Source organism: Halobacteriovorax sp. RT-2-4 (assembly GCF_047085445.1).
GTDB lineage: Bacteria > Bdellovibrionota > Bacteriovoracia > Bacteriovoracales > Bacteriovoracaceae > Halobacteriovorax_A.
This window is the reverse complement of the sequence record NZ_JBKIXY010000001.1, coordinates 1,105,376-1,220,718: the sequence shown is the minus strand read 5'-3', so window position 1 is coordinate 1,220,718 and position 115,343 is coordinate 1,105,376. Positions and strand designations below refer to the sequence as shown.

The 115,343-nt window shown below is 36.6% G+C and carries 117 protein-coding genes and 1 tRNA gene (2 of these 118 running past the window's edge); 69 read left to right on the top strand and 49 right to left on the bottom strand.

Annotation, left to right across the window (positions count from 1 at the left end; translation table 11 throughout):
- Both ACMAYL_RS05775 and ACMAYL_RS05770 read right to left on the bottom strand, forming a co-directional pair.
- Positions 1 to 419 carry the start of a ChaN family lipoprotein gene (locus tag ACMAYL_RS05775; RefSeq protein ID WP_412470858.1) on the bottom strand. It extends 1,210 nt beyond the left edge of the window, so only the first 419 of its 1,629 coding nucleotides appear in the window; its start codon is at positions 417 to 419; its stop codon lies off the left edge, out of view.
- 15 nt (positions 420 to 434) lie between these two features.
- Positions 435 to 3,263, bottom strand: a complete 2,829-nt coding sequence (locus ACMAYL_RS05770; RefSeq protein ID WP_103216477.1) for a hypothetical protein — start codon at positions 3,261 to 3,263, stop codon at positions 435 to 437.
- Positions 3,264 to 3,484: 221 nt separating this feature from the next.
- Here ACMAYL_RS05770 and ACMAYL_RS05765 point away from each other — a divergent pair, with 221 nt between their 5' ends.
- The 8 genes from ACMAYL_RS05765 to ACMAYL_RS05730 all read left to right on the top strand — a co-directional run bounded on the left by ACMAYL_RS05765 (position 3,485) and on the right by ACMAYL_RS05730 (position 11,055).
- The gene (locus ACMAYL_RS05765) at positions 3,485 to 4,459 is read left to right on the top strand and encodes a hypothetical protein (RefSeq protein ID WP_412470857.1); all 975 of its coding nucleotides are present in this window, start codon (positions 3,485 to 3,487) and stop codon (positions 4,457 to 4,459) included.
- Between the two features lie 36 nt (positions 4,460 to 4,495).
- Positions 4,496 to 5,077 carry an RsmD family RNA methyltransferase gene (locus ACMAYL_RS05760; protein ID WP_103216479.1) on the top strand — a complete coding sequence of 194 codons (582 nt, stop codon included), beginning with the start codon at positions 4,496 to 4,498 and terminating at the stop codon, positions 5,075 to 5,077.
- Positions 5,078 to 5,128: 51 nt separating this feature from the next.
- Positions 5,129 to 5,608 carry a pantetheine-phosphate adenylyltransferase gene (coaD, locus tag ACMAYL_RS05755; RefSeq protein ID WP_103216480.1) on the top strand — a complete coding sequence of 160 codons (480 nt, stop codon included), beginning with the start codon at positions 5,129 to 5,131 and terminating at the stop codon, positions 5,606 to 5,608.
- Complete coding sequence (locus ACMAYL_RS05750; RefSeq protein WP_412470856.1) at positions 5,608 to 6,834, top strand: pyridoxal phosphate-dependent aminotransferase; 1,227 nt, start codon at positions 5,608 to 5,610, stop codon at positions 6,832 to 6,834. The genes coaD and ACMAYL_RS05750 overlap by 1 nt, the downstream gene beginning before the upstream one ends.
- A 65-nt stretch (positions 6,835 to 6,899) precedes the next feature.
- Positions 6,900 to 7,898 carry a hypothetical protein gene (locus ACMAYL_RS05745; RefSeq protein ID WP_103216482.1) on the top strand — a complete coding sequence of 333 codons (999 nt, stop codon included), beginning with the start codon at positions 6,900 to 6,902 and terminating at the stop codon, positions 7,896 to 7,898.
- A 3-nt stretch (positions 7,899 to 7,901) separates the two neighbouring features.
- Entirely contained in the window at positions 7,902 to 9,035 is a 1,134-nt protein-coding gene (locus ACMAYL_RS05740) for a hypothetical protein (RefSeq protein WP_412470855.1), read from the top strand.
- 116 nt (positions 9,036 to 9,151) lie between these two features.
- Complete coding sequence (locus ACMAYL_RS05735; RefSeq protein ID WP_103216484.1) at positions 9,152 to 10,477, top strand: PhoH family protein; 1,326 nt, start codon at positions 9,152 to 9,154, stop codon at positions 10,475 to 10,477.
- 14 nt (positions 10,478 to 10,491) lie between these two features.
- Positions 10,492 to 11,055, top strand: a complete 564-nt coding sequence (locus tag ACMAYL_RS05730; RefSeq protein ID WP_103216485.1) for a PilZ domain-containing protein — start codon at positions 10,492 to 10,494, stop codon at positions 11,053 to 11,055.
- Positions 11,056 to 11,146: 91 nt separating this feature from the next.
- Here the strand turns inward: ACMAYL_RS05730 and ACMAYL_RS05725 are convergent, their stop codons facing one another.
- Positions 11,147 to 11,458 carry a hypothetical protein gene (locus tag ACMAYL_RS05725; RefSeq protein ID WP_412469854.1) on the bottom strand — a complete coding sequence of 104 codons (312 nt, stop codon included), beginning with the start codon at positions 11,456 to 11,458 and terminating at the stop codon, positions 11,147 to 11,149.
- A 135-nt stretch (positions 11,459 to 11,593) separates the two neighbouring features.
- Entirely contained in the window at positions 11,594 to 12,205 is a 612-nt protein-coding gene (locus ACMAYL_RS05720) for a DedA family protein (RefSeq protein ID WP_233189674.1), read from the bottom strand.
- Positions 12,206 to 12,331: 126 nt separating this feature from the next.
- On the opposite strand from ACMAYL_RS05720, the gene ACMAYL_RS05715 reads away from it, so the two are divergent.
- Positions 12,332 to 13,072 carry a hypothetical protein gene (locus tag ACMAYL_RS05715; protein WP_392991031.1) on the top strand — a complete coding sequence of 247 codons (741 nt, stop codon included), beginning with the start codon at positions 12,332 to 12,334 and terminating at the stop codon, positions 13,070 to 13,072.
- A 41-nt stretch (positions 13,073 to 13,113) separates the two neighbouring features.
- Here ACMAYL_RS05715 and ACMAYL_RS05710 read toward each other — a convergent pair whose 3' ends face one another.
- Positions 13,114 to 13,716, bottom strand: coding sequence for a peroxiredoxin (locus ACMAYL_RS05710; protein WP_103216488.1), 603 nt, complete (start codon positions 13,714 to 13,716; stop codon positions 13,114 to 13,116).
- A 286-nt stretch (positions 13,717 to 14,002) separates the two neighbouring features.
- On the opposite strand from ACMAYL_RS05710, the gene ACMAYL_RS05705 reads away from it, so the two are divergent.
- The 4 genes from ACMAYL_RS05705 (at position 14,003) to ACMAYL_RS05690 (ending at position 19,063) form a co-directional block, all read left to right on the top strand.
- Positions 14,003 to 14,614, top strand: coding sequence for an ATP-dependent Clp protease proteolytic subunit (locus ACMAYL_RS05705; RefSeq protein WP_021266245.1), 612 nt, complete (start codon positions 14,003 to 14,005; stop codon positions 14,612 to 14,614).
- 40 nt (positions 14,615 to 14,654) lie between these two features.
- The gene (gene clpX / locus ACMAYL_RS05700; protein ID WP_103216489.1) at positions 14,655 to 15,965 is read left to right on the top strand and encodes an ATP-dependent Clp protease ATP-binding subunit ClpX; all 1,311 of its coding nucleotides are present in this window, start codon (positions 14,655 to 14,657) and stop codon (positions 15,963 to 15,965) included.
- 336 nt (positions 15,966 to 16,301) lie between these two features.
- Positions 16,302 to 18,710 carry an endopeptidase La gene (lon, locus tag ACMAYL_RS05695; protein WP_103216490.1) on the top strand — a complete coding sequence of 803 codons (2,409 nt, stop codon included), beginning with the start codon at positions 16,302 to 16,304 and terminating at the stop codon, positions 18,708 to 18,710.
- A gap of 128 nt (positions 18,711 to 18,838) precedes the next feature.
- Complete coding sequence (locus ACMAYL_RS05690) at positions 18,839 to 19,063, top strand: hypothetical protein (protein ID WP_392991034.1); 225 nt, start codon at positions 18,839 to 18,841, stop codon at positions 19,061 to 19,063.
- 25 nt (positions 19,064 to 19,088) lie between these two features.
- On the opposite strand, the gene asnB is transcribed toward ACMAYL_RS05690, so the two are convergent.
- Positions 19,089 to 20,669 (bottom strand): asparagine synthase B, encoded by a 1,581-nt coding sequence (gene asnB, locus ACMAYL_RS05685; RefSeq protein ID WP_412462919.1) that lies wholly within the window; start codon positions 20,667 to 20,669, stop codon positions 19,089 to 19,091.
- Between the two features lie 128 nt (positions 20,670 to 20,797).
- Here asnB and ACMAYL_RS05680 point away from each other — a divergent pair, with 128 nt between their 5' ends.
- Positions 20,798 to 21,259 (top strand): Lrp/AsnC ligand binding domain-containing protein, encoded by a 462-nt coding sequence (locus tag ACMAYL_RS05680; protein ID WP_103216493.1) that lies wholly within the window; start codon positions 20,798 to 20,800, stop codon positions 21,257 to 21,259.
- Here the strand turns inward: ACMAYL_RS05680 and ACMAYL_RS05675 are convergent.
- From ACMAYL_RS05675 to folE2, 11 genes are all read right to left on the bottom strand, one after another.
- Positions 21,256 to 22,050: a sulfite exporter TauE/SafE family protein gene (locus ACMAYL_RS05675; protein WP_392991042.1), complete on the bottom strand. Its 795-nt coding sequence runs from the start codon at positions 22,048 to 22,050 to the stop codon at positions 21,256 to 21,258. The genes ACMAYL_RS05680 and ACMAYL_RS05675 overlap by 4 nt on opposite strands.
- 854 nt (positions 22,051 to 22,904) lie before the next feature.
- Positions 22,905 to 22,967 carry a CRISPR-associated protein Cas5 gene (gene cas5 / locus ACMAYL_RS05670; RefSeq protein WP_393022204.1) on the bottom strand — a complete coding sequence of 21 codons (63 nt, stop codon included), beginning with the start codon at positions 22,965 to 22,967 and terminating at the stop codon, positions 22,905 to 22,907.
- 2,750 nt (positions 22,968 to 25,717) lie between these two features.
- Entirely contained in the window at positions 25,718 to 26,287 is a 570-nt protein-coding gene (locus ACMAYL_RS05665) for a hypothetical protein (RefSeq protein WP_412469851.1), read from the bottom strand.
- A 21-nt stretch (positions 26,288 to 26,308) separates the two neighbouring features.
- Positions 26,309 to 27,112, bottom strand: a complete 804-nt coding sequence (locus tag ACMAYL_RS05660) for a hypothetical protein (protein ID WP_103216497.1) — start codon at positions 27,110 to 27,112, stop codon at positions 26,309 to 26,311.
- Positions 27,113 to 27,266: 154 nt separating this feature from the next.
- The gene (locus ACMAYL_RS05655; RefSeq protein ID WP_412470854.1) at positions 27,267 to 27,761 is read right to left on the bottom strand and encodes a hypothetical protein; all 495 of its coding nucleotides are present in this window, start codon (positions 27,759 to 27,761) and stop codon (positions 27,267 to 27,269) included.
- Between the two features lie 255 nt (positions 27,762 to 28,016).
- A complete protein-coding gene (locus ACMAYL_RS05650; protein WP_412469850.1) occupies positions 28,017 to 28,565 on the bottom strand; it encodes a hypothetical protein in 549 nt (182 codons plus the stop codon).
- A 20-nt stretch (positions 28,566 to 28,585) separates the two neighbouring features.
- The gene (locus ACMAYL_RS05645; RefSeq protein WP_146037746.1) at positions 28,586 to 29,371 is read right to left on the bottom strand and encodes a helix-turn-helix domain-containing protein; all 786 of its coding nucleotides are present in this window, start codon (positions 29,369 to 29,371) and stop codon (positions 28,586 to 28,588) included.
- Between the two features lie 97 nt (positions 29,372 to 29,468).
- Entirely contained in the window at positions 29,469 to 29,969 is a 501-nt protein-coding gene (locus tag ACMAYL_RS05640) for a hypothetical protein (protein WP_103216501.1), read from the bottom strand.
- A 241-nt stretch (positions 29,970 to 30,210) separates the two neighbouring features.
- On the bottom strand, positions 30,211 to 30,705 hold the full coding sequence (locus ACMAYL_RS05635) for a hypothetical protein (protein ID WP_146037747.1): 495 nt from the start codon (positions 30,703 to 30,705) through the stop codon (positions 30,211 to 30,213).
- Between the two features lie 340 nt (positions 30,706 to 31,045).
- A tRNA-Val gene (locus ACMAYL_RS05630) sits at positions 31,046 to 31,121 on the bottom strand.
- 131 nt (positions 31,122 to 31,252) lie between these two features.
- Entirely contained in the window at positions 31,253 to 32,191 is a 939-nt protein-coding gene (folE2, locus tag ACMAYL_RS05625; protein ID WP_103216503.1) for a GTP cyclohydrolase FolE2, read from the bottom strand.
- A 216-nt stretch (positions 32,192 to 32,407) separates the two neighbouring features.
- Between folE2 and ACMAYL_RS05620 the strand changes: the two genes are divergently transcribed.
- Genes ACMAYL_RS05620 through ACMAYL_RS05610 form a run of 3 tightly spaced genes read left to right on the top strand, consistent with a single transcriptional unit; the run spans position 32,408 to position 34,062 of the window.
- Entirely contained in the window at positions 32,408 to 32,641 is a 234-nt protein-coding gene (locus tag ACMAYL_RS05620) for a hypothetical protein (protein ID WP_412462916.1), read from the top strand.
- A gap of 19 nt (positions 32,642 to 32,660) precedes the next feature.
- Positions 32,661 to 33,500: a hypothetical protein gene (locus ACMAYL_RS05615; RefSeq protein ID WP_412470853.1), complete on the top strand. Its 840-nt coding sequence runs from the start codon at positions 32,661 to 32,663 to the stop codon at positions 33,498 to 33,500.
- 1 nt (position 33,501) lies between these two features.
- A complete protein-coding gene (locus ACMAYL_RS05610) occupies positions 33,502 to 34,062 on the top strand; it encodes an AAA family ATPase (RefSeq protein WP_412470852.1) in 561 nt (186 codons plus the stop codon).
- A 1-nt stretch (position 34,063) separates the two neighbouring features.
- Here ACMAYL_RS05610 and arsB read toward each other — a convergent pair whose 3' ends face one another.
- The 3 genes from arsB to ACMAYL_RS05595 form a co-directional block, all read right to left on the bottom strand.
- Positions 34,064 to 35,074: an ACR3 family arsenite efflux transporter gene (gene arsB, locus ACMAYL_RS05605; RefSeq protein ID WP_412470851.1), complete on the bottom strand. Its 1,011-nt coding sequence runs from the start codon at positions 35,072 to 35,074 to the stop codon at positions 34,064 to 34,066.
- Position 35,075: 1 nt separating this feature from the next.
- Entirely contained in the window at positions 35,076 to 35,492 is a 417-nt protein-coding gene (locus tag ACMAYL_RS05600) for an arsenate reductase ArsC (protein ID WP_412462912.1), read from the bottom strand.
- Positions 35,493 to 35,579: 87 nt separating this feature from the next.
- Complete coding sequence (locus tag ACMAYL_RS05595) at positions 35,580 to 36,914, bottom strand: dihydroorotase (RefSeq protein WP_103216508.1); 1,335 nt, start codon at positions 36,912 to 36,914, stop codon at positions 35,580 to 35,582.
- A gap of 56 nt (positions 36,915 to 36,970) precedes the next feature.
- On the opposite strand from ACMAYL_RS05595, the gene cysS reads away from it, so the two are divergent.
- From cysS to ACMAYL_RS05580, 3 genes are all read left to right on the top strand, one after another.
- Positions 36,971 to 38,431 (top strand): cysteine--tRNA ligase, encoded by a 1,461-nt coding sequence (cysS, locus tag ACMAYL_RS05590; RefSeq protein ID WP_392991060.1) that lies wholly within the window; start codon positions 36,971 to 36,973, stop codon positions 38,429 to 38,431.
- A gap of 99 nt (positions 38,432 to 38,530) precedes the next feature.
- A complete protein-coding gene (locus ACMAYL_RS05585) occupies positions 38,531 to 39,031 on the top strand; it encodes a hypothetical protein (protein WP_103216510.1) in 501 nt (166 codons plus the stop codon).
- Between the two features lie 48 nt (positions 39,032 to 39,079).
- Entirely contained in the window at positions 39,080 to 41,200 is a 2,121-nt protein-coding gene (locus tag ACMAYL_RS05580) for a patatin-like phospholipase family protein (protein ID WP_412470850.1), read from the top strand.
- Here the strand turns inward: ACMAYL_RS05580 and lgt (ACMAYL_RS05575) are convergent.
- A complete protein-coding gene (gene lgt, locus ACMAYL_RS05575) occupies positions 41,190 to 41,969 on the bottom strand; it encodes a prolipoprotein diacylglyceryl transferase (RefSeq protein WP_103216512.1) in 780 nt (259 codons plus the stop codon). The genes ACMAYL_RS05580 and lgt (ACMAYL_RS05575) overlap by 11 nt on opposite strands.
- Positions 41,970 to 42,026: 57 nt before the next feature.
- Between lgt (ACMAYL_RS05575) and priA the strand changes: the two genes are divergently transcribed.
- From priA to ACMAYL_RS05555, 4 genes are all read left to right on the top strand, one after another.
- On the top strand, positions 42,027 to 44,063 hold the full coding sequence (gene priA / locus ACMAYL_RS05570; protein WP_412469844.1) for a primosomal protein N': 2,037 nt from the start codon (positions 42,027 to 42,029) through the stop codon (positions 44,061 to 44,063).
- 3 nt (positions 44,064 to 44,066) lie between these two features.
- Complete coding sequence (locus ACMAYL_RS05565) at positions 44,067 to 44,666, top strand: LysE family translocator (RefSeq protein ID WP_103216514.1); 600 nt, start codon at positions 44,067 to 44,069, stop codon at positions 44,664 to 44,666.
- A 99-nt stretch (positions 44,667 to 44,765) separates the two neighbouring features.
- On the top strand, positions 44,766 to 46,232 hold the full coding sequence (locus tag ACMAYL_RS05560) for a sensor histidine kinase (protein WP_412470849.1): 1,467 nt from the start codon (positions 44,766 to 44,768) through the stop codon (positions 46,230 to 46,232).
- A complete protein-coding gene (locus ACMAYL_RS05555; RefSeq protein WP_412470848.1) occupies positions 46,216 to 46,950 on the top strand; it encodes a substrate-binding periplasmic protein in 735 nt (244 codons plus the stop codon). The genes ACMAYL_RS05560 and ACMAYL_RS05555 overlap by 17 nt, the downstream gene beginning before the upstream one ends.
- Here ACMAYL_RS05555 and ACMAYL_RS05550 read toward each other — a convergent pair.
- Together ACMAYL_RS05550 and yidD are read right to left on the bottom strand one after the other, a co-directional pair.
- Positions 46,947 to 48,293 carry a D-alanyl-D-alanine carboxypeptidase gene (locus ACMAYL_RS05550; protein WP_412470847.1) on the bottom strand — a complete coding sequence of 449 codons (1,347 nt, stop codon included), beginning with the start codon at positions 48,291 to 48,293 and terminating at the stop codon, positions 46,947 to 46,949. The two genes, ACMAYL_RS05555 and ACMAYL_RS05550, sit on opposite strands and share 4 nt — an antisense overlap.
- Positions 48,290 to 48,529, bottom strand: coding sequence for a membrane protein insertion efficiency factor YidD (gene yidD, locus ACMAYL_RS05545; protein ID WP_103216518.1), 240 nt, complete (start codon positions 48,527 to 48,529; stop codon positions 48,290 to 48,292). The genes ACMAYL_RS05550 and yidD overlap by 4 nt, the downstream gene beginning before the upstream one ends.
- Before the next feature lie 69 nt (positions 48,530 to 48,598).
- Here yidD and nth point away from each other — a divergent pair, with 69 nt between their 5' ends.
- Genes nth through ACMAYL_RS05530 form a run of 3 tightly spaced genes read left to right on the top strand, consistent with a single transcriptional unit; the run spans position 48,599 to position 50,731 of the window.
- Positions 48,599 to 49,249: an endonuclease III gene (gene nth, locus ACMAYL_RS05540; protein WP_103216519.1), complete on the top strand. Its 651-nt coding sequence runs from the start codon at positions 48,599 to 48,601 to the stop codon at positions 49,247 to 49,249.
- Positions 49,246 to 49,923: an alpha/beta hydrolase gene (locus ACMAYL_RS05535; RefSeq protein ID WP_103216520.1), complete on the top strand. Its 678-nt coding sequence runs from the start codon at positions 49,246 to 49,248 to the stop codon at positions 49,921 to 49,923. The genes nth and ACMAYL_RS05535 overlap by 4 nt, the downstream gene beginning before the upstream one ends.
- Before the next feature lie 28 nt (positions 49,924 to 49,951).
- Positions 49,952 to 50,731, top strand: a complete 780-nt coding sequence (locus tag ACMAYL_RS05530) for a DUF2797 domain-containing protein (protein ID WP_103216941.1) — start codon at positions 49,952 to 49,954, stop codon at positions 50,729 to 50,731.
- Here ACMAYL_RS05530 and ACMAYL_RS05525 read toward each other — a convergent pair.
- Complete coding sequence (locus ACMAYL_RS05525) at positions 50,708 to 51,076, bottom strand: hypothetical protein (protein WP_392991071.1); 369 nt, start codon at positions 51,074 to 51,076, stop codon at positions 50,708 to 50,710. The two genes, ACMAYL_RS05530 and ACMAYL_RS05525, sit on opposite strands and share 24 nt — an antisense overlap.
- A 63-nt stretch (positions 51,077 to 51,139) precedes the next feature.
- Here ACMAYL_RS05525 and ACMAYL_RS05520 point away from each other — a divergent pair, with 63 nt between their 5' ends.
- Positions 51,140 to 51,991, top strand: coding sequence for an alpha/beta fold hydrolase (locus tag ACMAYL_RS05520; protein WP_412462907.1), 852 nt, complete (start codon positions 51,140 to 51,142; stop codon positions 51,989 to 51,991).
- Here the strand turns inward: ACMAYL_RS05520 and ACMAYL_RS05515 are convergent.
- On the bottom strand, positions 51,988 to 52,653 hold the full coding sequence (locus tag ACMAYL_RS05515; RefSeq protein WP_103216523.1) for a type 1 glutamine amidotransferase: 666 nt from the start codon (positions 52,651 to 52,653) through the stop codon (positions 51,988 to 51,990). The two genes, ACMAYL_RS05520 and ACMAYL_RS05515, sit on opposite strands and share 4 nt — an antisense overlap.
- 425 nt (positions 52,654 to 53,078) lie before the next feature.
- Here ACMAYL_RS05515 and ACMAYL_RS05510 point away from each other — a divergent pair, with 425 nt between their 5' ends.
- The gene (locus tag ACMAYL_RS05510; RefSeq protein WP_103216524.1) at positions 53,079 to 53,555 is read left to right on the top strand and encodes a hypothetical protein; all 477 of its coding nucleotides are present in this window, start codon (positions 53,079 to 53,081) and stop codon (positions 53,553 to 53,555) included.
- A 7-nt stretch (positions 53,556 to 53,562) separates the two neighbouring features.
- Here ACMAYL_RS05510 and ACMAYL_RS05505 read toward each other — a convergent pair whose 3' ends face one another.
- Positions 53,563 to 53,751, bottom strand: a complete 189-nt coding sequence (locus ACMAYL_RS05505; protein ID WP_103216525.1) for a hypothetical protein — start codon at positions 53,749 to 53,751, stop codon at positions 53,563 to 53,565.
- 182 nt (positions 53,752 to 53,933) lie between these two features.
- Positions 53,934 to 55,190, bottom strand: a complete 1,257-nt coding sequence (locus ACMAYL_RS05500; protein WP_103216526.1) for a M48 family metallopeptidase — start codon at positions 55,188 to 55,190, stop codon at positions 53,934 to 53,936.
- 71 nt (positions 55,191 to 55,261) lie between these two features.
- Here ACMAYL_RS05500 and ACMAYL_RS05495 point away from each other — a divergent pair, with 71 nt between their 5' ends.
- The 3 genes from ACMAYL_RS05495 to ACMAYL_RS05485 are packed head-to-tail and all read left to right on the top strand — an operon-like array spanning position 55,262 to position 57,644.
- Complete coding sequence (locus ACMAYL_RS05495; protein ID WP_392991075.1) at positions 55,262 to 55,981, top strand: MBL fold metallo-hydrolase; 720 nt, start codon at positions 55,262 to 55,264, stop codon at positions 55,979 to 55,981.
- A gap of 25 nt (positions 55,982 to 56,006) precedes the next feature.
- Positions 56,007 to 56,480, top strand: coding sequence for a thioredoxin-dependent thiol peroxidase (gene bcp / locus ACMAYL_RS05490; RefSeq protein WP_103216528.1), 474 nt, complete (start codon positions 56,007 to 56,009; stop codon positions 56,478 to 56,480).
- Between the two features lie 33 nt (positions 56,481 to 56,513).
- Complete coding sequence (locus ACMAYL_RS05485) at positions 56,514 to 57,644, top strand: endonuclease/exonuclease/phosphatase family protein (RefSeq protein WP_412470846.1); 1,131 nt, start codon at positions 56,514 to 56,516, stop codon at positions 57,642 to 57,644.
- A 31-nt stretch (positions 57,645 to 57,675) separates the two neighbouring features.
- Here the strand turns inward: ACMAYL_RS05485 and ACMAYL_RS05480 are convergent, their stop codons facing one another.
- Positions 57,676 to 58,686 (bottom strand): phosphatase PAP2 family protein, encoded by a 1,011-nt coding sequence (locus ACMAYL_RS05480; RefSeq protein WP_103216530.1) that lies wholly within the window; start codon positions 58,684 to 58,686, stop codon positions 57,676 to 57,678.
- Between the two features lie 163 nt (positions 58,687 to 58,849).
- On the opposite strand from ACMAYL_RS05480, the gene ACMAYL_RS05475 reads away from it, so the two are divergent.
- A complete protein-coding gene (locus tag ACMAYL_RS05475; RefSeq protein ID WP_412470845.1) occupies positions 58,850 to 59,947 on the top strand; it encodes a hypothetical protein in 1,098 nt (365 codons plus the stop codon).
- Positions 59,935 to 60,528, top strand: coding sequence for a hypothetical protein (locus ACMAYL_RS05470; RefSeq protein WP_392991080.1), 594 nt, complete (start codon positions 59,935 to 59,937; stop codon positions 60,526 to 60,528). The genes ACMAYL_RS05475 and ACMAYL_RS05470 overlap by 13 nt, the downstream gene beginning before the upstream one ends.
- Here ACMAYL_RS05470 and ACMAYL_RS05465 read toward each other — a convergent pair.
- The 3 genes from ACMAYL_RS05465 to ACMAYL_RS05455 all read right to left on the bottom strand — a co-directional run bounded on the left by ACMAYL_RS05465 (position 60,518) and on the right by ACMAYL_RS05455 (position 63,267).
- Positions 60,518 to 61,471 (bottom strand): thrombospondin type 3 repeat-containing protein, encoded by a 954-nt coding sequence (locus ACMAYL_RS05465; protein WP_103216533.1) that lies wholly within the window; start codon positions 61,469 to 61,471, stop codon positions 60,518 to 60,520. The genes ACMAYL_RS05470 and ACMAYL_RS05465 overlap by 11 nt on opposite strands.
- Before the next feature lie 98 nt (positions 61,472 to 61,569).
- Positions 61,570 to 62,940, bottom strand: a complete 1,371-nt coding sequence (locus ACMAYL_RS05460) for a hypothetical protein (RefSeq protein ID WP_103216534.1) — start codon at positions 62,938 to 62,940, stop codon at positions 61,570 to 61,572.
- A gap of 99 nt (positions 62,941 to 63,039) precedes the next feature.
- Positions 63,040 to 63,267: a DUF4911 domain-containing protein gene (locus tag ACMAYL_RS05455; RefSeq protein WP_392991082.1), complete on the bottom strand. Its 228-nt coding sequence runs from the start codon at positions 63,265 to 63,267 to the stop codon at positions 63,040 to 63,042.
- Between the two features lie 142 nt (positions 63,268 to 63,409).
- On the opposite strand from ACMAYL_RS05455, the gene ACMAYL_RS05450 reads away from it, so the two are divergent.
- The 7 genes from ACMAYL_RS05450 to ACMAYL_RS05420 all read left to right on the top strand — a co-directional run bounded on the left by ACMAYL_RS05450 (position 63,410) and on the right by ACMAYL_RS05420 (position 72,037).
- Positions 63,410 to 64,138: a tetratricopeptide repeat protein gene (locus ACMAYL_RS05450; protein WP_103216536.1), complete on the top strand. Its 729-nt coding sequence runs from the start codon at positions 63,410 to 63,412 to the stop codon at positions 64,136 to 64,138.
- An 8-nt stretch (positions 64,139 to 64,146) separates the two neighbouring features.
- Positions 64,147 to 66,357 carry a LysM peptidoglycan-binding domain-containing protein gene (locus tag ACMAYL_RS05445; protein WP_392991085.1) on the top strand — a complete coding sequence of 737 codons (2,211 nt, stop codon included), beginning with the start codon at positions 64,147 to 64,149 and terminating at the stop codon, positions 66,355 to 66,357.
- Positions 66,358 to 66,444: 87 nt separating this feature from the next.
- On the top strand, positions 66,445 to 68,970 hold the full coding sequence (gene topA / locus ACMAYL_RS05440; protein WP_412470844.1) for a type I DNA topoisomerase: 2,526 nt from the start codon (positions 66,445 to 66,447) through the stop codon (positions 68,968 to 68,970).
- Between the two features lie 5 nt (positions 68,971 to 68,975).
- Positions 68,976 to 69,896: a DUF368 domain-containing protein gene (locus tag ACMAYL_RS05435; protein WP_412470843.1), complete on the top strand. Its 921-nt coding sequence runs from the start codon at positions 68,976 to 68,978 to the stop codon at positions 69,894 to 69,896.
- 91 nt (positions 69,897 to 69,987) lie between these two features.
- Positions 69,988 to 71,100: a hypothetical protein gene (locus ACMAYL_RS05430; protein ID WP_103216540.1), complete on the top strand. Its 1,113-nt coding sequence runs from the start codon at positions 69,988 to 69,990 to the stop codon at positions 71,098 to 71,100.
- A complete protein-coding gene (locus tag ACMAYL_RS05425) occupies positions 71,088 to 71,612 on the top strand; it encodes an FMN-binding protein (protein WP_412462902.1) in 525 nt (174 codons plus the stop codon). Before ACMAYL_RS05430 ends, ACMAYL_RS05425 begins: the two co-directional genes overlap by 13 nt.
- Positions 71,613 to 71,620: 8 nt before the next feature.
- Entirely contained in the window at positions 71,621 to 72,037 is a 417-nt protein-coding gene (locus ACMAYL_RS05420; protein ID WP_103216542.1) for a hypothetical protein, read from the top strand.
- A gap of 6 nt (positions 72,038 to 72,043) precedes the next feature.
- Here the strand turns inward: ACMAYL_RS05420 and ACMAYL_RS05415 are convergent, their stop codons facing one another.
- Genes ACMAYL_RS05415 through ACMAYL_RS05405 form a run of 3 tightly spaced genes read right to left on the bottom strand, consistent with a single transcriptional unit; the run spans position 72,044 to position 73,879 of the window.
- Entirely contained in the window at positions 72,044 to 72,535 is a 492-nt protein-coding gene (locus ACMAYL_RS05415) for a DUF501 domain-containing protein (protein WP_412470842.1), read from the bottom strand.
- Positions 72,532 to 73,257: a hypothetical protein gene (locus ACMAYL_RS05410; protein WP_392991092.1), complete on the bottom strand. Its 726-nt coding sequence runs from the start codon at positions 73,255 to 73,257 to the stop codon at positions 72,532 to 72,534. The genes ACMAYL_RS05415 and ACMAYL_RS05410 overlap by 4 nt, the downstream gene beginning before the upstream one ends.
- Positions 73,244 to 73,879, bottom strand: a complete 636-nt coding sequence (locus ACMAYL_RS05405) for a DUF3943 domain-containing protein (RefSeq protein WP_392991094.1) — start codon at positions 73,877 to 73,879, stop codon at positions 73,244 to 73,246. The genes ACMAYL_RS05410 and ACMAYL_RS05405 overlap by 14 nt, the downstream gene beginning before the upstream one ends.
- A gap of 75 nt (positions 73,880 to 73,954) precedes the next feature.
- On the opposite strand from ACMAYL_RS05405, the gene ACMAYL_RS05400 reads away from it, so the two are divergent.
- Positions 73,955 to 74,965 (top strand): hypothetical protein, encoded by a 1,011-nt coding sequence (locus ACMAYL_RS05400; RefSeq protein WP_103216546.1) that lies wholly within the window; start codon positions 73,955 to 73,957, stop codon positions 74,963 to 74,965.
- A 64-nt stretch (positions 74,966 to 75,029) separates the two neighbouring features.
- A complete protein-coding gene (gshA, locus tag ACMAYL_RS05395; RefSeq protein WP_412470841.1) occupies positions 75,030 to 76,622 on the top strand; it encodes a glutamate--cysteine ligase in 1,593 nt (530 codons plus the stop codon).
- On the opposite strand, the gene ACMAYL_RS05390 is transcribed toward gshA, so the two are convergent.
- Both ACMAYL_RS05390 and ACMAYL_RS05385 read right to left on the bottom strand, forming a co-directional pair.
- On the bottom strand, positions 76,614 to 77,609 hold the full coding sequence (locus ACMAYL_RS05390; RefSeq protein ID WP_199177502.1) for an aspartyl/asparaginyl beta-hydroxylase domain-containing protein: 996 nt from the start codon (positions 77,607 to 77,609) through the stop codon (positions 76,614 to 76,616). The two genes, gshA and ACMAYL_RS05390, sit on opposite strands and share 9 nt — an antisense overlap.
- Before the next feature lie 96 nt (positions 77,610 to 77,705).
- Entirely contained in the window at positions 77,706 to 78,824 is a 1,119-nt protein-coding gene (locus tag ACMAYL_RS05385) for a hypothetical protein (RefSeq protein ID WP_412470840.1), read from the bottom strand.
- Between the two features lie 140 nt (positions 78,825 to 78,964).
- Here ACMAYL_RS05385 and ACMAYL_RS05380 point away from each other — a divergent pair, with 140 nt between their 5' ends.
- The 7 genes from ACMAYL_RS05380 (at position 78,965) to ACMAYL_RS05350 (ending at position 87,853) form a co-directional block, all read left to right on the top strand.
- Entirely contained in the window at positions 78,965 to 79,603 is a 639-nt protein-coding gene (locus ACMAYL_RS05380) for a GNAT family N-acetyltransferase (protein ID WP_103216549.1), read from the top strand.
- A 1-nt stretch (position 79,604) separates the two neighbouring features.
- A complete protein-coding gene (lysA, locus tag ACMAYL_RS05375) occupies positions 79,605 to 80,852 on the top strand; it encodes a diaminopimelate decarboxylase (protein WP_392991102.1) in 1,248 nt (415 codons plus the stop codon).
- A gap of 9 nt (positions 80,853 to 80,861) precedes the next feature.
- The gene (locus tag ACMAYL_RS05370; RefSeq protein WP_103216551.1) at positions 80,862 to 81,416 is read left to right on the top strand and encodes a hypothetical protein; all 555 of its coding nucleotides are present in this window, start codon (positions 80,862 to 80,864) and stop codon (positions 81,414 to 81,416) included.
- A 93-nt stretch (positions 81,417 to 81,509) separates the two neighbouring features.
- The gene (locus tag ACMAYL_RS05365; RefSeq protein ID WP_103216553.1) at positions 81,510 to 81,788 is read left to right on the top strand and encodes a metal/formaldehyde-sensitive transcriptional repressor; all 279 of its coding nucleotides are present in this window, start codon (positions 81,510 to 81,512) and stop codon (positions 81,786 to 81,788) included.
- A gap of 3 nt (positions 81,789 to 81,791) precedes the next feature.
- Positions 81,792 to 82,739 carry a CDF family Co(II)/Ni(II) efflux transporter DmeF gene (gene dmeF, locus ACMAYL_RS05360; RefSeq protein WP_103216554.1) on the top strand — a complete coding sequence of 316 codons (948 nt, stop codon included), beginning with the start codon at positions 81,792 to 81,794 and terminating at the stop codon, positions 82,737 to 82,739.
- A gap of 152 nt (positions 82,740 to 82,891) precedes the next feature.
- Positions 82,892 to 86,962, top strand: coding sequence for a tail fiber domain-containing protein (locus ACMAYL_RS05355; protein WP_412470839.1), 4,071 nt, complete (start codon positions 82,892 to 82,894; stop codon positions 86,960 to 86,962).
- Positions 86,963 to 87,073: 111 nt separating this feature from the next.
- Complete coding sequence (locus ACMAYL_RS05350) at positions 87,074 to 87,853, top strand: hypothetical protein (RefSeq protein ID WP_103216556.1); 780 nt, start codon at positions 87,074 to 87,076, stop codon at positions 87,851 to 87,853.
- A 51-nt stretch (positions 87,854 to 87,904) separates the two neighbouring features.
- Here ACMAYL_RS05350 and acnB read toward each other — a convergent pair whose 3' ends face one another.
- Entirely contained in the window at positions 87,905 to 90,466 is a 2,562-nt protein-coding gene (gene acnB, locus ACMAYL_RS05345) for a bifunctional aconitate hydratase 2/2-methylisocitrate dehydratase (RefSeq protein ID WP_103216557.1), read from the bottom strand.
- A 166-nt stretch (positions 90,467 to 90,632) separates the two neighbouring features.
- Between acnB and ACMAYL_RS05340 the strand changes: the two genes are divergently transcribed.
- From ACMAYL_RS05340 to ACMAYL_RS05325, 4 genes are all read left to right on the top strand, one after another.
- On the top strand, positions 90,633 to 91,526 hold the full coding sequence (locus ACMAYL_RS05340; protein ID WP_103216558.1) for a hypothetical protein: 894 nt from the start codon (positions 90,633 to 90,635) through the stop codon (positions 91,524 to 91,526).
- Between the two features lie 67 nt (positions 91,527 to 91,593).
- Positions 91,594 to 93,024: a beta-Ala-His dipeptidase gene (pepD, locus tag ACMAYL_RS05335; protein ID WP_103216559.1), complete on the top strand. Its 1,431-nt coding sequence runs from the start codon at positions 91,594 to 91,596 to the stop codon at positions 93,022 to 93,024.
- Positions 93,024 to 93,377, top strand: coding sequence for a hypothetical protein (locus tag ACMAYL_RS05330; protein ID WP_103216560.1), 354 nt, complete (start codon positions 93,024 to 93,026; stop codon positions 93,375 to 93,377). Before pepD ends, ACMAYL_RS05330 begins: the two co-directional genes overlap by 1 nt.
- Before the next feature lie 35 nt (positions 93,378 to 93,412).
- Positions 93,413 to 95,560, top strand: coding sequence for a hypothetical protein (locus ACMAYL_RS05325; protein ID WP_103216561.1), 2,148 nt, complete (start codon positions 93,413 to 93,415; stop codon positions 95,558 to 95,560).
- A gap of 35 nt (positions 95,561 to 95,595) precedes the next feature.
- Here ACMAYL_RS05325 and ACMAYL_RS05320 read toward each other — a convergent pair whose 3' ends face one another.
- On the bottom strand, positions 95,596 to 96,489 hold the full coding sequence (locus tag ACMAYL_RS05320; RefSeq protein WP_103216562.1) for a 1,4-dihydroxy-2-naphthoyl-CoA synthase: 894 nt from the start codon (positions 96,487 to 96,489) through the stop codon (positions 95,596 to 95,598).
- Positions 96,490 to 96,600: 111 nt separating this feature from the next.
- On the opposite strand from ACMAYL_RS05320, the gene ACMAYL_RS05315 reads away from it, so the two are divergent.
- A complete protein-coding gene (locus ACMAYL_RS05315) occupies positions 96,601 to 96,897 on the top strand; it encodes a hypothetical protein (RefSeq protein WP_103216563.1) in 297 nt (98 codons plus the stop codon).
- A 15-nt stretch (positions 96,898 to 96,912) separates the two neighbouring features.
- Here ACMAYL_RS05315 and ACMAYL_RS05310 read toward each other — a convergent pair whose 3' ends face one another.
- A complete protein-coding gene (locus ACMAYL_RS05310; RefSeq protein WP_103216564.1) occupies positions 96,913 to 97,263 on the bottom strand; it encodes a NirD/YgiW/YdeI family stress tolerance protein in 351 nt (116 codons plus the stop codon).
- Positions 97,264 to 97,327: 64 nt separating this feature from the next.
- On the opposite strand from ACMAYL_RS05310, the gene ACMAYL_RS05305 reads away from it, so the two are divergent.
- Entirely contained in the window at positions 97,328 to 97,738 is a 411-nt protein-coding gene (locus ACMAYL_RS05305) for a hypothetical protein (RefSeq protein ID WP_392991115.1), read from the top strand.
- Here the strand turns inward: ACMAYL_RS05305 and ACMAYL_RS05300 are convergent, their stop codons facing one another.
- Positions 97,739 to 98,218, bottom strand: a complete 480-nt coding sequence (locus ACMAYL_RS05300) for a globin domain-containing protein (protein WP_103216566.1) — start codon at positions 98,216 to 98,218, stop codon at positions 97,739 to 97,741.
- Positions 98,219 to 98,342: 124 nt separating this feature from the next.
- Between ACMAYL_RS05300 and ACMAYL_RS05295 the strand changes: the two genes are divergently transcribed.
- The 3 genes from ACMAYL_RS05295 (at position 98,343) to ACMAYL_RS05285 (ending at position 100,273) form a co-directional block, all read left to right on the top strand.
- A complete protein-coding gene (locus ACMAYL_RS05295; RefSeq protein ID WP_392991119.1) occupies positions 98,343 to 99,362 on the top strand; it encodes an ABC transporter ATP-binding protein in 1,020 nt (339 codons plus the stop codon).
- Positions 99,363 to 99,455: 93 nt separating this feature from the next.
- A complete protein-coding gene (locus tag ACMAYL_RS05290; RefSeq protein ID WP_103216568.1) occupies positions 99,456 to 100,001 on the top strand; it encodes a YceI family protein in 546 nt (181 codons plus the stop codon).
- A gap of 86 nt (positions 100,002 to 100,087) precedes the next feature.
- Positions 100,088 to 100,273 (top strand): hypothetical protein, encoded by a 186-nt coding sequence (locus ACMAYL_RS05285; RefSeq protein WP_392991121.1) that lies wholly within the window; start codon positions 100,088 to 100,090, stop codon positions 100,271 to 100,273.
- Here ACMAYL_RS05285 and ACMAYL_RS05280 read toward each other — a convergent pair whose 3' ends face one another.
- The gene (locus tag ACMAYL_RS05280; protein ID WP_103216570.1) at positions 100,274 to 101,098 is read right to left on the bottom strand and encodes an RluA family pseudouridine synthase; all 825 of its coding nucleotides are present in this window, start codon (positions 101,096 to 101,098) and stop codon (positions 100,274 to 100,276) included. It abuts the gene before it with no gap.
- A 3-nt stretch (positions 101,099 to 101,101) separates the two neighbouring features.
- Complete coding sequence (locus ACMAYL_RS05275) at positions 101,102 to 101,488, bottom strand: hypothetical protein (RefSeq protein ID WP_103216571.1); 387 nt, start codon at positions 101,486 to 101,488, stop codon at positions 101,102 to 101,104.
- Between ACMAYL_RS05275 and ACMAYL_RS05270 the strand changes: the two genes are divergently transcribed.
- Genes ACMAYL_RS05270 through lgt (ACMAYL_RS05260) form a run of 3 tightly spaced genes read left to right on the top strand, consistent with a single transcriptional unit; the run spans position 101,437 to position 103,623 of the window.
- Positions 101,437 to 102,336: a radical SAM protein gene (locus tag ACMAYL_RS05270; RefSeq protein ID WP_103216572.1), complete on the top strand. Its 900-nt coding sequence runs from the start codon at positions 101,437 to 101,439 to the stop codon at positions 102,334 to 102,336. The genes ACMAYL_RS05275 and ACMAYL_RS05270 overlap by 52 nt on opposite strands.
- A gap of 22 nt (positions 102,337 to 102,358) precedes the next feature.
- A complete protein-coding gene (locus ACMAYL_RS05265) occupies positions 102,359 to 102,826 on the top strand; it encodes a DUF2489 domain-containing protein (RefSeq protein WP_103216573.1) in 468 nt (155 codons plus the stop codon).
- The gene (gene lgt, locus ACMAYL_RS05260; protein ID WP_103216574.1) at positions 102,826 to 103,623 is read left to right on the top strand and encodes a prolipoprotein diacylglyceryl transferase; all 798 of its coding nucleotides are present in this window, start codon (positions 102,826 to 102,828) and stop codon (positions 103,621 to 103,623) included. Before ACMAYL_RS05265 ends, lgt (ACMAYL_RS05260) begins: the two co-directional genes overlap by 1 nt.
- Here the strand turns inward: lgt (ACMAYL_RS05260) and ACMAYL_RS05255 are convergent.
- Positions 103,580 to 103,786 (bottom strand): hypothetical protein, encoded by a 207-nt coding sequence (locus tag ACMAYL_RS05255; protein WP_103216575.1) that lies wholly within the window; start codon positions 103,784 to 103,786, stop codon positions 103,580 to 103,582. The genes lgt (ACMAYL_RS05260) and ACMAYL_RS05255 overlap by 44 nt on opposite strands.
- Positions 103,787 to 103,877: 91 nt before the next feature.
- Between ACMAYL_RS05255 and serS the strand changes: the two genes are divergently transcribed.
- The gene (gene serS, locus ACMAYL_RS05250) at positions 103,878 to 105,158 is read left to right on the top strand and encodes a serine--tRNA ligase (RefSeq protein WP_392991126.1); all 1,281 of its coding nucleotides are present in this window, start codon (positions 103,878 to 103,880) and stop codon (positions 105,156 to 105,158) included.
- Positions 105,159 to 105,162: 4 nt separating this feature from the next.
- On the opposite strand, the gene ACMAYL_RS05245 is transcribed toward serS, so the two are convergent.
- A complete protein-coding gene (locus tag ACMAYL_RS05245; protein ID WP_146037751.1) occupies positions 105,163 to 105,699 on the bottom strand; it encodes a GNAT family N-acetyltransferase in 537 nt (178 codons plus the stop codon).
- Positions 105,700 to 105,803: 104 nt separating this feature from the next.
- Here ACMAYL_RS05245 and ACMAYL_RS05240 point away from each other — a divergent pair, with 104 nt between their 5' ends.
- Both ACMAYL_RS05240 and ACMAYL_RS05235 read left to right on the top strand, forming a co-directional pair.
- Complete coding sequence (locus ACMAYL_RS05240) at positions 105,804 to 106,913, top strand: ParA family protein (protein ID WP_392991130.1); 1,110 nt, start codon at positions 105,804 to 105,806, stop codon at positions 106,911 to 106,913.
- Positions 106,914 to 106,915: 2 nt separating this feature from the next.
- Entirely contained in the window at positions 106,916 to 107,290 is a 375-nt protein-coding gene (locus ACMAYL_RS05235; RefSeq protein WP_103216579.1) for a hypothetical protein, read from the top strand.
- Here the strand turns inward: ACMAYL_RS05235 and ACMAYL_RS05230 are convergent.
- The 3 genes from ACMAYL_RS05230 to ACMAYL_RS05220 form a co-directional block, all read right to left on the bottom strand.
- Positions 107,273 to 107,596 carry a hypothetical protein gene (locus ACMAYL_RS05230; RefSeq protein ID WP_146037752.1) on the bottom strand — a complete coding sequence of 108 codons (324 nt, stop codon included), beginning with the start codon at positions 107,594 to 107,596 and terminating at the stop codon, positions 107,273 to 107,275. The genes ACMAYL_RS05235 and ACMAYL_RS05230 overlap by 18 nt on opposite strands.
- A complete protein-coding gene (locus ACMAYL_RS05225; protein ID WP_412470838.1) occupies positions 107,577 to 108,515 on the bottom strand; it encodes an HD-GYP domain-containing protein in 939 nt (312 codons plus the stop codon). The genes ACMAYL_RS05230 and ACMAYL_RS05225 overlap by 20 nt, the downstream gene beginning before the upstream one ends.
- Positions 108,516 to 108,597: 82 nt before the next feature.
- Positions 108,598 to 110,484 (bottom strand): 7TM diverse intracellular signaling domain-containing protein, encoded by a 1,887-nt coding sequence (locus tag ACMAYL_RS05220; protein ID WP_158246766.1) that lies wholly within the window; start codon positions 110,482 to 110,484, stop codon positions 108,598 to 108,600.
- Between the two features lie 53 nt (positions 110,485 to 110,537).
- Here ACMAYL_RS05220 and ACMAYL_RS05215 point away from each other — a divergent pair, with 53 nt between their 5' ends.
- The 4 genes from ACMAYL_RS05215 (at position 110,538) to ACMAYL_RS05200 (ending at position 114,359) form a co-directional block, all read left to right on the top strand.
- Positions 110,538 to 111,185: a DsbA family protein gene (locus tag ACMAYL_RS05215; RefSeq protein WP_103216583.1), complete on the top strand. Its 648-nt coding sequence runs from the start codon at positions 110,538 to 110,540 to the stop codon at positions 111,183 to 111,185.
- Positions 111,182 to 111,739 (top strand): peptidylprolyl isomerase, encoded by a 558-nt coding sequence (locus ACMAYL_RS05210; protein WP_103216584.1) that lies wholly within the window; start codon positions 111,182 to 111,184, stop codon positions 111,737 to 111,739. Before ACMAYL_RS05215 ends, ACMAYL_RS05210 begins: the two co-directional genes overlap by 4 nt.
- A 97-nt stretch (positions 111,740 to 111,836) precedes the next feature.
- The gene (locus tag ACMAYL_RS05205) at positions 111,837 to 113,696 is read left to right on the top strand and encodes a hypothetical protein (protein ID WP_103216585.1); all 1,860 of its coding nucleotides are present in this window, start codon (positions 111,837 to 111,839) and stop codon (positions 113,694 to 113,696) included.
- A gap of 3 nt (positions 113,697 to 113,699) precedes the next feature.
- Entirely contained in the window at positions 113,700 to 114,359 is a 660-nt protein-coding gene (locus ACMAYL_RS05200; RefSeq protein WP_103216586.1) for a Type 1 glutamine amidotransferase-like domain-containing protein, read from the top strand.
- Here ACMAYL_RS05200 and ACMAYL_RS05195 read toward each other — a convergent pair.
- Positions 114,354 to 114,734 (bottom strand): YbaN family protein, encoded by a 381-nt coding sequence (locus ACMAYL_RS05195; protein ID WP_103216587.1) that lies wholly within the window; start codon positions 114,732 to 114,734, stop codon positions 114,354 to 114,356. The two genes, ACMAYL_RS05200 and ACMAYL_RS05195, sit on opposite strands and share 6 nt — an antisense overlap.
- Positions 114,734 to 115,343 carry the 3' portion of a tRNA 5-methoxyuridine(34)/uridine 5-oxyacetic acid(34) synthase CmoB gene (cmoB, locus tag ACMAYL_RS05190; protein WP_103216588.1) on the bottom strand. The gene runs 320 nt beyond the window's last position, so 610 of the gene's 930 nt are visible here — the last part of the coding sequence; the start codon falls outside the window, past its right edge; it ends in the stop codon at positions 114,734 to 114,736. Before cmoB ends, ACMAYL_RS05195 begins: the two co-directional genes overlap by 1 nt.

Below are 115,343 nucleotides of genomic sequence, written 5' to 3'. Positions count from 1 at the left end.
ATCTTATAAAAGGTCCAAGGGAAGCGCCATGAATTCTTATAGTTGATTGATTCTAGAAATTCGAGCTCAGTAATGGCCCCTTTAAGATATGAATCAATGTAGAATTGATGATTGATATGAATGAATTCGACACCAATTGAAAATTGATAATCACTCTTTGCTAGGATGCGAATGATACGTTCGAGGTTTCTCGTACTCTGGTCAAAAGTATGGAAGTCTCCAAGGTAGATGATATCAGAGGTATCAATTGAATCATAAAGTTGACTGACGCTTGAAGTTTGAAAGTCTCGGCGAGCGTAGCGCTGTTGATCTTGACGATATTTTTTTAGTAAAGCTGATGGCTCTCCTTCAAGAGAGTTGGCCTTATTTTTAAAATAGCGGTAGATACTCCAGTGAGTCTCATCGACTTTCAATTGCATAAGTCTATGATATCACTAATTATTTATTTGACCAATAATGATATTGTTTAGAGTGTTATTAATTAGTGCAAACGTTTCATTCACGTTATGTGCTACCTGATCTTGCTCAGCAAGTAGAGAGTTAAGCTCTTTAGCAGCAGGTACTTCAAGAGATTGAACAATAGTTGAAATAGGAGTTCCAACTGCACTTGTCAGAATGAACTGGATGAATTGAAGTAATTGTAATTCACCATGTAGGTTAAGAACTTCTCTATCATTTGAAATAAGTCTAAGCTTTGTTGTGTGTTCAGACTTTTCAAAGATTGCACTTGTTAGTGGAAGGTGAATATCATTTCTCTCAGTGATAAGTGTTTCAAGATAAATATCTTGATTGTTTGGATAGATAGGTGTCTTTGGCAGACCAACAATCTTTCCAATGAGTGCACTTGAAGAGTAATCATACTTCATTTGAACCTTTCCACTATTTACCTGATCACGGTAATTACCAATGATAATTTTTAGGTGAGAAAGGATACAACTTGTATGCCATGGCCAGCGCTTAGCAAGTAAGTTGATAGTATCGATCTTAGAAGCAAGTTTTTGCGTGTACATGCAAAAATCTGTTGTCTGGACATCTTCTTTCGAAAGAGTGATATCTTGTAGAGACTCAATATGGTGTGAAGGTAAGAATTCCGTCTTCTCAAGGAATTTTGGAATTAACATGGCATTTAGTTTTGCCTTCGTTTTCTTCAGTCCACCATTAAAAGTAAGCTGAGTAATCTGCTTACCAATTGTCGTCTTAAAGAACTCTCTAAATAGATTGATATTTAGATTTGAGATCTTTGGTAGTAATCCAAAGTATTGGAAGTAAGCGTTACCATACTCCTCAATCTTCGCCTTAAGTGAATCAATTGTCGTCAGCTCAAGCTTAATATCGTTCTCATTAGTGAAGTCCACAATCAGAAGATATGGATATCTCTCTTGAGGGTTAAGGTTGAAGCCTAGTAGGTCGTAGTTGTCATCTTCACGGTAATTTGAAAGAGACTCAACACTAAAGAATTGATCAAATGGGATACAACTCTTTGTTAGGTTTCTAAAATATTGTGGGTGAGTGATCTTATCACTTTCACTGTTGTTACTTAGAAGCTTTCCGTTAAGGATAGCATCTTGGTGAAACTCAAATGATAATCCACACTTTGTTTCATTTGAAAAAAGCGGAGCATCGATGGCCTTCTTATTTGCAAATAGCTTATCAATTTCTTCAACGAAGAAATCAAATTTCGAAAAGTGAGTCAGATCACCATTCATATTTACAGAAAGACACGACTCCTTAAGAAGAGTTGAGTTAACATCTGGGTTACCAAAAATATCTAATTTATTTTCTACCACACGCTTCGAGAAGATATAGAAGTAGCGTGGGATTTCACCCTTACCTTTAAGGCCTTCAAGATTAAAGCGCATCAGTAGTTTGTACTGCTTAAATAGTGCTTCGTTCTTTGCTGCATGAGAAGGAACAAAGAGCTTCTGATTAGAGAAGACATACATATAACCACTATTAGATAGATGCTCCCCATTTTGCATTATATTTGTAATGAGGTAGTGGTGTGGGTTCTTCTTAGGAATATTTACTAAGTTAACCAGAATTCTATCGTAGATACTTTGCTGTACCTCTGTAGCATCAAGCAGGGCAAATTGACCGCTGGCCGTAATTCTCGATTTATTCGACTTCTGCTTAAAAAGAGAAACGATTAAAGAGATAGGGTCTTTATTCTGTCTTGGAGCTAGATATACTAAGAAAGTCATGAATTGAATTTCTTGGAATATCTTTAAGTATTGTCCGTTAACATAATTATCACCTCTAAACTCTGGGCAGATAATTTCTTGCCAAGCCTCTGTTGAATTATTCTCTTGAGCAATCCAGTGAGAGATCGTTAGTGAGTTTAGAAAGTTACCTGTAAATAGGGTACTTAAACATTGTGGTTGAGTATTAAAATTGAAATACCCACCATGATTTTCAATCCACTTTGGAAAGTTGATTAAAAGATTATTAGTCATTAGTCCAAAGTTACGATTACTGAAAGCATGAGAATACTTATCAGTTTCGTTGTGGAATAAAACTACTGATAACTCATTTGGAATTTCATGATTTAGAACTTTAAAGAACTCAATAGGGTTAAGGTCTTTAAGGATAGAGCTAAGTTCTAAAATGCTGTCACCAAAATTTTCATTTGGTCTAAACCAGCTGTATTCATTAGTTCCTAGTGCACGACTCGATAATTCACGTGAGCTTGATACTTTAAAGATCTTACTTAGCGTTGAGTTTGGATTTAAAATCTCATTCTTAGTAAGAGTCTTTGAATAGAAAGAGCTCAGTTGAGTTAGAAAGCGAACCTTTAAGATATAGACGCTAATAGAACGAAGGCAGTAAACTTTTAAAAAGTCTTGGATACATTCGTAACTTGGGCCGTTCTTGTCATCAAGTTGTGCCCAAAATTGGTTAAAGTCGCTAACTCCCTCAGGGTGAATACCGTTGTGAGTTGTATATTCAATAAATTCTTGAAATAAAGATTGCTTAAGACTGCGGTTGCGGTGCTTGAAAGACTTAACCTGAGTTTTTGCTTCATTGAAAAGTTCAAATACAATTTTTTTGAACTTCATGCTTCCTTTAGTTAGTAAGCTTTCACCACGCCACTTCGGAATAATGTGGTCACTAACAAGAAATTGTCCGCTTTGAATTGAAGGAACAGGAGTAGGTCCGCTTGCATTTACTGCATGCTTAGGCTCCTCAAGGCTATCTGCCTCGGTACTAGGACCAGGAATATTGTTAATCAGCCAATTCTTAGCTGAAAACGATGAATCTTTCACTTCGCCTGTTGTTCCGTATAATAATCGACAGTCCTCAAAACTTTAAGATGGTTAACATTCTAAACTATGTAAGGAAAGTCGTGTGTTGCGTCTTTTAAATTGGTAGTAAAATATAACGATGGCCACTCATATTGTCATGCTTAAAAATAGATATTCTCGACTTAAGCTTTGTAAGTTATTGATTTTATAACAATGTTTATTTCTTAAAGTTTCTGTCATCTGTGTCGAAAAGCACAAGTGATATTGGATCAATAGACGGAGTTTATATGGGTGGAAATAAACCTCAAGATGCAGCAGCAAAAAGTGTAGAAAGTGGATTTTCTGAGAATGAACTAGATGACATCATGGCAGAATTTGCAAGTCTGGATAAAGAACTGTCAGGACAACTTGATAGCGCGCCAGTAGCAGAGGTCATCGAAGAAAGCGTTGCAGAATCTGCACCAGTAGAAGAGTTTGCTGTAGAAGTAAACCCGCTAGATGCCCTAGAGGCGCAAGCTAATCCTCTTGATGAAATGGTTGCGGAATCAAATCCTCTTGATGAAATGGTTGCGGAATCAAATCCTCTTGATGAAATGGTTGCGGAATCAAATCCTCTTGATGAAATGGTTGCGGAATCAAATCCTCTTGATGAGGTTGTTGCAGAAGTGGAAGAAGTATTCGAAGAAGAGACAACACAAATCGTTGCTCAAGAAGATATTGAAGAAGCAGTTGCTGGAGATTCATCTCCATCACTCGAAGAAGCATTTACTGAAGGCTTTGATGAAGCTGAAATGGATGCCATAATGAAAGATCTTGAAGAAATTGACGCAGCATCACCTACGACAACTCTCGAAATGGAAGAAGAGCCGGCAGCGAATGCACAATCAACAGTGATAAAAGATGAAGACAATGAAAATATACTTGTGATAAATCAAGCGCCTAAAGAAACTCCTGCGCCTTCTTTCACGCATGTTGCGCCAACAACTAGCGAAAGTGGTGACGTTACTTTTAGTGCAGCAGGTAATATGAATTTTAATGTAAACTTGACGATCGCTGGGTCGCAAGCAACATTAAGTGTAGTTGATGGACGCTTTACTCTGACAATGAATGGTGTAGACGTTTCAATAACTGAAGAAGGCTTTAAGGCATGTATTGAAGGTGGAGCTAATTTTAATATTCCACTTCCTTCGGCCGAAGAAGCGAAGAAAGTCGCTTAACATTATTTGATGTTGTTTAAACTAAAAAGGTTATAAATGGCCATAAATATACTTGGTGGGCATGCTAAAGGGCATGCCCTTTTTGTTCCCCCTGAATCAATTACTCGTCCAACGAGTGTTATGCTTCGACGAAAATTCTTTGATGCTCATCAAGACTTAACGAATTGTCTGTTTGTGGATTTGTTCGCAGGTAGTGGTGCTATGGGGTTTGAAGCGCTTTCAAGAGGGGCGAAGAAAGTCGTACTTGTTGATGACCATCCAAAAGTTCTTAATGTCTTAAAAAAGAATAAGATAGAGATTTCTAAAAAAGTAGACACAGAAGATTTATCAATTATTAAGCAAAAAGCTCAAGCTTATCTAAAAACAAGTATAAGTTATTTGGAGTCAACATCAGATGAATACGATGAGAGTTTCATCTTCATCGACCCGCCATATGAATTAAAGGATGTCTACTTAGAATGTCTCAAATTACTTAAAGAATCTTCATTCTCTGGAGAGATTTGGATTGAATCCGATCGTCAAAAGGGAATCCTTGAAGCAGATTTAAAAAAACATTCTCTTACTTTCTCTAAAGTCTACAAGCAAGGCACAAGTTATATTGCAAAAATTGCATTGTAATCCGGTGTCGTATAAAATTGATTTAAATTTATAATAGGAATTAGGTACTCAATGAAAAGAGCAATTTACCCAGGAACGTTTGACCCATTCACAAATGGCCACAAGGATATTTTAATGAGGTCACTAACAGTCTTTGATGAGGTGATTATACTTGTTGCCCACAATCGCAATAAGAAACCTCTTTTCACAGCTGAAGAGCGAGTTGAGATGTTAAATGAAACATTTAAAGATGAGCCTCGTATTAAAGCAGATAAGTGGGAAGGACTAATTGTCGATTATGCAAAAGCAAACGACATTGGCTCAATTATTAGAGGACTTAGACCTACAGGGGATTTCGAAGCAGAGTTTCAGATGGCCTCAATGAATAAGAGACTATACCCAGAAATTGAAACAGTTTTCTTTATTACTGAAAGAGATAACTACTATGTTTCAAGCTCGCTTGTTAAAGAAATTCATAAGCATGGAAAAGTAATTAAGGAATTCGTTCCAGATACAATTTATAACTGGATTGCTAAAAAAGGGAAGATCTAATGAATGTTTCGAAGCGTTCACAAGAAATTAATGAGAGTATTACTTTAAAGCTTAATGCCAAAGCAGTAGCTATGGCACAAGAAGGTAAGAAAGTTTACAACCTTACAGCAGGACAACTACCTTATCGACCACCAAGAGAGTTAGTCGAATCGATAAGGGGAGAGTTAGACTTTCTAAAAAGTTTTCAATACAGCCCAGTTGCAGGCGATAGTGAGTTACTAGAAAAAATTATCGAATATGTTGAAACTTCTCGAGGCATTAGCTTTGATGAGTTTGACCATAATTTCAAGGCCGTTGTAGGTAATGGTGGAAAGCATGTTCTTGCAAATATTTTTGCAAGTATTGTTGATCCAGGTGATGAAGTAATAGTTTTTGCTCCATACTGGATTTCATATCCACAAATGATCTCTCTTAATGGTGGTGTCTTAAAAGAAGTTAAGGCTTCCGTTTTTAATGCGTTTGAACCAGACCTAGAGGAATTAAAAGAATTGATTAGTGATAAAACGAAAGCAATTGTTTTAAATAGCCCAAATAATCCATCGGGGATTTTCTATAATGAAAAGTGGATGAGGCAATTTGCTGAAATTGTGAAGCCATATGAAAATACTTTTATTATTTCTGATGAAATATATTACGAATTAAATTATTACGACCCAAAACCAACATATTATTATCAATATGATCGTGAGTTATTGTCACGTACAATCATTGTCGACGGTATTTCAAAAAGTCTTGCAGCAACTGGCCTAAGACTTGGCTACTGTATTGCACACGAAGATGTGATTGATGCTGTTAAAAAGATTCAAGGCCATACAGCTTCAGGTTCTTGTTCATTAATTCAGCGTGCGCTACTTCGCTATAATATGAATCATGTTGATGAATATCTAACTCCAGTTAAAAAACACTTACGTGAGAATGCTCTTATATTAAGAGAAGTTCTAAGAGAGTATAAGTTAGAAAAGTGCTGGTATCAGGTAACGTCAGCTTTTTATTTTCTCTTTGATTTCTCAAGCGCTCCTGTCATTGGCCGATTTAAAAAATCGGATACTGATCAGTCGGATTACTCTGTTGAGATCTGCGAACAAGTTCTTGAGCAAAAAGGTGTGGCAATGGTCCCGAGTGGGGATTTTGGTCTTCCAAATTGTGCCAGAATTTCTCTTGTTCTACCAAAAGATGATTTTAAAGACGCAATTGTTAGTGTCGCCGAGTATTTAACTCAGGAATAAGCTATTTAAGATTGGTATCTCATTCCCACTATGAATTAAAGGTTAAGTTAAGAGATAATTAAGCTGTGAATAAACTAATTGTTTTCAGTATTTATCTCTTAACATCAATTCTTTTCACCTCTTGTGGTGTCGATGAAGATATCGAACTTGAAAGAAGTTATCTTTCTGTTGAAGATCATTTATCGACTGGGGATTGTGATAAGGCCCTCAGTAAAATGCTTGCGATGAAAGAGCAGAGTGGAGATGCAACTTATTATAAGTTACTTGCTTCTTCTTATGCATGTAAAGCAGGCTTTTCTGTAACAGAGTTCTTCTTAAATGAAATCACAAAAATTACAACAGGTGGAGATCTCCTAAGTTCAATGTCAACATTTACATTGGCCCAGGCCATGACTGACATTGATGATCTTTCTTACTACTATCTTGGCAAAGCAATCGATGTTTTAACTTATTCTGGAGGAGTTGGCCCAGCAACAAAAGATCCGTCTGCTACGCTTCGTAAAGCAACATTTGGAAGTTATGGAGCGGCCGATATAAATTCTTTTCTAATGTATATGCTCTTTGTTCGAAACGGTATGAGCATGGCCTTCTTTGGAAATTCTGATGCGCTTGGTTCGAAAGGAGCGGGGACAGTAGGAACTAATGAATGTCTCTTCGCATACTCTTACTTCGGAGATGGCGATCTTGATGCATATATTCAAGCAGGTGGTGTGACAGGTGCATGTGATGATGGTGCTGATACAGGTAGTATTGATTTAACTAATGGTGATTCAAGCCTACATCTAGAACGTGCTTGCGCATTGGTTACTGACTTTAATAACTTATTAGATGTTCTTGAAAATATCACTCTTGGTGATATTACTGATGTTGATTTAACAACATTTCTGGCCGACATTAGTACTGTTAGGCAAGACTTTGTCGACAATGTGATTACACCTAAAGGCTTTTCAAATAGTCTTGTGACAATAAAAAATCAAACTCAATGTGTAACAGATTTTACAGGTAGTGAACTTCAAATTGCTTACTATATGGCAGCACTTTTTGAAACACTTCATTCAAGGTAGGTAATGGGAAAGACGCTTAAGCTCCTATTCATTACTCTTTTGAGCATCAATGTTTTGGCCTTTGAGAAATTCTTTTTAGGTCAGAGTCCTCGTGCCATGTTAATGGGAAATGCATGGATGGGGCTTGCTAATCAGGATTCATTTACTGTTTTTTACAATCCTGCTAGCTTAGGTGCAAATTATGATGTTGATATATCTCCTGTTAATTTTATTCTAGCTGGGCCAAATGCGATCGATGATATGGATCGCTTTAATAATCTTCCAAGTGATGCTGCTGGCATTGCTGATCAGCTAATGGGTTACCCTCTTTATTTAGAAGCTTCTAACTTTTCAACGATTAAGGCCCATCATTTTTCATTTTCTTATTTTACTAAGAATCGTGCCAATATCGTTTTGAAGAACCGTGTAAATCCGGCCTTTAATGTTGATTACTCTTATGATCGTGGATTTATAGCTGGTTTTGCTTTCAATCTAATTGGTGGCAGTCGCAATAAGCAGAAAAAGAAAATTATGAAAGGTAAGCGTCTTTCGCTAGGATACTCTTTCAAATATTTAACAAGAGAAGGGACGCGAGATAAATTTGATATTTTCTCGACAAATATCATTACAAAAATTGAAAATGGCCTAGGCTCAATTGATGATATTAAAAATACATTTGGCTATTCCAAAGGTTCTGGTGCAGGTCACGATATTGGTATTGAATATGCCAATGGATGGGGAAATACAGAGTTTGTCGCATCAATGGCAGTTCTTGATATTGGTGATACATACTTTAAAAAGACTCAAGGGGATGGGGAAGTTCCTCGCATCAATATGGCCGTTAACACTGGAATTGCTGTAAAACAAGACTGGAAGGCATTTGATTATTCTCTTGCTCTTGATGTTAAGCCAATCAATCAAGGTTTGAACTTTGGTCGAATGATTCACTTTGGGGCCCAGCTCAATATCCCTTTCTTTGGTTTCTTTGCAGGACTTGGCGAAGGCTATCTGAATTATGGAGCTGAGATTCGCCTATGGCCAGTTACGATTACTGCTGGATTTAATAATGTAGAAATAGGTTCTGAGTATCAAGAAACAAAAGGTGATCGCCTTTTTGTTTTTATCTCTTTATTTGATACATCCATGGATATTTTTTAGGCTTTTGTGTGAGTTTCATGACGCACAAAGGTGAACGGCCCTTTTTCTTTGACATCCCTTTTTACCATAACTTAAAATTTAATTAAGAGAGGCTTCCTCGCATCAATCTAAATGTCATGGAGGGCATTTTGACAAGAAAAACCTTTGTACTCGATACGAACGTATTATTATTTGATCCTAACGCTATTAACAAATTTGGTCCTAACGACGTCTTCATCCCACTAGTTGTAGTTGAAGAAGTAGATCGTTTTAAGAAAGATCAGAATGAGAATGGGCGTAACGCTCGTTATTTCTCAAGAATCATCGATGATCTTCGTAAGAAGGGATCACTTATGGATGGTGTTGAGTTAGACAATGGTGGAACCCTGATCATCTCTGTTGATAAGACAATTGAAAATCAACACGACACAATTGATCTTACTATTAATGATAACTTAATTCTTGCCTCAGCTATCTTCTTAAAGGAGCAGGGAGAAGATGTTGTTCTTATCACTAAGGACATCAACTTAAGAATTAAATCTGATATCTTAGGTATCAATGCTGAAGACTACGGAATGAAAGATATTAAGCTTGAGGAAATTTACTCAGGTTATCGCTTTCTACCACTTCCAAAAGATAAGCTTGAAGAATATGAAAAGAATCGCTTCTTACAGCTTGAAAACTGGGAAGAACTTGAAATTTTTCCAAATGAATACTTAGTTGTTCATGAAGAAGGAAATGATAGAAGAAGACTTCTGGGACGTTTCTCTAAAAGTAAACTTGGAGTTGTACCTTTAATTCCAATGAGAGAAGGTGTTTGGGGAATTTATCCAAAAAATATGGAACAGCAATTTGCTCTTGATGCTCTTTTAAATGACGATATCAAGTTAGTATCACTTGTTGGTAAGGCCGGTACAGGTAAGACTCTTCTTGCAATTGCAGCAGGACTTGAGATGACAATTAATCAAGAAAAATATTCAAGACTTCTTGTTTCTCGTCCAATTCAGCCAATGGGGAAAGACCTTGGTTATCTTCCAGGTGATGTAAACGATAAGTTAGGTCCTTGGATGCAACCAATCTTTGATAATATGGACTTCCTATTTGATCAAAGAAGAGCTGGAACAAGTTCTTCATATGTTGATCTAATGGATCATGGACTACTACATATCGAACCACTAACTTATATTCGTGGTCGTTCTATTCCTGGTCAGTACTTAATTGTTGATGAGGCCCAAAACCTTTCTCCACACGAAGTTAAAACAATTGTAACTCGTGCAGGTGAGGGAACTAAGATCATCTTAACAGGTGACCCTCAGCAGATTGATAGTCCATACCTTGATGAGATTAATAACGGTCTAAGCTATGTTGTAGAAAGACTGAAAACAGAAGAGATCATCTCTCATACGAAGTTAACTGTTGGTGAGCGTTCTGCGCTTTCTGAAACAGCTTCAAAATTACTTTAATAGAGGAATAGCGAGTGTCGAGAGCTAATCGTCAACATTTAAGAGCACCTGTAAATCAAGAGATGCTCTATCTTTGTGATGACTATGTTTTAAAGGGCCGCTGTTCTAATATTTCCGAAGGTGGAATGTTAATTACCGATATGGGGCGTGTACCTTCAAGTACACGCTTTCATACCATGGTTTCTCTTATTCAATATCCAGAATTTTCAAAGTTAAGTTCTCAAAAACTTATTAGTATCGACCACAGCGCTTTTGATATTGAAGTTATTCGTTGTGAAGTTGATATTGTTCGTTCATTTGAAGGATTGTCGGAAGTAGAAAAAATCTTATTACCATCTATCGGTGCTAAGTTTTCACATGTAACTTCAGGGAATATGGCCCTGATACGCTCATACGTGACAACCTTTTCAAAGAATATGATTTACTTACTAACTCAATTTGAGAATTCTTCTAAGAAAAATGGGAATATCGTACATCTTAGAAAGACGGCATCATTGCTAGGATATGATTCTGAAATGAAGTTGCCACTTCTTAGGGCCAAAGTTCTACACGATTATCAATCGCTAGAATCCCTCTAAAGTCTGCTGGAAGCAAAAAAATAAGGCCCATTATGACGGGCCTTAAAACAAAAAAACAAAAAATAAAAAGAGAAGAATATAAAGAACAAAACTATAGTTTTGCTTTTATCGAATACTTAAGATCCTTGATTGTCGCTAAAAGATATTTGTCGATAGGCGATTCATTATCAAGGATGCGGCTTTTAAATTCAGCTGTTAGCTGATCTACTTTAATTAATAATTCGTTATTAATAACGTCGTCACTGTTGATTTCTGCAACAAGAGAGTTTGTCTCATTGATTAGGGCAGAGAAGTCTAGCTTAGAGAAATAATCTCTTTGAACAGTACTTTCACAACGGTTAGCTCTTTCGCTTTTAAATGCGTTGAAACTGATAACTTTATTTTGCGTGATTGAATTTAACATTTAGCGGTACTCCAATAATCAAATACTGTTCATTTTTTTTCACAACTTTTGTGAACAAGCGGGATTATGGAGGAAGAGGCCCGTGCTGTAAACTGTAATTGACGGGCCTTGTAATTTTTTCTGACTTTAATGATTTTAGGCGTTTACGTTCTTTTTCTTCCATTTTGAGACGATTACACCAAGAATTACAGCAAGTGCTACTGCACCGATAACGTAATTGCTCTTCTTGATATACTCAATAGCTGTCTCACCAAATTTATAATAAACAGTGAAGTAAACAACACATGATACTGTTGCTGCCAGCAGGTCTGACAGGGCAAATTTCCAAGCATTCATGCGTCCTAGACCCGCTGATAGGAAGAGTGCATTTCTAAATCCAAATGGAACAAAACGACCAAAAATTAATGTGAATACACCATACTTTTTAAAGAAGGCATTAACCATATCAAGGCGCTCTGGCGTAACCATTGAGGCAAAGAATTTAATTTTAAAAATTTTCGGGCCTAAGTAGCGTCCAATAAATCCGTAACAAATTAAATCTGAAAGATATGCTCCAAGAAATACCCCAAAGAAAAGTGGGTATAGGTAGTCTGGGTTCTTGGCCGCTAAAATGGCCGAAGTAAATAACATTACATCTTCAGAAATTGGAATGTTAAAGCCTGCTAAGAGGAGTAGTCCAAAAATTATAAATGGCGCCATGTGCACGTGAGTGTTGATATAGAGCATGATCTGATCAATGAATTCCATTTTATCTCCTAGCATAACTGTAAAAAAATTACGTTAAGAATATCCTAATTTGATTCAATATGCATTAGTTATCAGCGTATTTTTCCTCTCTCAAATTTAAGATGTTTCTCTGGTAATATTAGGGCCGTGAAAAAGAGAATTTTTAGATCACTCATTATTTTTTACATTGGTTTAAATACGAACCAAGTATATGGAAAGAGCTTGGATTTCTTCTTAAAGTCTAAAGGGGACAACCATAACTACTTTATTCAAACCTCTGCTTCTCTTGGAATGTTTAAAGAAAAAACATCTAATCGAGTTTTAAAAACACAAAAGAATTCACCAATGACATTAACAGCAGGGATTTCGTATTTTCCTGTATCAATTGAGAAGCTCTCTCTTGTCGCCCTTGGTAGTATTTCATATCTTGTTGCCTCAGAAATTGAGAGTGATAGTGGAAGTAGTTTTTCAAATAATTTAAAGCTTAAACCAGAGCTTGGAGCAAGTTTTTATGCTCATAAGTCTTATACACATCGCAATTCGACAGGTTTTTTTGGTGGTGTTGATTACGAAGTCTTCAATCTTTATAACTCAAGTAAATTCTTGGATGGTGAATCTTTAGATACTGAGGTTAAGCGCATCTATTATGGCACCTTAGGACTAACATTTGCTCAAAAGATAATTACACCTTTTGTACTTAATTTGAGCTTTTCTCAATCTGTGAATTCGCAAAGAGGCTTAAGCGGTCAACGTTATCAGATCAATTACAGTCAGAAGTATAGTGAGAATATGTGGTACAACATCTTTGCCAAACGTCATGAATTGAAAAATGATTATCGACAATTGAGTATCACTCGCTTGGGAATCGGAGTAGGATTTTATTATTAAAAAAGGCCCTCATTTGAGGGCCTTCATATTTCGAGCAAAAATTATAGCTTATTGAAATATTCTTGTGATCCTTTTGGATCTGGCTTCATTGTATCAGCACCTTTAGTCCAACCTGCCGGACAAACTTCTCCGTGCTTAGCTGTAAATTGGTAACCGTCTACAAGTCTTGCAACTTCTTCAACATTTCTACCAACTGATAGGTTGTTGATTGAAACGTGTTGAACGATGTTGTTGTCATCAATGATATAAGTTGCTCTAAACGCAACGTCACCAGATGGCATAAGTGCACCGTATGATCTAGCTACTTCTTTTGTAAGGTCTTCAAGGATTGGGAAGTTGATATCACCAAGTCCACCTTCATTTCTTGATTGCTTAGTCCACGCTAGGTGAGAGAAAGCTGAATCAACAGAACAAGCGATAACTTCAGTGTTAAGGTCTTTGAAAAGTTGAATCTTGTCAGAAAATGCTGTGATTTCTGTTGGACATACAAATGTGAAGTCTAGTGGGTAAAAGAAAAGAACTTTCCACTTTCCTTTGAAGTCTGAAAGTGAAATTTCTTTGATTTCACCATTTACTACTGCATTACCTTTGAATTCTGGTGCTGCTTTTGAAACTAATGATGTTGGGTAAACTGTTTCAGTCATAATATTCTCCTGTTTTCTGCGCGTATAACTATTGAATAGTTTATAAATTCTTGCGCTAAATTAAACCGCAGGGGTGGGGGAAATTCAAGACCTGCAATGTTAAAATCTGTTCATCTTTTTGTTAAATATAGAAAAAGTAGGGTAAATAATTTCAGTTGCTTAAGCTGGAATTTAATCAGAAAATCGCAAATATTTATCTAAAGAAATAGTCCCAACCCACCGAAATGCTGAATGCATTAGACAAATTAATTGGAAAAGAGTCCAAATATATATCTAGGGAGAAAAAATGATGGATCCAAAGGCACATATACCTAACCCAATTGTTATTGAGCAAACGGCAAGAGGTGAGAGACAATACGACATTTATTCAAGACTACTTCTTGATCGAATTGTTTTCTTAGGTACACAAGTTAATGATACAGTTGCCAACCTACTTATTGCTCAGATGATGTTTCTAGAGCAGAGTAACCCAGAAGATCCAATCCATTTCTATATCAATTCACCAGGTGGAAGCGTTTATGCTGGACTTGGTATTTACGATATTATGCAACACGTATCTTGCCCAGTTTATACTTATTGTGTAGGGCTTGCTGCTTCAATGGGATCACTTCTTCTTACTGCTGGAGAGAAGGGACACCGTTACTCACTTCCACACTCTCGTATTATGATTCACCAACCACTAGGTGGAGCTCAAGGGCAGTGTTCTGATATTCAGATTCAGGCAAATGAAATCCAAACACTAAAAGACCAACTAAATGGTATCTATATTAAGCACTCGTCAGTTGATATGACGATGGAAAAAATTGTTGCAGCAACTGACCGCGACAATTACCTATCTCCACAAGATGCAATTGAGCTAGGTATTATTGATGGTGTTATTGAATCAAATAAGAAGTAAGATATAATTCTATTTTAGAATTAAAACTAAAGGACAATGAATGACTAAAAAAGATGGATCATACAATAGTTCACTTTCTTGTAACTTCTGTGGGAAATCTCAAAAAGAAGTTAAAAAGCTAATTGCAGGACCTGGTGTTTATATCTGTGATGAGTGTATTGAATTGTGTAATGAAATCATTTACGAAGATACGGTTAAGTCTGTTTCTAAAGCCGCTCTTGATAATGTTCCAAAGCCACACGAGATTAAGCTACACCTTGACCAATATGTAATTGGACAAGATCGTGCAAAAAAGATTATCTCTGTAGCCGTTCATAATCACTATAAGAGAATTGCTCACGGTGATACGAAAAGAAAAGACGACTCAGTAGAACTTGCAAAGTCGAATATTCTACTTGCTGGTCCAACTGGTTCTGGTAAAACTCTTATCGCTCAATCACTAGCAAAGTTTCTAAACGTACCATTTGCTATTGCTGATGCAACTTCACTTACTGAAGCTGGTTACGTAGGGGAAGACGTTGAGAATATTATTCTTAACCTTCTTCAAGCATGTGACTACGATGTAGAAAGAGCAGAGCGTGGAATTGTTTATATTGACGAAATCGATAAGATTGCACGTAAGTCTGAAAACCCATCAATCACTAGAGACGTATCTGGTGAAGGTGTACAGCAAGCACTACTTAAGCTCGTTGAAGGGACTGTCGCATCTGTTCCACCTAAAGGTGGACGTAAGCACCCTCAACAAGAGTTCATCCAAGTTAATACGAAAAATATCCTTTTCGTAGTAGCTGGTGCATTCGTAGGTCTTGATAAGATTATTGAAAAACGTATGACGAAGAGACCAATGGGGCTTGTTGCAAAACAAACTGTTGAAGCCGAAGAATCAGTAATTCAAAAGCTTGGTGGTATTGAAGCAGAAGACTTAACAAAGTTTGGTCTTATTCCTGAATTTATTGGACGTCTTCCTGTAAACGCACTTCTTGAAGAGCTAGATGAAGAAGCACTTGTTTCAATTCTAACTGAACCAAAGAATGCGATTACTAAGCAATATCAAAAACTATTTGAATTTGATGGAATCGAACTAGAATTCGAAGAAGAAGCTCTGAAAGCAATTGCTCAAACAGCTCTTACGAGAAAAACTGGTGCGCGTGGACTTCGTGCCATCATCGAGCAAACAATGCTTGAAGTAATGTATGATGTTCCAGCAAATGATAAGGCCAATAAAGTTGTGATTACTGCTGCATCTATTGCAGGTAAGGAATCACCACGCGTTGAAGAGGGTCCAAGAAAAGACACGAAATCAACTGCTAGCTCAACTTTAGAAGCTAAGAAAGATATCGAATCAGCTTAAGAGTTAATTATTTAAAAATTAATAAATAAGTAAAGAGGGCCAGGCATTTTGTCTGGCCCTTGTTCGTTTAAGCGGTGTAGAAATTACACTAGTTTTCAAATGTCAGAATATTTTAGCTAACCGGTCTTCTCTTGTCGGATAACTTAAGTGGTTGTAAATATAGGCCTATGCACTGTGAATTTATTGAGGGGCATAAGATTCCGACCAAAAAAAGTTTCAAAATATTTATAGGTTCTTGATACAATTTATAAAAGGGTTAGAGATTAGACATGAAGTCTTCCAATCTTTCCTTTTCCCAGAATTTTTTTGACAAGTATTAATAGTGCAGGAGGTGCTATGTCAGACAAGAAGTCAACTGAGTCGAAGAGCCTACCGTTACTTCCACTAAGAGACATGATTATTTTTCCACACATGGTTGTTCCACTATTTGTAGGAAGAGAGAAGTCAATCAACGCCCTTGAGGAAGCATCAAAAAATGGTAACGAGCTTTTTCTAGTTACGCAAAAGGATGCTAGTATCCTAAACCCAGATCGTGAAGATGTTTATAACGTAGGAACTGTTGTAAATATCATTCAAATGCTTAGACTCCCAGATAATACTGTAAAGGTACTTATTGAAGGGAAGTACAGAGCAACAATCGAGGAATTTGAAGCAAGAACTGAAGGTTACTGGGCAGATGTAACTAAGTGTGTTCCAGCTGTTCCTGAACAAGTAAAGATTGAAGCAACAGTAAGATCAATCAAAAATGTATTTGAACAGTACGTGAAACTTAATAAGAGAATTCCACCAGAATTACTTATGAGCATTTCATCGATCACTGATCCATCAAGATTAGCTGATATTATCGTTGCACACCTTTCAATGAAAATTCCTGAAAAACAGGAAATTCTTGAAGCTGTAGATATTGAAGCACGTCTTCAACTTCTTCTTGAAAAAATGCAAGGAGAGATCGAGATCATTAACGTTGAGAGAAGAATCAGAACTCGCGTTAAGTCTCAAATGGAAAAGTCTCAGAAAGAGTACTACCTAAATGAGCAAATGAACGCTATTCAAAAAGAGCTTGGACAAAAAGATGAGAAATCTGAAGTTCAAGAAATGGAAGAGCGCCTAGCTAAGAAAGTAATGCCTGAAGAAGCTGTTACTAAGGTACAAAAAGAGATTAAGAAACTTAAGTCAATGTCTCCAATGTCAGCAGAATCTGCGGTTGTGAGAAACTATATTGACTGGATGCTTTCTCTACCATGGGGAGAGTATACAGAAGATAACAATGATGTAACTCATGCAAGAACTGTTCTTGATGATCATCACTTTGGAATGAAAGATGTTAAAGAAAGAATTCTTGAATATCTTGCGGTAAGAAGTCTTGTTGGTGCAGAAGGAAAGGGAACGATCCTTTGTTTAGCAGGTCCTCCAGGTGTTGGTAAGACATCAATTTGTCAGTCACTTGCAGAATCACTAGGTAGAAAGTTTGAAAGAGTTTCACTTGGTGGTGTAAGAGATGAATCTGAAATTCGTGGACACCGTCGTACTTACGTAGGTGCAATGCCAGGTAAAATCATCTCTGCACTTAAGAAAGCAGGAACATCAAATCCAGTTATTCTTTTAGATGAAATTGATAAAATGACATCTGATATGAGAGGGGATCCAGCAGCAGCAATGCTAGAAGTTCTAGATCCAGCTCAAAATAAAAACTTTGGTGATCACTATATTGAAGTTGAATACGATCTATCAAAAGTAATGTTTGTTATGACTGCAAATGATCTAGGACAAATCCCTGGGCCGCTTAGAGATAGAATGGAGATCATTAACCTTGCAGGTTATACTCCAATTGAAAAAACTCAGATCGCTAAGAAGTACCTTGCACCACGTGCATGGAAAGATAACGGACTTAAAGATTACGAATACACAATTACTGATAACACAATCATGGAAGTTGTTCGTGGTTATACAAAAGAAGCTGGTGTACGTGGGCTTGAAAGACAGTTCAATACAATTGCTAGAAAGATTGCTACAGACGTTGTTACGAAAGATGTTGAGAAAGGTAAGAAGTTCTCAATCACTTCGAAACTAGTTCAAAAGTATCTAGGTCCAGTTAAGTTTGATGATAATGTAATTGAAGAACAACCAGAAGTAGGTTTAGTAAATGGTCTAGCTTATACTTCAGTTGGTGGCTGTCTTCTACATATCGAAGTTATTGCAGTTCCTGGTAAAGGTGGTATCCAAATCACTGGTAAGCTAGGTGAGGTTATGACTGAATCAGCGAAGGCAGCAATGAGCTACGTTCGTTCAATTTCAGGTCGCTTAGGAATTGATTCTGAGTGGTTTGATAAGCATGATATCCATATTCATGCACCAGAAGGAGCAACACCTAAAGATGGTCCTTCTGCGGGGATTACAATGGTTACAGCGATTACTTCAGCAATCTCTGGAATTCCTGTAAGGCAAGATGTTGCAATGACAGGTGAGGTGACAATTAGAGGACGTGTTCTTCCAATTGGTGGCCTAAAAGAGAAGATGCTAGCTGCTAAGCAAGCAGGAGTAAAAACAGTTGTTATTCCTGAAAAGAATAAGAAAGACCTTCTTGAGATTCCACCGGAAATCAAGCAAGGACTATCAATTCACCCTGTTTCACATGTTGAGGATGTACTAAAGCTTGCTCTAAATCTATCTGAGCCAGAAAAGTTCATGCAGCATGTAGGGCTGAAGGTTATTGACTCTGGGAAAGGGATGGAAGTAGCTAACTAAGCTGCTTGCCTCCTATTAAAAAAATTAATACTTGTTAAATTTGGCCCTGCTTATGCGGGGCCTTTTTTATTTCAAGAAGTTATAGAAATAGCGAAATATCGCGTATAATAGGTGGAATAGGAGTTGATATGAATAAGAAGCTTTTAATTATTATTTCTCTAGTGACCACTAGTAATGCTTTTAGCTTACCTAAGAATTTCGGTTATCGTTCTAGGTTAAAAGCTTGCCTTGATAAGTCAGTGAACTCAGCCTGTACTTATCAAGTAAAAGAAAAATCTATAAGTGGAGAGTGCCAAGAGGCAAAAAAAGGCGATCGATTAATTTGTGTTAGCTTAGAAAAACTTAATAAATAAAAAACACCTCTTTTGAGGTGTTTTTTTATTCTCCAGATGCACCATAGTTAGGTAAAACTCGCGCTGATGGATCATCAACCTGGCAGTTCTCCCATTCCTTATTAGGCATCCAAAAGTCTGTAATAAGGCCGCAAAGCCCTGGAAAGTGCCCTTCAAAGAGGTCACGATACATAAGAGACTCTTTCGTAAATGGAGTTGCATATGGGTATTTTTCACTAGCTTTAGATAGCTCTTCTTCACTATATTTTTCTTCAGCAAGCGCCTTAAGCCAATCCACCATATCGTGCCCAACAGCGTCTGAGAAGGCCGCTTTTTCACGCCATAGGATTTCATCAGGAAGGTAGCCACTGTGGTCAAATGCTTTTCTTAGAAGGTATTTACCCTCTCCTGACCAGTTCATTTTAAGCTCAGGAGCGATTCCCATGACGTACTCGATAAAGGCCTTATCACTGAAGGGAACACGGGCCTCAAGTGAGTGAGAACTAATCGAGCGATCAGCTCTTAAAACATCGTAAATATATAATTCGTGAACTCGTTTTTGTGCTTCTTTTTGAAACTCTAATGGGCTTGGTGCAAAGTCAGTATACTTATAGCCAAAGAGCTCATCACTAACTTCTCCTGTTAGGACAACCTTAACATCAGTTTTTTCTTTGATGTATTTACAAACTAGAGACATTCCCATAGATGCTCTAATTGTCGTGATATCCCATGTTTCAAGCTTGTGAACAAGTTCTCCAAGATGCTCAAAGGCTTCTTCTTTTGTAAAGATGACTTCGTGGTGTTCACTGCCAAGGTAGTCTGCAACAATTCGTGCATACTTTAAATCAATTGGGTTTGTGTCAATTCCAACGGCAAATGTTTTAATAGGTCGATCACTAAGTTTGGCCGCAATGGCACATACTAGTGACGAATCAAGTCCGCCTGAAAGAAGGAAACCTACTGGTGCATCTGCATCAAGGCGTTTTTTTACTCCTTCAACTAAGTGATCATGAATACCTTGATACACAAGTTCTAAATCTTCTTTTGCACGAGACTTAATTTTTCGAACATCAAAGTATGGTGTAAATTCACCATCAGCATAGTAGTGTCCTGGAGGAAAAGGTTTAATGTCCTTACATAGACCTTGTAGTGCTTTTACTTCACTAGCAAATGCTATCTTTCCATCTTCAAGGCCATATCCATAGAAGAGGGGACGGATACCAATTGGATCACGGCCAGCATAGAATTTACCATCTTGTTCAATTGCAAATGCAAACTCCCCATCAAGTGATGTGAGAAGCTTTTCAATGCCATACTCCTCAAATATTGGAATTATAACTTCGCAGTCTGAATCAGACTTAAAGTCATAGCGGTCAATATAGTCAGTTCTTAAAGTGCGGTGATTGTAGATTTCTCCATTACAAACAAGGTGTGTTTTAGATTTTGAGATAAAAGGTTGTGAGCCGGCTTCACTTAAGTCCATAATTGCTAGACGATGAAAGCCCATTGTTCCTTCTGTTAACTTGTGGATTGCTCTTTGATCTGGCCCTCGGTGAGAGATTAGATCAAATTTCTCTTCAAATTCTTTTTCTTCAACTTTTCCCGTAAATACACTAAATCCGCACATGAAAACCTCCATATTTTTAGTAATATTCGGCTTTTTTTAATAAATTCTCAATATTGAACATGTAAAACTATGAGTTATTTAATAAATACTATAAAATGGTGATAAATTGATAGTTTTAGAGGTGAGATATGGCCAATAATTATGAAATTGATAGTATTGATAAGAAGATAATCAAATTGATGGAAAAGGATGCCCGTATGCCATTTCTTGAAATGGCCAGGAAAATAGGGGTTTCCGGCGGTACAATTCATCAACGAGTTGAAAAACTGAGAGAGGCCGGTGTAATCGTCGGAAGTACAATTAAGGTCGATTATACAAAATTAGGACATAATGTAGTTGTTTTACTTGGCCTTCACCTAGTGAATGCACGTGATATTCACAAGGTTATTGAGAAGCTAGAGAAGATGGATGAAATCGTTGAAGCTTATTATACGACAGGGGATTATGCTCTAATTGTGAAGATCATCGTTAAGGATATAAATCATTTTCACGAGTTTCTTATCGGTAAGATTCAAATGATTAAAGAAATTCAATCAACAGAATCTTTCATTAGTTTAAAACAAGTGATTAACAAGAGCTTAAACGTTTAGTGACCTAAATAAGTCAATGTCTTCTTCAGGGCTATTCCGATTAAGAGAAGAGCAAAGAGCTTTTTTAGTATTGATTGGTTGGCAACACTTGATATTCTTGCTCCAAGCTTAGTAAAAAAGAAGCTTGCGATTGAGATCCCAAGGAAGGCGGGTAAGTAAACATAGCCAAGTGAGTATTGTGGAGTAGGTTTACTAAGACCGTTATAAATATAAAATGAAGTACTAAAAAGAGCGATCGGAACCCCAATTGAAGCCGAGATAGCAACTGCATTTTTCATTTGGTAGCCTCTCCAAGTTAGAAATGGAACACTTATCGTACCACCACCAATTCCAAGGATTGCTGATTTGAGACCAATAATAAAGCCAGTAAAGTTAAAAAGCATATTAGAAGTTTCTTTTGGCTCTTCCACTTTAGATTTATAAAAAATCATCTTTAATGAAACAAGATAAAGGTAGCAGATAAAGATGAGCTCAAGTGTTTGGGCCTCGACTATATTGACCAAATAAGCTCCAGTACTGATACCGACAACAATTGGTAAAATAAATCTCTTTGTTACATCAGTAAGTAGATTTCCCATATTATAGTGTCTAAGTGTTGAAGAGGCGGCAGTGATAACAATTGTCGCAAGCGATGTTCCTAGGGCCATATACATTCTAATATCTGGTGAGAAACCTTGTTTTTGAAATAAGAATAAGAGAGTAGGGACAATAACAACACCTCCTCCGATACCAAAAAGGCCAGAAAGAGTTCCAACAAATGCACCAACAAGTAAGTATAGTAAGAAAATCATGCTATCAATATGCACTCATATATTGGGTAAGACAAGAAGTATACTTGTTCATTATTGTCAGAGATTGAGGGGAAATTATTGATTCTTCGAAACATATTTTTACTTAGGTCTGCGTCAACGCAAAAGTTGCCACATGCTTATTTTAAAGGCTTTTAATGAGAAAATAGAGGTTAGTGAGGACCTTATGAATCTATTTAAAAGTAAAACTAAAAATAACCAATCTCAAATAAACTCTATTGTTGATATTAAAACAACACAGGCCAATTTAGATATTCAAGTTAGTGAAGAGAAGAAGCTAATTGGAGAGTATGAAGAGATTAATAAATCTCTAAGAAAAGAAGTTGAATTACAAAAGATAAAGCTTCAAAAAACTGAAGTAGAGCTTAAGAGATTACAGAGTGCTTTAACTGATGAGCACGCTGATAAGGAAATCCTAGAAAAGAGAATTGTAAAAATTCAACAATTGAATGATAACCAGGAATCGAACTTAAAAGAACTAGTTGAAGAGAAACAACTCATTTTAAGTTCAATTGTTCAGTTGAAAAAGAAGATTACAGATCTTAATAAATCACATTCCTCAAACTTAGATGAACTTGGTCGCATTAGAGTAGAGTTAGGTAATTTAAGAGGTGAAGAGCTTGCACTGAAGAATAAGGCATCAGTTATTAACGGTGATAAAGCCTATCATCTAGATTCTCGTACTCACTTGAAGGTGGAGATTGAAGAAGCTAATAAGCGTATTTCAAAATTAAGACAGTCCATTGAAGAAGATAGTAACACAATTAAAAAATGTGATATGAATATTTCAGAATTAGAATCAGAAAGAATAAAACTAGATACTGAAATTAGTAAGCTTATTGAAAAAACTCAAGAGGTTGTCGAAAAGAAGCATAAGGAAACTCAAAGACTAGAAGAATTATCAGTTAAAGTTAAAGATGTTCGACAAGATAAGCAAAATTTAGAAAAGGATTTAGAATTACAGATTCTTGATCTTAAAATGATCTCTTCTAAGCAAGCAAAGATAAATCAAGATATTATTGCAGTTGAAACTAATATTAAAAAGCTAGAAAGAGAATCTGAAACACTACGCACACAAGAGATGAGTGAGCTCGAGATAGTTGCTAGCCTCGAATCAGAAATAGCTTCTCGAGAAAAGAAGAAGCAAGAATTAATTCAGGATATTCAACTTCTTAAAATTGAATCACAAAACTTTAAAGATAAGATCGAAGAAAATACGACAAAGTCTGAGAAATTAGAAGCTCAGATAAATGAGCTTAGAGAAAAAGAAAGTATTTCATTAATTGAAATAGATCGTCTTGATAGAGAGTATAAAAAAACTAAGAAAGAACATGATGCTGTTCTTACTCAATCTCTTGCGCTTGAAAAAAGTGTTCAAAATTATCAGAGCGAAGTTGACCGCTTAGATGCGAGTGTTGAAGAACTTTTAACTAAAAAACAAAAAGCAATTCTTAATAATGAAAATCGTGAGATGAAAATTATCACGCTTCAAAAACAAATTGAAGAGGGGAGTTCTCAATTAAGTGAGATTCGTCTTGAGATTCAAGAATTAAATGGACGTGATGTTGAAGCAAGACAAACTTTAATTGATCTTGGTCTAGAGCAAAAAAATGTAGAGTACCAAAAGCAAGTACTTCAAGATCAGGCCGATAATTTAAGAAAAAGTATTGAACTTTTAAATGTGAAAATTGAAAAGTCTCAAGCAGCATATGAGTTATTAAACTCTGACTGTGAAGCCCAAAATAATCTTATTAAAGAACTTGCTGATGATGAGAATTCATTAAGTGATACTAATAATGAATTACTTTTAAAAATTGGAAGTCTTAAAGGGCGCATTCAAATTGGTGAGAATCGAATTGAAGCCAAAGGACTTGAAATTGAAGAGCTCGCTAAAGAAAACCAACGCCTGAATAATATTTCAGAGAGTCTATGTGATAAATTGAATAAAACTGTAAGAATGATTGAGTCATTGGATTCGAAAATATCAACATTTGAAAGTCAGATTAAAGCGTTAGACTTTCAGATAAAAACTAATCAAACATCATACGACGATGCTCTATTGAAAATAAAAGAGATGGATGCCATAACTTTAGACCTTAAGGACAGTGTTATTCGTAAAACGGATAGACTTAAGGCCATCTCATCTTCACGAAAGAAATATGAGCGATTGGCCAATAAGAAAGTATCATTAGTAGAGAATATGAAAATTGAGTTGAGTGAACTTAATTCAGGTATCGAAACTGAAACGAATCTTTACAATAATGCCCTATCAAGAAAGAGAGAGCTTGATGATGAGCTATCTTCATTAAATTTGGAAGTATCTCAGAGACAAGAAAAATCTACTAAACTTCAAGCTGAAATCTCTTCGATAGAAGCAATGATTGAAAGTGATGAAAAAACAATTAAGCAGTTAGAGAGTTCAATTGTTGACCAAGGCATAGTTTTAGATAGATTAGAAAAGTCTAGATTAAGTCTATTGGAACAACATAAAGACTTAAATAATCAGCAAATTGTAAGCAATGAGGAATTAACAAAAGTTGAAAATGATTGCTACTCTTTAAGAGTATCACTGTCTGATTTAGAAAAAGAAATTAATACAATTGAAGAGAATTTAGAATCAAATATCTTACGCAAAGTCCAGCTAAGTGAGGAAGCAAAGAAGCTTGAAAATGATACTCGAATTGCTAAAGCAGATATTGTAAAGCTTAACTCAGAAATCGAGCAAAGTGTTAATGAACTTAAGCTTGTTGAAGAAGAACATAAAGTAAAACAAGACATATTACAGAAAGAATTAGCTGAAAAAGAGCTTGTCACTAAAGAACACTCAACTCGTCAAAATAAGCTAAATGTAGCTAAAACACTTTTAGGTGAAGTTGAGAGTAAACTTAGTAGTGCTATATCTGAAAAAGAGATGCTTGAAGAGGGAATTGAGAACTCAACTAAGTTTAAAGGTGAACTGTTACTAAAGAAAGATCAATTGTCTGAGGAAATCTCTAAGATCCGAGATGCAAATAGAGAAAGTCGTAATACACTATCAGGTTTATCTCTAGAAATTTCAAGTCTTAAGAATGAGTGCAGCCAACTTGAGATCAGCTATAATGAAGAACTGGAGAAGTCTAAGTCGATTGTTAGTTCAATTGATATTCTTAGAAGTCAGGCGAGAGACTTAAAAACTAGACAATTAAATGAGCAACAACAGCTAGAGAATTTAAAAGAGAATATTAAGCCAGCTGTTGATGAATTGGCATATGTTGAAAGACAAGTTGAAGCAGGAAATCTTTTAAATAAATTAGAGATGGCCCTTACTCGTGTTGAATTTGATGCAAATCTATTTGCTGAAGATGATGCTTTGATTTTAATTCGTGATGAGAATATTCTTGTTAAAGTTGCTGCTTATATAGAATCACTACCATTTGTTTTCTCGAAAATTAATGAAGTTAAAATAAATGTAACTTCAGAAAATGCTATTGGAATTAGTACTCTTGGTGATCTTCGCTGTGATACGGAGCTAACAAAAGAATTGTTAAGAGATAATGTTAAAGGGAAGTTTAAGAAAGGACTTCGTTTTAAAATTTCTAATGGGCAAATAAAAGTAGAGATTCTTACTCAGGAAAAAAGCCTAGGCGCAAGGGCCTAGGCTTAACACACACTACTGACAATATGGGATGTCATATTTTTTTGTGAATATCTCTTTGTATTCTCTGTCACCGCGTCTTCCGTTGCGGCTAACTTCTTTTTTAAGAGCGATCTCTGGAGTAGGATTTTGCCTATGAACAGTCTTTACCATTCGACAGTTTCTATCCTTACGCCCGTAACAGATCTTCTCTTCTTTTTCGACTTCTAGAGGGTAAGTTAGAATTTCTTTTCCTACAACGATATCTTTGTAGCGATCAGACTCTTTACTTCCACCAAGCCAAACTCTTTTATAAACTGGATACTTTGAAATCGATTGAATTTGATCATTGTTAATACAAACATCGAATACAGAAATATTTCTTCCTACATAAGCAATATCTCCATATAACTCTAGATCGTAGTTTTTCTTAACGTACTTTCTAATCGTTTTCCAGTCGTATTGTTTTAACTCTTTTAAATCATCAACTCCGCCAACAATTCCACCTGTACCAGCATCAACGCCACCATTATTTCCAGTAAATGCGCTAATTCCGCCTGTTCCTGCGAATGCATTAATTGCAAGGGCCAGAAATAATATAGTCATTATTGATTTCATTATAAAACCTTATTCCTTTCTCATTGTGTCTGTGGCCATGAAAGTGAATGTTTTTATATCACCTAACATGCCTTCTTTTTTTGTTACTTCAATCTTCTTGTAAAAAGCTTCTTGATCGATTTTTAACCATGCACGATATCCTTCAGGACTTAGTCCTTCTGCATAGAATGCAATAAGGTTCTTTTCTGCAAGATCGACATCTTGAGTTTTTACATATTTTTCAACTAAATTAAGTCCAAGTCTTTTTACAAGTTTCGGAGAGAATTCAATTTGTTTGTCACCAGTAGTGAACATATTTGTCTTTGTAAGCTTGAGAACGCCAAGGTCTAACATACGATCTGCAGTTTCAGCTCCACTTAAGCCATAACGATATTGAATATATTCGCTAGTTATAGGAGACATCGAGGCCAGACAATAGATCTCAGCAAAAACTTTATCGTAAAGCATTTCCTTGTTAGCTTCTTCACTATATTCAAGTTTTCCTGCTGTTGAAGTAGGAGATTTCTTTTGAATTTCGTTAGCAACTTTTTCAGGAAGGTTCTTTAAGAGAAGGCCACCATTTGGACTATCAACTAAGCAAGAATAAAGTCTTACAAGAGTTTGATAACCAGGTCTATTTTCTTGGGCCAAAAGACGCTTAAGTGTTCTTTGGTGAATACCAGATTTTTCAGAAAGTTTACGAAGACCAATAGATTCACTTCTAAATTGCTTTAGATGCGATTCTAAATCTAGAGCTACTTGCTCTTTGAGACCAAGTGTAGGGGATGCCTTCTTTGGTAACTCGTTGATTATATTGGAGTTCTCTTCTCTCATTATGCCTCAGTATTTTTTGGCGAGTTTAGCACTATTCATAATTTTATGCAGTTAAGCAGTAAAAATTACAAAGGCCGAAGCAATGCCTCGGCCAATCGTTCTATAAAGTAAGCGTCCCTTAGGGAAAGACGCTTACCAAGTCCCTGGCTTATAATTAGTTACAAGCTGGGATTTCGAAAGTTTTTGAGAAAAGCTCAACTTTCTTGTCATTTCTATCACGTCCCGCAACACGAGTGATTTTTGAAACAGTGATATCTCTAACAACTTGTTGAGTTTCAGTTGAAGTAACTGTTTTACAGTTTCTGTCTTCTTTACCACGACATACTTTTCTTGTTACTTCTCTTGAGATTGGGAATGATAGGTACTCGTAACCAACTACGATATCTTCGTATCTGTCACTTTCTTTGCTTCCACCGATCCACTTTCTTTCGTAGATTGGGTACTGGCTTAGTGTATTGAAGTTATCACCGTCAACACATACATCAAATGCTGTAACGATACGACCAACAAATACTGAGTATCCTGAAGAGATTTCTAGGCTTGGATTAGCTTTTACTTCAGCTCTGATTGTATCCCATGAATCATTTGCAGATAGTGCAAAAGATGAAACGCTTAGTAGTGCAGCAGCAAGTGCGATAATTTTTTTCATAAATTCCTCCGTTTGTTTGTTATCAAAAAATTGATTTATCAATTTCAATACTTTTTTATGTTGTTTTGATGAAATGAAATTAATTTGATTGATATGAGGTGACAATTTTTTCTAATTCACATGAGAATTTTGTCCGACATTGTCCAAATTAGTGGCCTTAATCATGACAAATGGACAAATTTGTTGAGATTTAGCAATCTCTTATAAAACAAGAAAGGCCGCATTAGCGGCCCTCTTATTTATTTAATCTGAATTTTACTGGCAATATGGAATGATGTATTCCTTGCTAAAAGAGTCTTGCTCGACCTCTCTTGGTCGATCACTATTTGGTTTATAGACTACTACTTTCTTTACTTTAACGTTTTTGATTGTCTCAGTAGATACATCTTTCATTACTTCACGACAGCGCTTACCATGGTTATTACATACCTTTTCGCGTGTTTTGTAGTTAATTGGATATGTTAGGTACTTGCTTCCTACTAGTTCAGTTTTAAAGCCATCTTTATCGGCTCCCATCTGATTTTTTCCAACGTATTTAGTCTTATAGATAGGAAATTTTCTAGTTGTTTGAATTTCGTCTCCATTAATACATGTCTCAAAAGCGCTAACTGGTCTTGATACAAAAACAGTTGTCCCTTCAAGCTTAACGTCATCATTTCTCTTTGTGACATCGATAATTTTTTGCCACGAAGTTTGTGGTCCAAGCTTTGAGAAGTCGTCTTTAGTTGGTTTAGGGCCACCTGAAACACCTCCAACTCCTGCGTAAATCGAAAGAGTCGAAACTATTACTATAAATTTCTTCATATTGTTCTTCATATTATTTTTCATTTTTCATTCAAAGTGTCCGTTACCATAAAGGTAAAGGCCCTCTTTGTTCCTTTTGATTTGTCTTCATTTGCAATTGCAACTTTTTCTTCGAATGCCTTTGCATCTACTTGTAGCCATCGATCATAAGCTTCTTCACTTAAGCCTTCTGCAAAGAATGCGATGATATTTTCACCATATGATTCTGCATTCTGTACCTTACTATATTTTTCTACTAGTGATAGACCCATACGCTTTAGGGTCTTAGCACTAAAATTAGCTTGGTTTTCCCCTAGACTATAGTGACCACTCTTTGTGACTCTAAGGGCCTTCATTTCAAGCATCTTTTCCACTGTTAACATGCCACTCATTCCGTAACGATATTGAATTAATTCGTTTGTTATAGGTGCACATGCCGCCAGTATATAAATCTCTGCAAAAGTACGATCGTAACTCATTTGAGTTTCGATATCTTGGTGATACTGTATTTTTTCTGAGACTTTATTCGGATTACACTTTTCAATTTCCTTTCGAATAACATCTGGAACAAGATTTAAGAGGAGAGACTCGTTACTTGTGTTGTGAATGACTCGATAGATTTTATAAAGTGTTTGATATGTAGGCTTATTCTCTTTGGCCAGGATTCGATAGAGTGTTCTTTCACTAACTCCTGTTTTTTCAGATAAAAGACGAACTCCAATTTTTACGCTCTTATACTCATCTAGCTTTTTAGCTAGGTCTAAGCTTACTTGCTCAATAGGCCCAAGAGGCGCTTGAGATAGTTGTGGAGTGTTCATTTTATCCATAGATGGCTTGAATAGCATGAGTAGATGCCGTTATCTACTCATACTATAAAAAGTATAGCTTAAGTACCTTAGGGAAATACTTAAGCTATTGAATTTATTAGTTACAAGCTGGGATTACATATTCTTTAGAGAATAGTGTTTTCTCGATCGTACGATCGTTTTTACCAACATTTCTTCTAACAACTTCTTTTACAGATACGTTCTTAACAAGATCTTGGTTTACAGTATAAGCAACTCTTTTACAGTTTTTGTCATCATTTCTACAAACTTCTTTGTATGAAGTGTAAGTAGTTGGGAAAGAAAGGATTTCGTAACCAACGATTACAGATGCATATCCATCTTCATCAGCTTCTGGGTGACCTTTACCAACTTTTACGATTTCGTAAATTGGGAATTCTCTAGTAGTAACAAATTGGTCACCATCTAGACATACATCAAATGCGCTAACTGGACGTCCAACGAATACAGCTGTTCCAGTGAATGAAAGATCCCAATCAGCAGATACTTCAGCTTTGATTGTATCCCATGAATCGTTTGCAGATAGTGCAAAAGATGAAACGCTTAGTAGTGCAGCAGCAAGTGCGATAATTTTTTTCATAAATTCCTCCGGTTTATTAGACATTCAGTTTTAGTTTGAAGCCTTTAATTAATTAAGTTGTTTTGATGTAGAGGTTATATTTTTGATGAAATAAGATGTCTAAAAAACACAAAGGATATTTATTTTTTTTGTGACAACGGCAGTAGAAGTAGGGTTTTTAACTGTCATCCAAGAAAGATGTCAGTAGAAAATAAAAAAGGCCGAGCATAAACTCGGCCTCAAACTTTATATATACTTGAAATTATAGACAAGCTGGGATTTCGAAAGTTTTTGAGAAAAGCTCAACTTTCTTGTCATCTCTGTCACGTCCCGCAACACGAGTGATTTTTGAAACAGTGATATCTCTAACAACTTGTTGAGTTTCAGTTGAAGTAACTGTTTTACAGTTTCTATCTTCTTTACCACGACATACTTTTCTTGTTACTTCTCTTGAGATTGGGAAAGTTAGTGTTTCGTAACCAACTACGATGTCTTTATATCTGTCACCTTCTTTACTTCCACCGATCCATTTTCTTTCGTAAATTGGGTATTGGCTTAGTGTAACAAAGTTGTCACCGTCAACACATACATCAAACGCAGTTACGATACGGCCAACAAATACTGAGTATCCTGAAGAGATTTCTAGGCTTGGGTTAGCTTTTACCTCAGCTCTGATTGTATCCCATGAATCGTTTGCAGATAGTGCAAAAGATGAAACGCTTAGTAGTGCAGCAGCAAGTGCGATAATTTTTTTCATAAATTCCTCCGTTAGTTTGTTATCAAAAATTGATTTATCAATTTCTATATTTTTTAGTTGTTTTGATGAGGAAAAATTAAAATAGTTATTATTGGCCGTAAATTTTTTCTCTGTTTGAATGTTATTTCGTTCGACAATGTCCAATTGTGACAAATTCTTTATGACAAATTGGCTCGAAAGAAGACAAATGGATTGTATTGAGTTTGTTTTTGTAAAAATACTAAGTCGATAGTAATGAGGTTATCTATTTTTCGAGGCTGAATATTTAAGGAAGAAAAAAGGCAAAAAAAAAGAACTCTCTAGAGTTCCGATTTTTTTTTTGAATGTACCACAAAAAAAGTGGTGGGCGATGACAGGATCGAACTGCCGACATCTACCTTGTAAGGGTAGCGCTCTCCCAGCTGAGCTAATCGCCCTCCGATTTGAAGTGGAGTTAGAATAAGGATTTCACTCTCACTTGTCAATACTAAAATTTAAAAAGTTTTAAAAAAAATTAATTTTTTTTGAAATATAAAGGCCTCTTATTTAGAGGCCTTTATTTTTATGATTAAATTTTTGGATTTTCTTTTCTGATATAACCAACAGCATTGTGGCTGTGAAGACTTTCTAAGTGCTCAACCTTTGCTTGCCAGTCTAGAATCTCTTCTGCTGAGTTTAGAACTTCTGAGATACGTCTTGTTGAGTGCTCAACAAACATTGGATTATCGCCATTGAGAATAGCAAATGCTTGCTCATCAAGTCTCTTAACAAGAGACTGAGTTTCAGTTGGAAGAGCAATTCTCATTAGATCTACTAAATCTTCTAAGTGAAACTTTGACTCTGCCTTATAAGTTACAGTAATCGTCGCTACAGATCTTTGTGAGTGAGCAGAAGCAATACCACTTCCTTCAGTTGTCTCTCCATTTCTATACTGTTCTTCGTACTGCTTCGACATTGAAAGAGAACATGGACAAGTTGATGAGTATTCGTATTCCATTGTTAGGTTGATTAGAGGAATACCATCACGTCCTTCAACACCTTCCATTGATACTTTATAGTATTGCCATCCCCAGTTTCCTGACTTTAGTGACTGTTGTTTAACAGGGTAGTTAAAGTCTAGAGTTAGGTGGGCCTGTGGAATTAGTGGTTCAGTATCGTAGTCGCGAAGATCTGTACGGTATCTTCTAAGTACTGTCGCAAAGAATTCATTGTTAACATTTTTCTCTAAGCCTTCCGCTTGAAGAATATTACAGAAGCGAGACATGTTTGCACCTGTCTTATGTGCTTCTAGAAATACGAACATCGACGCTTGTGCATCTGTTGATCTAACAGTTCCATCTCTGTGTTCAAAATTTAGAGGGATGCGAAATCTTTCAATACCAACTTTTGGAATGGCGATATGAACTTCATTAGCTGTCTTTTGAAAGTCATTTAAACCTGTTTCATCTTTGATTTGGCAATTAAGGATATCTTCGCGGCTATTTCTAAGTGCTTCAATATTTTTCATGTGAGTCCTTTTGTTCCTTATACAGAGGTAGGTGTGGTCCAACCCTTGGTTTCATTAATAATAGCACGTTTTAACGTGTTCAAGCACTTTTGGCAAACGAACTCCGTAGTAATTATAAGGCTATACACTACTTGTATAGGTTCTTTATGAACGTAAGTTACTGATTTCTGGGAAATAACCTCATTTAATAAGCTTATTTTTTTTAAATAAGGTAAAATGGAATATGACGAGGAGCTTGATATGAAGGAAAGATCCCTAAGAGTCGAAAATTTCATCAGATACTTTGGTGAGATTGAGGACGTCAAAAAACAGATTGAGTGTTGCCCTAAATGTGGGGCCAAGTTCACTGTTACTCATTTGGCCGATCACGACAACCTCTATATCCATGAAGAGGTGACTTGTGAGAACTGCACTTATGGAACAGAGGAAACACTCCACATACTGAACTAATTTAATTAAGGAAGATTAAGTGAAGTACACATTAATTATTGCTGTCATCGCCAGCCTTACGGTTGGTTTTTTTATTGGAAAATCTCAAACACCAAATCCTGAAATTCAAATTAAAGAAGTCGAAGTCATCAAAGAAAAGAAAGTTGAAGTCATTAAGGAAGTTCCTGTCATTGATAAGGCCGGGGATGAAGCCTTGGCACAAGCCTTTACTTTATTCTTAGCGGCTCTTGGTCTTGAAAAAATTAAGGTAGATAAAGATGAAGTAAATGAGATCATGAAAGATCCAACGGGCTTTATTGCTCGAAATTCAATAAAAGAAAAATTAGCACCTAATAAAAATAAGCCTGTGTTTCAGAATGAATCACGTTGGAGAAGAGAAAAAGAAAAAGCTGAGGTAAAACCAAAAGTCGCTGATTCAATATATAAGAATGTAAAATTCTCTCCGATCCCGGCCATTAAAGAGCCCCTTGTCTATTTAGCGCGAACTAAAGTCATTGAAGATGAAAAAAGATTCAAACGTATGAATGGTTCATATGCAGGAAATATTAAAATTTTAGAAGGCAAGTACAAAGGTCAAACCCACCGTATTGTCATCAATATTGAATATTTCAAAGATAGTGAAGGAAAGGGAACAGATGGCCAGTCAGAGATTCTTTTGTATGATGAAGATGGAAAGAATTACTCTCACTCTCGCGGTACCGGTGGCAATCGCAATATATTAGAAGGTAGCGATGGTTCATTTGTTATTCGTATCGTCGATAATACATTCCTTCACTTCATTATTGATCGTGGAATGAAGATGGCAAATTATTACGATGATGGAAAGCTCGTAGGAGTTGCCAAGCTTGTTGAGAATTAAAATGAATAGTCCTCTTCTCATTATCGTATCTGGCTTACCTGCAACAGGAAAGACGACGATTTCAAAAGAACTCGCAAAAGAGTTCTCATTACCATTGATTGGAAAAGATATAATCAAAGAAAGCCTATTTGATAGCTTGGGAGTGAAGGATAGGGCCTGGTCAAAAGAACTTGGAAAAGCAAGTTACCCAATTTTATATTCTTTTATTAAAGCACAGCTTAATGCCAATAAAAGCTTGTTGGTAGAAAGTAATTTTTCGAATCAATTCGATACACCAATTTTAAAAGACTTTATCTCAAAGTATGATGCAAGGGTGCTTACGATATATTGTGAGTGTGATGGCTCCGTCTTATTTGAACGTTTTAAGACTAGGTCCTTGTCTGGGAAAAGACATCCAGGGCATCAAGATCACTTAAACTTCGATGAATTCAAAGACTCACTTTCAAAAGGTAAGATTGAAAAGTTAGAATTAGATTGTAAAAGCCTCACTGTTAATACGACTAATATTGATGATCTTGACTTAACTGAAGTGAAAGTAGAAATAAAATCTCTACTTTCTTAAATTAATAGCGCCATTTATTTGCAATCTTAACAAGACTAAGCATGACTGGAACTTCAATAAGAACTCCCACAACTGTTGTTAGGGCCGCTCCTGAGTTGAGACCAAAAAGGGCGATGGCAACGGCCACAGCAAGTTCAAAAAAGTTACTGGCACCAATCATTGAACCAGGTGATAAGATATTGTGTGGTAAGCACATCTTGCGGCCAATTGCCCAACTGACAAAGAAGATAAAGTAAGTCTGAATGGTAAGAGGAATTGCTATCAGGACAATGTGAAGTGGATTAGCTAAAATCTTCTCGCCTTGAAAAGCAAAGAGTAGAACAAGAGTTGTAAGAAGGGCCACAATTGAAATTGGCTTAAGTCTGGCCATGAAAACTTCATTAAACCATTTCATACTAAATTTTTTGATCAAGACTTTATTTGCGATATAACCTGCAAGTAGAGGAATCACGACAAAGATCACGACTGAACTTATGAGTGTATCGTATGGAATTGAAATACTTGTGACACCTAGTAAGAATTGAACGATAGGGATGAAGGCCACTAAAAGAATTAGGTCATTAATTGCAACTTGAACAAGTGTGTACTCCGGATCACCTTTTGTTAAGTAAGACCAAACAAAGACCATGGCCGTACAAGGAGCAGCACCTAAGAGAATTGCTCCCGCAATATATTCTTGTGCAAGCTCTGGACTTAAGTAAGCAGCATAAATTTTTGAGAAGAATAACCATGCAAAGAAGGCCATAGTAAAAGGCTTAATAAGCCAATTGATGATAAGAGTTAGGCTTAGACCTTTTGGGTTCTTTCCAACATCTGCGATGGAATTAAAGTCGATTTGTACCATCATCGGAAAAATCATAAGCCACACAAGAATAGCAACAGGGATATTAACTGTGGCAATATTCATCTCACTTAGAACTGTGATCGATGTTCCAAGAACTTTTCCTAAAACGATTCCTGCGACGATACAAATCGTTACCCAAATACTTAAGTAGCGCTCAAAAAATCCCATCTTATATTCTCTCTTCTAAATTTATTATCATCGATTTAATTTCATCTCTTACTCGGCGATAAACCTGAAGTATTTCTTCTTCATCGCTAAAGTCTTTAGTGAGACGAGGAGGATCATCGAAACCAATATGAATGATCTTACCTCCAGGAAAGTAGGGACAGTTCTCATTGGCGTCACTACAAACTGTGATGACAATATCCATCTTTGCTTCAATTTCGTCCGTTGTATTTGATTCGTGATTTGAGATATCGACACCAACTTCTTTCATAACGGCCACGGCATAAGGATTAAGCCCATGCTTCTTTGTGCCAGCAGAGTAGAAGTTAAACTTGTCGCCTTTTAGGGCCTTACCCCAGCCTTCGGCCATTTGCGAGCGACACGAGTTTCCTGTACATAGAAAAAGGATATTCTTCTTCATTACATTCCTATATTTTAAATAATATCCTATTATGACAAACTTCGTAATGAATCGAGTAGTTCTTAATTGTTAAGATTTGGTTATCGCTTACTTTGTCCTTACAATCGGCTGGGCCTGAACTTTAATGGCCTTTCCATGCTCCATAGCAACTTGTCCGCTAACGATTGTATAAGTAGGGCATCCTTTTACTTCCATTCCATCAAAAGGAGTCCAACCGACTTTAGATGCCTGGTCTTCGTTTCTGATAGTAAAGCGCTTGTTCATATCAAGGATTGTCAGATCACCATCCATTCCTTCTTGAATAAAGCCTTTGTTAAGCTTGAAAAGTTTGGCCGGATTCTCTGCTAAATACTTAACAATATCTTCTAGAGTTAGTCGTCCAGCTTCAACGTGAGTAAGCATTACTGGAAGCATTGTTTGCACACCAGGCATTCCCGAAGGAGAAGCTGGGTAGGGTTGAGCTTTTTCTTCTAGAGTGTGAGGAGCGTGATCACTTCCAAAAACATCAATCACACCGCTTTTAAGTCCTTCCCAAAGTCCATCTGTGTGATCCTTTGTGCGAATTGGTGGATTCATCTGCGCAAGAGTTCCGATCTTGTCATAGATATCTGGAGCAAAGAGAGTTAAGTGTTGAGGAGTGACCTCAATTGTACAATGCTCTTTTTGATCCTTTAAAAATTCAATTTCATCTTTTGTTGTTAAGTGAAGGATGTGAACCTTACGTCCTGCTTTCTTTGCAACTTCGATAATCATCTTTGTCGATTCAAGGGCCGTCTGAGCATCACGCCACTTATAATGAGCGTGAACGTCTCCATTTGCGTTATCACGGATGGCAACATTGGCATGAAGCCTTTCCTCACTCTCACTATGAACTGAAATATGGCAGTCTAAAGTCTTGAAGATTTCAACTAGTTTGTCAGTATCATAAAGGAGAAGGTCACCTGTTGAGCTACCTAGAAAGATTTTTACTCCCGAGCATCCAACCATATCCTGTGACTTTACAAGCTCGTCGAGATTCTTTCCACTTGCTCCAATGAAGAAGCCAAAATTTGCATATGAAGTTTCTTTTGCAATATCAACTTTAACTTGGGTTGCCTCAATAGTTGTTGTTGCAGGCTTTGTATTTGGCATTTCAAAGAAGGTACAAATTCCACCAAGAACGGCGGCCTTTGAGCCATGAGCGATATCTTCTTTATGTGTTAGACCTGGCTCGCGGAAGTGGACTTGTGAATCGATAAGTCCTGGAAGAATATCGAGTCCCTGTGCGTCAATAACTTCGGCAGCGCTTTTTAGATCAGAATCATTAAATTTAGCTAATTTTACTATCTTACCGTCCTTTATTCCGATATCTTCTTGCCAGCTTTTTTGTGAAGAGTGTAGAGTGCCGTTTTTGATGATTAGGTCGAATTCACGGATATTCATGACAGTTTTCCCTTTTTCGGTTATTCTATCTGCATAAAAAAATAGAGGAGTTGATAGTGTCACTAGTAGTTTACAATACTTTAACAAAGAAGAAAGAAACTTTTACGCCATTAGAAGAAGGCAAAGTTAAGCTTTATCTTTGTGGACCAACTGTTTATGGACCGCTTCATATTGGAAACTTTCGTGGGCCTATCTTTTTTAACTTCGCAAGAAATTGGATGGAGCATATCGGTTACGATGTGAACTTCGTTTATAATTACACTGACGTTGATGATAAGATTATTAATAAAGCAAATGAGGAAGGTGTTGATTCCCTTGAAATCTCAGAGCGCTATATTAAATACTTTCAAGAAGACTTTGGCCGACTAGGACTTCGTCCTCATACGCATAATCCAAAAGTAACGGATTATATTCCTGAAATTATTGAATACGTTCAAGGTATCATCGATAATGGCATGGCCTATGTTGTGGACGGAGAAGTTTTCTACGAAACAACAAAGCTTGAATCATATGGTGAGCTTTCAGGTGTAAATCTAGAGGAACTCAATTCGGGAGAGCGAGTCGAAGTTGATGAGCGCAAAAAAGATCCTAAGGACTTTGTTCTTTGGAAGCCTGCTAAACCAGGTGAGCCGTCTTGGGATTCTCCATGGGGTAAGGGGCGTCCAGGTTGGCACATTGAATGTTCGGCGATGATCAAGTCGATTCTTGGAAAATCTATTGATATCCACGGCGGTGGAATTGATTTAATTTTCCCACATCATGAAAACGAAATAGCTCAAGGTGTAGGATGTAATTCTTGTAAATACGTAAACTACTGGATGCATAATAACTTCATCAATATGAGTGGAGAGAAGATGAGTAAGTCCCTTGGCAATATCATCACTGCTCGCGCTTTCATGGATGAGTATCATCCAGAAATTTTAAAATATATTATGCTTTCAACTCACTACCGTTCAATGCTTGATGTGACTGATGAAAAAATTGATCAGGCTTTTGGTGGTGCAATTCGTGTTTACCGCGCACTTCAAGTGGCCAAACATGCAGCTACTTTTGAAACTAATGAAAGTGCAAAAGTTAATAAGAAACTTGCAGAAGACCTAAAGCGTTTAGATGCAAAGATTGAGAAAGCATGTAATGACGATTTCAATACAAGTGAGATGATGTCTGCGGTTTATGAAGCAGTTAAAACTTTCAATACATTAAATCTTGAAAAGAAAGCAAAGGATGTAAACTCTGCACCTACTGCAATTGCATTTTCACAGTGGATTGCAAAGTATGGAAAGATGAGTGCTCTTTTTGCAATGGATCCTGAGATATTCTTAAATGAAATTAAGGAAGTTCAAATCAGAAGAAAGGGGATTGCCCTTGATAAAGTTAATGAGCTTCTGGCAAAACGAGCGGATGCACGTGCTGCTAAGGATTGGGATGCAGCAGATGCGGCCCGTGACGAATTAAACGCATTAGGAATTGATTTCCAAGAAAGTGGTGATGAAGTGACGTGGTCTGTTCGTGTCTAATGACCGAACACCTATTGTAATTGTTTCTTAAAAGACCTTTATATTCTCTCCTTGTGGTAATTTTATTTATATACGCAATTGACACGAGGAGAGATTTTCATGAAAAATCTAGTAATTTCAACAGCTTTAGTACTTATTTCATCAAGTTCAATGGCCCAAATTAACTCAAAACAATTTGTAGACTGCTTTGTTAAGGCCACAAATGAAGTGATTGCAGATCTTCATGTGAATGGGTCAAAGAGTAAGAAGAAGAGGCTTTGTAAAGAGCTCTCGCAAGAGATGGTCGATCGCCTAATTGAAAAGTTCACTGTAATTGAAGGTGGAGAACTTAAGTATTACTCAGCAGATAGTATGGGTAAAGAGCGTATGATCGATATCTACGACTATATTAAAGATGATATGAATTGCTATGGTAACGCAGTCGAAGGACAAGGCGGATCTCTATTTGGAGCTCTGGCAAATACATTTGCTTATAATAAAAACTTAAAATTAACAGATCTGGCGCTGGATAAAATGGCCGGCCAAGATCTTTGGGATAAAGCATTTAGTCCAAGTATTTACAAAAATTTGAATGACTTAGATCTATCATATTGCAAGTAAGCTTAAGCTTTACTTGGCACAAATAGAGGAAGCAAATACAATACTAGAATGAAACGTTTTATCCTACTATTGAGCTTCCTCTTTTGTTTTCAACCTTTCGCAAAACAAGTCAACACGGCCCTTGTTGTAAGTGGTGGTGTTTCACTAGGCTCTTATGAGGGCGGATTCTTAAGTTATCTAACTGAATTTGAAAAATTAAATTATCAAGTACAGCGTACGCCACAAATTTATGCTGGAGCATCTGCTGGTAGTATGAACGCTTTGATTACTTTTCTTGAAGCCGGAAGAGTTCACGGTGGAGAGTATATTGTAAAGGACTCACTCTTTTGGCGACTTTGGGTGCCTTTAGGAATTGATCGACTAGCGGATAATAAGCAAATGTCCATGACTAACTTTTTATCTAAAAAGCCGATTCAATCAATGTATAAAGATGCACGCCAAATCTGGAATGAAGGCTTACGAGCTGATATCGATATTGTTTTTGGAATCACTCTTACTCAAAAGAAGCCTGAGATTATTGAAGTATACAAAGGTGGAAGAAAATTTCCTCAAATGCTAAATGAGGCCATTTTTAGAATTCGTGGTCAAGGTGAGGGGAAGCCTCCTATCATCGAAAACTATCCAATTGCCACAAATTCGACGAGACAAATCTACTTACCATTCACTAAGAATCAAAATGATAACTTAACAAAACTCTTACAGGTAATCGAGGCTTCTGGAGCCTTTCCTTTGGCCTTTAAACCGGTTGATATTGAGTATTGTAAGTACGAGGACTTTAAATCGAAGAAAAAGTGTCCATTGAGTTCAATTACAAAAAGAACATTTATCGATGGTGGGATGTTTAATAATATTCCATTAACAATCGTTAATAAGGTATCTAGGCACAAAGTCGCTAAGGATAATTTGCTTTTAATTATTGATCCAAGCGATGAACACTTACTTTATGAAACTCGTGAGTTTCAAGAGAATGGAAAGGAAGTCGCAAAGTATGTTCTTGATATTTTTGATAGCTTTATAGGAACGGCCCGTTCTCGTGAAACAATTGCTTTTTATGAGTCTCCTAGTTTTTCTAATTCTATGAGCTCAACTGTATCACTGCCTCTGGCCTCTTCTCCGATGTATGCCTTCTTTGGTTTCTTTGAAGAAGATTTTAGACGTTTTGATTTCTTAGTTGGTTATGCGGATTCTAAAAAGTTTACTAGTGACTATATTGCAAAGAATCACTCGGGACGAAAATTTAAGATGCCTAAAAGAATCCAATTTGATCAAGATGAAGCTTGTATTGTTGAAGTTGTTGAAAGAAAGGACTTTAATCATATCTGTCTTGAAGGACTTAATAAGAATTTAAAGACAATTTTAAAAATCTCTGTAGCAAAGGTTATTGAAAACTGTGAGCAAGAGCTAGAGCTAAAATTGTGTCATCGAACGGAATCATTTAAAAAGAGTCGTTTATATGAAAATCGATATGAGGAATTTAGATTCAAAGAAAAAGAAAATATAACTCAATACACACTTAGAAAACTAAAGGATGAAGACTTTCTCTTTAATGAGCTTCATAAAACAGAGAAGAGAATAAATCGAAGTGATGCGCCATATTTGGTTATAAACAAACTACATACATCTATTGAGTCTTATACTGATAAACTCAACGCTACCGAAAAATTTGTCGCAAAATTAGGTTCAAAAGCCTATCTTGATTCTATTTACTACATTCCTTATGAGTCGTACTTCTCAATTGATTTAGGAACTCTTGCAGAAATTTCGTACACTCGTGCAATTGACGACTTTTCAAGATCGATAAAGAGTTGGCGCTGGGGTGTTGGATTGATGCTAAATTCTGTTATGGACTTTCAAGAATCTAAAGATGATGACAATGTTTTTATTCCTAATATTGGAGTTGAAAAGACAATGCTTAGCTGGTCTGATGAGAGTTTACAAATAAGCCTAGGTGTACGAGGAGGCTATATGTTTTCTAGTACCGATAAGTATGGCTCTGTCGAATGCAGTAGCTTCCGTGCAAATTTTAAATCTTGTTCTGGAGTTTATGGCCAATTCTATCCACTTTTTACCTTATATGAAAAAGTACGTATTAAGCCATTTGTTCACTACATTCATGCAACAGAAAATAAAGAAATTGGTACTGGTTTAGAACTTGGGCTTAACCTTTAGTAACAGGTTTATAAAGAACTAAGATAATACCAACGATAATAAGTGGGATACTTAGAATTTGTCCCATATTTAGGGCCATACCTTGTTCAAATGCCACTTGATTTTCTTTAAAGAATTCCACAAAGAATCGCCATGCAAAACCACCAATAAAGATAATTCCTAAAAAGCGTCCAGATTGCCACTTATTGTGAAATTTTGAATAGAGATAGTAAACAAGTCCTGAAACTGCAAAGAAGCCAAGTGCTTCGTAGAGCTGAGTAGGGTGGCGAGCAATATTATCTGCACGAACAAATTTAAACGCCCATGGAAGATTTGTTGGATGACCAAAGATCTCAGAATTCATTAGGTTTCCAAGTCTAATAAATCCTCCTGTCATAAGGGCCGGTGCTGCAACAAGATCAAGAAGCCACATCAGTGGGACATCTTTAACTCTTTTCTTAAAGGCGTATATTGAAACGATAACACCAAGGAATCCACCGTGACTTGCAAGTCCACCTTTCCATACATAGAGAATTTCAAGAGGATTACTTAAGTAATAACCTGGCTCATAGAAGAGGCAATGCCCAAGACGTGCACCTACGACACAACCTACAATCATATAGTTTAATAATGAGCTTACTTCGTCTTTAGTAAAGTTTTTTTCTTTGATTAGGTAGCGGCGACAATAGCGCTCACCAATAAAGAAACCAACGATAAACATTAGTGAGTAATAACGAACGGCAATAGGTCCGATTCTAAATATTTCTGGATCAACATTCCATGTAATCATATACTTATTGTATGATGATAGTGTAGGTTTTACACTTACTTTTTACTTTAAAATCTTATGCAAGACGTTAATACACTAAACGCTCAACATTATTGCCAAGTCGCGGTTGATTATCCAAAACTACCAAGTGTTCTTACTTATAAGACGTTAGGAGAGGAGATTCCTGTTGGTACCCTTGTGGAAGTCCCTCTTGGTAGAAGGAAGGCTAAAGGTGTTGTCGTACCATTTACAATTACGCAAAAAGAATTAGAAGAAACGATTACTAAGTATAAGCTTAGGCCAATCAACGAAGTTCTCGCGCCAGAGTTTTCATTATCACAAAGTGAGATGAAGCTCTACGATTGGATGTCTCGTTACTATCACTACAATCTTGGGCAACTTGCTTGGGACTGCTTGCCAAAAATTTTAAAACGTCCTCGCGAAGTTGAAACTCAATTTGGTGATAACCAAGATTTTGAACATGAACTATCTCCGCTACAAAAGCCCATATATGAAAGTATCAATGCTAAGCTTGATAATGGATTTGATCGCTTTCTCGTTCATGGTGTTACAGGATCAGGAAAAACATTAATTTATCTTCACTTGATAAAGAATGTATTAAAGAAGGGAAAGAGTGTACTTTTCTTGCTACCTGAAATTAACCTGACGCCTCAGTTTATGGAGACGTTTAAAAAATATTTGGATTGTCCAATTCTTCCGTATCACTCGGGTGTAACACCTTCTCACAAGAATGCTATTTGGAAGTTTTTAAAGAAATCTGATCGGCCAGTTCTTTTAATGGGAGTGCGCTCTAGTGTTTTCTTGCCTGTTGAAAACCTAGGCCTTGTGATCGTTGACGAAGAACATGATAGCTCATTTAAGCAAACAGATCGTTGTCCTTATAATGGGCGCGATGTTGCCATTAAGAAAGCACAGCTATTCAATGCACCTGTCGTTCTTGGTAGTGCGACGCCTTCATTAGAAAATTACTTCACTTTTTCAAAGCTTAAACCAGAGAATTACTTTTCATTGGAAAAGAGAGTTGCCGGCGGCTTTCCGGAGATTGAATTATTAGACTCTCGCTCTCATGGTGCTAAGAAAGATATGGATGCCTTATCGATTTGGCCATTTGAAAAGAAGTCTTTAGATATGATTAGTGAAGCTTTAGATAGAGACGAGCAAGTTCTCGTTTTTGTAAATCGCCTAGGTTTTTCAAATTATCTTCAGTGTCGAGGTTGTGGTTATAAATTCGAAGATCCTAATACTGGTGTACCACTAAGGTATTTTAAAAATAAAAATATTCTTTCAAGCTCTCATTCAGACTATCAAATTCCAAGACCAGAAATTTGTCCTGAATGTGGAAATATGAATCTGCTACAAAAGGGATTCGGTACAGAAAGACTGCAAGAAGTTTTACAAGAGTTTTATCCTACTAAGAAGATTGAGCGCTTTGATCGCGATGAGATCACAAATCTTGATAAGCTAGAAGATAAGCTTGAGCGTTTCCATAAAGGTGATATTGATATCTTTGTCGGAACACAAATGCTTTCTAAAGGTCACAACTTTAAAAAAGTTAATCTCGTTTTAATTTTAGGAACTGATTCAATGCTAAACTTCCCTGACTTTAGGGCCATGGAAAAAGCTTACCAAATGATTGTTCAAATTTTAGGACGAGCAGGGCGATATTCAAATCACGCTAAGGTTGCAATTCAAACGATGCTTCCAGATAATACAATGTTCGATTTTATCAAATCACATAGTTTTTCTGGTTTTTATGATTTCGAATTAACAACGCGTGAGTTTGGTCTATTTCCTCCTTATACAAAGATGGCAAATATTCACGTCTCTGGTAGAGATCGCGACAAAATAATTGCCAATCTCTCAAGTGAAATTCAAAAGCTTCGTGGGCTAATGGATCAGTTGGGAATCGATGGCCAAGTATGGGGCCCTACTCCTGCTATGATTGAAAGGCGTGCGAATATGTTCACATGGAGCATGTCTTTAATGTGTAAGAATGGGGGCGAGCTCAATCAAGTATTGCAGATTTTTCGCGCTCAAAATAAGATCGACTATTCTTTCTCTGTAAAAATCGATGTCGATCCAATGGATACTTAATTTATGCTTTCAAAAATAATTACTAGCTTCTTCTTTATCGTGGCCCCTCTTTGTTATTCACCTGGCCCTGCAAATATAACTTTGGCCGGCCTTGGGGGAACTTATAGTTTTAAGAAAACTCTACCTTTCATACTTGGGTTATGGCTTTCAACTATTTCAGGACTTCTACTTTGTCTATATGGTGCAACAGACTTCATCATGAAACATGAGAAGCTCATGAGATACCTTCCTGTTTTTGGAGCTTTATACTTATTCTTTATGGCCTATAAAAGCCTTACTAATGTAAAGAAAGTAGAGGTGAAGAATGAGGAAGAAAATAATAAAGGTCCTTCATTTCTAGAAGGGGCTATTTTTCAGGCCCTAAATCCCAAATTCCTAGTTTTCACAATTAGTGTTTACTCACCATTTTTAAATGAGGGGAAACTCTTTCTAACACTTTTTAGTGCCGTGCTTTTTTTTGGTGGAGCTAGTGCTCATCTGCTCTGGTTTTTTATGGGCAATCGTCTGGCCCACGTTTTAGGCGGGAAAAAGGCCCAGTACTTTTTTAGTATCCTATTAATCGCAGTAGGGATTTGGATGATTTCAACTTCTATCTCTAAGTAGTTAATATTACTAGTTATATTAGTCTAACCTAATTGTCTTAAAACGATTTCTATTTACAAAGTACTTGCTAAATCTAAATAACGCATGTAGATATTGGACATGCACAAGTCACCTGTTCGCTTTTCATTTATTATTCCGATTGTTATGGGGGTAGTACTAACAATAAGCTTCTTTGTCATGGGCGCAGCTACTTACAGTATTCATAGTAATCAGGAAAGGGTTCGTTTTGAGAATGATAGAGAAATCATTTCAAGACAGATTGTAAATTCTCTAAAACTTCCTATCTGGAACTTAAATAAAGAATATATTCAGAAAATTTCTAATGTCTTTGTTAACTCAAGCGACCAGGCCGTTACTGCTATTACTGTTAGAGATGAGAATGAAAGTCTTTTGAGTCAGATTTCATTAGTTGAAGCAGCGGCCCCAAAATATGTAAGCCCTGAAATAGTCATTGAAAATTTTGAAGTTATATATGAGGGCAAGAAGATAGGAAGTGTTGAAATTAGATTTTCGAATCAATTAAATGCTATCTATGTTCACAATATCATGAAGATGATTGGGGTATGGTTTATATCGGGACTTGTTCTATCTTTGATTGTGACATCAATTGCTTACTATTATTTATTCTTTAATCCTCTAAAGCACTTTGTAAATAGAACAAGCCGTATTGCCAGTGGTGACTTCCGCCCAATACGTGAAAAATTTGTTCTTAATGAATTATCATTCTTTGCAAAAACACTTAATAAAACTCTAACCGAAATTATTTTAAGAGACGTAAAGCTAAAGAGATATAATGAAGAGCTTGAGGCGATAGTTACGACAAGAACTCAGGAATTATATGAGCAAAGAGAAAGAAGTCACGAATCAGAGAGACTCGCTGCCCTAGGGCAAATGGCCGCTGGGATCGCTCACGAGATTAATAACCCATTATTTGTCATTCTTGGAAATCTAAATCGATTAAAGAAATGTGTTAATGGCGAAAAGTGTGAATACATTCTTGAAAAGGTTGAGCTTGCTGCAGATCGAATTACTGATATTGTTAAGAGTATGTCGACAATGTCTCGTGATGGTCAAAAGGATTTAAAAACGATTATTAGGTGTGAAGAATTAGAATCAATTGTTTCATCTATTTGTCGAGGACGTTTGGCGGAAAAAGATATCCGTTTAGAATTCTCTTACGATAAATCTTCTATTGATAATTTAATTTATGCTAATAAAACTCAAATTAGCCAAGTTCTTGTTAATTTAATTAATAACTCGATTGATGCGATTGAGGAATTAGACGAACGATTAATTATCGTTTCTATAAATCAAGATTTCGAAAATCTTTATATCGAAGTCATTGATAGTGGAAAAGGGATTGATCCAAGAATCGAAAGCCGTATTATGGAGCCTTTTTACACGACTAAAGATGTAAATAAGGGAACAGGATTAGGACTTAGTTTATCTTATGAGATGATGTTAAATAATGATGGCTATCTTAGATATGATTCGAAGTCTGAAAATACGAAGTTTATCTTATCGTTACCTAGATATAGTGGAGAAGCTAGTGAATTACTTCACTAAGTACGCTTTAATATTTGCTTTTTCTACTTCTCTCTTTGCTGCCAAGGAAGTTCAGGTTGGTGCTTATCAATTCCCACCATTTTATATTTCTAAAAATGGAAAGAAGTCTGGACTCGTTTATGAGGTTATAAAAGAGCTTAATAAGGTTCAGAGTGAATATCGATTTAAGATTGTGGAAACATCTGCAAGACGTCGCTATCGAGACTTTACAACGAAGCGCTTTGATTTGATTTTATTTGAAAGTCCTAAGTGGGGATGGGAAGAACGTGGCATAAAATATGATATGACTCCTTCTTTTTTAAAAGGTGGGGAAAAATTTATCGCTAAAAAAGATAAGAATAGAACTCATGCTTACTTAAGGGATTTAAAAAAGAAGAGCATTTTGCTTTATGATGGTTATCACTATGGTTTTCTAGATTTTGATATTGATCAGAAATATGATGCGAAATTAATCTATACCAACTCACATGAAGGAAATATTTTAAGTATCTTAAAGGGACGTGGAGATATTGCCGTCATAACAGAGTCTTATCTAACTCAATTTTTGGAAGATAATAAAAATTTAAAAGATAAACTCATTATCTCTACTCACTACGATCAAGAGTATTCTCACCGAGCATTAGTCACTCAAGATTCTATTATCACAAGCGAAAAATTTTATCATTTCTTAAAGCTAATTAAAGATCGCCCTTGTTGTCGTCAGTTTTCAAATCTTTAGTTTAACTCATACATTAAGAGCTCACTAAAGCGTTCTTTAGAACGTCTCCAAGCTTTTGCTTCTTGTCTTAACTTCTCATTCTTTGCAGAGTTTGGACCCATTAGAAGTTGTCTCTTCTTTGGATTATTGATCATGACACAAAAAGTAACAGGATCGGCTTCAAAGCTTCTTCCGCAAATATTATAAACGAAGTCGAGGCTTCCTGTTTTATAGCGGTACTTCTCAAACCCTTTATTAGTTAAGTACTTGCGATGTAGAGAACCACTGTGACCAGTAATTGAAAGTAGGTTAATGAAGTAGTTATTTCCAAATTTCTTATAAGCGTTCTTATTGATGAAATTAACAATATCTTGAGCTAACATTTCTATGTTAACACTCAGTCCAGAACTATTAGTAAGCTCGCCTTTAACAGGTAGCTTTAAGTCGCTAACCATTTTTTGAGCAGCATCTTTCAAATTATCTTTTTTTGTCGCTTTTAAGACTAGTGTTTCAATAAATAAGTTATTTGAGTACTCGAGAGATAATTTTACCATATCTAAAGAAGGCACAGAGTAGACAGTGTTTAAAATTTTAGACTTAGTAAAACTTTCTTCAAACGCCACGCCTTTTGTTTCAATGCCCGCAATCTTTAAGTGATGATTAAAATAATTAGCATTAAACTGTAGAGAGTCTCTTATAGGTACTTCTAGAAAGTAATCTTTGGAATTTGTATAAACCCATGATTCCTTTTCATTATTTTTGATATGACGAAAAACTTCTCCAGGCCCTAGTGGCTTAGGTGACTTTTTAATTTCTAGGCCATTGTGAGTTGGGAAAATATTTTTATCGTCACGTCCGATCGACTTGAAACGGTTAAAATTTATGTTAAGGCCTGAAATACTTTGGTTATATGGTTGGTCATCTAGTCCAACATTTCCTATACGATTTAGATCGACAAAATTATTAACAACAATGAGTTTTCCTTCTACTTTTTTTATTCCAGCTGCCTTTACTGCATCAATGAGATCATAGGCTTGTGCTGTTAGAAAGTAGGGGTCACCTGAAGTACTTAGGATAAGGTCTCCCTTTAGTGTCCCGTTTGAAATATGTCCTCTTGAGGCAATCGATGTTTTAAAACGATAGTCTGTACCTAATTTATCGAGGATGTAATAAGCCGAAAATATTTTAAAAATCGAAGCGGGGATAAAAGAGTTTTTTGAATCGAGGGATCTTGATTTACCACTATCCCATTGTAAGAAGTAACTTAATTCGTCACCCTTATCTAAAAATTCTTTCTTTAAATTGTCGATTGATGTTGTGGCAAGAGATGCTAGAGAAAAAAATATTAAAACTAAAAACTTCATTTGTGCTTATCCTTATGGCAACAGTCTAGAGTTACAGGATCATATCCGCCTTTTGACCATGGGTGGCAACTCGCAATACGTTTTGTTGTTTTCCAAAATGCTATGTGAAATGGCAGTTTGGAAAAGGCCTCAATGCCATATTGAGAGCATGTTGGAGTATAGCGACAATTTGCCCCGAGAAATGGGGAGATTGCTATTTGGTAAAAGCGGATTAATTTGATGAAAATGTATCTCATTACGCGTTATTTTAGCATTTTCATGGATAATTTGCTAAATTTTTATGGTTCAAATTAATAGGAAAGAAGATGTTAAAACAAGAAAGAGCAGACTATATTGTCGAGGCACTTGAGGAGCTTTATCCAGAGACTCCAACGCCTCTAGATCATACGAATGAGTTCACCTTACTGATAGCTGTCTTATTATCAGCACAATGTACAGATGAACGAGTTAATCAGGTGACGCCGGCACTTTTTGCAAAGGCCGATAACGCACGCGACATGATGAAGTTAACACAAGAAGAAATTAAAGAAATCATTAAACCTTGTGGACTTTCTCCAAGAAAGTCTAAGGCCATTTATGATCTCTCAAGAATTCTTGTTAATGAACATGATGGAGAAGTTCCAGCAAGTTTTGAAGATCTTGAAAAGCTTCCTGGTGTCGGTCATAAAACGGCCTCTGTTGTTATGGCCCAGGCCTTTGATGTACCAGCTTTTCCTGTGGACACTCATATTCACAGGCTTGCTCAGCGTTGGGGCCTAACAAAGGGAAAGAATGTCGAACAAACAGAAGAGGATTGTAAGAAACTCTTTCCAAGAGATCTTTGGAATAAACTTCACTTGCAAATTATCTTCTATGGCCGCGAATATTGTAAGGCGAGATCATGTTTTGGACTCGAATGTCCAATCTGTCGCTATGTATATCCAAATCGTAAATCAAAAGTAGAGACAAAGAAATGAGAGTAACAAGAATTAATGATTTTGATATTTTACTACAAGAAGGAAGTACAAATAAGTCAATCGTAGTACTTCATGGATATGGAGCAAGTTTTCAAGATTTAGCTCCTCTATATCAGTATCTAGATCCAAAGGATGAATTCAATTGGTATTTTGTCGATGGACCGATGAAAGTTGATATTGGAATGGGAATGAAGGGAAGTGCCTGGTTTCCAATCGATATGATGGGACTTCAACAAGCTTCGATGGAAGGACGAATCGAAGATTTCTTCTCTCAGAGTGTTCCTGATGGAATCGAAGATATGCGTGATCGCTTAGTTCATTTGATCAAAGAGATTAAAAAGAATAGCACAGAAGTATTCCTAGGGGGATTCTCACAAGGCTCAATGCTAAGTCTTGCCGTTGCATATAAAGAACCTCATTTAATTGAGCGTCTCTTCTTACTTTCATCTACTTTATTTGATGAAGCGCATATTGCAGAAAATACAAAGCATATTAAGCATATTCCAATTTTTCAATCGCATGGAAGTGTTGATCCTATTCTTCCATATTTTCTGAGTGAGAAGCTTAAGAGTTATCTTGAGAAGGTTAATGAATATGAATTCCACCCATTCCAAGGTGGCCATGAAATACCAATGCCAGTTATTCAAAAGTTAAAAGATTTTTTAGGAAAGTAGAAATATGTTAAGTGGAAATATTCGCAAAATGAAAACGTCTCTTGAGGACGGACTAGCTCACTATCATTTACCTTTAGGTGATGAGCTTCTTTATATGAATGATCTTCTTGAAAAGAAGATCAAGCTAAGTTTTGATGGTCAGATAAACTCTGTCTACTCTGGTGAGTTAATTAAGAAGTCATATTCCCAAGGCTACTCTTATAAAGAAATGATTACACTTGCACAATGTGACACGTGTATCGTAAAGCCTGAGCTATGCCATTTTCATAAAGGAACATGTCGCGAGCCAGAGTGGGGAGAGAAGAATTGTATGATTCCTCACTATGTTTATCTTGCTGTATCATCTCATGTGAAAGTAGGGATCACACGTCACACGCAAATTCCTACTCGTTGGATTGATCAAGGAGCATCGTATGCTTTACCTATTTTAGAGGTACCTGATAGAAAAACTTCCGGAGAGATCGAGGTTGAGATTGCAAAAGCATTTTCGGATAAGACTAATTGGCGCAAAATGCTTATGAATGAAGTTGCAGATGAAGATTTAGAAATGCTTCGCGATCAGATCTATGATGACTTTGCAGACTTAATTGATAGTTTTGGTCTTGATGATATTGAAGAAGAAGTGACTCATATTGAGTATCCAGTAATTGAATTTCCAAAGAAGGTTAAGTCTCTTGGTTTCGATAAGAATCCTGTTATTGAGGGGACTTTAATGGGAATAAAAGGTCAGTATCTTATTTTAGATACAGGTTGTGTGAATATGCGAAAGCATGGTGGTTACTTTTTAAATGTCGAGGTCGACGTCTAGGCCACATTCTTTAGCGTGGAGCTGAACCATATTCCTCACTTCTTTTGTTGAAACTAAATGGTCAAGAAGCGAAAACTTCTGCGTTAGAGGAATCGCACAACCATTGTCGCATTTAGCATCAGAAGTGATGATGTTCACATGTTCCACTGGCTTCGTATTTTGAAAGCTTGCCATCCATTTGAAATGCTCAAGAATCTTATTTGAAATATTCTGAGCTATTTCACTACGTCTTTCTAAGTTGTATAGAAAGCGGCCAGTATCTTTTTGGCGGCCATTAACTAATATATGAATGACGCCTTTTTCTTTTAGATGTACACTGTTACTTAAACACTTTGGACAAAACATTACTTTTCCTTAAATTTAAGTATAATTATAAAAGCTAAATAAAAATTAATCAAAGGGTAAAATATGGAGCCAATTAAAAGAGCGATTCCTATGCGTGACGGTGTCAAATTGTATACCGAAGTCGTTGAGCACGGTGCTAAGTACTGGCTAATAGCGACTCATGGAATAGGTGAGCATTTAGGTCGACATAAATACCTGCAAGAAATTTTTGGCTTTGATGTAAACGTTTTTCAATATGATCTTCGTGGTCATGGCCGAAGTGGTGGAGAAAAAGCATATATCGATCCATTTGAGCAGTATATGTTAGACCTTGAAGATTGCCTTAAGCATTTAAGAGAGAATTATAAAATGGAAGATTATATTCTCTATGGGCATTCGATGGGTGCTCTAATCACTTGTGGCTTCACTCAGAATAACTTAAAAGATGGCCCAAAACCTAGAGCTATAATTGTAAACGCTCCTCCTGTTGGAGTAGGTGGTCCCTTCGCAAAGTTTGTTAATAAAGTGAAAGGCAAGTACTTTAGCAAGCTGGCCTCGATTAAAATGTCGATACCACTTGGTGGCCTTGTTGACTTAAATACATTATCTCACCGTAATCAAGTTGTTGAAGAATTTAAGAACGATCCGTTTAATCTTCAAAAGCTTCACACTAAACTTCTACTTGAAATGGTTTCCTGTAGTAAGAAGGTATTTTCAAAGCCTATTAATGATGAAGTGGAGAAATATATTTCTTATGGAACTGCTGATGAGCTAGTTAGTGTTCCTGAACTTGAAAGGTACTTAAAGGAAGTAGACACAAGTTTTACGATTACAAAGATAGAAGGCGCACGACACGAACAATATCAAGAAATTGAAAAGTATCGTACACCTTATTTTAACTATCTTAGGGAAATAGTTAAAAAACTAATTTTCTAACGAGTTTGAATATAGTCGATAAAATTTTTGATTACTTTACGTCCACCTTCGTAACCTGACTTTAGCTCTTCATCTGAAAGAGTCATCTCAATATGACTATCGACAAAATCTTGCGATGCCTCAGGGTGGCCTTGGAAGCTAAAGAATGGAAGAGTCTCATGAGCAATCCCATCAAGGAAGCAATCATTTGAAGTTGCTAGGTGAACAAAACCTTTTGGAAGCTCTTTCACTTCGTAGTGATGGGTAATAAAGAGACTAAATTCTTCACCCTTATTAAAACCAAATTTATCCATGAGAATTTTTGTTTTTCTGGTCCCTTCAAAAAGCTGATTATCAGGTTTAACCATATCAACTGTTGAGCCAAAGATATCGGCAATGAGTTGATGGCCAAAGCAAATTCCCATAACAGGGATATCTTGTTCTAATTTTTCTTTCATACGTTTAGCAAGATCGACTTGCCAATCAAGTCTTTGGTAGACGTTTGAGTCTGAGCCGAAAATGATATAGCCACTGGCCTCTTCAATTTTATCTAGTGAGTCACATCCAAATTGAGATACCCAATGATATGTCGTCGGTATATTAAAATTTTGAATCATTTGATTCATACAATTGTAAGACGGATTGTTGATAGCACAGTCAATGATAGCAATAGGCTTCTTCATTATTTCACCTTCTAAGCTCGAATAAAAATGCGTTAATTAATGAGGGCATAATCTAACAAAATTGTTAAAAAGCTAAAAGAAGTTTGTCGAAAAAAGAAATTACTTCTTATGAAAATTGACACTTTAATAAGTTCCGTTACACCTCAAACTTTTGGCACTTTTCAAATTAAAGTTTGAAAAATCAGTATTTTTAAAGGCCAAATATTTAAATACAATGAAAAATATTTGAAATTTATAACTTACCAAGACTTGGTAGGGCCTAAATGTGAATTCAATACCTTTCAATTTTGTCTCGAATCTAAAAAAAAAATACTTTGTTGATATGAGTTAAAGGGCTAATTTTATATAGAATCTAACTAAAAACAGGTTAAAGTTAAGCTAAGAGTTAACCGATAAATAAATTAAGATTAATTCGGGGGGATATCTTGTCAACTGCCAAGAAATTAGATCAAGACAATATTGAGAAGCCAGCAACTTCTGCAGAAGTGTCAAAGGTTTCAGCTTCTTCTAAAGATGAAAATCCATCTAATGTTCTAGAGTTTTCTATTACGAATCAGATCAAAAGTGTTGATTTATCAAAGTTAGGTGAAAGTTCTGAAGAGAGCACTGGTAGTTTAAATAATCTTGATCTAAGTGCTAAGCCAGTAGGCGATATCACTCATACACAAATCTTAAATTTAGCAAAAAGTTCAACTGAAGTGGATGTGCTTGAGGCACAGGTGAAGTTAATCGCCCTTTTTGTATCTGAGGCCAGACTACTTGAGGGCGAGCTGAATAAGTATATTCACGCAATTCACAAACAAAGCCCACAGTCTAAGAAGTATCTTCTTCAAATGAGGAAAGTTGTTAAAGACTTTTCTAATATTGAAAAGATTCTTGAGAAGGCCAGGTCCGTAAAATAAGCTGGAATTAGCGACTTGCTATTTGAAGTAGCTTATCTTCTTTTGTCTTCTTTGAGTCACCCTCTTTTTTAGAATCTTTTTCATCTTTTTCAGGCCCTTGGTCTTCAACTGGAATACTCTTTAAGATCTCAGTTGCAGATACATTCATGTTAATACCAAGACATGCGATTACGGCCATTGCTAGTAAAAGTTTCATAATTTCCTCACGTATAGAATTATGCTTAGAATAGGAAGGATTTAGGCCTTAGACAAAGAGAATCGGTCCGGTGTAGTAATTTTTTTAAACATGTAAGATTGAGATGGGATTCTTACAATGGAGAGGACATTTTTAAGAGTGAGGGTAAGTTTAAGCGGTGCCAAACTTACCCTGAATATTTATTATTTTTTGATAAATGTTTCTAGAAACTTCACCCTTGTCAGTGCTGGTGGGTGAGAGTGGTAAAATGAGCTGTAAACTGGATCTGGAGTCAATGTACTAGCGTTATCCTTATACATCTTCACTAGAGCGTTAATAAGCTCCTGAGGATTTGAATGAATTGATGCAAATTCATCAGCTTCAAATTCATACTTTCTCGATGCCCAAGATGAGATTGGAGTAATAAAGAAAGTATAGATACCACTAACAAGTAAAAATAGAGTTAGGGCCATGTAAGTTTGAGTTGTATGTACTCCATGCATTTCGAAGAACCATGATGTTTGCATCAGCTGACCTAGGATAAAAAGACCAATGAAGCTGAAGACAAAAGCTTTAATCATCATTTTAAGGATATGCTTACGCTTGAAGTGACCTAGCTCGTGAGCAAGTACGGCCTCTACTTCTGAAGCGCTTAATGTATTAATCAGAGTATCAAAGAAGACGATACGCTTATTCTTTCCAAAGCCTGTAAAATAAGCGTTTCCATGTCCACTCCTACGTGAAGCATCCATCACAAAAAGCCCCTTACTTTCAAAATCGACACGCTTTAAAAGATCAAGAATTCGCTCTTTTACCTCTCCTTCTTCAAGTTCTGTAAATTTATTGAAAATTGGTGCGATAAAAGTTGGGTAAATCCACATAAGTAATAGTTGGAACACACTTAGAAATGCCCATGCATATGCCCACCAATACTGTCCTAAAGATTCCATGATCCAAAGAATTCCATAGATTAGTGGAGTTCCGATAATTAGTCCTAGCAGTGAGCCTTTAATCATATCCATTACGAAAGTTTTAAAAGTTGTTTTGTTAAATCCATACTTTTCTTCGATAACGAAAGTTGAGTAAAGGGCCTCTGGTAGGCCAAGTATTGAATTAATGAAACTGAATGCCAAAATGAAAACCGTACCAGTTAATAGCGGTGATAATCCAAGTGTCAGAATTGATTTGTTAAGTGCGTCAAGTCCACCACCTAGAGTCCAAACAACAAGAATAATATAGCCCAGGAAGTTGAACAGTTGTCCCTTATTAAGCTTCTCCATAGTGTAGCGAGCAGCTTTCTGATGCTCTTCTAGTGAGATTTTGTCAGCGAATTCTTCCGGTACAGCATTAAAGTGTTTACCGATATGTTTAATATTTCTCTTATCTAGGTAAGCCTCAATTAATCCTTTGATACAAAGGACTGAAATAAATACTTTTGATGCGATCGTAAGATTGACCATATGCTTCCTTTTTTTTAACTTCTATATTTGTTATGACCTCTATATCATGACAAAAAAAAAGGTATTTGCCTATGAATGTTCACCAAATTTATACCGATTCACCTCTACGCAATTACAACTACATTGTCGAAATGGGCAATGCAGAAGTTGCTGTAGTTGATCCTATCTATCCCGAATTAATCAACGAATGGTTGGCCAATAATGATCGTCAACTTGCAGTGATTTTACTCTCGCATGGACACTATGATCACGTGGCAGGTGTTGAGGCATTAGTAAAAGAGCATGGCGCTCAGATTTGGGGCCATAAAGATAGTTTTGAAACAATTGACCGCATACTCGTTGATGGAGAAAGAATTTCAACCGCATTAGGGGAAATGGAAGTCATCGAGACTCCAGGACATACGATGGACCACTTATGCTTTCTATTTTTTGAATCAGCTAAGCAGGTTGAGATCATTACAATGGATACGATTTTTAATGCAGGCATTGGAAATTGTAAAAATGGCGGCAATCTTGAAGTCTTCGTTAAGACTATTTTAGCACTTAATGAAAGAGTCGAGGATCAGGTTATTTTATGGCCTGGCCATGATTACATTATTAATAATCTAAACTTTACCTTGGCCAATGACCCGGAGAATGAGGCAGCTAAAGAGTTACTTGAGCGAGTGCAATCTGAAGGTAGCATTGGATTTCAAACCAATTTTGAAACAGAAAGGAGAGTTAACCTCTTCTTGATGACGAGTGATAAAGAAAGAATTAAAGACTTAAGAAAGAAAAGAGATAATTGGTAAATTAAAAACAATTAAAGGAGTTGATATGAGTTTTCCAAAAGTTGGAAATATGGCGCCAGCATTTACAATGCTTAACCAAGATGAGCAAAAAGTAAGCCTTAAAGATTTTAAAGGTGAGAAGAACGTTGTTCTTTATTTCTATCCAAAGGCGATGACACCAGGATGTACAACACAAGCTTGCGGTATTCGTGATTATAAGAAAGAGTTCGCAAAGGCCGATACAGTTGTTTTGGGTGTGTCTCCAGACGAGCCAGCACGTCTTGTGAAATTTATTGAAAAACAAAAACTGAATTTTGACCTTCTATCAGATCCAGAGCACAAGTCGATGGATAAGTATGGTGTTTGGGGACTTAAGAAATTCATGGGTAAAGAATACATGGGTGTTATCAGAACGACTTTTATTATTGGCAAAGACGGTCGTCTGAAATATGTAATGGATAAAGTGAAAACTAAGTCACACCATGAAGACGTACTTAACTGGATTAAAGAGAATCTATAGACTCTGTCTTTGAATTTTTAGAAGAGGAAGTATATGAAGGCCCTAATTTTATTTTTATTATTTTCAACGACTTATGCAGCAACAATTGAAGTGATGTCTTATAACGTTGAAAACTTATTCGATACGCAAAAAGATGAAGGAAAGAACGACTGGTCATACCTTCCAAAGAATACTAAAGGAAAAGTTGAAGCTTGTAAGAAGGTTTCATCTAAGTACCGTCGTGAAGAATGTTATTCTGCAGATTGGACTCAAGAGAAACTTGATCTTAAGCTATCTCAAATTAAAGACGTTGTTCTTAAAGAAAGAAAAAAACTTCCAGATTTATTAGTAGTTTCAGAAATTGAAAATGAAAACGTAATCGGACAACTTGCGAAAGTTTTAGGTTATAAGAAATTCTATACATCTAATTCACCGGACTACCGTGGAGTTGACCTTGCTGTTCTTTTTAATGAAACAAAAGATTTCAAGTATGTTTCAAAAAGAGAGCATGTTCTAAAGAGTGATTACTTAAAGAAGAGACCTTCTCGTAATATCTTTGAAGTACAATTTAAGTTAGGAAATAATGACTTATATGTTTTTGCTAACCACTGGCCAAGTTTAGGAAACCCTGATGAGGCAAGAGTAACAGCGGCAACAACTTTAAAAACTAGAATTGATGAAATCATGAAGAAAAATGCTAAGGCATCAGTTCTTGCTGTCGGTGACTTCAATACGATTCCAGAGCTAAAGGAAGCTGGCAATAAGCACCCAATGCGTGACGTTCTTTTAAAGGATGGAACGATAGTGGATGTTGAAAAGGTATTTCGCTCAGAAAAATCAAATGCAAAGAGAGTGCAAGAAATGCCACCGGGGACTTACTACTATGCTAAAAATTCTCAGTGGAATCACTTAGACCGCGTCTTTGTACCAAAGGTTATGCTAGGTGATAAGCATCCTATTAGAGTTGATTTAAAATCTTACAAGATTTATGCACCAGATTTTATTCGCCAACCTCAACCTCAAAGTGTTTATGAAGAAGACATTGAAGAGATGAGAGATCGCGGATTTAAAGTAGAGACAAAGAAAGTGCAAACAGCACCGAATCGTTATGATCACTTAGCAACTAAGAAAGCTAAGGCCGGATACTCTGATCACTTTCCACTTGTTTTCGAATTAAATTACTAAAAAAAGAAAGGCCCTTTAAAAGGGCCTTTTTTTATTTATCAAATACGCTGTTAAAATATAGTCTTGTACATTCTCTAACTGGATCAACACCAGCTGGGTTCTCTTGATAGAAATCCTTACACTTTTTCATGAAGTCTTGAGCATAAGTATCTTTCTTTTTTCTTCCGCGAAATTCAAAGTGAAAACCAACGTAATCAGGAGCAACAACTGGGTGAATCGACATATCCCACTTTTCGTTTCTTTCTGGGTTGTACTCACTTGCATAAATTAGTTTACCTGTTATGTGACCTACAAGAGCACCAATAGCAACATCACTTGCCCAGTGTGCACGGTCGTGAACACGTGACCAACCACCAATAGCTGCTGCTGTATAGGCAAGAACAGGGATGAATTTTGATTCATCTTTGTAGTGTTCTGCAATTACTGTCGCAAATGTAAAAGCTGTCGTAGTATGTCCCGAAGGAAATGAAACGTTATCGTTATCCCAATTAAATCCAGTAAAATCATTCTTATCTTCTGTTTTGTTTGGTCTAACACGGCTAAAAGTCATCTTAGCAGCTCTTGTGATTAGTCCCGATAATACAGTTGCCTTAAGTGCAACTTTTGAGATTCTTTTGATCTCATCATTTTGAATAACAACACCCAGAGCGTAACCTGCGGCAGAAAGTTGGATAGGGTAACTTCCAGCTTTTTCACCCCAAAAAGCAATTTCTTCTGAAACTTCTGTACGATTGTCTTGAGCAAATTGCATTAATTCTTCATCGTTATTAAATAGTAAAATTGCCGTACCAGCAGTTGCTCCAATCAGTGCAAGCTCTCCATTTGTAAGGCCAACAGGAAGCGTTTGATAAGAAGGAGCGAAAGTATATTCACCGTAACGGTTAATAATTCCATCTTCGGCGTAGCGAGGTTGAAATACACTATCTTCTCCCATTCCTGGGCAGTGACCATCTCTTAAGAAATCTTCTACTAAGCATTCGGCTTGAGCATTAATTACGAATACTAGGCATGCCAATATTCTTAAAAACTTACGTCCTCTCATAAATTCTCCCTAAACAAAATTATATTTGTGCCATTATATCTTGATAGGTAAATCACTAGTGTGTTTTTGTTGTATTTACATAGGGGCTACAAATTTTAGACAGTTAGATGGCGGTAATATATTTCCTCAATTTTTACAGATAAAATTAAGTTAAAATAGTTGAATGAGGGGAATTTTAATTCTAATTTTAACTATTTACGGCCTATGTGCATATTCATCAAATGACTTTAAATACCAAGATCGTTCGAATGATTTTAAAGGGTTAGCTAAGTCCCTTATTGCTGAATATGAGTATCAGGACTTCAGTGGCTTTTATCAAAACTACTCAGAGCACTTCTTGGCCAATCAAGTTTTTACTAAAGGAAGTGAAAGGTTCTTAATTAAGCTTGGACTAGAGGCAGATCCTAATCATTTAAATAAATTTATAGAACTTGAAAGAGGAGAGGTTGTAAACTTCAATGTTAATAGCACTCCAGTATCTATCTATTTTGAAAATATCTCAAAAGTTGAAAAATATAAGATCGTAAAAAGTGTAAAGGGCTTTGTTGCAAAACAGATTAAGAAAGGTAGCTTTAAGAAGTACACTCTCTTAGATCTAATTATTCCAAAGGCCCACGCATTAGAGTGTGAAAATCAGCTTGAAGAGATTGTTAATATCAATGATCTCCAAGCTCCAATTGATAAGTTCAATAAAGACTATCTGATGTCACAAGCAAGTGGCTGTGTACAGAAGGCGCTTAGTGCTGCATGGGCAAGGACTGGCGGGCTTGTTCAAGATGTTGGAAGTGGGGTTTGGAATTTTATAAAATCTCCAGTTAAGTCAGCAAAGAAATTTTGGAATAGTGCAGTCGATACTTATGAGACAACAAAAGAATTCATTACGCAAATAGATGAGAAATTAGCCGCTCTTGGGGATGCCCTTGGCGCTATGTCAGTTGAGTCGCAAGTTCAATTAGTTTGTGCACTTGTGGGGAATTTAGGATCTAACGTTCTTCTTAATGTTATTATGAAAGGTCCACTAGGTCTTGCTAATGCTATGACTTCGTTAGCGGACTTATCAAAAAGGGTGACATCATCAGCAAAATTTCTCCAACTTCTTGATCAGTTAAAGAATGTTGGAAAGTTAGGAAAGGATAAAGTCGGGGAATTGATTAATAAAGTTCTTACGACAAATAATAAAGAGGGTCTTGATAAGGTAAATTCTCTTTCATCAGCTAATTACGTAAACCTTACAGTGGAGTATGCAGCATGCGCGCTTTAATTATATCAATACTCATCACTTCTAGTTTCAATATTGCTGCTTCAGGAAAGAAGTGCAAGGACCTAGATGAAAAGGTTACAAGAGCGATCGAGTCTCAAAAGATAATGAGTCAAAGAGGAATTAAAGGCGAGATTAGACAGGAGATGACAAGTCTTCTTGATCGAGGTGTTGAGATCGATCCAATGTTTTTTCAACAGATGATTTATCGTAAAGGGTTCAAAACAAGTGGCTTTAAAGACAAAGGCCTTCTTGTGGGGCACGCAAAGAAGCACGGTGATGAATTTAACTTTGTAAGTGATAAGCAATACTTAAAAAATGCAGAGAAGTTTGCTCGCTCTAGTGATGATAACATCATCTCATTTAGAAGTAAGAATGATATTTATCGCTACAATCCAGTTTCAAACGAGTTTCAAGTTATCGAGCGCTCTGGAAAGGTCATCGGTACCTATTATAGGCCAGATCTAAGAAAGCTAAATGCTGCACGAAAACGAGAGAATTTACCCCCATTTAAAAGTGTAACTGAATGGTTCATTAAGAATAAATGGGAGCGTTTTGTTTTAAATAGTGATTTTAAAAAATAGAGAATAAATCATTAAAAATTTTGAAAGCATAACTTTTTGTGAATGCTTCAAAGTTAGTAAATCTCTTTTCAAAACTTTTTTCTTTTGAATTCTCTTGATACAGGTAAGCTGTTGCAGCTTCTGCAAACATTTCTTCAGGTGAAACTGTCGAGTATGCAGAAGGGAAGTTATCATACACTAATAAATCATTAGTATTTGTTAATCTTAGTTTGGCTTCAGAAAGATTAATTTCTGGATAATGTTGGTCGTTATTATGCTGATATGTAAAGTATCTTTCATTTAAAGACCAACCAACAGAGCTGATGAAATCTTGATATAGCTTTGGATTTTCTTTTTGAACAAAGTGAAAGAACTCATGTGTAAGTGTTAGATTGATTTCTTCATCATTCTTTAATTGATCTTTATAGATAACAACTTGTTTCCACTCTTCATCATACTTACCTTTTGTAAGCCAGTTCGTTGGATGTGTTGTTTCAAAAATGACGAATTTTAAATTTTGCGTTGTTTCAGTAAAGCCAATGTCGAGTAACTCTTTAACAAGACGGATTTGTTTCAAACTAATTTCTGCAGCTGGGATGATTAGGACATTATAATCATCATAAATCTCAAGTTGTAATGAACTTGCCTCAGATCTCTCTTCGTCAGTAATATTGTCGCTAAACTCAAAATCAACAAAGTCGATAATGCCATTGTTATTGATATCACTTCCTACTTTTGATTTATCCTCTGGAAATTCATCAATGATATTGTCGTAACCATCACCATCAATGTCATTATCCATAGCATCTGGGATTCCATCGAAGTCTTGATCGAGAAAGATGAAGTAGTTATCATTTCTAATCACATCTTTTTCTATGAAAGTTTGATTAATTGTATAGCGAAGCTTTTCATTAATAGAAATGAGATTGAAAGTTATTGAAAATGCACTTTTTGCAAAAAGCATCGAAATTGCGAAAATCCCTAAGGGCCAGAGTTGGCCCCTTAGAGAATTCTTAAATATGTTTTTCTTATTGAAAATCATTTAGCTAGTTAGTCCATTTCTTAGTGGTAGTGAGCTGACCAAATATCTGCCCATGCTTCAATAAAACCACCATGTCCACCAACTAGTGCATAAGATAGGATCGCAGCAGGGAAGTATAGAGGTCCAAGTAGTGCCGATTGTTTAGCATGACCAGCCTCGTGTCCAGAAGCGAAACGGTATCCTGAGCAGAAGTCTAATTCAAAAAGTCCTGCAGACATTTTACCTGGAACAATACCAAGTCCACATACGTCAGCGTAGATCTGCATTTTTGAAGCAGCAATTCTGATACGTGGAAGATCAAATTCAATCATTCTTGCATAACGGTATGGTGTTACTGCTTCAAGGAAGTTTATGAATAAGTTAACTCCACGGCTTACTGGAACTAGTAGTACTTTAGTTGCAACAAATGCTCCACCAACCATTGTGTTAATTAGACCCCAAGAAAGGTTTGAGGCAACAACAAATAGGTGCATAAGAGGGTGATCTGGATTCGCTGGGTCAAATAAAAGTGACTTCTTTCCAAATACATTTTCGTAAGTCATTAGGGCCTTATCAAATTCAGCTCTTTGCTCTTGTGTTAGAGCTTCTTTTTTATACTCACTGAATTTTTCAAGTTTTTCAGCATTTTCTTGCTTCCCAGTATTAAGAAGATTGTTGATATTTTCACTTAATTCTGGAGAAAGAATATTTGCATCTCTCATCGCCTTTAGCTTAGTAAGAGTCTTCTTAGCATCTTGGTCGATGATTTTCATCATTCCGATATAGGCCATATGCTGTTGAAGAACTTCAAGTTTGAATGCTTCATCATTTTCAGTAAAACGTTGCATTTTATCAGAAGAGATCTCTTCGATATAACCGATTGAACGTTTTGAATAACCTTCACTTAGATTTCTCATATAAGTAAGAGAGTAGAGTGCAAGAACTTCATTCTGCGCCATTTGTTCTGGTGTATTAATGAGACGATTATTTTCATCTTTACGGTAAGAGTCTTTTCCAGCATCAAAAGTAATCGCGTGAATATCAAGTGTTAGATCTTTTACTTGCTTCATCCAATTACGAATTTTCTCTTTACTCTCATTATATTTTTCAACTGTACGAACTCTTCTTTTGCGATCGTTAGAGCCATAAGTTTGTTTCGAATCAGTCCATGTCTCAAGCTTTGGAGCACTATTAATGAGTTTCGCAATTTGCTCAGATTTAATCTGTAACTCATTTGCCATCATAAGTTTAGAGTCAGATAAGTTTGATTTTTCAGAGCTTTCAAGGCTTAGCTTGAAATCATTAAAATGATTGTTGATGCCTTTATTGGTAACGACCTTACAAGATGCCATTTGAAGGCAGGCCAATACACATAGGGTAGTATTAGCAACTTTTTTAATTGCTGGTGACATAATCTCTCTCCGTTTTTTGGTTTACGGTTTTTTGGGAGTTATATCATTTAATTTGATTGAGTTAGTCGGGTTTGAAAACTTCTCGTAGATGTACAAAATTTAGTCAATAAATTGAAGATCAATTTCTTGAGCTAATTTATTCAGTAAGTACTTAACTTCAGGCACAAGACTAGGGTGTGCTTGAACAACAATGTCGCGATGGCCTTCGTGCTTGTCGCCTTCGATTGTTGAGTAGAAACATAGGCCTTCATTTGCTTCAAGTTGAAAGTAGAAATATGCTGATTCTTTCTTTGGTACTCTTACAATTGTTTTAAATATCTCACTCATAAAATACTCGACAAGTTTGTTTTTTATTTAGTTATTTGGCTTGGCAGTCTTTGCCTATGCACGAAATTTCATTGACTTAAACGCTTTGTAACCTAAAATATTATTAAAGGCCACTCTTTTATCAAGTCATGGAGGACTACAAGTGAAAGATTTCAGGAAGAGATTTCCACTCACTTCAGTATTAATTTTAGCTTTGGCAACGACATCTTGTTCGTGGTCAAAAAGAAAAACTCTTTTTGATGAAGAAGGCTATCCAATTGAAGAAGATAAGCAAGTAGCAGCTAAACAACAAATGGTTCCAAAGGCCCAGTACGATCAACTTCTAGAAAAGTACGACAAGCTTTTAAAAGATACTAAAGCACCAAGCTTAGCAGAGCAATACAAGGCCAAAGGTGGCAAAGAGTCTGCCGAGCAAGTACAGCTGAGTATGATTGATGATCTACAAGGTGCAAAAGGTAATAATGTTGCTGAGACTGTAGATGTTTTTGCTAATGAAGTGGTAGCACAAAAGAAGCAAGAACAAACTGACGATGTTCTTCTACAAAAAGAATTAAATCTTTTAAAACAGGCCGAAGGTTTAATGGCCCAAAATCGCCTTGATCAATCGTTAACAATTTTAAAAGATCTTGAGGGGTCAAGACATAGCCAAATTAAAGTAAGAGCAAAGTTTTATCTAGCAGAAATGCTTTTTGCACAACAAGAATTTGATCTTGCTATGCAATTATATGAAGAAATTCTTAGACAACACGCTTTTTCAGGTCTTGTTATTAAGAGTTTAGGAAGACTAATTGTTTGTACAGATAAATTAAAATTAGCAAAGAAGAAAGAGAAGTATTATTCAATCCTTCACGATTTCTTTGGTGAAGCATAGGGCATAGTTTGAAGAAGAAAAATCTAAGCTTATTCTTTTGTATCGTATCTCTTCTCATGAGCATGGGACAAGTGCGTGCGCAAGATGATCTTAAGGATCTAGAGCTTTTAGATGATAAAGACCTTCTTATGCTTTTAGAGGAAGAAACAGATCAGCCTCAGCAAACGGATGTTTCAGATGAAGTCCTTTCAGACGAATTAAATTCAATTAAAAGTGATCAAAAGAAAACACTTCCTGGCGAGGAAGTTCTTACTGATGAAAATCTTAAAAAGATTGATGCTAATAATTTAGAGAACGCAGATAATCTTGAAGAGATTGATATACTTGCAAAAGATGTTGATACAAAAACACAAGAGTCTAATGTTGATATTGTAGAGCCTGAAAAAGCTGCACAAAAAAATGTTAGTAATCAAAATGTAACAATTGATAAAAATCTTTTTAATGTAGGAAAGGAAGAGAAAGAGCTTCTAGATCTTGCAAAATTTGTTGAAAAGAAAATTCCAGAAGAAGAGTGGAATGAGCTTGCAACAGCTGCAAAAGTCGATAAGTATATCGTGCAAGATGGCGACTGGCTTTGGAAGATTTCACAAAATCTTTTTGGATCAGGTTTTTATTATTCAAAAATTTGGTCGATGAACCCTCAGATTACAAATCCACACGAAATTGAGCCAGGACAAGTTCTAGTATTTTCTACTGGTAGTGAGAGTTCTTTTCCAAAAGTTGCCTTTGGTTCTTTTGAGGATGATGGAAGTCAAGTTCGTCGTTCTGAGAACGTTAAGGTTGCTTCATCTGGTGCATTCTCAGCATATGGTGACGATATAAAATCAGATTGGTTAAAAGAGAGAAGGACACTTGTAAACAAAGGTGCATTCTTTCAATCACTAACAGAGTCTTCTTATGATGATGTTCTTTCAATGACTGAGATTGAGTTAAATACTGATTATAAAAAGTATGCGCCACCAATTTCTCGTATCATTATTGAAGAGCCAGATACTCAATATGACAAAAATGGTATTTCTTCGATTGAAAGACAAGAGATCACTGTTTCTCATGGATTCTATCTAAATACTTTTCTTACAACTAATCATATTCAAGATTTAGGTTATATCTCAGATAAGCAAGACGAGTCGGTTTTAATTCACAAAGACCAACATATCTACGTTAAGTTTGATAAGAGTGTACAGGTTAGGCCAGGTGATAAGTTTTCAATTTATCAACCAGATGGAAAAGTATCTCACCGTATCTCGGATCGTGAAGGTTTACGCTATACAATTCTTGGTCAAGTTAAGGCAATTCGTGAGTTAGAAGATAATAAGTGGGAAGTTGCTGTTGACGAAATTGTTGAAACAATTGAGCGTGGAGCTAGGCTAACTGTTTATACTCCAAAGATTGCTAAGATCTTTAAGACTTATAACCCACGTCGTATTGAAGCTGCGATTATCGGTTCTTATAAGCAACAAGATCGTGGGCTTGCCCTTGGAAGTGTTGTCTATTTAGACAGAGGTCGAGTTGACGGAGTTGAGCTTGGAAATGTTTTTGAAGTTTACTCTTTTATGGATAGAGGAACAGGAAAACAAATTAGTTCACAACCTACTTATGTAAAAGGTGAGGCAACTGTTATTACTGTAACTGATAACTTTGCTACGGCAGTTGTTTCTTATAGTAACTCAGGGCTTGATCTTGGAGATATTGCTCTGACAAAATCTGAAGCGACAGCAAAGATGGCCGAGCAGTTACGCAATAACACACGTGCAAAGAATCTTGGTAAGCAAGAAAACCTTGCTCTTGAAGAACTTGATGTTGAGCTAAACTTAGACAATCTTGGGGAAGATCTGCTTAAACAAGTTGATGAAATTCGTCTTGAAGAGGATGAACTTGAAGAACTTGAACGCCAAGAAAGAGAGAAGTCGATCATTAAGGAACAAGCTCGAGATCTTAAAGAACTAGAGAAGCTTGAGAAAGAATTGATTGATGCTGAAACAAAATTAAATGAGCAAAAGATCGACGAAGATACTTACTTAGAGCGTCAAGACCTGAATTTAATTGAGAAAGGTGTGAAGGCTAAAGATCCTAACGCACTACCTTCAATGAATGAAATTGAATCACAAGAAGGTCTAAAATATATGGATGAAGATCTGAACACTAAGGAAAACCCTTACGGATTGACTCCATATGACATCGAAGAAATTGAAGAACTATTGAATAGTGACTCAAATTAATCTATGCTAGCAAAAAATATGTTAAGATACCCTTGGTGCGTTCCTGTAACGCACCTTGTTTTTTTATAACAGGAGAAAGTGAACGTCATGACACAATCAGAAGTTGTGAGTGAAGCTACAACAAATGCTGCCTCTGACAAGGCCTCGAAAAAAGTAGCAAAAAAAACAACAAGTAAAAAGAAAACAACAAAGAAGAAGACTGCCAAAAAAACTGCCAAAAAAACAGCAAAGAAAGCTGCTAAAAAAACGGCCAAAAAAACAGCAAAGAAAGCTTCTTCATCTAAAGAAAAAGACTACAAACTAGTCATCGTGGAATCACCTTCAAAGGCCAAAACGATTAAGAAATATCTTGGCCGTGGTTTTCAAGTTGTTGCCTCAAACGGACACATTAAAGACCTTCCAAAGTCTAAACTAGGTGTTGATATCAAAGAAAACTTCGAGATCGACCTTGTTCCTATAGCTGGTAAAGCAGCAAAAATCGAAAGAATTCAAGAATTAGCAAAAGATGCAAGTGAAATCTTCCTGGCACCCGACTTGGACCGTGAGGGAGAGGCCATTGCATTCCATCTTGCTGAAGAAATTGGTAAGCGTAAAAAGATTAGAAGAGTAATCTTCAACGCCGTTACTAAGAATGCTGTAACGAATGCCGTTGAGAATCCAGTAGAGCTAAATGTTAATATGTATGATGCCCAAAAGACTCGTCGAGTTCTTGATCGTCTAGTGGGTTATAAGATTTCACCAATCCTTTGGGATAAGGTTCAACGTGGTATTTCTGCTGGGCGAGTTCAGTCGGTTGCCCTTAGAATTATTGTTGAAAGAGAAGACGAAATTAAAGCTTTTGTTCCAGAGCAATGGTTTTCTATCCATGGTGAAATGGAAAAAAATGGAACTCTTTTTGAATTCAAATACTATGGTGAAGATGCCAAGAAGAAAACAGAACTAACTGATGAAGAGTTCACAAAACAAATTGTAAAAGATGTTAATGGGAAAGAGTTTGAAGTAATTGACGTTAAGAAACGTGAGAGAAAACAAAACCCAACACCTCCTTTTACGACATCAAAGCTTCAACAGGAAGCTGCCAATAAGTTAGGCTTCACGGCAAAAAGAACTATGATGGTTGCGCAAAAACTTTATGAAGGGATTGCAACAACTGACTTTGGTACAGTCGGTCTTATTACTTATATGAGAACGGACTCTGTTAGAACTGAGCCTGAATCATTAAATGCACTACGCGAATACGTAAAAGATCAATACGGTGAAAAGTATTTATCACCGGAGCCTATTGAATATAAGAAGAAGGGAAGTAGTAAGGTTCAAGATGCCCACGAGGCCATCAGACCGACATCTCTTGAATATACTCCAAATCAGCTAAGAGGTGATTTAGAGCCAGATGAACAAAAACTTTATGAGCTTATTTGGAATAAATTCATCTCTTCTCAAATGAGCCAAGCTGTTATTGATCAAACGGCCGTAACTTTTGAATGTGAAGGTCACTTCTTTAAGGCCAATGGTTCAATCATTAAGTTTCCAGGTTTTAGAACTGTTTATATGGAAGCTGCTGCAGAGAAAGCTTCTCGTCGTGGTGGAAATGATGATGAGGATGATAACGACACACCAAAGGCAACAGGTGAGCTACCAATTATTGAGGTCGGCGAACAAATGCCAGCAAAAAATGGACCTGCTGAGCAGGAACATTGGACTTCTCCTCCTCCACGCTTTAATGAAGCCTCACTTGTTAAGGCTTTAGAAGAGCAGGGAATTGGACGTCCATCGACATATGCTTCAATTATTTCAAATATTCAAGATCGTGGTTACGTTGAAAAGGTTGAAAACCGTTTCATGTCAACTGAGCTTGGAACTGTTGTTTGTAAAATGCTTATCGAATCATTCCCAGATGTCATGAACGTTGCTTTTACGGCCAATGTAGAAAAGCTACTTGATAAGATTGAAGACGGTGAAATTAAGTGGAAGAAGGTACTTAAGGAATTCTGGCAAGGTTTTGAAAAGACTCTTGAAAAAGCAAAAGAGGAAATGAAAAACCTCAAGAAGCAAGAAATCCCAACTGGAATTCACTGTGAAAAATGTGAAGACGGAGAGTATCTGATTAAGTGGGGACGTAATGGTCAGTTCCTTGCTTGTCGTAACTACCCGGATTGTACTTCTACTCACGATTTTAAAAAGCACCTTGACGGTAAAATTGAAATACTTCCAAAAGATTGGTTTAGAGATCCGTGCCCTGAGTGTGGAAAACGTCTTGAGGTTAAAAAAGGTAAGTTTGGTCGCTTTGTTCGTTGTGAAGAATATCCAAAATGTGAAACGACACTTCCATATACAATCGATGTAACTTGTCCAAAATGTAAAAAAGGAAAGTTTGCTGAGAAGAAATCTCGTTATGGGAAGATCTTCTACGGGTGTACGAATTATCCTGAATGTGAAACAGCTCTTTGGAATGAGCCTAAAGTAATGGATTGTCCTGCTTGTGGATTTGGCGTAATGGGCGTTAAAGAAACAAAGAGATGGGGAAAACAGCTTCAATGTCCTGAGTGTAAACACTCTGTTGATTGGGAAGATACTCCATTTGCAAAAGAAGAAGCACAAGAGAATAAAGAGTAAATAATATGATCAATAAAAATACGGCCCTTGTTTTTTGCAAGGGCTTTCTTATGGGCATTGCCGACCTAATCCCAGGTGTATCTGGGGGAACAATTGCATTTATAACTGGTATTTATGACAAGCTTCTTGAGACTGTTGCGTCCATTGATAAAAATCTTATCAAAGATGTGGTGACATTAAATTTTAAAAATGTTTCAGAGAAGATTGATTTAAAATTCATTATACCTTTGGCAATAGGGATACTCGGTGCCATGCTTTCTTTAGCAAGGCTAATGCACTATCTAATCAATTATCACCCTGTTCCTACATGGGGATTATTTCTAGGTTTAATCTCAGCTTCAATCATTGTGATTGCAAGAGACTTAAAGGATCGTAAGAGCCCTGTGGCCCTTGCGATGGTGGCCCTAGGTGGAGCTATTGGTTTTGCTATTACACAACTTGTTCCGGTAACAACTCCAACTGACTTGTGGTTTATTTATATTTGTGGCCTTATCGGAATTACGGCCATGATCCTTCCTGGTATTTCAGGTTCATTCATTCTTTTAATTTTAGGAAAGTATGAATACGTAACAGGTGCTCTAAAAAATCCATTTCAAGAAGGTGCTCTCGTTATCATTGGTGTCTTTGCTCTTGGCTGTTTAACTGGTCTTGTGAGCTTTTCTAAGGTTTTAAACTTCTTTATGAAGAATTTCCGCGAGCGCACAATGGCATTTTTAGTAGGGATTCTTCTTGGAACTTTATCTAAGGTTTGGCCTTGGAGAGAAGTGACAAAGTCTGTTGTGATTCGTGGCAAGACGAAGGTCTTATCAGAGAGCCTTTATTTTCCAACGGCCCTGACAACAGAAGATATTCTTGCTGTTGCGCTAGTTGTCATCGGCTTCTTATTTGTCTTCATTCTCGAGCGTAGCGCGAATAGAAACAACTAAAAATATTGTCTAGTTTAGTGACTTGACCTTTTATTTAATTCTCATTAACATCCGTTTGGTAATTCAAACAAAAAGTTTAATAGGAGAATAAATGAAGAAGTTGTTTATCGCTTTAATTGCAGCAACTACAGTTAGTGCTGCTACAACACAAGAGCTAGAAAGAAGAATTGATATTCTTTCAAAAGAAGTACAAAGCATGCAAGCTAAGGGCCTTTCGTCAAAGGTTAGCCTTGGTGGTTACGGTGAGATTATCTACACTGACAATAGTGAAGGTACGGCACAGTGGGATACGTTAAGAAATGTTCTTTACGTAGGTTACCAATTTAGTGATAAGTGGTCTTTCATGACTGAGATCGAAATTGAGCACGCTGACGAAATCTATACTGAATTTGCAGAAATTCGTTATGCTCACTCTGATCTTTTAAATTTTAAAGCAGGTCTTTTACTTACTCCAATCGGTATCGTAAACACTGAGCACGAGCCAACTCGTTTTATTGGTGTTAAGCGTCCAAGACTTGAAAATGCAATTATTCCAACAACAATGCGTGAAAACGGTCTAGGGATCTACGGTACTTGGAATAATCTTGAATATAAGTACTATATCATGAACTCTCTAAAGTCTTGGGATGGAACGAATGGTTTCTCTGAGACAGGTGTACGTGGTGGACGTCAAAAAGGTGCTCAAGCTCTTGCTGGTCACTGGTCACACGTTGCTAGAGTTGACTATGGTTTTGACTTTGGTCTAGATCTAGGGACATCAATCTATGTAGGTACAACTAACGGTGCAGCACAAGGTGAGCACAATATCTACGATGTTCATTTAGCATATAACTACAAAGGCCTAACAGTGAAGGCATTATATGTTTACTCAACTCTTGATGGTAAAGAATTCTCAGCAGCAACATCAAAAGTTGTAGCTGACGTAATGCAAGGTTACTATGTTGATCTAGCTTACAATATTACTCATGGTAAAACTTACTCAATTATGCCATATGTAAGATACGAAAGTTATAACACTCAAGATGAAGTTGACTCATCTGTTGGTGTAGCTGATAAAGCAAACGATAAAGAAAATATCACAGCTGGTATTATGTATAAGCCACTTGATAAAGTTTCTTTCAAAGCTGATTTCACAAAACTAAACAATGCATCTAATGCAGGTGAATCAGAAGAAGTAAACTTCGGGATCGGATGGGAATACTAAGATTTTCAAATCTATTCAATATAAAGGCAGTAAAGGGGATTTTCCTCTTTACTGTTTTTTTATTTCTGGCGAAGGGAGAAGCTTTTGCTGGAATCAAGGAAACTCTTTCAAAGAAGTATCCTGATTGTTCGTTTGTTGAGAAGTCTAAATTCTTAACAGATAAAGAGTTTGAAACAATCAAATCGAAGTATCCTACACGTGATATTCGTCGTTTTTACTCGTTTTTTAAGAGAGAATGTAAGAATGAAACGTCTTATGACTTCGTCTTTACAGATACTGTTCGAACGAAGAATCAAGTTCTCCATGTTCACGTGGTTAAAAATAATATTGAAAGTTTAGCGATTGTTAAATTTGAAGAGCCTTCAGAATATAAGGTGAAATCAAATTGGCTATCTCGATTTAAATCTCAGAAGCCTGATTCAATTGATATTGTTTCGGGGGCAACGCTTTCTTCAAATAGTACAAAATTTTTAGTATGGTTGTCGCTATATCTCCAAAAAGATATAATCTAGTTTAAGCTATGACTCCTTCAGAAAAGAATAACCTATTTACCTCAAATTACTTCATTGTTGTAACTGGTACAATCTATTTTGTGGCCAAGTACTTTATGGAGATTCAAGGAGAGTGGGGAGTTGAAACTCATCCTCTTTCTATTTGGATGCAAAAACTACATATCTTGTCGGTACCTTTTCTACTATTCTTTGTCGGTACAATCTTTTCAAATCATATCTACAAAAGAATTCTAAGTGGTTATAAAAAATCTCGTACATCAGGAATTTTTCTTATAGGACTCTTTGTTGCTATGAGTTTATCGGGTTATCTAATTCAGGTAAGTGATAATGATCTTTTAAGGCAATGGTCGGCCTATATCCACCTAGGAGTATCTTTAGTGTGGAGTATTGGCTTTACTTACCATCACATAACAGCAAATCGTTAAATTGAATTAAGACTGTTTTAGCTTACGATCAACCATTTCACCAATTACGTGAGGGCGAACTAAGTGGTAGGCGTAAAACATATGAAGACACCTAAGGTGATAAAAGTCTCTAAGTCCTCCGATTCCAGTATCTGTAATCATCGGCATCATATTATCTGGTAATTCGAGATTCATTTCTTTAAAGAGTTTTACTCTTTCATCACGATATGATTCATGAATAGCTTTAACTTTCTCTTTAAGTTCTTCATCTGCATCAATCATTGCTTGAAGTTCTTTTGTAAATCCTTGTCCCTCAATCTGACTAATGGCCTTGTAAACAACAGGATCAACTAGCCAGTAGATTGTTGGAAATGGAACCTTATCAACAACTGGAGTAACCTTTATTGAAGCAGGCCTTGCATCAGCTGTTCTTGCTGAAACCTCAAGAATACCTCTGGCCTCTCTTTTTAGAAAAGCTTCAATTTGTTCAATATCTTTATCAGTTACTTGTGTGCTCAAAATAGAGATGCTCCTATTGTGTAAAAAATTGAGAATGAATTAATATCTTCTCGTGCACTTTGTTCTTGCAGAATTTCTACTTTCGTTCGGTTTGTACGATCGACTAAAGTAGCCTTGTAAGATCGATAAGCGGCAACTGAAACTTCTGCAAAGAATGGAAAGTGATCAACTGTCTTTACTTGTTCAACGCCGATCGCAAGTGCTCCACCAAATGAATCATAATTAATCTTAAGTGACTTACCATTAGTATTAATATTAAAGTCATCTAGGTCAAGTGAGTTTAGAAGCCAGCTAGGGCCAAATTTGATATATGCTTTGAAAGTTTTGAATCCAATAAAGTCTAAAAAATCAATTTCGTAAACATCTGAGTTAATTCGTATCGTAGGAGTGATATTAAAGGATCTAAAATTTCCTTCGCCTTCAAGAACTCTATTCTCGTATGCGAAACGTAAGTCTCGTCCTCGCCCAAATGTTGTATGTGACTCAAGTCCAATCTCAATTCTTTCTAAGCGAAATGAAAATTGTGTATACATTCCAAGCGCTTTTGATTCTTCACGGTCTTCGATATCGTATTTATTTTCGTACTGATCGTCATCTAGCTCGTTAAAGATAGTATTTTGAAAAGTTACCCCTGCTCTTAGATAAAACTCATAAGGTCCTTTTTGTGCATAGGCAGAAGTTATAGAAAGTATGAATATTATGATCAGTTTAAAATTCTGCATGAAAGTAATATCCAATTGATTTCTTATCAATATTTGGCGCAATGACTGCGTATGATGTCCCTTCAAAAATTGAAGGAAATAAAGTCATCGGGTTAATAAGGTGACCAAAGAAATGCCCAACTTTACTATCTCCGTTAAGGAGTTGCATTGATAGTTTTTCGAATCCATAGCCCATAACCGCACCTAGTACAGGTGTTTGATAAAGGTCTTGAACAGAAGCTGGTTCAGTATAAACTTCGATGAGAAACTCAAAGATTGTGCTTGATACAAAAGTTAGTGCCAGAGCATCAGCGTATCGATAATTTCGGGCACGATAGTAAAGAAACATTTGAGAGCCTGTGTAAGGGTGAACCATATAGTTCCAAAAAGGCTCATCACGATCAAAAACTATTTTTCCAAAATTACTTCGGTAAACATCCCATGAACCTTCTTCTCTTACTGTATCCCATTGAGTTAGTGGATAAGCGATTAAAGAGATACCAAAGACGAATCCAACATCTTTAAAAATTTCTTCTTTAGTATGGTCTCGATCTTGGTAGAAATACTCTGTTTTTGCAAAAGAAGTTCTTTGCAGTGACAGGGCAAGTAATGTAAAAGATATAGAAATAATAAAGCTTTTCACGATGTGTTCTTATATAAATTAAGCTACATTATGGCCAATAATACATTGCGATAATTAAGCCAGTTAATCATAAATATGAAAAAATTAATCTATTCTTTAATAATTTTATTTACCTCTGTTCAAGTTATAGCTCAAAACTCAAATTATCTTATTTTTAATGAGAAAACCGATGGTCCTTGGTTTCCAATTCAGCTCTATATTAACGGTTCATTTGATGTCATTCAAAATCCTTACTGGTTCAATCAGAAGGACTATTTTGAGAAACATAAGATTGTTTGGAACAAGGTAAAAGATCCTATTCATTCGATTAAGAAGAATGGTGGCCTTGATACTTTATTAAAGGAAGAGTTTCTAAGTAATCGCGTCCTACCTAATATTTTTTTACATACATTCGGTGGAGCTTACGAGACTAAGAAGCTCATGGAATATTCTGATTACTATGGAATTAAATGGGCCAAGACTTTTTCGTTTATTGTGACCTATGCGATGCACTTTGGTAATGAGGCCAATGAAACAACTCAACCTGAAGTATCTGCACTTGATCATATTGCAGACTTATATATCTATGACGTGGCGGCATTTCTACTTGGATTAAATGATCCATTTATGAATTTCATGGTTGATGAAATGGGGATGACAACTTGGCACTTCATGCCAGTCTATGATGTTGAGCATGAGGACTTTTTTAACGTTGGTCTAAATTATATTATGCGTCCTAAGCTTCTACACTTTAATAAGTTTAGGCCGCTCCTTTATATGGGAATGATGAATCTAGTAGGGCTTACTTACGATAACGGAGATCTTTCTCATTCTGTTGCTGCGGGGATGGCCTTTACTGATCCACTAGAGCAGAAGGGGCGCTTTGCTTATGGTTACTTTCTTGAAACCATGGGAAGACAAGCTGCGTCACTATTGATGAACAGTTCTGAAGACTTTAGGGTTCGTTTAAATCTATATCCTGCATTATTTCATTTCTATGCTGATAGCGCGTCTAACTTCGCTCTAATGCTAGGGCAAACGAAGAATGATGACTTTGCCTTTGGAATAAATTATGAGCTGCCAATAAGTATTGGGAATCTTAACTAGGTTAAGATTAGCTTGCTTGCGTAATGCTGAAAGCGTACTATAGATGCGAAATATAGGACGATTTATGACGGTTAAAATTAATAAGCAAGCACTCAAAAACTATCAAGAAAAATACGGAAGTGATTCAATCCTTAATGTAAATAAAGGACTTGAGAAAGAGGGCCTTCGTGTAATGGTTGAAGATGGCAAGCTTGCAAGTTCCGATCATGACCCAAAATTTGGTTCAAAACTTCTTCATAAATGGATAACTACCGACTTTGCAGAAAGTCTTCTTGAGTTCATCACTCCTGTTTCAAAATCAAATGATGAAACTTTAAAAACTCTGGGAAATCTTCAACACTATGTTTTAGAACAAGATTCAAGTGAAGTCATTTGGCCATCATCAATGCCTTGTATCTTACCGGAAGATAAAGATATTAAGCTTGCTTACTACGGAGAGAGTAACTCTGGCCGTTTAAAGACTCTTTATCGCTCTGGTCTTGGCCTTCGCTATGGAAGATCAATGCAGGCGATTGCGGGACTTCATTACAATTTTTCAATGACAGATGAATTTTGGAAAAATTGGCATGAGTTAAGTGGAAGCTCTTTATCGCTTCAACTTTTTATTAATGAGGAATACTTAAATCTTTGTCGAAACTTTAGAAGTTATTCAAATATTCTCTTATATCTTTTTGGAAACTCTGTTTCTGTTCATGAGTCCTTCCTAAGTGGTAAGAAACATTCACTAGATGTGATTCATGAAGATGAGAAATATGGCAAAACTTTTGGCTCGAAAGAAGGGACATGCTTAAGGATGGGGGGACTTGGTTATACAGGTGCTTCTCAAAACGGTATTCGAATTTGTTACAACGGTCTTGATAGTTATTGCGATAGTTTAGAAGAAGCTCTGCAAATGAATTTTGCAGATTTTGATAAGATTGGTTTAAGGAATGAGAAAGGAGAGCTTCAGCAAATTAGCACTCACATTCTACAAATTGAAAATGAATTCTATTCAATCATTAGACCTAAAAGAATTGCTCCTCCTGGTAAGAGTGCTCTTGCTAGCCTAAGAAGCAAGGGGATTGAATATATTGAGGTTAGACTTCTCGATCTTAACCCATTTGCAAAGAATGGAATTACCAAAGTTCAAATGGACTTCTTAGATGCATTCTTATTGTCGTGCTTATTTTTGCGAGCGGATAGATGCAATCGTGAAATTTATAATGAGATTGAGGATAATAATCAGCTTATTGTTAAACAGGGAAGAAAGCCTGGCCTAGAAATTAGCGTTGATGGTGAGAAAATAAATTACCAAGAATATCTAACAACATTCTTTAATCAAATGGCCGAAGTCATTGATGCTATATCAGATGGTGAGCGTAAGAAAGCATTACTTTTTGCTATTGAAGAGCAACGTAAGTTAATTGATCCTGCTAACACTCTTTCACAAAAAGTATTTGATCTTGTTTCAAAGAAAGGTCATATTCAGGCGATGAAGGATCTTGCGCTAGAGCATCGTAAGGAGCTGGCCACTGTAGAAGTAAATCATGTATTTCAAGAAGAATTAGAGCTTGAGAAGAATGCATCGATGCAGCGTCAGGTGGACTTTGAGAAATTAGACGACGTAGACTTTGAAGAATACGTCGCCGCTTATGTTGCTTCTAGTTTTTCAAAATAACGATTGAATAAAAGTTAGCACTAAGTAAATTAAACCAAATGCAATTGCTAGTAATGTTAGATTTACTGTATGTTTAATAATTTTATATAGCGCCAGGTTTGTTTCTTTTAGAGTTCTTACTTTTAAAAGAGTAGGTGTTACCGCTCCAAAGATGGCATTAACTAGTCCTCTTTGATCTCCCGGAACATTTGGAACGAGAGTAATTCTCATAATCAGCTTAAAGATAAAGTTAATGATTTTTCCTATGATATTCGTTGGGCGATCAACTTCAAGCATAAGGATAATTCTTTCATTTTCAGAATTGTTGAAAGCAAAGTGAAGATAGGTCTCATCAAATAGTAGGGCCTCTCCATCGCGCCAAGAATAGTCAGTTCCATCAATATTAATATAACAACGATCATCGTTAGGTGTTTTTAAACCTAAGTGGTAGCGAAGTGATGTGGCAACTGGATCTAAGTGCTTTGTTAGTTTTGATCCTACTGGAAGAATTGAGTACATGGCACCGTTTACACCAGGAACTTTAGAAACAAGTTCAACTGTTTTTGGACACAGCTCTTTTGCTGACTTTAAAGTCGTTCCATACCAAGTAAGATAAAATTTAGACCAACCGTATTTATAAAAAGTTCTAAAACCAATGTCGTAATATGCACTTGAAGTTGGATCTTTTACTTTATCAAAATATCCATTTTCTCTAAGGTTCACCGCCTCATCGCGAATTGTTTCCCAGTTATCTTGAACTAGTTTTAACTCTGGAAAGTCTGCAAGATTCATTATTGGCTTAGCTGCTCTCTTCTTAGTGAACATATAAAGTAGGCAGTTAAGTGGTGCAAAAATTGGCCAGCCTTTGCGGAGATAGAAGTTTAAGCTCTCATATCTTTCTGTTCCACGGTAAGCGTAGACATAGCCCATTGAGGCAATACCAAAAAGAAAGAGAAAAATAAGTACAGATATAACGCTAATAGTCTTATCCTCGTTTAAGTTTAACAATTAGAATCAAATATACCTCAAGGAGCCGCTTTCCTCCATGATTTTTCTCACTATGTGTAATGTGTCATTTTAAATTTTGCGCTCTTTGCAAACTGTTCACTCTAGCTCAGGATGCTTAACAACGCCTTTATAGATTGGCTTACATTTTCCAACGCCGACAAATTGGAATGTTGAACTAGTTACACTTGAGACTGGGGCCGTGGCCGTGTCGAGGAAGGCCTTGGTTTTTGAAATTTCTGGTTTTGAAAATGTTCCCTTAATTATCTGTTGCAGTTCCGGGCAATATTTTTCATCAATTACTGAAACAACGAGATCTTTAAAAGTTTGCTTCTCAATATTGGCTCCACCTTGAGCAATGATTAAGTGCTCTTGTGTTGCCACTGCAACATCTTCAAAGATTATAAGATCTCCCGTAAGTGTTATTGCAGCATTGACTTGCTTAAGGTTTGTGTCTCCTCCTCGAAAACCTCCAATCGTTTGTCCAAGGCTGGCCGCACTTGTATAGAGAAGGCCTATTGGTCCTAAGGCCAAGACGGCCGCGGCGTCGATGATTCCAATATTGCGAGTGTCTAAAAAATTTGTAATAACATCATCAACCCTAAAGCCTTTTAAGACTAAGTTCTTTCCTGAAACACTTGCTTTGATATCACCATTCACTTGTGCATTGATGTTAATTAATCCAGAGAGCCCTAAAGATGCATCAAAGTATTTAATGACATTGTTAATATCAAGATCGTTATATTTGAAACGAATATCTTCTAGATTTACTAAGTTAAAAGTTAGGTTACCTCGATTCTTAGAACCAAAGTCAGGAATAAAAATTTGGCTTACTTCAATTATTGTCCCTTCTTTCTTATGAACAAAGCAATTCATGCTTTTAAGTTTGAATTTTTGTAATTGAATTTCTTGTGCCCTCACTTTTATTTTGGAATTTAGCGCCTGCAAATAGCGATCGATATTTTTTGCATCGACATCAATTTCTAAAAAGTCGATATTAACAGTTTTGATTTTTAATATATTCTTTTCATCTATTTGATAGCTCAAGTTATGGAGGGCCCAATGGCCTATACTGATTTTTTCAACTTGCTCTATTCTTACTCCCGCCATGGCAAGAGACTTTTTGATCACCCATTTATAATTTAGGATAAGAATGACTAGGCCAGTGATGAAAGTAAGGGCCAAGCCTATGAATATCTTTTTATATATTTTTTCCATGAGTAAATTGGTCGGTCATTGTTAAATAGTTTGTATTTGTCACAATTAAAACACATAAGAACATCATCTAAAATAAAAACTTTATTAATTGAATTAATAATCTCCACCACTTTTATGGATGAGCTATAATAGATTAAATTATGTTTAAAAAGTTAATTACTCAAACATTGAAGTCATCGTCTAAAACATATAAAGAGTATAATTCATACTGTCCTTATATTGTGGATCACAAGTCTAGGCCTGTACCTGACGAAATAAAAACACGATATGCTAGGTATGATGATGCTCAGGCCATTGCTCGTATTATTAATGAAAATAATATTGATCCAAACCTTGATTATTCTTTCTTTTTTGAAAGAACGAAAAAAGAGTTGGCCCGTGGTGGAAACTTAAAAGGTTTTCATCTGATTGTTGCCATTCTTGATGAAGAAATAGTTGGTTATGGAAGATCAATTCTCTATACACAAGAAATGGTCAATCAGTATAAGTACAAAGCACCTGTCGGTTGGTATCTTATGGGACTTACTGTTCTTCCAGAATATCGTGGCCGTGGTATTGGTGATCTCTTAACTCAAGAGCGACTTAAACACATTGGGCAAATTTCAACGAAAGCTTATTATGTTGTTAATGCAAAAAATAAAACCTCTATTAAGATGCATGAGAAGTACGGTTTTAAATTAAAAGAAGAAGGCCAAGGTTTCTTAAAAATATCATTTAATGGCGGATTAGGAATGCTGTATGAATGCAGCTTAATAACTAGAGAAGTAGATAAGGACTAAAATGGATTTTTTCAATTATAGAGAAAATGAATTATTTGCAGAGGATAATAAAGTAGCCGATCTTGTTCAAAAGTATGGAACTCCACTTTATATCTATTCTTTGAAAACATTTAAGAGACACTTTCTAGCTTTTCAAGAACCTTTAAAAGAGCATCGTCATTTAATTTGTTATGCAGTTAAGGCGAATTCAAATATTAATATCTTAAAAGAACTGGCCGCAATGGGCAGTGGTTTTGATATCGTTTCTCGTGGTGAACTTGAAAGAGTATTGGCAGCAGGTGGACAAGCATCAAAGACGGTTTTTTCTGGGGTAGGAAAGTCTTATGATGAAATTGAGTTTGCACTTGAAAAAGGTATTAAATGCTTAAATGTCGAATCAGTAGCTGAGCTTAGAAGAATTAATGAAGTTGCTAAAAAAATGAAAAAGAAGGCACCGGTTTCAATTAGAGTGAATCCAGATGTCGATGCTAAAACGCACCCATATATTGCAACAGGTTTAAAAGAAAATAAATTTGGTATTTCATTTCAAAAAGCGCAAGAAGTCTATGACATCGCACATTCATTAGACTCGATCAGTGTCGAAGGCATTGACTGCCACATTGGTTCGCAGCTTACTAATATCGGTCCTTTTCTAGAGGCATTAGAGAGGCTAAAACAATTAGTTGATACTCTAAGAAAAAACGGTACGCCCCTTAAACATATTGATCTAGGAGGGGGATTAGGAGTTAAATACCGTGATGAAGTTCCTCCTCATCCAAGTGAATATCTTGCTCAAGTAATTAAGAGCCTTGAGGACTATCCTGAGTTAGAACTTATCTTTGAACCTGGTCGAGCGATTGCTGCTAATGCGGGAATACTTGTGACAAAGCTTGAGTACATTAAGGAAAATGAGGGGAAGCATTTTGCTATTGTTGATGCGGCAATGAATGATTTAATGCGACCGGCCCTTTATCAAGCATGGCAAGAAGTCATCAAAGTCGATCAATCAATTAGAGGAATAAAAGAAAATTTTGATATCGTTGGCCCAGTATGTGAGACAGGGGATTATCTTGCAAAAGATAGGGAGCTTGAACTAAGTGAGGGAGAGTTGTTAGCAATTCGCTCTTGTGGAGCTTATGGCTTTACGATGTCTAGTAATTATAATTCAAGACCAAGAGCATGTGAGTTGCTTGTTGATGGCGATAAAAATCGTTTAATAAGAAAGCGAGAAACTTACCAAGATCTTTACTACTTGGAACAATGTGATTAGGATCCAAATATGAATTCAAAAACTGTAACACTAACACCACTTTTTCCAACAACAGAATGGGCCTGGGATATTTCAAAGGATCAAGGTAATACGGTTCGTATTTTACATCCTTCAGGAAATGTTTTTATTTCACAAGTGATTTTAAATCGTCAGTCTCGTTTAGAAGGTAACGAACAAAAGATTTATGACCTTAATTTAAAAGATGTCGATCTTATCGCTTATATTATGGATTACTTCATTAACAAGGCCACAACGAAACTTAATCGCGGTAATGCCATGATTGTTGCTGGAAACCTTGTTAGTAGTTATCGTTTTCGTCTACCTTTAGGACCGGAAACACTTCCACTTGAAGATCAAAAGACTACCTTTGGTGAATACCGTAAGTTTGGTGAACACAAGCTCTTCATGCAAGGTGAGGAGTTAAATGTTTTCGTTATTGGAAAAGAAGGCAAGAATGAGTTCTATGCCGTAACACTCAATGATACAAAAATTGGGGACTTCAATATTCCTAAACTTGAGCTTTTAAAATTTCCTCGTTCATACTTTAGACAAAGCTTTGATTAACAATGTTTTTTAAGTAGTTGATTTTACAGGGTATTTCTTCGCTCTATCTTTATATATTATACTGGGGTATAGTATGGTGAGCGGAGGTTAACGATGGCCCATATTCATCAAAATAAGAAAAAAATTATCACGCGAATAAGACGTATCAAGGGACAACTTGAAGCGGTTGAGCGTGCTCTTGAAGAAGATAAGGATTGCTACAGCATTCTACAAACTCTGGCCGCGTGTCGCGGTGGACTTAATGGCCTAACTGGAGAGTTGATTGAAGAACATGTGAAGAACCATGTGATGGTTTCACCACTTGATCCAAAGACTCCTCAGGATGAAGCTGCAATTGAATTAGTAAATTTAATAAAAACTTATTGGAAGTAAAGTATGAAACATAAAGAACATTTAGAACCACATAATTATGTCCTAGAAGATGATCGTCTAGGCTCAAATGAAAAGAGAACGATGCTTGTTATTCTTTTAACATTTGTCACGATGGTAGCAGAGATTGGCTATGGTTATTTTACGGGGTCAATGGCCTTACTTGCTGATGGCTGGCATATGGGCTCTCACGTTGGTGCACTTGGGATAACTGTTATCGTTTACCGCTTGGCCCGCTCAGAAAAAATAAATGAAAAGCTTAGCTTTGGTGCAGGTAAGATGATTCCTTTGGGAGGCTACACAAGTGCGCTTATGTTGGGAATTGTTGCTATTGTGATGGGAGTTGAATCTATTGGCCGCTTTTTAAATCCAATGGAAATTAAATTTGAAACGGCCATCCTTGTGGCCATCATTGGTTTAATTGTAAATATCCTAAGTGCAGTTCTTCTATGGGACTCCCATGACCATCATCATGGACATGATCACGGTCACAGTCACGATCACAGTCATGGCCATAACCATGTTCATGACCACAACCACCGCTCAGCACTTCTTCATGTTATTGCCGATGCTCTAACTTCTGTCATGGCCATTGCGGCACTCTTTGCTGGAAAGTATTTTGGTTGGAACTGGGCCGATCCTATTATTGGAATTCTAGGTGCCATCGTTATCTTAAAATGGGCATGGGGACTTGCTAAAGATACAGTCTGGGAACTACTTGATGGGAACTCTAAATTATTTGATGAGGAAGAGATTAGAAAACTTTTCTCTCACGATGATGATATAGAAATAGCAGACCTTCACCTCTGGAGAATTGCTCCAAATGCTCATGCTTGTGAAGTGATGATTTACAATTGTAATTTGAAGGGGAGTGAATACTACCGCGAGAAAATTTTAGCTAAGTACAATATTTCTCATCTCATTGTGGAAGAGCGTCTTTGTACAAATTCATAATTTTATAAGTATTTAAAATGCCGTATTTTTGGGGCAGCAATGCCCCATCTTTTTAGTCTACCTCTTATCATTTCAGTACTTTATTTGCCGATTTTTAATTTGTATTAAAATTCTCATACGAATTTAATTGAGCTCGTCGATAAAGAGGCGAAATGATGAAGATATTTAAGAAATCATACATTCATATTTTATGCCTACAGCTACTGGTTACTAGTTGTGTGCCTGAGATTCAACGTCGTGAAAATTCACGTGGAGAAGTTCAGGTAAGCAATATTAGTGTTCAAGGTGATAAGCTTAGAATTGTAGGTTCAAGTCTTCATAAGGTTGAAAATATTCGCATCACTGATAAGAGTGGGACGACTTCAGACTTTTCAATTGGATCGCAAAATGAGGGAGAAATCATTGCAGATGCTCTTTCAAATACTCTTCTTCCTCTAAATCAAATTCTTACGATGACTTTGCAAAGTGCAAATGGTGCAAGCACGTTTACGATTAATGTTGATCTTCCAGATCTTGGTGCTTCTCATGGGCAGATACTCCAATACAATGCCATCACAAGAAAGTGGGCACCTGCTAATCAACCAACTTCTAGCGTTACCTCTGTTAATGGAAAGTTAGGTGCGGTTAATCTCACAGTTGATGATCTTTACGATACAGATACAAGTGGAGCAATCTCAGGCTCTATTTTAAAGTTCAATGGAACAAATTGGGTTATTGGTACAGATGAAGGTGGTTCTTCAACAAATGCAACTTCAATTCACAATCGACTCGTTTCGAATATCACTCCTACTGATGGCCAGGCACTTGTTTGGAGCAGTAGTAATTCTTCTTGGGTTCCTTCAACTATCGCAAGCGGTGGTGGAGGTGGAACTGGAGAGGCCAATACAGTTTACTCAACTGGTGGAACTTCAATCTTCAAACAAAAAGTTGGTAGTCAGCTTCAGTTTAAAGGTCTTTCTCCATCTTCTGATATTAATATTACTGAAGGATCAAACTCTCTTGGTCTTCAAATAAGCACAGCAAATGGTGCAAACCAACTTCTAAGACTTGATTCTCTTGGAAGACTACCTGCTCTTGATGGTTCCCAGTTAACAGGCATCTCTGGTGGAGGTGGTGGAAGTGGTGAAACTAACACGATGTCGACAGCATCTGGTGCTTCTATCTTTAAGCAGAAGTCTGGTGTGGACTTTGTTATGCGTGGTATTTTAGGTTCATCTGATTTCGTTATTAATGAGAGTACAAATACAGTTGATTTTCAAATCAATACGGCCAACGGTGCCAATCAACTTCTAAGATTAGATTCTTCTGGTCGTCTTCCGGCACTCGACGGTTCTTTGCTAACTGGAATCGCAGCAGGTGGTGGGGATACAACTTTACAATCACGAGATGTTTCTGCTGCCGCACCTACAAATGGTCAGGCACTTTTATGGAATGATGTAAGTCAGCAGTGGGAGCCTGCCACTATTACTGCTGGAGGTGTTGGTGGTGAAGTTAATACGGCCTCAAGTGCAGGTGGCGAAGCAATTTATCAAAATAAAGTAGGCTCAAACTTAGTCTTTAAAGGGCTATCAAATACTACTGATATTTCTTTAACAGGAAATGCAAATGATATTCAAATCGGAATAAATACTTCAAATGGAGCGGGACAGATTCTTCGTCTTGACTCTTTCGGACGTCTTCCTGCACTAGATGGATCTCTTTTAACTGGTATTGCGGCTTCTGCATCAGGTGATGCTGTTAGCTTACAAACGAGAGATATTTCATCAACTGCGCCAACTGATGGCCAGGTTCTTACTTGGAATAATTCTGTTTCAGAGTGGGAGCCTCAAACACTTGCTGCTGCAAGCTCTGATGCGACAACTCTTCAGACTCGCAATGTTGCGACAACTGCTCCTGCCGATGGACAGGCGCTTGTTTGGAATAACGGAACTTCACAGTGGGAGCCACAAACGATTATTTCTGGTGGTGGGTCTGGTGAGAATAACACAATCTCAAGTGCTGGAGGAGTTTCACTTTTCAAGCAAAAATCGGGTGTTGATTTAATTCTTAAAGGTCTTCAAGGATCTACAGACTTCACTGTTTCTGGTAGTACGAATACTGTTGATCTACAGATCAATACATCAAATGGTGCAAATCAACTTTTAAGACTGGATGCCTCTGGTCGTCTACCTGCGATTGATGGATCTCTTCTAACAGGGATTGCTGGTGGAAGCTCTGATGCAACAGCAATTCAATCTCGTACAGTATCTGCTGTTGCTCCTGCCAATGGACAAGCTCTTTTATGGAATAGTACAAGCTCTCAATGGGAGCCAACTACAATTGTTACTGGTGGTGCCGGTGGTGAAGCCAATACTGCTTCTAGTGCTGGAGGAGAAGGTTTATTCCAAGCAAAAGTTGGAACGAATCTCGTCTTTAAAGGTTTAACTGGTGGAAGTGATATTACTCTGACAGGTAATACTAATGATGTGCAAATTAATGTAACAACTGCAAATGCGGCCAACGAGCTTCTAAGACTTGATGCTTTCGGACGTTTGCCTGCTGTTGATGGTTCACAGTTAACTGGTATTGCTACATCGGATAATACAATTCAATCTCGTGCCGTTGCTTCTACTGCTCCTACTGATGGGCAGGCCCTTGTGTGGAATAACACTGCTTCTCAATGGGAGCCGCAAACAATAAGTGCGGGAGCAGGTGGGGAGTCTAATACGATTTCTAGTGTCGGTGGTGCTAGCTTATTTAAACAAAAGACAGGTGTTGATCTTGAATTAAAAGGTCTGACAGTAACGAGTGACCTTGCTATTACTGAAAATGTAAATGATGTTCAAGTGGGAGTTAATACTTCTAATGGAGCAAACCAATTACTACGTCTTGATGCTTCTGGACGACTACCTGCTATCGATGGTTCACAATTAACAGGTATTGCTGCCGCAGGTGAAGTCAATACGGCCAGTAATCTCGGTGGTTCTTACGGGGTATTTGCACAAAAGAATGGTAGCGAACTTCAATTTAAAGGTTTTAACTTTAGCACTGACTTTAGTATTTCTGATGTTGGTGACTATTACGATATAACTCTATTAACATCAAATGCGGGTGGAGAGTTACTTCGTCTTGAATTAGATGGTAAACTGCCTTCCTTAGATGCAACAAACCTGTATAATCTTCCTGCAAGTGATACGACATTACAATCTAGAAGTGTATCTCCAAATCCTCCTTCTAACGGACAAGTCTTAACTTGGAATGGTACTTTTTCTGAGTGGGAACCTGCGGATCTTACAGTATCTGGTGATGATCTTGGAAGTCACATGGCCACGCAGAACTTTCAAATTGGGGCCAATTATATTTCTTATTCTGGTCTAGATGAAGGTCTCTATGTAAACCTTGGTGGTAATGTTGGGATCGGAACAAATACACCAGCGGCCGATCTTCATATTTCGGACTCTCATGCGGAAATGAAAATTCAAGATTCTAATGTTGGAATTTCTTCTGAAGTAAACTTCACACTCCTTGCGGATGGTTCAGAAGCCGGTTTTGCGCTTCTTAATTCAAATTATGACTGGGCCGCAGATTTTCCTGATGCTTCATGGTCTGATGTCATGCTATTTCACTCAGCACCTGAAACAGCTAATGGAATGCGCATGCATGCATTTGCTGGAGACATTAATCTATCAGTTGGGGATGCCATTCTTACTGATGTGCTAAATGTAAACGGAACAAATGGAAATGTAGGGATTCTTACAACTACGCCAAGTGGGTCCTTTGCCTTAGATGTAAATGGATCAGTTAGAGGGACAGCAGCGTTTGACTCAACATCTGATGAGCGTCTCAAAAAGAAAGTGACATCGATCTCTAGTGAAATCTCAATTTTAGATAAGCTCTCTCTTCTAGATGGAGTTTATTTCGAGTGGAGAAAAGATGAATTCCCTCAAAAGAACTTTAAAGAAGGAAGAGATATCGGTGTTATTGCTCAAAACGTAGAGAAGGTATTTCCTGAGGCCGTATCAAGAGATGAGAATGGTTATTTAAGTGTTGCTTACGCAAAATTAGTTGCGCCGCTTATTGAAGCTGTTAAGAGTTTACTTTCTATTTCAAAGGATCAGGGAAGAGATATTGCTTCTCTTGAGGCCAGAACTAAAAAGCTTGAAGAAGAGAATCAGATGCTTAAGCAAGCTCTTTGTGAAATGAATCCGAAAGCGAAGATTTGTCAAAGCAAACAATCTAAGTAGTCGTAATTACAAAAGACTCCCATGGTTTTACAGAAGATTTTATAGGCTCCCTTGAGTTTAGTGGCGATGCGTTATAAAAATCCATCTAGAACAAAAACACGGGACGATTCTATGAGATCTATTTATCTATCACTTTTGATAGCGTTAACAACATTTAGCGCACATTCTGCCATGGCCCAAACGACTAAGCAGAAATTCTGTAAAGAAAGAGAAAATAAGCACTTTGTTAGGAATCAGATGATGACAAAGATAAGTGCTCACATGGGCTTTAGAAATTACGGAGGCCTTCTTAATGGTGGTGTTTGTTGGTGGCACTCGCGCTTTCATCGTAATGCCCTTTATCTTGGAATCTTTAGGCCAGAGTATTCGAAACCATCAGAAGATGAAGCGAAGACTATCATAAAAGCAATTCGTCGAGGCCGTAGTGTCGTTGAGATTCCTGGTTATCGAAACTTAAGAGAGTTCTCAATTGATAATGATCACTTAATTCAAAATGAACTTGAGGCCTGGCAAAGAACTGATGGGTTTATTAATCAGCAGTGGGTGATTGGTTTACTTGGAACAGCTAAGCGAAGCGAAAATGGTATGAGAAAGATGATGGATGGACTTTATGATCGCGTTGTTAATCAAGGTGATGTGACTTATCAGAAATTACAAATTAAGGGAATCGATGCTCACGCTTGGCTTGTTGTGGATATGAAGAAGACGAGAACAGGTTATACTCTTTATGCAGTTGATAGTAATTTTCCTGGAGAGCTGCAAAAGGTTCGCTACAATTATGGAGATAAATTCTTTCACTATAATCGTTGGTATGGAGAGTTTGCTCCGTACACGGGAAGGAAAGTTGAGATCAAAAGAGTTAAGAAAGTAATTAAAGAATTTTGCGAATAAAAAAAAAGGGAGCTATTAAGCTCCCTTTCTTTTTTATCTATGTTGCTTTTATTAAGCTTCATCAATTGAGAAATTTTCCATCTGATCAAAGTTTAGGTAACGATAGATTGAATCGTCCTTACCTTGAAGTGGTTGCATCATCTCTAGGTACTCATCTGGTTTTGGTAGGTAACCAAGTTTTGCAGCGATAGCAGCAAGCTCAGCAGATCCTAAGTAAACACGAGCATCTTTACCCATACGGTTATTGAAGTTACGAGTTGAAGTTGAGAATACTGTTACACCATCTTTAACACGTGCTTGGTTACCCATACATAGTGAACAACCTGGCATTTCAAGTCTAGCACCAGCAGCAGCGAACTTCGCGTAGAAACCTTCTCTTGTTAGTTGATCTTGATCCATTTTTGTTGGAGGACAGATCCAAAGTCTTGCATCAGCTTGACCTTGACCTTCAAGAACAGTTGCGGCCGCTCTGAAGTGACCGATATTTGTCATACAAGAACCGATGAATACTTCATCAATTTTATCACCTTGAACATCGCTTAGTTTCTTAACGTCATCTGGATCGTTTGGACAAGCAACGATTGGCTCTTTCATTTCATCAAGATTGATTTCGATAACAGCAGCGTACTCAGCGTTTGCATCCGCTTCCATTAGCTCACCATTTTCAATCCAATCATTAACTTCTGCGATACGTCTCTCTAGAGTTCCAACATGTCCAAAACCGTTTGCGATCATTGACTGCATAAGAGCAACGTTTGATCTTAAGTATTCAACTACTGTTTCACGGCTTAGTTTAATTGTTGAACCAGCAGCACTTCTTTCTGCAGTTGCATCAGTAAGTTCGAATGCTTGCTCAAGTTTAAGATCTGGAAGACCTTCCATTTCTAGAATACGACCAGCAAAAATATTTTTCTTACCTTTCTTTTCTACAGTTAGTAGACCTTCTTGAATTGCTTGGTAAGGAATCATGTTAACAACGTCACGAAGAGTGATACCTGGTTGTAACTTTCCTGTGAAACGTACAAGAACTGATTCTGGCATATCAAGTGGCATAACACCAAGTGCCGCAGCAAATGCGACAAGCCCTGATCCTGCTGGGAATGAAATTCCAAGAGGGAAGCGAGTGTGAGAGTCACCACCAGTACCAACAGTATCTGGAATTAGAAGACGGTTAAGCCAAGAGTGGATAATACCATCACCTGGTCTTAGTGCTACACCTTCTCTGTTTCTGATATATTCTGGAAGAGTTGCGTGAGTGATAACGTCACTTGGCTTTGGATAAGCAGCTGTGTGACAGAATGATTGCATTACAAGATCAGCATTGAACTTTAGACATGCAAGCTCAGTCATCTCATCTCTTGTCATTGGCCCAGTTGTATCTTGTGAACCAACTGTTGTCATTTTTGGAAGACATGAAGTACCTGGAAGAATTCCTGTCACTCCACATGCTTTCCCAACCATTTTTTGAGCAAGAGTATAACCTTGACCTTCATGTGCAAGAGTTGTGTGAGGCTTAGCAAAGATTCCTGAATCATCAGCAGTTCCTTGTCCAAGAGACGCTCTTGCTTTATCTGTTAGCATTTTTCCGATAATTAGAGGAACACGACCACCAGCTCTATACTCATCTAGAATTGTTTCTGGAGCAACATCGTACTTTGCAAGTTCGCTACCTTTCTCATCAAGGATCTTTCCTTCAAGTGGACGAACTTCAATTACTGTTCCTGTTGTAAGCGCTGATACATCAAATCCGTGGATTGGAAGAGCACCAGAGTCTTGAGCAGTGTTAAAGAAGATCGGAGCAATTGTTTGACCGATAATAACACCACCACGTCTCTTGTTAGGTACGAAAGGAATATCGTCACCAATACACCATAGAAGAGAGTTGATTGCTGACTTTCTAGAAGAACCTGTACCAACAACGTCACCAACGAAAGTAACAGGAAGGTTGAACTTTTCTTTAAGGTCTGAGATTTGCTTTGGACCTTCTGGGAAAAGTGATCCACCCATAACATTTGCGTGAAGAGGGATATCCGCTCTTGTAAATGCAAATGGAGCAGGAGAGAAGTCATCTGTATTGATTTCACCGTCTACTTTGTAAACGACAGTTTTGATTGACTCATCAACTTGTGGCTTATTAGTAAACCATTCTGCATTTGCCCAAGATTCGATGATCTCTTTAGCAATAGCATTTCCACCATCTGCTAGTTTTTTAACGTCATCAAAAACGTTTACTGCAAGAGGAAGGTTTTTTAATTCTTTAGCAGCAAGCTTTGCAAGTGCTTCATCACTTCCTGCTACGATATCAGTTAGGCCTTGAAGGTTGAAACCACCAACCATTGTACCTAATAATTCAACTGCATATTCTTTTGAAATTAGTGAACAAGTGTGTGCACCTTTTGTAATACCAATTAGAAAGCTTGCCTTTACTTGTGCAGCAGGGTCAACACCTGGATTGATACGATCTTTTAAAAGATCTAAAAGCTCCTGAGTTGGCTCAGATTCAAGAAGTTTTACAACTTCTGTTGCTTGTTCTTTTGTTAATGCTAATGGAGGAATACCTTCTTTGGCCCTTTCCTCAACATGTGCGTGATAATCTTCTAGAAAATTAGACATAGATCCTCGACTTTTTGAGTTAAATTCAGTTTTTTGTATTTGATTTATACATGCTTTTTTATCATCTTTTCGGGCCTTTTGCTAGTCGTTATCAGCTTTAAGGAGGCTTGACTAAATTAACTTTTTTTAACTCAGTGCGTATCGTTTGGAAGACGATAGGTCAGACATGAAAAAGCAAGAATTCGAATTAGAGTTGGAAAAATTATGTGAACAAATCTTTTTTAAAGAGGAGTTGTTAGAATATATAAATGTACATAAATCTTATGTGCAGCATTTTTCTAAGCTCTTAATGAAAAGTCTTGGCTGTAATGTCCTAATGGGAGGGCCTGATTCAGGTATCTTTGGTGACATTGCGCTTCAAACAAGAAAACAAGTAAATTGGATTGAAGTTTATGCAGGGACAAAGGCGATTGTTGAGCTAAAGAATATCTATGGCCAAAAACGCTACTTGGCCATAAGCACTTCTAAGTTGTCTCACTTAGTGGCCATGTCAGATGAGAGTGATTTTACTCTCTTACTTAATGATGTCTTGCGACCAGGTTTTGTTGCAGGAATTGATTTTGACTTTTTGCGCTATAAAGGGGCCGCTTCCATAACGATTTCGAAATCTCGCGCAAGAGCAGCACAAAAGCATGGTGGAGCAATCTTTGAAAAAGTATTGCTCATTCATAATTTGGGGACAAGTGATTGTAAAAGATATGACTATAAGCCAGATTTAAAGTGTAATTCGATCAATCTAGCAGTGGATTATCGCCACTATAATATCATTTTGAATATTGAATCTGCTGCAGACGTGTCGACGGTGCGCAAACTCTACTTATCTCGAGGCTCTAACCTTAGAAATTACTTTGAAAAAGAAGGCAGTATCGATATCTATCATATGGATGTGAAGAGAAGCCCCCATTACGATGAAAACTTAAGTCTCGATAAATTTGATGGTGTTTACTTGAGTTGGCGTCCACATATTGTCGATAAGTACTTAATTGAAGAAGCGCAAAATCACCCTCAATTTCCACATTTTCCTTTTTCACAGGAAGATGATGGCGAAGAAGCAGCATAGCTTTTGGGCTTTGCTAAAATTGATCTTCATAGTAGATTGTTTATAAACATAACAAGTAGGTTATTTTATGAATCAATCACGTGTCGATCAATTAAGTCCAAAATATGTTTGGTCAAATTTTCAAAAATTACTAGATACTCCTAGGCCTAGCTACCACGAAGAGGCAGTACAAACTTTATTACTTCTATTTGGAAAGAGTTTAGGTTTAGAAACATATCGTGACGAAGTAAACAATGTCATTATCAAAAAGCCTGGTCAGCTAGGGGGGGAGAACTCGGCTCCTATTATCCTTCAAGGCCATCTTGATATGGTTGCTCAAAAAAATGAAGGTAACTCACATGATTTCAAAATAGATCCTATCACGACGATTATCGATGGTGATTGGGTACGTGCAAATGGAACAACTCTAGGTGCGGATAATGGTATTGGTTGTGCCTTTGCGATGGGACTTCTTGAAAGTAAAGATATTGCACACCCTCCATTAGAATGTGTTTTTACAGCTTGTGAAGAAGCAGGAATGCATGGAGCAATTGGGCTAAAGGGTGATCACTTCGAAGGTAAGATTATGCTTAATCTTGATACTGAAGAAGAAGATGAGCTAATTATTGGATGTGCCGGTGGTGTTGATTTAATTTTTGAAAAAGAATTTAATCAAATAGCTGCTAAAGGCGTACGTCAAAGAATTGCAATTAAAGGTTTAAAAGGTGGACACTCTGGAATTGACATTCACCGTGGCCGTCTTAATGCAAATAAGTTAATCCCAAATGTTTTTGCAGGCGTTGATGATATCCAACTTGTATCAATAAAGGGCGGCTCTTTAAGAAATGCTATTGCAAGAGAAGCTTTTGTTGACTTCTATACAAGCGAAGTGAACCTTCCAAAGATTCGTGAAAACTTTGAATCTCTTTGGGAGAAAAATCAACATGCAGAAGGTGGCCTAAAATTTGAATTGGCCACTTTAAATGAAGAAGCAAATGCTCTTTCAATTGAGGACTCTAAGCTAGTCCTATCTGCAATTAGTAATTGTCAACACGGTGTAAAAGCTTGGGATCAACACTTTGAAGGTGTCGTGGAGACATCGACAAACTTAGGTGTTATCACTCTTGAAGCTGGAAAGTTTAATATGGCAAATCTCATTCGTAGTGCGAGTGAAGAGGCGAGAGATAACTTTGCTCAAGAAATGATTTCAGCTCAAAAAGATCTCGATGGGAAGGCCATTCTTGAAGGAGCATATCCTGGATGGAAACCAAATCCAGAATCTAAGATTCTTTCAATTACAGGAGAGGTCTTTAAAGACTTAAGAGGTAAAGCTCCTAAGATTTCATCTATTCACGCAGGCCTTGAATGTGGAATCCTTTCTAAAGCGATGCCAGATGTAGACATCATTAGCTTTGGCCCGACGATTACTGGTGCCCATTCTCCTGATGAGCAAGTTTCAATTGCTTCAGTTGAAAAGACTTGGCTTTTATTTTTAGAAGTCGTTAAAAGGCTAATGTAATGCTCACTATTGGCATACAAAATAATATTCTAACTCTCTTTGTTTATTTGATCGTAGTTCAAATACCAATGATTATTACTTACATCTTTGCCAAAGATTTGGGAATTTCGAACCTGTGGTTATACTTTGTTTGTCTTATCATTGGACTGAGGATCGCTTTTTTTAAAGATCAGCACTTTAAGAAGAAAATCGAATCAAAGCTATTTAAACAACTTCAGTTAAAGAATGGTAAATCTCCTTCAAAAAGTGAGATTGTTAAGGCCTTGAATTTAACGATAAGCCTCAGAGATATAATTTTCTTTGGTAACTTAATTATCGTATTAATTTTAACGGCAATTTTTAATCAATTTTAAGTTCGATAAAATGACGTAATCTCGATAAGAATGGTGTGGAATATAAGTATATTTACACCATTCTTATTCTCATCTTTCTTCTTGAAGGCTGCCAAGAACGTAGTCGTACGATTAGTTCTGTCAATACTACTCAGCAACTTGTAAAAGGATCCCTTACAGCACATTTAGTCTCTAGAAGATTAAATGGACAAAGAGTTGTTATTGAAGGGGAATGTACAAATAATCTTTTGATATCTTTTTTTTCAAATAACTTGGCAAGAGATCAGGCATACACTTCTCAATGCTTTGATGACAAGTATCGCAAGGTTTTATTCTTTCAAGATAATATCGAAGGTCGCCAGGACGTTTTTATTACTCAAGATGGTTATTCAATTACCATTTCAATTCCTAATGTGGTGACAAAGAAGCCTGGAAAAGTTGTCGTTGATACGCCGATGGCCGGATATTACTACGGGCGTACTATTTACGTTTCTGGTCGATGTAAGAAAAAAGGAACGGTCTTTATAAGAGGTAGCTATATTGCAGACTTTGTGAAAACTGCAGGTTGTTCTAACGGTATATTTCTTGCGCCAATCTATTTTTCAAAAATCAATGCCGAAAGTATTGAGACTTATCTTTATATTAATCAAGTTGATGAATATGGTAACAGTTCTGATTTTACTGTTAGGCCAATTAAATTTAGAAATGATGATCATTCAATTTTTCTAAGTGAGACTATCGTCGGTGTCTTTGATGATAACCTCGATATCATCGGTACTTGTAAAGGTTTTGATCGCGTTAGTGTTGATGGGAATATTATTGACTGTCTCAATGGAAACTTCAGTTATAAACTTGATATTTTGGCACGAAAGAAGTCTGGACAAATGCTTTACCAGGTTCCTATCGAAGGGTTAAATGGGGACTTTCGATCAAATCTTAGAATGTTGTTTTATTATTTTAAGCAAGCCGAAACTTCACCTCACTTTATTGCTCCTAAAGGAAAGTACGATGAAGGGGCAAGAGGTCGTCATATTATCAGTGGGACCTGTGGTCGCTCTTATCTCAATGGTCATGTAAGGTTATACACAAAAAAATCAGAGAATATTATTCTTAATGGCCATAACATCCCTCTAAGACAAGATGATGGCGCATTTATTGTTTATCCTGAAGAATATGATCTTGAGGGGGAGACAACCATCTTTGCAGAATGCCATGACTTCTATATTGATTATAAAACAAATAACTTCTCAACTTCATTTGATTATATTCCTTCAGATGATATTAGACTTGCCCCTAAAGGGATTGATATCTTTTCGATGGATCATCTAATCGAAGGCGACTGTTCTCAAGGGAGCTATGTTCGCTTACTTGATGTGAGCAATGAAAATGTTGAACAGGTAAATTGTCTTAATGGACATTACTCGATGATCAACTCTAGTTCTCATATGCTTTCTAGAAATCAATATGAAATTTATGAAGTAAATCTCTTTGAAAGTTATCAAGGTGCAAAGCAGGTGATTGATGTTAACTATAGCTACTCCGTCGCATTTCCATATCGCTTTATTCATGAATCTCCGGTTCCTAACTGGGGCTCAAAGGTGGCTCCGTTAAGGTTTTATTGGAATCATCAATACAAATCAGAGGTAAATGAGATTTACTACGGATACTACTCTAAAGAAAGTTATCTACAAGTTGAATGGAAGAAACTCCCGCAAAATACAAATCAACTACTTCTTGATGGCCATGATTTAATTAGATTAGGTTATAAAGAGTGTGAAGAGGTTCAAGTATACTTTCAATCAGTTGATAAGAGGAATCGAAAATCAGTCATTATCGAGACAAATCCTATACGTTTTGATTTTACCCCTCCTGATGAAAAAGAAGTTGCTCGAATTGATTATTCACCATTATTTAGAAAACAATTACCAAAATTCCACTTTAAAGATGCCGATGATAATTGTGTGAGTGCTGATAAACTATTTTATAAGTACACTCTTTATCAAGTGATCCTCTCTGGTGAAAATGAATCCGAAATATTGGACCGTAAAACGATCGATGAATTTACTGTATCAAGTCATTTCAGCGAGAATTTTTTTAAAAGAAAATATGATCTTGAAGGTTTCTATCAAATAGGGGTGACAATAATTGATCGAGGTCAAAATGCAACAAAAGAATATTTATCAACAATTTTCTCATGGAAGTAGAGAGAACGAGGGGGCATGGAGGCCCCCGTTTTATTTTAGTAATGCCAAGGAAATTGTGAGAAGTCTTTTTCACGCTTTTCAACGAAAGCATCACGGCCTTCTTGTGCTTCAGCAGTTCCGTAAGCTAGTCGAGTTGCTTCACCAGCAAAAAGCTGTTGACCAACTAAACCATCATCAAGAAGATTGAATCCAAATTTAAGCATACGCATTGCTGTTGGTGACTTTGAATTCATCTCTTTGGCCCACTCAAGCGCAACCTTCTCAAGGTCTGCATGAGGAACAACTTTATTTACCATACCCATTTGAAATGCTTCTTCGGCGCTATAGTTGAAACCACAGAAGAAGATTTCACGTGCACGTTTTTGTCCACATTGACGAGCAAGATATGCTGAACCGTAACCAGAGTCAAATGAAGCAACGTCTGGATCCGTTTGTTTAAAGATTGCATGCTCTTTTGAAGCGATCGTCATGTCACAAACTACGTGAAGTGAATGTCCACCACCAACTGCCCAACCAGGAACTACTGCAACAACTACTTTTGGCATAAAACGAATTAGTCTTTGCACCTCAAGGATGTGAAGTCTTCCAAGTTTTGCTGGGTCTGGAGTTCCGTCACCATCAACATATTTATATCCGTCTTTTCCACGAATTCTTTGATCGCCACCTGAGCAGAATGCCCAACCACCATCTTTTGGTGATGGTCCGTTTCCTGTAATAAGAACAACACCAACATCACTCCACATTCTTGCGTGATCTAAGGCGCGGTATAGCTCATCAACTGTTTGAGGTCTAAATGCGTTGCGACACTCTGGGCGATTGAATGCAATCCTAACTGTCCCTTGATCTACAGCGCGGTGGTATGTAATGTCCTTGAAATCGAAGCCTTCAACTTCTTTCCAAGCACTTGGGTCAAAAATATCTGAAACCATGTGATCTCCTTATTGTTTCGCTCAATATAAAATGCCTGAGCTAAAGTGTCATTCATAACTTTATGTGCGGCCAGTCTAAACAAAATGTCAGGGTTGTGAGTTAATGGATGGATGAAAAATCTCATTCTTATTACATTTCTATTCTTTTTAGCCTCCAATGTGAGTGCAGATGTAACTGTCGTTGTGGATGGTACTCGTTATTATTGTACTGAAGATGGCAGGCCACCTCAGGATCGTCAGTGGCGATGCGTTGCCCATTGTGCTTCAAGAACTTCTGATGGCGAATGTCGTAGGTATAAAGAAGATTTCTGTGGAATCAATGCGGCCTGTACTCCTTATTGCGACTCTCGTGCTTCAGATGGTGAATGTCGTCGCTACGGAGATGATATTTGTCGCTCAGAGGATTAGTAGGCAAATAGCTGACTAAGGCTTAATGACTTCAAGCTCTTCTATTTCAACATAGAAGTGCTTTGATTCGTTATCTGTTTCACCCTTCAGTAGAAAGAGGGTTTGATAATTATAGTCAGTATCTAGGCCAAATAACTTCTCAGGAATTCTCACGAGAATCATGCCCTCTTGGTCTTGAACGAGGTAGTAGTTATTTTTGAGCTTCTTATGAATTCGTGCTTTTAAAGCAACTTCTGCACCATCACTAGGGTTTCTCTTTAATATTGTCGAAGAGTAGACACTTCCTTGTTTTTGGCCCAAAAATGTTTTTGAACTGCCACAAGAAGTTAAAATAAAAATTAGCGTGGTAAGGAATAATTTATTCATAGCAATTATTATATTTAAGTCGTTGGCCTTTGACTATAGGGCAAGAGCTAGAGATAATTAACTCATGAAATTAATCACTCTCTTATTATTTACTCAATTATCATTTGCTAGTATTGGTGGGAAATGGATTGGTGAAGGTGTTGCAAAAACTCCAAAATCAACTCAAAAATGTTCTCAAATCTATTTTAAGCTTTTTTACGATGCTTCGAAATTTAAAATACAAGAGGGTGGATATAATTGTAATGGCCTTAGTGCTGAATATCCCTATTCTGTCTTTGAGGTAAGAGGGCCGCTTCTTTATTACAAAGGAGAGGTTTCTGGCTTCATTAACAATGACGAGCTTACAATTTATTCAAAAGAAGACGGCTTTACTTTACGTTTCTACTTCGTTGCAGAAGATGAAGTTGAAGTAAGTGAAACGTGGCAAGAAGGTAGTGATTATTTAACAATCAAATCAACACTTTTTAGAAAGTAGTTAGGCTGCCTTTTTAAAAGAGTCGACATGTTCTTTCTTCTCTAAAAATTCTTCAAACTCTCTACGCAGGGTCGCATCCACCATGCCGTCAGAAATATACTCTGCGATATAGTAGAAGCAATCGCGCCATGCTGTCTCTAGTTTAGGAGTCCAAGAATTCATATGAAAAAGCATTAATGTTTGAATGAAGGCTTCTTCAAATATTGGAAAATAAGTCTCTGAAACTTCGTATTTAATCTGGTTTCCGCCAAGTCCCTGCAGGTAGTATTTCAGGTATTCCGGGTTCTTTAAATTATTTATTGTTATACTTAGGGCCCTAATAAAGGATGCCTTTAGTTGCTCTCGATCAGCATGAGCAAATACTTTCTGCATACCTGGTTCGAGAATAACGACATTATCAAAGAAAGCATTTGTGAAATTTTTTAAATTGGGCTCAATTCTCGCAAATGATTCAATAATCAGATCCTTGTCAAAATTCATAAAGACTCCTTAGGGGTTTAATTTACTTGTCGTAGGCAACATTTTTTCTTTTGAACAAAGATTTCTTAAATTCTGCTTAAACCCTGTATTTACAGATTGTCTTCATTGGGAGAGTCTAGGGTTAATGAAAGTATTAGCGGTAAATAATTTAACTTATAATTTTGATCAAAAATCAATTTGTCAGTTTGATAAGATCTCTTTCGATCTCCATAAGGGTGAGGTTTTAACACTTCTTGGTCCTTCTGGAACAGGCAAGACGACTTTATTTAATATTCTTACGGGAAAGCTAACTCCCTTAAGTGGAGAAGTTGAGAAGGCCGAGAACTTAAAAATTGAGATGGTTTCAGGTGTTGATAATCTTAACTGGGACCTAACGGTTTTTGAAAATATTGAAAGTCATTTACTGGCCCATGAGCCAAGTGCTGATACGAATCGCGTACGTGATATGATTGAAATCTTTGGCCTTGAATATAAAGATCATAAGAAGCTCGATCAACTTTCGGCGGGACAATTGCAAAGACTTCTTTTTGCGAGATCAATGGTTGTCGCACCAGACGTTCTTTTACTAGATGAACCATTTTCTAATATTGATGAATTTCTAAAGGCTACCTTGTGCCATGAAATTTTTGAAATTTTCAAAGAAAATGAAATCTCATTACTTTTTGTCACTCACAACTTGAAAGAAGCTTATTCATTAAGTGATCGAATTATTTATCTTAGTGGTGCAAAACTTCAAACATATCAAAGGCCTCAAGACTTCTATGACAGGCCACTCTCAATTGATGCCGCTCGTTTCGGGGGAATGATTAATCTCGTTGCAGGACCAATCACAGAGAGGAAAGGTGAGCGTGTCGTTGTTAAGAACGACTTTGGTCAATTTGAAGTAACTGATAATCTCAAAACAAATAATCAATTTGTTTATCTGGCCTTTCGTCCAAAATACCTAAAGCTTGTTGAAGGTGAGGGACAACTAAAAGGACGAGTTAAGTCGATAATTAGGCACGGAGAGTATGACTTTGTTGAAGTTGCGACAATGAACGCAAAAATTCTAAGATTCCAATTGGCCGACTCTTCTCAAGTGAGCATTGGCTCACAAGTTAAACTAGCTATTGATCTTGAGAATGCCTTTCTTTTACCGGTTTAACCAAACTTTAAGAAAACTTAGTTATTAGCGCATCTCGTTTTCTCTTAGAATACTTACAACTATTAACGTTGTTATGTTTTTGGAGGATAGTGAATGAAGTTGCTGATTATCGGTTTTTGTATTTTACTTTCTATTCTAGCGTTCGCTAAAGAGATCGATACAGATAAAAGCTTTTTGAAATGGCATGCAAGTAAAGTTGGTGGCAAGCACTGGGGCCATGTTAAATTTCAAAAAGGAACGATTGAGCACAATGATAAAGGAGAACCTGTTAAGGGAATTTTTACTGTGCAGATGAATACAATCGATGTGCGTGATCTTGAAGGTGAGTGGAAGGATAAGCTACAAAATCATCTTCGCCAAAGTGACTTCTTTGAGATCGAAAAATATCCAACGGCGATGATGGAAACAAAATCAATTACAAAGATTGCAAAGAATAAATATAAAGTCGTTGCTGACTTTAAGATTAAGAAAATTACACGTCCACTAACATTCGATATGATCTACGATGGCAAGAAGGCCACGGGGAAAGTTAGCTTTGACCGAACAAAATTTGGCATTAAATATCGATCATCTTTATTGGGCACTGTGGCAGATAAGGTTATTCACGACAAAGTTGATTTAGAATTCAACGTTCAATAGCTTGATATTACATTCTTAAAATGAACACGTAGCATAAGTCTAAGTAATAGATGCACGTCAGTTTAATCTATGTTAAGTTTTGGCGTATGAAAGCCGGAAGAATCGACATCGCATTTTTTGAAAAAGACCAATACTTATTTCCAATCAATAGAAGAAGTAAGAATCCAATCGTCGACTATAAAAATGAACTCGTTAAAAAATCAATTGCGAAAGAGCTTAACTTGAAAGTTAAGAATATCTCGTTAGATAGTATTAAAAATACAAAGAAGTAATTAAAATAATCTCTTTTCTTCAGGAAGCTCAACAGTCACTAAATTTCCACTTCTCCACGGATCATCAAAAACTAATTTTGAAGCGATAAGGGCAAGACCTGTGTCGTTTCCATTACCTTTACCATAACGATTATCTCCCATAACTGGAAAACCAAGTTCAGTAAATTGGATACGAATCTGGTGTTTACGGCCTGTGATAAGATTAACTTCTACAAGAGCAGTTTTATCGAGGTATTTCTTCACTTCATATTCTAGAACAGCATCCTTTCCATCAATAACACTCTCAAGACGCTTAACTTTTTCTGGCTTCCCTTTGACTTCGGCCTGATACGTCTTTTGAATTTTGTGATTCTTAATTTGATCAGAAAACGCTCGAGCAGCTTTCTTTGTATATGCAATCATCATAAGGCCTGCTGTTTCTTTATCTAGCCTGTGAATGAGAAAAGGTTCGCGACCAGTGCGCTTGTGAACTTCGCGGAGAATTGTGTATTCATCGCCATACTTTGTCCCCTGACATAGAAGTCCAGCAGGTTTGAAGTAAACGCCATAGTGGTGAGTTTCATGCATACATTGAACTGAACTCATATCGAATTCACCGATATTTGGATCGACATATAATTTAATTGTTTGGCCGCGCTTTATTTCTGTCTTGGCCTTGCGAATACGTTCTGGCTTTGCAGTCTTTGTCCAACAAGCACCTTGTTTCATAAGATTTTTGATCTTAATTTTTGAAAGCTCAATTCCTGACTTCGCACATTTTTCTGCAAGTAGGTCCGCTGCTGTTGTATCTGTATTGGCCTTGGCCGTAATGCTAAATTTAGTCATAAATTAATATCCGTTAAAGTAAGGACAACCGCTGCATCCACTCTGGCAACAGTCATTAATATCGGCCTCTTCATCAATTCTAAGGTTTGGTGAAACAAGAGATAGGCTATATGTTTTTATACCGCGAACATTTCCAATTAATGTGAAAAGCTCAGGGCCTTGAAGTGGAGTCTCCATTGTTCCTAAATTAAGAGATAGGGCCAGGTGGTGAGCAATCGACTTCGTATCACAAAGAATATTGAACTCAGGTTCAATATTAGAAGTAACTAGGTATTTCTCTGCATATGATTCAATGATATATTCTTTCATAAATAATCCAAATCGATTAAGGTAGCGCCATGTTTTACGATTTCCCGATAAAATATCACGAACCTGTTTTCCGTCCTCCATCTGAAGGGCGTTCTCTCCTTATACAACAAACCATTGGTTGCTCCAATAATAAATGTACATATTGCAATATGTATCGATCTAAGACTTATAAAGAGAGAAACAGCGTCGAGGTAATCGAGGATATCAGAAAGGCGGCAGCTTACTATCGTCGATTTGAGATGCGTCCCTCTAAAGTATTTTTATGTGATGGAGATGCGCTTGGGGCACCAACTGAAGACCTCTACAAAAGTCTTTTGGCAATTGGCGAGGAGTTTGGGGATATTCGCGTCGGTGTCTACGCAACAGCTCAGAATATGCTGGATAAATCAGAAGATGAGCTTCGTTACCTAAAGGAAGCAGGGCTTGGAATCGCTTATCTTGGGATGGAGTCTGGTTGTGACAAGGTTCTCCATATGACGGTTAAGGGCAATAGCGCCCAAGATATGATTGATGGATCAAAAAAAGTCATGGATGCAGGGATGAAATTATCGGTGATTGCCATGCTTGGGCTTGGTGGGAAGAAACATACAGAGACCCATGTGGCCGAGACGGCGAGAGTTCTTTCTGAAATTTCACCAGATTACCTGTCATTTCTTACGACAATGGCGGTTGAGGGGACTCCGTATTACCGAATGGTACAACGAGGCTTTGAAATGCTTACGACTAAGGAGATACTAGGGGAGATGCACGACATTCTCTCTGGGATAAAAGCCTCTCGAGAAATTTTACTTAGAATTAATCACGTCTCAAATATGTATCCAATTGGAGGGAGTCTTCCTCAAGATCAGTCCACGATAATTCAGCAGGTTAAGCAGTGGTTTGTTGAAGCTCCAGAGGGAACATATCCACCAAAACCTTCACATATGTAGGATTTAGCAGTATAAATTGGCCATGACTCAAGAACAGTACAATATCGCATTTATCATTTTATCAGTTTTAGTATTTATCCTTTCAATGGGGGTAGGCTTTTTCTATATTAAGCTTAAAGAAGAGACGAGAAAGCGCATTGCTGAACATGACAAGATGGAAGCAAAGGAAAAAGAGCGCCAGGCATTCGTGCGCGATAGTCTTATTACAATTGCTCGTGCCTTTGTTCAAAAACAATGTGAGGCAAGTGAAGCCTGTATTCGTTTAAGAATGCTTATTGACCGCGTGGACTTTGTTGAAAACGAAGAGTATCCGATTATCTTTTCAATGTATGAGGAAATTAAACATTTCCCAACTCACCAATCTCGAAAAGAGCTATCAAAACAAGAGCGTTTCTCACAAGATAAAGAGAGATTTGCAATTGAAGACAAACACATGGATAATTTAACTAACGAGTGTAATAAGCTAATCACAAATCTCACGGTTAATTAATGCAATACTATGTCCACAATCTTAATCCAATTGCTCTCGATTTTTTGGGAGTTAAGATTGCTTGGTATTGGTTGGCCTACTTCTTTGGCTACTTCTGGACACTTTATTTAGGAAAATACCTCATAAAAAGAGAGGGACTAAGTGTCTCTTTTCATCACTATCTAAATTATTTATTCACTGGCTTCTTTATGATGCTTGCAGGTGGAAAGCTCTTTTATATCTTCTTTTATAATTTTAATTACTATGCACAAGACTTAAAGCGCGTTTTCTATTTTTGGCAAGGTGGCATGAGCTTTCATGGTGCACTTATTGGTGGAGCTCTTTGGACATATTATTACGCTAAAAAGCACGGACTTAAATTCTTTGCCCTAACAGATATTGTCCTAACAAGTGTAGGCCCGGCCATTATGTTTGGGCGAATCGCAAATTTTATCAATGGAGAACTTGCGGGGAGAGTGACAGATGTTTCTTGGGCAGTGATTTTTCCAAGACTTTACGACTCAAGCCCTCGCCATCCTTCACAGCTTTATGAAGCCTTCCTCGAAGGATTTGTCCTATTTCTCATTTTATTTACTTTGAAAAAGAATTTAAAAAGACCAGCTTTAAACTCTGGCCTTTTTCTTATCATTTATGGAATTGGTCGCTTCATTGTTGAGTTCTTTAGAACTCCTGATCCACAAATTGGGCTCTTCTTTAACCTGTTTTCTGTGGGACAATTCTATTGTCTAGCAATGATTTTGATTGGGGCCGCTATTATTTTTTGGCCTTCTCATTTATCGCGTTCTCATACTGCTTAAGTAGTTCTGGATCGATCTCTGTTGGAGTGATTTTGCGGAAGCTCTTACGGGCATTGATCATATTCTCACACTTGTGGACAGCACCGTCTCCTTCGACTGGAACGTTTTTACGCCCATCTTTCATCCAAGTAATTTCCTTTCCACAATAACGACATGATGCCATGAGTAACTCCCTGATTTTAAAGCAATTTAGAGTGTCAATTTTAGTGGTTTTAGGTTATTCTAACAACTATAAAAATAAACTGGAGTGCATAGTGTTAGATATCAAATTTATCAGAGAAAATGTTGATTTAATGAAAGAGGTAATTGCAAATAAGCGTATCGGTCTAGACCTAGATGAGCTACTGACAATTGACTCGAAACTCTCTGAATTAAAGACAAAGCAGCAGGATTTACAAGAGAAGAGAAATGCTCACTCAAAATTAATCCCTCAGGCATCTAACGAAGACAGGCCAAAACTTATTGCTGAAGGTAAGGAAATTGCCAACGAGCTTAAGGAAATGAATCCAGAAATTAGTGATCTTGAAGAAAAACTTAAGGCACTGATGTACGTTGTTCCAATGGTTCCATCAAAAGATGCACCAGTTGGTAAAGACGATAGTGAAAACGTAGTTAGTCGTGTTGAAGGTGATAAACCAAATTTCTCATTTGCACCAAGACACCACGTTGAAATTTTAGAAATGAATGAGTGGGCAGAGTTTAAAAATATCGCAAAAGTTTGTGGTTCACGTTCTTACTCTCTTAGAAATGACATGGTTCTTTTAGAGATGGCCATGCACCGTCTTGCTCTAGATATGCTAACTGAAAAGGGATTTACACTTGTTTCATCTCCATCGATGGCAAGAGAAGATGCACTATATGGTACAGGTCACTTCCCGACAGGAAGAGAAGATGCTTACTATATTCCTGAGCACGATATCTATCTTTCAGGAACAGCTGAAGTTCAATTAAATAGTCTACACGGTGGTGAGATTCTAAGTGAATCAGATCTTCCAATTTTATATGCAGGTTTCTCTCCATGTTTTAGAGGGGAAGCAGGAAGTTATGGAAAGGATGTAAAGGGCCTAATCCGTGTACACCAATTCCAAAAAACAGAACAATTCGTAATCTGTAAAGGTGATGAAGCAGAGTCTGAAAAATGGCACAAGTCACTTCTTGAAGCAGCAGAAGAATTCTGTAAGGCGCTTGAGCTTCCATATCAAATCCTTGAAGTTTGTACGGGTGATATGGGTGCAGGTAAATTCCGTATGTACGATATTGAATGTTGGGTACCAAGTGAAGAAAAGTACCGTGAGACACACTCATGTTCAGCACTTCATGACTGGCAAGCAAGAAGAACAAATACTCGCTACAGAGATGCAGATGGAAACGTTAAGCACGTATTCACGCTAAATAATACAATGGTTGCGACTCCAAGAATTCTTGTTCCATTTATTGAAAATCATCAACAAGAAGATGGATCTGTTTATGTTCCTGAAAAACTTAGAGCATATATGGGCGGAAAAGAAGTTCTTAAAGGGCGTAACCGCCAGTAGGTGATTAAGAGGGAAGGATCAGGCTTATGGTCTGAACTCCCTGCTCACTTCGTGATAACTTGAGCTCACATCCATGCGTCTTTGTCATGGATTGGGCCAAGGCAATCATCTTCGTATTCGTATTTAACATTTCACCTTCAAGAATTTTAATCCCTCGAGACTTTGCTTCTAAGATTAATAAACCTAGTAGCTCCTTTCCAATACCAAGTCCTTGATACTTATCAATGATTGTTATCGCAAATTCTGCAACTTTTGAATTATCTCGGTGAATATCAAAACGGGCAACCCCCATTGGATGAGCAGGGGAAGTAATCGTTGCCACGCCAATGGCATAATGAAATCTCTTATCAAATTCAGTTAAATTGATAAGCTCTTTTGCTGTTAAACCTTTCTTTGCACCAAAGAAACGATGATAGATAGACTTGGGCTCCATCTCGTGCAGACCTTCAAGAAGCATTTTCTTGTCAAATGGACTAATCTCGCGAATCTGCGCCTTGTGTCCTTTAAAGTCGTAAATATGATCAAGAGCTAGAGCTTCCACATCCAAATAGTATCATAGCTTTATTTGTGAGTATGATTTTTTTGACACAGCCTCCACTAAATGCGTAAAATTATAAGTAAAGTACTTATGGAGGAGACTTAATAATGGATAATTTCTACCCACTTAAAAAAGTGGCCGATATATATGGTGACCCAAATCTAAAATTTGATATTCAAGATCTTGAATCTTCGGGGCAAATTCCAGCTTCTCGCAAGTATAGAAGTGGAGCAATTTTTAGAAAAGGATGGCCGGTTAATTTACTTCCACAAATTGGTGAACAAATTGGTTATTTCAAAAAATTTGATAAGCCTACTTCTGTTTGTGTATTCACAACAAAAGGTGGAGTTCTTAAGTCGACTCTAGCACTAAATCTTGCACGCACAGCTGCTCTTCACGGACAGCGCGTTTGTGTCGTAGGCCTTGATATTCAAGGAGATGTAACGACGTCACTTGGTTATGACACTGAGTCTGATGACAGTGGTAGCCTTGATGAATTAATTCAAAAATTAGATCAAACAAAAGGTCTTTGTGATTACTTCTCTGGTGAGGCAACTCTTGATGAAGTCATTGTTCAGCTTGGATTACCAAATCTTTTTATTATTCCTGAGACGCCAGAGCTTGTTGCCTTAAACGACTCTCTTAATAATATTAACCGTCGTGAATTTTGGTTAAAGGAAAGAGTTATCGATCCTTTAAAAGAACACTTTGATCTTGTGATTATGGACTGTTCACCAAACTGGAACAAGCTGACAACTAATGCTCTTGTAGCAAGTGATGCTCTTGTTTCTCCACTTGAATGTAAAATTAATAATTTTAGAAACTTCAGAGTTTTCTCTCACTTTTTAAAAGAATTTAAAGATGAAATGAGACTCGATTTTGAATCAATTTTTGTTCCAACTAAGTATTCTACGAATAAGAAACTTAGTAACGATATTCTAAATTGGTACTATCAGAATGTTGCAGGCTGTACGACTGTTGGTATTAAAGAGTCTGTATCTGCTGAAGAGGCAATGGCCCTTAATCTTTCAATTGCGGAACATGCAGCAGGAAAGCCCATTGCAAAAGATACAGTCGAGCTATTTAAGCAAATTCATCATGCGATTTCGAACTATCACACTAGAAAGTCTGAGCAAGAGGAACTTCCGGCCCATCAGGCAAGAGTTTTTGGTGGACTTGGGCAAGCTAACTTTGGAAATTTAAGTAATAGGTTTTAATTATGGCCATTGGTTTAAATGATATTACAGCTAAGAAGCAGGCCAAGAAAGTTGAAGTTGTTTCGGCCGTTGAGGAAGTATTAGAGAAGCAGCAAAGGCCTTGGGACGGAAAATTTCAGGCCCAAAAGAGTTCTGTTGCTAATCAGGCCGTAAAAAGAGCTAGAGAAATAACTGCTAAAAATGAATTGCACGCAAAAGAGCTTCGTCAGAATTTCACAAGTGCACAAAAAGAGTTAGAGATTAATCAGTATATTGAAAATCGTGAAAAAGAATTTGTTAATTTAGATTCATCTAAAAATATGCTCAAGTCGAGAACTCGTATCAAAACTCAGCGATCACTATTTAAAAGACTTAGAGATTCAATCTTTAGGTCTTAGCTTCATATCGATATTGAAGTTGTGAAACTCTTTATCGTTGAAACAATGAAGAATCTTAGGGGAGTATTTTTTTATTACATCTTTAGAATTTGCTCCTCTAAAGAGTTCATTGAAAGCATTAGAACATACTGCTTTTGTAAATTTGTGCTTTATTCCACTACATTTTTTTATAAAGTCACATGATTGAGGATAACCGCGATAGCATTTCATCGACTCAATATCACAAGTATTCTCATCGACGACTTTTGTGTCGCAAGATGAGAGAAGAAGAACTAAAACGAATAGACTAGACAATACCTTCATCAATTAAGACATCCTTAAATTTATTAATCACATCATGCTCATAGTGATTAAGTTGATTCATTGTAAGTTCTGTAAGTGCGTCTCGAGCATTCATTTTACTTACTGTAACCATTTTGTCGTATGTATTTACGAGTGAGATAATCATGATCGGCAAACTCAATGTCTTAAGTTTATTTGGTCCTGAACCATCTTTTACTTCTTCGTGGTTTACGATTAGATCAAGAACACCTTTTGTTACCCATGGTTTGTCTTTCAATGCACTAACTGCATCTTTTACGTGAAGGCCATAAACTCTTTTTTCATCATCGCTGAGTTCATCTTTTGGTTTCTTAAATAGCTCTTGGTCTTGGCTATTTAATCGCGTGATACCAACATCGTGTAGTAGGCTAGCTGTGGCTATATTTGAGATGTCACTATCATTACAACCAACTCTTATTGCAAGTCTCGTTGCAAGAGTCGCAACATTCATTGAGTGTTCGATAATTAAATTTGAATCGATTGTTTTCTTTTCGAAGAACTTCTTCAAAGCATCAGGGCCAGATGAGAGAACTTTTTTAAGCTGTGCTGCCGCTATCTCTGTCATTTGGTAATTTTCTTCTTTTTCTGGTGCATTGAGCGACTGCTCAATCGCTGTTTTACAAGCACCATCTACAATTTCAACTTTCTCTTCTAGAGGAAGATCAAAGTCTTGAACTTTTGAATCAAGAAGATCTTTAATATATTGCTGATATTTATCAACTTCATTTTCAAGAATATAGAACTTTGCTACTTGTTGTTTATTTAGCTTTTCAAGCTTCTCTTGTGATATGGCCGTACCAGCATCTTGATATTTAAGATAAGTCTCTTTGAAGTAAATATACAAATCAAACGGTATAAAGCTTTCTGGCTCAATCGTTGTGATTCTTAGAGGGTAGTAATTCATAAATCCTATTTCATTAAAACTAATAATAAATTCTATTAATTTAATTTTATGGTGAATTAGGAATTTATACAACTATCTGAACTTATAGCTTCTGTGGACTATTAAGGGGTATATAAAGTGCGACTAGAGTACCTACGGGTTTTCGCTCAATTGTGAACTTTATCTTAAGTAATTCGCAATATGAGCGAATAATGAAGTAACCAAAACCGGAACCTTTTTCTCCTAAAGTTCCAAAACTTATTCCCGTATCAATCTTATTATAGATTTGTTCAAGCTTCTTTTTACTTATCCCTATACCGTTGTCTTGTATTTCTAGCTTTAAAGCTTGATCCACTTGCGTACATGAGATCTTTATCATTCCTTCGTTTTGAGTAAATTTTATTGAGTTGGAGATGATATTTCCAAGAATCTGATGAGTAAGGATGGCGAGATTTGAATAAACTCTAAGCTCTTGTTTAATCTCAGGAACCTCGATTGAGATTTTCTTTCGTTCACATTGAGGTGTAAAGATAGTTTGAATATTATCCAGTAAACTCTTAATCTCTACATAATCAAGCTGTGGCTCATTATTAATTAATTCCTGTTCGGCCTTAACGTTATCGAGAATATCTTTAATGTGCATACAGGCCGAATAGACTTTTGGCCACGCTCTAGCTTCTTCAACGTAACCACGTCGAATATAACGGCTTGAATAACCAATGATAACAAATAAAGAATTTGCAATATCGTGTGAAAGAACTCTTAGTAAGCGAATATATTTCTGCTTATCTAGATTCTTTATAAAGCTAATTTCATTCTCTTTTTGTAGCCTGTTTATCTTAAGGCTTAAGGCAATTGAAAGAGTAAATGATTCAACCATATTTCCTAAGAGGATAGAGTTTTGAGTGAAGTCATTATCGGTAAAGAATCCATAGATAGTCGCAAAGTAAGCAAAGATTCCAACGTTCATGATGAGCCATGAAAGAAGATAGACTTTTGATTCAATCGTTGGGTTTGTAATATTTGTATATATCGAAATATAAATAATGAAGATCACAAGTGTTAAGATGTAAATATCGACAAGTGGTCCAATGATAAAATTATAAGAATCAAAGAAAGAGAAGACGATTGAGGTGATTAGAGTAATTGATATCAGAGCATAAACTTTTTCTGTCTTCTTAATAATAGGCTTCTTAAAGAAGTCGATACTCAAGAGATCTTTTGTAAACTTATATAAGTAGTTACATGAAATCATGGCATAGACACCAAGGTATTTAATATGGTTGTCTAAAGAAAGAACTCCTTGTGTGTATCCAGATAATGCTAAGACAGAGTTAATCATAAAAAAGATAAAGACTGAGTAGACAATATAGATTGATTCTTTATTTATCATTCCAAGAATCAGGTTATATATTAATAACGTACACATAAAGCCTAGATAAATAGATAAGCTAATGATCCTGGTTTGCTCTGTCTTTTGAATATATTTAGTATCAGCAAGCAAGGCCTTTGTATCAAACTTATGAAGACTATGAGTTTTGATAACAATCGTTTTTTTCTCTCCTGGATTTAGATCGATACTTAGCGATTTATGGAGTGTCGTATTTGAATTGATTTTATCTTTAGGAAAATTAGAAAGTTGCTTACTGTCTTGATTGAGAAAGTAAACTTCATTTAATCTAAAAGTGTGAGTATTAAAATACAGCTCTTTATGTACAGAATGCTCGAGTGAGTTTTTAAATTGAACGCGTAGATAAATATTTTTATTTGTGTATTCTAAGTTTAAAACACTTTTATCGTTCGTCGTGAATCCATCTGGTGTGTATTCTTTATTATCAGATAGCTTATATTCAACATATTTTGAAATATTATGATTTTGATCTTTGAAAGTCTCTTTATTAATTTGTACAATTGACTCTGTAGCGAGAATTTCTTTTGCTGGAATGAAAAGAAGAAGCAATAATAAGAAACGATAAATGAACTTGATCACGAAGAGAGTATAATTTTTTTGAACCAATCTTTAAATAACAATTGTGTATATAAATGAAAAAAAACTTAAATTTCTACTTTGATTTTACATCTCCTTACTCATACTTAAGTATGTTGCAGTTAGACGCAGGGCTTCTTTCTGAGAAATATGAAATTAACTTCTGTCCAGTGATGGTGGGAAGGCTATTTGCATTAAATGAGATGAGTGCTCCTGCACAAACTAAGAATAAAGCACTCTACTTATTTAAAGAGGCGTTAAGGACAGCGGATAAAATGGAAGTAAAACTTACTTCACCAAAAATGCTTCCGTTCAATTCTTTACCTTACTTAAGAATGGCCCTTGGACTTAGGGATGATAAATTAAAACAGGCAAACTTTATTCTTAATACATTTCATTTTGGTTGGAAATACGGTCATGATTTTAATGACTATGATCAGTTTAAAGAATTTATTACTGAAAAATGTTTGACACTAGAAGAGTATGAACGTTTAGATAGTGATCGTAATTTAAAGAAAGAATTAAAGCTTGTTATCAATGAAGCGTTTGATAAAGGCGTCTTTGGTGTTCCAACATTTGAAGTTGACGATGATTTTTATTGGGGGAACCACAATATAGACTTTCTCGCTAAAAATAAATTTTTAGATTATAATGAACACGAAGAATTTATTAACTTTAAAAAATTCTTCGAGGAAGAAAAATGAAATTGAAATTAAAACTACTTTTTATTATCTTAATTGGCCTAAGCGTTCATGCAGACACTAAGGTTATGATGCAGACAAATTATGGGGACATCACTATTAAGCTGTATGATAAAAAGGCACCCGAAACAGTAAAAAACTTTTTAAGCTACGTTAATTCTGGATTCTACAATGGAACTATTTTTCACCGTGTTATTGACGGATTCATGATTCAAGGTGGGGGATACGATACAAGTCTTAAGAAGAAAAAAACAGAAAAGCCAATTAAGAACGAAGCAACAAATGGCCTAAGTAATGTTCTTGGAACAATTGCAATGGCAAGAACTTCTGTGATTAATTCTGCAACTTCTCAATTCTTTATTAACGTAAAAGATAATAACTTCCTGGATCACTCAGGGCCGACTCCATCTCAGTATGGTTACGCTGTATTTGGAAAGGTTGTTAGTGGAATGGCAGTTGTTAATAGAATCAAGAAGTCAAAAACTGGAAGAAATGGTCCATTTCAAAATCTTCCAGCTTCAAATATTGAGATTAAGAAGGTTTACGTCCTACCTTAATCCTTAAAACAAACCAGAATACTCAGATATAGCATTTATAAATAGCAAATTCTTCGTAGGGAAGAATTTGCTGATTTAGTTAAGATATAATCTGGGTATGGGCTCATTAAAGATAAGTAGCAAAACAAATAATAAGTTATCTAGTAAATCGAATTTAAATTATTCTAAATTTAGTCAAATTAATGGAAAACATCCTCTGCAGCAAAGTTGTCCGGATTCGTTTATCACGTATCAAGTCCGAAAAAGACATGGGGGAAGTGTTGCTTACTTTAATTTTGAATTGGCAAAAGAGATGGGTTTAATTTCTGAAGGCCATGATAATACTTTGACTAAAGATTTGGCCCAAAGAATTCTTGAGACTTTCTCGATTGTGATTATCAATGAATACGATATTGAAAATGGGATCGAGTATCCAGAAGATGAGATTCTACCAAATCGCTATATGGCAACTCGCTACTTGCAGCTACAGCATCCAAATAAGCAGGGAAAGACTTCGGGTGATGGACGCTCGATCTGGAATGGTACAGTTGATCACAATGGGCTTACTTGGGATATCTCGAGTCAGGGAACTGGAGCAACAAAGTTATCACCTGCAACCCATATACAAAATAAATACTTTAAAACAGGTGATCCATCTATTTCGTATGGATGTGGCTACTCTGAGTTTGATGAAGGACTAGCAACTCTAATGTTCTCTGAAGTTATGCAAAAGAATAACTATGAGACAGAGAGATGTTTGGCCATCATTAAATTTAAAGACAATATTTCAATTAATGTTAGGGCCAATAGTAACTTAATTAGACCTTCTCATATGTTTAATCATCTAAAGCAGGCCAATTATGATGCTTTAAAAAATATTGTTAATTACTATATTGATCGCCAAAAGATTAATGGTGAATGGCAAAGAGTCCCAAAAACTGCGAAGGCAAGATATCGTTATTTTTTAAAGAAACAGGTGGAAGTATTTGCAAAGCTTGCTGCTAATTTTGAAGATGATTATATCTTTTGTTGGCTTGATTGGGATGGCGATAATATTCTTATGAATGGTGGTATCATCGATTATGGTTCGATTAGACAGTTTGGTCTTTATCATCATGAATACCGATTCGATGATGTTCAACGTTATTCCACTACCATTAAAGAACAAAAAGATAAGGCGAAGTATATTGTTCAGTCCTTTATTCAAATTGTGGACTTTTTAGAAACAAAAGAAAAGAAAGCGATAGCTGATTTTTCAACTAGTGAGTACCTTGAACAATTTGATGAAATTTTTGAAACTCAAAAGAAGTATAACCTAATTTCTAAAATTGGGATTTCTCCGAAGTATCATGATTGGCTGGTAAAGAAGCACTCACATAAGATTGAAAATTTACAAAAGCCATTCTATTACTTTGAAAAGGCAAAATCTAGCTTTGGTCTTTATGAGGTGAGTGATGGTATTTGCTGGGATGCCATTTTTAGTATGCGAGATATTCTACGTGAATATCCTCAGCTTATTTTAAGCCGTGGTGAATGGATTACACGAGATGAATTTATCAATATCGCTAAGTCTAGTTATGCGAGTCAATCTGATTTAGAGATTAATACATATCGTGCAAATAAAATCGATGCATTTCAAGATTCCTATATTGAATTATTACATCTTGTTGCTAAAAAATCTAAGAAGAGATTTGATGATATTCTTCTTGAAGTTGTTATGCGCTCATCGATTATAAACAAGTTTGAAAGAGTAACAGGTGATAGTATTGCTCGTATCGTCGATTCTATGATGAAGAAGTATAAGAAATTTGACCCACTTACTATCTTCAATGTTGTTCGTGACTTTAGAGAACACCAAACGTTTGACCCTGATAATGTAAGTCCAAAGAGTGATCGTGTGGCAAACGAGAAAAAACATTTAAAACCAATTGTAAAAGAACTTCTTAAAATTGTAAGAGACTATAGAGAAGGCATCTAAGAAATGAAAATTGGATTATATGGTGGTGGCGACTTTTGTGATAATGTCGAAATTGACGAACATATCTTAGAGCTTTGTAATAGTGAATCTCCAAGTATAACTTTTATTCCAGCAGGTTCCTACGAATCAGAATTAGATTTTATCGATTTAATTATGGCCTATAAGAAAATAGGTTTTAAAAGGTTTATCCATCTTCCTGTTGATCATGAATTTGACAGAACTCTCAAAGAAGAGGCACTTCAAAGTGACGTGATTCATCTCGGTGGAGGTAATACGTTTTATTTCTTAAAGCACTTAAAAGAAAGTGGGATGTTTGAAGAACTCATCGATTATGTCGAAAATGGTGGAATTTTAACAGGCCTTTCAGCTGGTGCAATTATTACGACTCCAAATATTATGACAGCATCATTTCCGCCATGGGATCGTGATGATAATGACGATGATGTCACAGACTTTAAGGCCATGAATATTATTGATTTCGAGTTTTTTCCTCATTATCGTAAATCAAAACGCTACGATGACGAGTTAAAGAGACATTCTATATTCTCTCGTTTTCCAATTTATGCTTGCCCTGATGGGAGTGGCCTAGTCGTTACTGATGAAGAAATTGTTGTTCATGGAGAGTGCTATATTTTTGAAAAGGGCCAAAAATATAAACTATAACTTTCTTTTACTCGGTCTTGTTAGCAAGAAAACAATAACTCCAATACCAATTAATGAAACGATAACTTTTATCGTCGGATTCACTTCAACGTAAATTAGCGTATATGAAAAGAGTGCTACGATCATTGAGATGGCAATGATTTTAGATTTTACACTCACAACTCCATATTTATTCCAGTCAGTAATAATTGGGCCAAAAATCTTATGATCTAGTAGCCACTGATAGTACTTTTCATTACTTTGCGAAAAGAAGTAGGCACTTAAAAGAAGAAAAGGAGTTGTTGGAATAAGAGGAAGAAAAATACCAATAAAAGCAAGAATCACAAATGCAATTCCGAAACTAAGGTAAATGGCCTTTCTGCTCTTATTAATCATTAAAAAGTCTTTATTGGTGAATTCGGCTTTTTCTTTGCTCTAATACAAAACCTTACTGGAGCAGGATAGCCTTCTACTGTTTTCGTTTGATCTTCAGTATCTAAGAAGTCCTCAAGGGATTGATGTGGTGGAGGACACCATTTCGTTTGTCTTTGTTCTTCAAAATTTGTCGTTGAAACAGAGACAACTTCCATATCAATGAAGCCTGTTCGATTAATCCAATTCTTAAGACAGCTTAGAGTTGGAAGAAACCATACATTTCTCATCTTTGAGTAACGATCTTCTGGGAATAGGCAGATTGTCTCCTCTCCTGGAATACCAATTGTTTCCATAATCATTTCTCCTCCAGGAACAAGAGATTCTCTGATGGAGATTAATTGCTCAAGTGGATGACGGTGATGATAGAGAACGCCCATCGAGAAAACAACATCAAAGAATGATCTAAAGTTTGGAAGATCTTCGATACCAAATAATTCAAATTTTAAATTATCATATTTCTTAAAGTGATTAATGAATTCAAATTGGGCCTGATTGTGTAAGACAGGATCAATTCCAAGAACTAACTTTGGTTCTTGTTTGGCCATCTCAAACATATAGTAGCCGTTATTA

Coding starts and splice junctions, on each gene's coding strand:
- ACMAYL_RS05760 (WP_103216479.1), top strand. CDS start 4,496: ATGGCCATAAATATACTTGGTGGGCATGCTAAAGGGCATGCCCTTTTT.
- coaD (WP_103216480.1), top strand. CDS start 5,129: ATGAAAAGAGCAATTTACCCAGGAACGTTTGACCCATTCACAAATGGC.
- ACMAYL_RS05750 (WP_412470856.1), top strand. CDS start 5,608: ATGAATGTTTCGAAGCGTTCACAAGAAATTAATGAGAGTATTACTTTA.
- ACMAYL_RS05740 (WP_412470855.1), top strand. CDS start 7,902: ATGGGAAAGACGCTTAAGCTCCTATTCATTACTCTTTTGAGCATCAAT.
- ACMAYL_RS05735 (WP_103216484.1), top strand. CDS start 9,152: ATGGAGGGCATTTTGACAAGAAAAACCTTTGTACTCGATACGAACGTA.
- ACMAYL_RS05725 (WP_412469854.1), bottom strand. CDS start 11,458: ATGTTAAATTCAATCACGCAAAATAAAGTTATCAGTTTCAACGCATTT.
- ACMAYL_RS05720 (WP_233189674.1), bottom strand. CDS start 12,205: ATGGAATTCATTGATCAGATCATGCTCTATATCAACACTCACGTGCAC.
- ACMAYL_RS05710 (WP_103216488.1), bottom strand. CDS start 13,716: ATGACTGAAACAGTTTACCCAACATCATTAGTTTCAAAAGCAGCACCA.
- ACMAYL_RS05705 (WP_021266245.1), top strand. CDS start 14,003: ATGATGGATCCAAAGGCACATATACCTAACCCAATTGTTATTGAGCAA.
- clpX (WP_103216489.1), top strand. CDS start 14,655: ATGACTAAAAAAGATGGATCATACAATAGTTCACTTTCTTGTAACTTC.
- lon (WP_103216490.1), top strand. CDS start 16,302: ATGTCAGACAAGAAGTCAACTGAGTCGAAGAGCCTACCGTTACTTCCA.
- ACMAYL_RS05690 (WP_392991034.1), top strand. CDS start 18,839: ATGAATAAGAAGCTTTTAATTATTATTTCTCTAGTGACCACTAGTAAT.
- asnB (WP_412462919.1), bottom strand. CDS start 20,669: ATGTGCGGATTTAGTGTATTTACGGGAAAAGTTGAAGAAAAAGAATTT.
- ACMAYL_RS05680 (WP_103216493.1), top strand. CDS start 20,798: ATGGCCAATAATTATGAAATTGATAGTATTGATAAGAAGATAATCAAA.
- ACMAYL_RS05675 (WP_392991042.1), bottom strand. CDS start 22,050: ATGATTTTCTTACTATACTTACTTGTTGGTGCATTTGTTGGAACTCTT.
- ACMAYL_RS05665 (WP_412469851.1), bottom strand. CDS start 26,287: ATGACTATATTATTTCTGGCCCTTGCAATTAATGCATTCGCAGGAACA.
- ACMAYL_RS05660 (WP_103216497.1), bottom strand. CDS start 27,112: ATGAGAGAAGAGAACTCCAATATAATCAACGAGTTACCAAAGAAGGCA.
- ACMAYL_RS05655 (WP_412470854.1), bottom strand. CDS start 27,761: ATGAAAAAAATTATCGCACTTGCTGCTGCACTACTAAGCGTTTCATCT.
- ACMAYL_RS05650 (WP_412469850.1), bottom strand. CDS start 28,565: ATGAAGAAATTTATAGTAATAGTTTCGACTCTTTCGATTTACGCAGGA.
- ACMAYL_RS05645 (WP_146037746.1), bottom strand. CDS start 29,371: ATGGATAAAATGAACACTCCACAACTATCTCAAGCGCCTCTTGGGCCT.
- ACMAYL_RS05640 (WP_103216501.1), bottom strand. CDS start 29,969: ATGAAAAAAATTATCGCACTTGCTGCTGCACTACTAAGCGTTTCATCT.
- ACMAYL_RS05635 (WP_146037747.1), bottom strand. CDS start 30,705: ATGAAAAAAATTATCGCACTTGCTGCTGCACTACTAAGCGTTTCATCT.
- folE2 (WP_103216503.1), bottom strand. CDS start 32,191: ATGAAAAATATTGAAGCACTTAGAAATAGCCGCGAAGATATCCTTAAT.
- ACMAYL_RS05620 (WP_412462916.1), top strand. CDS start 32,408: ATGGAATATGACGAGGAGCTTGATATGAAGGAAAGATCCCTAAGAGTC.
- ACMAYL_RS05610 (WP_412470852.1), top strand. CDS start 33,502: ATGAATAGTCCTCTTCTCATTATCGTATCTGGCTTACCTGCAACAGGA.
- arsB (WP_412470851.1), bottom strand. CDS start 35,074: ATGGGATTTTTTGAGCGCTACTTAAGTATTTGGGTAACGATTTGTATC.
- ACMAYL_RS05600 (WP_412462912.1), bottom strand. CDS start 35,492: ATGAAGAAGAATATCCTTTTTCTATGTACAGGAAACTCGTGTCGCTCG.
- ACMAYL_RS05595 (WP_103216508.1), bottom strand. CDS start 36,914: ATGAATATCCGTGAATTCGACCTAATCATCAAAAACGGCACTCTACAC.
- ACMAYL_RS05585 (WP_103216510.1), top strand. CDS start 38,531: ATGAAAAATCTAGTAATTTCAACAGCTTTAGTACTTATTTCATCAAGT.
- ACMAYL_RS05580 (WP_412470850.1), top strand. CDS start 39,080: ATGAAACGTTTTATCCTACTATTGAGCTTCCTCTTTTGTTTTCAACCT.
- lgt (WP_103216512.1), bottom strand. CDS start 41,969: ATGATTACATGGAATGTTGATCCAGAAATATTTAGAATCGGACCTATT.
- priA (WP_412469844.1), top strand. CDS start 42,027: ATGCAAGACGTTAATACACTAAACGCTCAACATTATTGCCAAGTCGCG.
- ACMAYL_RS05565 (WP_103216514.1), top strand. CDS start 44,067: ATGCTTTCAAAAATAATTACTAGCTTCTTCTTTATCGTGGCCCCTCTT.
- ACMAYL_RS05560 (WP_412470849.1), top strand. CDS start 44,766: ATGCACAAGTCACCTGTTCGCTTTTCATTTATTATTCCGATTGTTATG.
- ACMAYL_RS05550 (WP_412470847.1), bottom strand. CDS start 48,293: ATGAAGTTTTTAGTTTTAATATTTTTTTCTCTAGCATCTCTTGCCACA.
- yidD (WP_103216518.1), bottom strand. CDS start 48,529: ATGAGATACATTTTCATCAAATTAATCCGCTTTTACCAAATAGCAATC.
- nth (WP_103216519.1), top strand. CDS start 48,599: ATGTTAAAACAAGAAAGAGCAGACTATATTGTCGAGGCACTTGAGGAG.
- ACMAYL_RS05535 (WP_103216520.1), top strand. CDS start 49,246: ATGAGAGTAACAAGAATTAATGATTTTGATATTTTACTACAAGAAGGA.
- ACMAYL_RS05530 (WP_103216941.1), top strand. CDS start 49,952: ATGAAAACGTCTCTTGAGGACGGACTAGCTCACTATCATTTACCTTTA.
- ACMAYL_RS05525 (WP_392991071.1), bottom strand. CDS start 51,076: ATGTTTTGTCCAAAGTGTTTAAGTAACAGTGTACATCTAAAAGAAAAA.
- ACMAYL_RS05520 (WP_412462907.1), top strand. CDS start 51,140: ATGGAGCCAATTAAAAGAGCGATTCCTATGCGTGACGGTGTCAAATTG.
- ACMAYL_RS05515 (WP_103216523.1), bottom strand. CDS start 52,653: ATGAAGAAGCCTATTGCTATCATTGACTGTGCTATCAACAATCCGTCT.
- ACMAYL_RS05505 (WP_103216525.1), bottom strand. CDS start 53,751: ATGAAACTTTTACTAGCAATGGCCGTAATCGCATGTCTTGGTATTAAC.
- ACMAYL_RS05500 (WP_103216526.1), bottom strand. CDS start 55,190: ATGGTCAATCTTACGATCGCATCAAAAGTATTTATTTCAGTCCTTTGT.
- ACMAYL_RS05495 (WP_392991075.1), top strand. CDS start 55,262: ATGAATGTTCACCAAATTTATACCGATTCACCTCTACGCAATTACAAC.
- bcp (WP_103216528.1), top strand. CDS start 56,007: ATGAGTTTTCCAAAAGTTGGAAATATGGCGCCAGCATTTACAATGCTT.
- ACMAYL_RS05485 (WP_412470846.1), top strand. CDS start 56,514: ATGAAGGCCCTAATTTTATTTTTATTATTTTCAACGACTTATGCAGCA.
- ACMAYL_RS05480 (WP_103216530.1), bottom strand. CDS start 58,686: ATGAGAGGACGTAAGTTTTTAAGAATATTGGCATGCCTAGTATTCGTA.
- ACMAYL_RS05475 (WP_412470845.1), top strand. CDS start 58,850: ATGAGGGGAATTTTAATTCTAATTTTAACTATTTACGGCCTATGTGCA.
- ACMAYL_RS05470 (WP_392991080.1), top strand. CDS start 59,935: ATGCGCGCTTTAATTATATCAATACTCATCACTTCTAGTTTCAATATT.
- ACMAYL_RS05465 (WP_103216533.1), bottom strand. CDS start 61,471: ATGCTTTTTGCAAAAAGTGCATTTTCAATAACTTTCAATCTCATTTCT.
- ACMAYL_RS05460 (WP_103216534.1), bottom strand. CDS start 62,940: ATGTCACCAGCAATTAAAAAAGTTGCTAATACTACCCTATGTGTATTG.
- ACMAYL_RS05455 (WP_392991082.1), bottom strand. CDS start 63,267: ATGAGTGAGATATTTAAAACAATTGTAAGAGTACCAAAGAAAGAATCA.
- topA (WP_412470844.1), top strand. CDS start 66,445: ATGACACAATCAGAAGTTGTGAGTGAAGCTACAACAAATGCTGCCTCT.
- ACMAYL_RS05435 (WP_412470843.1), top strand. CDS start 68,976: ATGATCAATAAAAATACGGCCCTTGTTTTTTGCAAGGGCTTTCTTATG.
- ACMAYL_RS05430 (WP_103216540.1), top strand. CDS start 69,988: ATGAAGAAGTTGTTTATCGCTTTAATTGCAGCAACTACAGTTAGTGCT.
- ACMAYL_RS05425 (WP_412462902.1), top strand. CDS start 71,088: ATGGGAATACTAAGATTTTCAAATCTATTCAATATAAAGGCAGTAAAG.
- ACMAYL_RS05420 (WP_103216542.1), top strand. CDS start 71,621: ATGACTCCTTCAGAAAAGAATAACCTATTTACCTCAAATTACTTCATT.
- ACMAYL_RS05410 (WP_392991092.1), bottom strand. CDS start 73,257: ATGCAGAATTTTAAACTGATCATAATATTCATACTTTCTATAACTTCT.
- ACMAYL_RS05400 (WP_103216546.1), top strand. CDS start 73,955: ATGAAAAAATTAATCTATTCTTTAATAATTTTATTTACCTCTGTTCAA.
- gshA (WP_412470841.1), top strand. CDS start 75,030: ATGACGGTTAAAATTAATAAGCAAGCACTCAAAAACTATCAAGAAAAA.
- ACMAYL_RS05385 (WP_412470840.1), bottom strand. CDS start 78,824: ATGGAAAAAATATATAAAAAGATATTCATAGGCTTGGCCCTTACTTTC.
- ACMAYL_RS05380 (WP_103216549.1), top strand. CDS start 78,965: ATGTTTAAAAAGTTAATTACTCAAACATTGAAGTCATCGTCTAAAACA.
- lysA (WP_392991102.1), top strand. CDS start 79,605: ATGGATTTTTTCAATTATAGAGAAAATGAATTATTTGCAGAGGATAAT.
- ACMAYL_RS05370 (WP_103216551.1), top strand. CDS start 80,862: ATGAATTCAAAAACTGTAACACTAACACCACTTTTTCCAACAACAGAA.
- ACMAYL_RS05365 (WP_103216553.1), top strand. CDS start 81,510: ATGGCCCATATTCATCAAAATAAGAAAAAAATTATCACGCGAATAAGA.
- dmeF (WP_103216554.1), top strand. CDS start 81,792: ATGAAACATAAAGAACATTTAGAACCACATAATTATGTCCTAGAAGAT.
- ACMAYL_RS05355 (WP_412470839.1), top strand. CDS start 82,892: ATGATGAAGATATTTAAGAAATCATACATTCATATTTTATGCCTACAG.
- ACMAYL_RS05350 (WP_103216556.1), top strand. CDS start 87,074: ATGAGATCTATTTATCTATCACTTTTGATAGCGTTAACAACATTTAGC.
- acnB (WP_103216557.1), bottom strand. CDS start 90,466: ATGTCTAATTTTCTAGAAGATTATCACGCACATGTTGAGGAAAGGGCC.
- ACMAYL_RS05340 (WP_103216558.1), top strand. CDS start 90,633: ATGAAAAAGCAAGAATTCGAATTAGAGTTGGAAAAATTATGTGAACAA.
- pepD (WP_103216559.1), top strand. CDS start 91,594: ATGAATCAATCACGTGTCGATCAATTAAGTCCAAAATATGTTTGGTCA.
- ACMAYL_RS05330 (WP_103216560.1), top strand. CDS start 93,024: ATGCTCACTATTGGCATACAAAATAATATTCTAACTCTCTTTGTTTAT.
- ACMAYL_RS05320 (WP_103216562.1), bottom strand. CDS start 96,489: ATGGTTTCAGATATTTTTGACCCAAGTGCTTGGAAAGAAGTTGAAGGC.
- ACMAYL_RS05315 (WP_103216563.1), top strand. CDS start 96,601: ATGAAAAATCTCATTCTTATTACATTTCTATTCTTTTTAGCCTCCAAT.
- ACMAYL_RS05310 (WP_103216564.1), bottom strand. CDS start 97,263: ATGAATAAATTATTCCTTACCACGCTAATTTTTATTTTAACTTCTTGT.
- ACMAYL_RS05305 (WP_392991115.1), top strand. CDS start 97,328: ATGAAATTAATCACTCTCTTATTATTTACTCAATTATCATTTGCTAGT.
- ACMAYL_RS05300 (WP_103216566.1), bottom strand. CDS start 98,218: ATGAATTTTGACAAGGATCTGATTATTGAATCATTTGCGAGAATTGAG.
- ACMAYL_RS05295 (WP_392991119.1), top strand. CDS start 98,343: ATGAAAGTATTAGCGGTAAATAATTTAACTTATAATTTTGATCAAAAA.
- ACMAYL_RS05290 (WP_103216568.1), top strand. CDS start 99,456: ATGAAGTTGCTGATTATCGGTTTTTGTATTTTACTTTCTATTCTAGCG.
- ACMAYL_RS05285 (WP_392991121.1), top strand. CDS start 100,088: ATGAAAGCCGGAAGAATCGACATCGCATTTTTTGAAAAAGACCAATAC.
- ACMAYL_RS05280 (WP_103216570.1), bottom strand. CDS start 101,098: ATGACTAAATTTAGCATTACGGCCAAGGCCAATACAGATACAACAGCA.
- ACMAYL_RS05270 (WP_103216572.1), top strand. CDS start 101,437: ATGTTTTACGATTTCCCGATAAAATATCACGAACCTGTTTTCCGTCCT.
- ACMAYL_RS05275 (WP_103216571.1), bottom strand. CDS start 101,488: ATGGAGGACGGAAAACAGGTTCGTGATATTTTATCGGGAAATCGTAAA.
- ACMAYL_RS05265 (WP_103216573.1), top strand. CDS start 102,359: ATGACTCAAGAACAGTACAATATCGCATTTATCATTTTATCAGTTTTA.
- lgt (WP_103216574.1), top strand. CDS start 102,826: ATGCAATACTATGTCCACAATCTTAATCCAATTGCTCTCGATTTTTTG.
- ACMAYL_RS05255 (WP_103216575.1), bottom strand. CDS start 103,786: ATGGCATCATGTCGTTATTGTGGAAAGGAAATTACTTGGATGAAAGAT.
- ACMAYL_RS05240 (WP_392991130.1), top strand. CDS start 105,804: ATGGATAATTTCTACCCACTTAAAAAAGTGGCCGATATATATGGTGAC.
- ACMAYL_RS05235 (WP_103216579.1), top strand. CDS start 106,916: ATGGCCATTGGTTTAAATGATATTACAGCTAAGAAGCAGGCCAAGAAA.
- ACMAYL_RS05225 (WP_412470838.1), bottom strand. CDS start 108,515: ATGAATTACTACCCTCTAAGAATCACAACGATTGAGCCAGAAAGCTTT.
- ACMAYL_RS05215 (WP_103216583.1), top strand. CDS start 110,538: ATGAAAAAAAACTTAAATTTCTACTTTGATTTTACATCTCCTTACTCA.
- ACMAYL_RS05210 (WP_103216584.1), top strand. CDS start 111,182: ATGAAATTGAAATTAAAACTACTTTTTATTATCTTAATTGGCCTAAGC.
- ACMAYL_RS05205 (WP_103216585.1), top strand. CDS start 111,837: ATGGGCTCATTAAAGATAAGTAGCAAAACAAATAATAAGTTATCTAGT.
- ACMAYL_RS05200 (WP_103216586.1), top strand. CDS start 113,700: ATGAAAATTGGATTATATGGTGGTGGCGACTTTTGTGATAATGTCGAA.
- ACMAYL_RS05195 (WP_103216587.1), bottom strand. CDS start 114,734: ATGATTAATAAGAGCAGAAAGGCCATTTACCTTAGTTTCGGAATTGCA.